Origin of the sequence: Sphingopyxis sp. P8 (genome assembly GCF_020622175.1) — a bacterium.
Taxonomy (GTDB): domain Bacteria; phylum Pseudomonadota; class Alphaproteobacteria; order Sphingomonadales; family Sphingomonadaceae; genus Sphingopyxis; species Sphingopyxis jiangsuensis.
This window is the reverse complement of sequence record NZ_JACNMK010000001.1, coordinates 228067-338484: the sequence shown is the minus strand read 5'-3', so window position 1 is coordinate 338484 and position 110418 is coordinate 228067. Positions and strand designations below refer to the sequence as shown.

The window sequence follows — 110418 nt, the reverse complement described above, 5'->3', positions numbered from 1 at the left end:
TTTTCGCGCGGCGCCGACAAACGATTTGCCCCGGCCTCGATGACCAAGGTCATGACCGCCTATGTTGTGCTCGATCTGATCGCCAAGGGCGAACTTGCACACGATCAGCAGTTCACGATGACCGAGGCGCTCTGGAAGAAATGGAACGGGTCGACCGGCGGATCGACAATGTTTCTGCGAGCAGGCGAGAAAGTGTCGGTCGACCAGCTGCTCAAGGGGCTGATCACCGTTTCGGGAAATGATGCCGCGGCGCTGCTGGCAGCAGGGATTGACGGGAGCGAACAGGCTTTTGTTCGGCGAATGAACAAAGTAGCAGCCGAACTTGGCATGAGTTCCAGTCGATTCGGTACGCCCAATGGTTGGCCCGACGGTGGAGTTACCAAGGTCAGCGCCGCCGACCTTATCACGCTCGCCGATCGGCTGATCCGCGATTTCCCTGCCGATTACGACCGCTATTTTGCCATTCCCCGCCTGCAGCATGGCAAGGCGCCCGACGGCACGCCGATCGTCCAGCCCAATCGCAATCCGATTCTTGGCCGTTTTGCGGGCGCCGATGGACTGAAGACGGGGCATACCGCCGAAGCAGGCTATTGCTTCCTCGGGTCGGCCAGGCGCGACGGGCGCCGGTTGATTATGGTGGTGGCAGGTATGGGCAGCGAAAAGGCACGCCGCGACGAGGCCGAAAGGTTGATGCGCTGGGGTTTCGAGGAATGGGAAGGGCGTCTGGTGGCGCCTGCGGGCAAGGTCGTCGGCCACCTCGACGTGAACGGCGGAACCGCGCCGATGGTCCCCGTAGAAACGCCGCTTCCCATCAGGGTGACGGTGCCCAAGGGCTTTTCGGGCGGGTATCGCGCGGTAATGCGCGGACGAGCCCCGCAAAGCGCGCCGGTCGGCCGACGCGTCAAAGTCGCTGATTTGGTCGTAACGCCAACGGGACTGCCGCCACAGATAACACCGCTAGTCGCGACAAGCGGCGTCGAGGCAACCGACAGCCTTTGGTCGCGCAGTCGTACCGGCCTTTACCGATTGACCGGCCGTTGACGGGGCGCTTCATCACGCTCGAGGGCGGCGAAGGCGTCGGCAAGTCGACCCAGATCCGCGCGCTCGCCGACGAACTGACGGTGCGCGGCATCGAGGTCGTCGTCACGCGCGAACCCGGCGGCAGCGAGGGCGCCGAGGCCATTCGCGAGCTACTGCTTCATGGAGACGATGATCGCTGGGATGCGCGCGGCGAAGCGCTGTTGTTCGCGGCAGCGCGCGCCGACCATGTCGCGCGCACGATCCGGCCCGCGCTCGAACGCGGCGCATGGGTCCTGTGCGACCGTTTCGTCGACTCGACGCGCGCCTATCAGGGCGGCGGAGGGGGAGTCACGGACGCCGATATATTGGCCTTGCATCGCTTCGGTTCGCAGAATCTGTGGCCCGACCGGACCTTCCTCCTTCGCGTCTCGCCCGCCGAGGCCGCGCGCCGCCTTGCCGCGCGCGATATCGAAGGCAGCGATCGTATGGGAAGCAAGCCGGACGAGTATCAGGCCCGTCTTGCCGCGCGTTTCGACGAAATGGCCGCCGCCGAGCCTCTACGCTGGCGCGTCATCGATGCCGGGGCCGCCGCACCGGTCGTGACCGCAACGATAGTCGCCGAACTCCAGGACTGGCTGTCATGATCGGCCATGGAAGCGCCGAATATGCCTTTCGCGAGGCCTGGCTGGGCGGACGGATGCACCACGCATGGCTTCTTGCGGGGCCGCAGGGGATGGGCAAGGCTACTTTTGCGCATCGGGCGGCGCGCTTTCTGGTGACGCACGGTCGCGCCGGTGCAGGAGGCGCCGGATCGCTCGACGATCCCGGCGACCCGGCTGCGGCAAAGCTCGTCGATGCCGGGAACCATCCCGAATTGATCAGCCTTGCGCGCCAGCCAAAGGACAAGTCCAAGGACCTCGCACGCAACATCACCATCGACCAGGTTCGCCAGATGATCAGGCGGCTGCACCTGTCCTTGTCGCTTGGCGATTGGCGCGTCGTCATCATCGACGCCGTCGACGATCTCGAAACCGATGGCGCCAACGCATTGCTCAAGACATTGGAAGAGCCGCCGGCGCAGACATTGTTCCTGCTCGTCAGCCACTCGCCGGGACGCCTCCTTCCCACGATCAGGTCGCGGTGCAGAATCGTCCGTTTTCAACCGGTTGATCGTGACGTCATGGTGGCATGGCTGCACGAAATGCGCCCGATGCTCGACGTCGAAGAGGTGCGCGCGATTGCCGCGGCCGCGGGCGGTGTCCCGGGCAAAGCACTCGCGCTGATAGACAGCGATGTCGCGGTGATGGAGCGCAAGCTGACGGCTATCGCCGAGAGCGGCGATCCCGGAAACAGGTTGCGCGAAGCGCTCGCGCGCGAGGTTTCCGGTACCAGCAACCGCGCGAGGCTCGAGCTGGTCATCGACATCGTTCCCGGGCTTCTTGCACGGATAGCGCGCGAGCGCCCGGTTGAGGACGTCGGCCCGGTTCTGGAACAATGGGACCGTGTCCAGCGCACCGTCCGCGACGCGGTACGCGGATCCTATGACGGCGCGATGGCGGGCTTCGAGATCGGCAACTGTCTGGCCGAACTCGCGCCGCGCGGCCGCGAGGGCGCACGCTGACGCTTTCCCTTGCGCGATGCAGCGGCTAAGGCGCGCGCATGTCCGAACCTTTTTATATCACGACCGCAATCAGCTATCCCAACGGTCGCCCGCATATCGGCCACGCCTATGAAGCGATCGCAACCGACGTCATGGCGCGGTTCCAGCGCGCGCGCGGTCGCGACGTGCGGCTGATTACCGGCACCGACGAACATGGCCTCAAGATGTTCCAGACCGCGCGCGACCAAGCGCGCGCGACAATCGACCTCGCGGACGAAATGTCGGGATATTTCCGTGAGATGTATGCCAAGCTGAATATAAGCTATGACAATTTCATGCGCACTTCGGACCCTGCGCACCACGCCGCGTCGCAGGCGATCTGGCGCGCGATGCAGGCCAATGGCGACCTCTACCTCGACCGCTACGAAGGCTGGTATTCGGTACGCGACGAGGCTTTTTACGACGAGAGCGAGCTCGTCGATGGGGAAGGGGACACACGCCTGTCCCCGCAAGGAACGCCGGTCGAGTGGACCGTTGAAGAAAGCTGGTTCTTTCGACTTTCGGCCTATCAGGACCGCCTTCTTGCACTTTACCGCGACAATCCCGATTTCATTCGTCCCGAGAGCCGTCGCAACGAGGTGCTGCGGTTCGTCGAAGGTGGTCTGAAGGACCTTTCGGTGTCGCGCACCAGCTTCGACTGGGGCGTGCCGGTGCCGGACTCGCCGGGCCATGTGATGTATGTGTGGGTCGATGCGCTCACCACCTATTTGTCGGGACTCGGCTATCCCGATCCGGCGAGCGATTTCGGTAAGTTCTGGCCGGCGAATATCCATATGATCGGCAAGGATATCGTTCGTTTTCATACGGTTTACTGGCCGGCCTTTCTGATGAGTGCAGGTTTGCCGCTGCCGAAGCAGGTGTTCGGCCACGGCTTCCTGCTCAACCGCGGCGAGAAAATGTCGAAGTCGCTCGGCAATGTGGTCGATCCAATGGCGCTCGCCGAGACCTTCGGCGTCGATGCGCTGCGCTATTATCTGCTGCGCGAAGTGAGCTTCGGACAGGACGGCAGCTATTCGGCCGAAGCGATCGTCCGCACCGCCAATGCGGACCTTGCCAACAGCTTCGGTAATCTGGCGCAGCGTAGTTTGTCGATGATTTTCAAAAATTTGGATGGCGCTTTGTCGAGCGATTGGCCGCCGACGGAGGATGACAAGGGCCTTATCGCTGACGTCCTCGATATGGCGCGCACCCGCCTGCCGCGCGAGTTTGAGCAATTGGCTTTTTCTGTGGGCATCGAAGACTGGATCCGGGCGGTTTTCGCCTGCAATCAATATGTCGACGCGCAGGCGCCGTGGACGCTCCGCAAGACCGACCCCGAGCGCATGCGCGCAGTGCTGATGACGTTGTTCCAGGCGGTGCGCACGCTCGCCATTGCGATCCGTCCCGTCGTCCCGGCGGCCGCGGACAAGCTGCTCGACCAAATGGGCATTGCGCTGGATGCTCGTGATTTTGCTGCCCTTTCTGACGAAGACTGGTTTGCCAAGCTCGTCGATGGCGGTTTCGCCGTTGCCCAACCCATCCCCATTTTCCCGCGGCTCGAACTGCCCGAAGGGGAAGGGGAAGAAGTGACCGCCTGATGCTCGTCGATTCGCACTGCCACCTCAATTACAAGGGGCTCGCCGAGCAGCAGGGTGAAGTGCTCGAACGCGCCCGTGCGCGCGGCGTCACGGCGATGCTCAACATCGCAACGCGCGAAAGCGAATGGGACGATGTTCTTGCTGCTGCTGAAGCCAATGAGGACGTGTGGGCGAGTGTGGGCATCCATCCGCACGACGCCGATAACCATCCCGACATCGATACCGCCAAGCTCGTCGCGCGCGCCGCCCATCTGCGCGTGATCGGGATCGGCGAGACCGGTCTCGATTATTATTACGACAAGAGCGATCGGCAGCGGCAGCAGGACAGTTTTCGGCGCCACATCCATGCGTCGCAGCAAACCGGGCTTCCGATTATCGTCCACACACGTGACGCAGAGGCCGACACGCTCGCGCTGCTCGGCGAAGAAATGGCGCGCAATCCGTTCACCGGCGTCATTCACTGCTTCACCGCAAGCGACGATTTCGCGCGCCAGGCCCTCGACCTTGGGCTCTACATCTCGATTTCGGGTATCGTGACGTTCAAGAATGCGGCCGAGCTACAGGCTACCGCGCGCTGGTTGCCGCAGGAGCGGCTGCTGATCGAAACGGATTCACCCTTCCTCGCGCCCGTGCCGCACCGCGGCAAGACCGGCGAGCCGGCCTTTGTTGCCGATACGCTGGCATATCTCGCCGAGCTGCGCGGCGCGGACCGTCAGGAGCTGGCCGACGCCACAAGCGCCAATTTCTACGCGCTTTTCAGCAAGGCGGCGCCATGACGTCGTACGCGGCATGAAGGTCCGGATATTGGGATGCGGCACGTCCTCGGGCGTGCCCCGGATCGGTAACGACTGGGGTCAGTGCGATCCCGACAACCCCCGCAATCTACGCAGCCGCGCGTCGATACTCGTATCGCTTGGCGGCTTCCGCCTGCTTGTCGACACCAGTCCCGACATGCGTTTGCAGCTGCTCGATGCAGATGTCGGTGCCATAGACGCCGTTATCTGGACGCACGAACATGCCGACCATTGCCACGGAATCGACGACCTGCGGCAGATCATGCACCTGCGCCGCTCCGCCGTGCCCGTTTATGCCCGCCATCATGTGCTCGACATATTGAAATGGCGATTCACCTACGCCTTTGCTGGCAACGCCGGCTATCCGGCGTCGGTCGATCCCATTGACCTTGAGGATCATCAATCGATCGGGCCGATCGAGGTTTCGGCCATTGAAATGCCGCACGGTCCGATCAAGGCGACGGGGCTGATCTTCTGCGACGGTGCGCACAAGGTTGGCTATGCCACTGATTTTTCCAAGTTCACCGATGAAATGGTCGAATTTTTCCAAGGCGTCGACCTGTTCGTCATCGATGCCTTGCGTCGCTATCCGCACCCGACGCATCCACACTTGGCGATGACACTCGAAGCGCTCGTCAAGGTCGGGTCGCCGCGCGCCATCATAACCCATATGGACAATACGATGGATTATGACGACCTTGCTTCCGAACTGCCAGCGGGCGTCGAGCCCGGGTATGACGGGTTGGAGGTGGAGATATGAACGGTGACACGGCTGTCCAACTGATCTGGTTTGCGGGAGCCTTCACGCTGGTTCTCAGCGCGCTCGTCGTCCGGCGTTTGCCAGCGGCCGATTGGATCAAGCTCGGGCTTGCCTGGGTGGCGATATTTGCGCTGGTGTTTCTGGCCGTCTGGACGTTCCAGGCCGCCCGCGGCGCCTAGATAATTTTACATAATATATATTATCGGATAAATTTATGCCCGTTTCGGACGAGTTGTCCCCCATCAATCGCCTGCTCGCTATCATGCGGCAATTGCGGAATCCCGATGGCGGGTGCGAATGGGATCTGGCGCAGGATTTCGCATCGATCGCCCCCTACACCATCGAAGAGGCCTATGAGGTTGCCGACGCCATAGCGTCCGGCAATCCCAATGCGATTTGCGACGAACTCGGCGACCTGCTGCTCCAGGTCGTGTTTCACAGCCAAATTGCCACCGACAAAGGTCTGTTTGACTTCAACGACGTCGCCTCAGCCATCAGCGCGAAGATGGAACGGCGGCACCCGCATATTTTCGGTGACGCCACGGCCGACGACGTCCGCCAGCAATGGGAACAGATCAAGGCCGACGAGCGCGCGGCCGAGGGACCAAATAGCGCGCTTGCCGGCGTGGCATCTTCGCTACCGGCACTGCTGCGTGCACAAAAGCTGCAGGCGCGCGCGGCGCGCGTCGGTTTCGATTGGCCCGACGCGGACGGCCCGCGCGACAAAATTCACGAGGAACTAGCGGAAGTCGCTGCTGCCGCGGACCCAGCGGACCGCGCCGAGGAGGTCGGCGACCTGTTGTTTGCAGTGGTCAACTATGCGCGCCACCTCGGCGTCGATGCCGAAGACGCCCTACGCGCGGCAAACGCCAAGTTTGCTCGACGTTTCACCGCGGTTGAGGAGCGCGCGGGAGCGAACATGGCATCGCTTTCGCTCGATGTGCTCGAGACGCACTGGCAAGCCGTAAAAGCGGACGAAATCAGCTAGGCAGAAGGCCAAAGTCGGTCGAAACGCGCGCGATCGGCAGGGTCGAGCCGAACGGTCAGCAGATGACCGCCCTCCTCGGCCACATCGGCCAGCACCTCGCCGCGCGCGTGCAGCCACGCCATTGCCTCCCCTTGATCGAACGCCAGGAAAATCCGGTGTTCGACATGACGCGCGGTCAGTTGCGACGCCATGAACATGCGCGCCTGCTCGACGCCTTCGCCGGTTTCCGCCGAGATGATCGCGACGTCGGCCCGTCGCTCCGCCACGGCTTCGATTTCGGCGCGCCGCTCCGGTTCGGCGGTGTCGATCTTGTTCCAGATTTCGATCTGGGGCACGGCCTCGACCGCCTCCGCGTCTCCGTCTTGTGGCCCATTGACGCCCAGCGAGTCGAGGATCGCACGCACATCGTCATATTGGGCGTCACTGTCGGGGTGCACGATATCGCGAACATGGACGATCAGGTCGGCGGTCGTCACTTCCTCCAGCGTCGCGCGAAACGCCGCAACAAGTTCGGTCGGCAGGTCGGAAACGAAACCGACCGTGTCGGACAGTATCGCCTTGTCGATGCCGGGCAGCCGGATCTCGCGCATCGTCGGGTCGAGAGTCGCGAACAACATATCTTCCGCCATGACGTCACTGCCTGTCAGGCGATTGAAAAAGGTAGATTTTCCAGCGTTCGTATAGCCCACGAGCGCGATCACCGGCCACGGTGCGCGTTGCCGCTTGGCGCGCTGCAACTGCCGCGTGCGGCGCGCATCGTCGAGTTGGCGCCGAATACGCGCCATCCGGTCCCTGATCATGCGCCTGTCGGCTTCGATCTGCGTTTCGCCGGGACCGCCAAGAAAGCCGAATCCGCCGCGCTGACGCTCGAGGTGGGTCCAGCTGCGCACCAGACGGCCCGCCTGATAATCGAGATGCGCGAGTTCGACTTGGAGACGCCCTTCGGCCGTCGCCGCGCGCTCGCCGAAAATTTCGAGAATCAATCCTGTCCGGTCGATGACCTTCGCGCCCAATTCGGTTTCAAGATTGCGCTGCTGGATCGCGCTCAGCGGGGCGTCGACAATGACAAGCTGCACTGCTTTCGCGTCGATGTCGGGCCGGATTGCCTCGATCTGCCCGACGCCGATCAGCGTCGCGGCACGCGTCTGGCGCAGTCGAAGCGAATGCACGGCGACGACATCGAGTCCGATCGCGAGTGCGAGGCCTTTCGCTTCCTCTACGCGGGCGTCGAGGTCGCGCGAAAGCCGCTGCCCGCGCCACTCCGGCACGACGAGCAACGTGGCTGCCCCCCGGGTGACTTCGCCATCGCTTTCGATCATTGCGTCACATCGACTATCGGTCAGGCTTCGCCGGCGTCGCCGTCCGCATCGCCATTGTCGGTCAGGTTGATCGGCCCGTTGGGCTGCACGGTCGAAATCGCGTGTTTGTATACGAGCTGGACCTGCCGCTCGCGTTCGAGCAGCATGCAAAACAGGTCAAAGGCCACGATATCACCCTGGAGCATCACTCCGTTCACAAGGAACATCGTCACCGACTCTTCGGACCGGCGGACGGCGTTGAGGAACACATCCTGCAGCGCCTTGCCCTTGCTCGCGGGCGCCTCGCGCACATTGTCGCCGAGCAGACCGAGGTCGAAGTCGTGCGAGGGCATGACCGTCGAGATCGCGTGCTTGTAAACGAGCTGAGACTGGCCGTCGCGGCGAAGCAGCAGCGAGAAATTGTCGAACCAGGTAATAATGCCCTGCAATTTGACGCCCTTGACGAGGAACATCGTGACCGGCGTCTTGCTGCGGCGGAGAGCGTTGAGGAAGAGATCCTGGAGATTCTGGCTTTTATCGGACACATTGGCCTCCTGTTCTTGGCGGTATTTGCCGCATTCGATGCCGGTTGGTCCGGCAATTATTGACCTTCAGGCCCGCAATATGCGGGAAAGCACATCGCAGGTCTAGGGCAAAGGCCCCTTCCCCGCGCTAAGATTCATTATCCGAACTCTCGGTGAGGCCAAGGAGTTTCAATTTTCTGTGCAGCGCCGATCGCTCCATACCGATAAAGTTCGCGGTGCGCGAAATATTTCCAGAGAAACGGTTGATTTGAATACGTAAATATTCACGCTCGAAGTTCTCGCGAGCTTCCTTGAGCGGGATCGCCGTGATCGACTCCGAGTTGGGTAATATATCGGCTCCGCCGCGGACAAGCTCGGCGGGCAGCATGTCGGCGTCGATGCGCGCCAAGCGATCGCTCGGGGCCAGAATCATGACGCGTTCGATCACGTTTCGCAGTTCGCGGACATTGCCCGGCCACTCGTGCGCTTGTAGCGCCGCGAGCGCTTCCTGGCTGATTTCGGGCGGCGCGACGCGGCGATCGGCGGCATAGCGCCTGACGAAATGGTCGCACAGGCTGACAATGTCGGCGCGGCGCTCGTTGAGCGGCGGTATATGCACTGGAACGACGTTGAGCCGGTAATAAAGATCTTCGCGAAAGCGGTTTTCGGCAATCTCGGCGAGCAGGTCGCGAGCTGAGCCCGAGATAATGCGAACATCGACACGGATCATCGTGCGCCCGCCGACGCGCGTAAAGCTCTGATCGGTCAGTACGCGCAGAATTTTTCCTTGTGTAGTCAACGGCATGTCGGCCACTTCGTCGAGGAACAAAGTGCCGCCATGCGCCTGTTCGAGAAGGCCGACGCGGATCGTTCCATCATCGGCTTCCGAGCCGAAGAGTTCGATTTCGACCGTCTCCGGGTCCATTCTGGCCGACGATATGACGCGGAACGGTGCATTCTGGCGCCCGCTCCATCCGTGAAGCACGCGCGCGGCCACCTCTTTGCCGACACCGGGCGCGCCCGTAATCAGAACGCGGCTCCCGGTTCCGGCGACGCGTTTCAGCGTTGCGCGAACATTGTTGATCGCCGCGCTGTTGCCCGTAAGTTCATCAGCCGGGCCGGCCTTTTCGCGAAGCTGTTCATATTCAAATTTCAGCCGCTCGTTTTCGGTCGCCCGTGCGACCAGATGGAGCAGGCGCTCGGCCTCGAACGGCTTTTCGATGAAGTCGAAGGCGCCGCGCCGGATCGCTGCGACGGCCGTGTCGAGGCCGCCGTGCCCCGAAATGACGATGATCGGCAGCGTCGGATCGAAGGATTTGATTGCATCGACGAGGCCGAGCCCGTCGAGCCGCGAGCCCTGAAGCCAGACGTCGATCAGCGCTAGCGACGGCCGCCGCTGGCGGATCGCCTCGAGCGCGGCGTCGCTGTCCGAGGCCGTTCGCGCCTCGTAGCCTTCGTCCTCCATGACTCCCGCGACAAGGTCGCAGATGTCGCGCTCGTCGTCGACGATCAAAATATCAAGCGCCATAATCTTCTCTGTTCTGTCGGTTGCGTATCCGTCCGGGTACCGTTTCCATCTTCCCCATCGCCGCGTCATCGCCCTTCCCCGCCAATGGGCGCAACCGGTCGGGGTGCAGCGTCAGGGTGACACAAGTCCCCTGCCCCTCGGGATTGTCACAAAACTCCAGTTCCCCATAATGTTGCTCGACGATCTTCTTGACGATCGCGAGTCCCAGCCCGGTCCCACCCTGCCGCGTGGTCATATAGGGTTCGGCAATTGCGTCGCGCGCTTCCGGCAATCCGATGCCGTCGTCGGTGACGCGGATGACAAGTTCGTCATTCGGTCCGTTGTCGAGTTCGGCGCGAACGCGGCCGCTCACCGCAGCGTCGCTCTTTTTATGCTTTTCTTCAATCGCTTCAACAGCATTCTTGACGATGTTCGTAATCGCCTGCGACAGCAGGCGACGGTCGCAGACCAGCGGCTCGATCTCGTTGGGCGTCTTTACGCTGAACTGAATGTCGGGCTTTGCAACTTCGAACAGGAACACAGCCTGCCGCACAATGTCGCGAATGTCCTCGGTCCCGAAAGTCGGCTTGGGCATCCGCGCAAAGCTCGAAAACTCGTCGACCATGCGGCGCATGTCGTGCACCTGCCGGATGATCGTTTCGGTAAGGCGGCGGAAGGTCGCTTCGTCTCCCTCGACCTTTTCGCCGAAGCGGCGCTGGAGCCGTTCGGCTGCGAGCTGGATCGGCGTCAGCGGATTCTTGATTTCATGGGCGATACGTCGCGCGACGTCGGACCATGCGGCGCGGCGCTGGTCCAGCAATTGTTGGGTTATGTCTTCGAAGCTCAGGACAAAACCGTCCCCCTGCGCGACTGCCTTGGCGGCGACCGTTGCCGGTTCGGCATCGCTGCGCGCAAGCTGGACGATCGCTTCGCGCTCGTCACCCGTCAGCAGTCGTGCCAACTCGGGCACGACATCGGCGAGAGGCCTCCCCGTCAAGCGCTCTGCGGACAGGCCGATCAGACGCTCGGCGGCAGCATTGGCGAGCAGTATCCGGTGATCGGCGTCAACGGAGACCACGGCCGAGGAAACGCCGCTGAGAACAGCCTCGATAAAGCTGCGTCGCGTTTCGAGCTGTTCGTTGACGTTGACGAGCGCACCCGTCTGCCCTTCGAGTTGCTCGGTCATGCGATTGAAGGCGCGCGTCAGGACCGAAATCTCGTCGTCGCGCGCGGGCGGCGTGACACGGACCGACAAATCGCCGCCCGCGGCGGTGCGCGTGGCGCCGATCAGCGTCCCGAGCGGGCGCACGATGCGGTCGGCGACCACGATGGCGGCGATGACCGCCAGCGCAAGAAGCAGCAGCGATCCCAGATAGAGCGCGCCGTTGAATTGCAACTGCAGAAGCTGCGAGCGCTGGAAAAGCGCGTTATAATCGGAAAGCACAGATCGTGCTCGCTCCCACTGCTGGAAGCCGGGAACATTGGCGTCGCGCGATGCATAGACATAGGCGCGCCGCGGCCCGGGAAGGCGCGTCGTCGCCTCGATGCGGTCGGGCTGGACGTCGACGACGACGTCCTCGCCAGCATCGAGGCGCGAGACCGTGGCCGGCGCCAGACGATTCTCGGCTTCGCGATTGTCTGGATCGATCATCGCCGCCGTGCGCGGAACGCCATCTTCGCCGATTTCGATAATCGCCGATTCGTTCAGGTTGCGAACGACGACCTGCTGGAAATAATAGTTTGAAAAATCGGGATTATCGGTCGGAACGCGTGACAGGAAATCGCCGAGATCCTGTGCCATCGCTACCGTATTGGCCCCAACCTCGCGCCGGTTCTCCTGATAGAAACCCTCGGCCAGCCCGGCGGCATTTTCGAACATGCCGCGCGATCGATCGGAAAACCAGAAATCGACGCCGAACTGAAAAAGCAGCGAAGCAAAGATCGCGACGAGCAAGGTGGGCGCAGCTGCGATCAGCGAGAAAAGTGCGACCAACCTGACATGGAGCCGGCCGTTGCCGCCCGCCATCGACCGCACCGCACGAGCGCGGGCGACGCGGCTCCCGACCAGGACAATCAATGCCATCGCCGGAACGAGGTTGGCGACCATGATCGCCGCGACGAGCGCCGGGGTAAGCAGCCGTTCGCTCTGAGAGTCGCCGGTTACGAAGATATAGGTCGCAGCCGCAACGCTGACGATCGCCGCGAGCGCATAATATTCGGGCGCGGCAAATTGCCAACCGCGCGTCGGCGCCGCCTGTTCGTCAGGAATATCGCCATGGGCTAGGGAAGCGGGGGACGCCATTGTTGCCCTGTTACGACAAACCTGTTGCATGGAAAACACAATTCATCGCTCGCTGTCGCCGAAACGACGCAATTGGCGGCTGACCCGATGCAAAAATGTCAGGGGTGCGCGGGATCGATTACAAGTTGCCCCAGCCGCTTGCGCAGCGTGTTGCGATTAATTCCCAACCGCCGCGCTGCCTCCAGCTGGTTTCCGCGCACTTCACGGAGTGTGCGACGGAGCAACGCGGCCTCGACAATCGCCTGGAGCCGCGCATGAATTTCGCCGTCGTTCGCGGCTTCGCCCAATTGCTCGCGCGCCCAATCGTCAATCGCCCTCGCAATCGAGTCAGCCGGGGCCGCGACGTCGGGTTCCCCGCCGTTTTCCAGCAGCACCGATTCGACGTCGCGTGGTCCGACGACGGTATCGCGCGACAAGACGGCAAGCCGCTGGACAACATTACCGAGTTCGCGGACATTGCCCGGCCAGTCATAACGCTCGAGAATCTGCATCGCCTCGGGTGCGAATTGGCGGTCGGGCAGGCCCGAATGGCGCCCTTCATCGACAAAATGGCGAACCAGCGCGGCAATGTCGCTCCGCCGGTCGCGTAGCGGCGGCAGGGTGACGGGAATGACGTTGAGGCGATAGAAGAGGTCTTCGCGGAACCGGCCCTCGGCGACGAGAGTGCGCATGTCGCGGTGGGTCGCGGCGACGACACGGACGTCTGCCTTCAGCGACTGGCTACCGCCGACGGTCGAATATTCATTGCTTTGCAAGACGCGGAGCAGGCGTGTCTGCGCCTCGATGGGCATGTCGCCGATCTCGTCGAGAAACAAGGTGCCGCCTGCCGCCTGTTCGAACCGCCCGGCATTGCGGCTATGGGCGCCGGTGAAAGCGCCCTTTTCGTGCCCGAACAGCTCGGCCTCGATCAGCTCGCGCGGGATTGCTGCCATGTTGATGGCGACGAAGGGGCCGGAACGGCGAAGGCCCGTCGCGTGGATTGCGCGCGCCACCACTTCCTTGCCAGTCCCCGATTCGCCAAGAATCAACACCGCGAGGTCGTTCGTCGCGAGCCGCGCGATGGTGCGATACACCGCCTGCATCGCGGGCGCGCGGCCGACGAGCCCGTGACTGTCGGCCTGTCCGGGGTCGCTGCGCGCCGCGGGCTGACTGCCGCGATCAAGCGCGGCGCGGACGCTCGCGGTCAATTCTTCGAGATCGAAAGGCTTGGGCAGATAGTCGTAGCTGCCGATCCCGGTCGCGCGGACCGCCGTGTCGAGCGTATTCTGCGCCGAGAGGACAATGACCGGCGTGGCCGGGTCGACTCCGGCGCCTGGAAGCGAGTCGATGCCGTCGCCATCGGGCAGGACGACGTCGGTAATGATCAGGTCGGGCCGGTTGTCGGCGAGCCAGGCGTTGCGTTCGCCGACGCTGCCGACCGATGCCAGCACCGCACATTCGCCAGCAAGCGTCTCGCGGATGATGAGGGCGATGGCGGGGTCGTCCTCGACCAGCAAAATCGTCTTGCCGTCCGTCATCGGCCCTGTCCCTTGCTGCCAATGTCCGCAGCGACGGGAAGGTGAACGCGAAAGCGCGTCCACTCGCCGTCGTGGACATGCTGCGCAGTGCCGCCCATGTCGCGCGCAAGCTTGGCGACGAGCGCGAGACCGAGCCCCCTGCCCTCGCGCTTCGTCGTCACAAAGGGATCGAACAGATCGCCGCGGATGTCGGCGGGCACGCCGGGGCCGTTGTCGCTGACGCTGACCTCGATCGGCAACGCGATGCGTCCGCGACCGTCGCCATTGTCTATCGACAAGCCGTGGCGATAGGCGGTCGCCAGACGGACGATGCCGTTGCTGCGCCCTCCTAGCGCCTCGCAAGCGTTGGTGACGAGGTTCAGCAGGATCTGCACCATGGCGTCATGGTTCCCGTGCACCGGGGGAAGCGAGGGATCGAAATCCTCGGTAAAGCGAACGCCGCTGATCCGGCGTGCGCGTATCGCCTCCATCGCCTGATGGATCGGCTGATAGAGGTTGATGGCCGAACAGGCGATCGGCTGCCCGCGCGAGAAATGCTCCATCTGATCGATCAAATTCGTGATCCTGTCGACCTCGGCACAGATCAGGCTGGTGAAACGCTCGCCGCCAGCGTCGGTCTTGCGGGCTAGCAGCTGCGCGGCGCCCTTGATTCCGGCGAGCGGGTTCTTGATTTCGTGCGCGAGCATCGACGCTGCCGCACCTGCGGCGCGGCCCGACCGGCCAATGACGCCGCCCATCAGCTCCGCTTCGCTCTGTGACGGGACAAGCGCGAGAATGCGGTGGCCGCTCTGGCCATAGGGCACCAACTGCATATCGACGAGGATGGCCTTGCGCCCGCCAACAGCAATTTCTGCCCGGTGCGCGAAAAGTGCCGACGCCGACTGATCGATCATGCGGCGGCGATAGCTGCGATCCATACTGATGAGGTCATAGACAATGCGGCCGACCATCACGGAACGGCTGATATTGCAGAGCTGCTCGGCGGCGGCGTTGACGAACAGCACTACCCCGCCCTTGTCGATCAGCAGCGTCGCGACCGGATGCGACTGGATCAACTCGTCATGGTCGAACGTCGGAATACTCGACGTCAGCGCGCTCACGCAGCGGCCTTGCTCAGGAACGGGCCATAAAATTGCTCGAGCGCATCGAGCACGTCGCGGCTCGCCGGAATCTGATTGACCTTGTTGCGGAACTCGGCCGATCCGGGCAGCCCCTTCACATACCAACCAAGATGCTTGCGCGCCATGTTGACGCCGGTCACCTCGCCATAATGATCGATCATCGCGCGGTAATGCGATGTAATGACGTCATATTGCTCGTCGATACCGGGATCGGCGCGCGGGGCCTCGCCGCGCAGCGCCGCCATGACCTGCGCGAGCAGCCAGGGGCGGCCATACGCGCCGCGGCCGATCATGACGCCATCGGCGCCGCTCTGTGCGAGCGCGGTGCGAGCGTCGTTGACCGAACAAATGTCACCGTTGACGATCACCGGAATCGATACCGCGTCCTTGACGGTGCGGACAAAGCCCCAGTCGGCCGTCCCGCGATACATCTGATTGCGCGTCCGGCCATGGACCGTGACCAGCTTTGCGCCCAGATCCTCGGCGATATGCGCGAGTTCGGGGGCATTGAGGCTGTCGTGGCACCAGCCCATGCGCATTTTGACCGTTACGGGAACGCTGACCGCCTTCACGCATGATTCAATCAGCGCGGCCGCAAGCTTCAGGTCGCGCATCAGCGCCGAGCCTGCATCGCCATTGGTGACCTTGCGCACGGGACAGCCCATGTTGATGTCGATGATTGCCGCGCCGCGATCTTCGTTAAGCTTGGCCGCCTCGCCCATTTCGTATGGCGTGCAGCCAACGAGCTGCATCGAAACCGGTTCCTCGATCGGGTCCCACGCCGCCTTCTGGACCGACTGGCGCGTCTCGCGAATTGCGGCCTGGCTCGCGATCATTTCGGTGACGTTGAGCCCCGACCCGAAGCGGCGCACCAGCCGGCGGAACGGCAGATCGGTCACGCCCGTCATGGGCGCGAGGATCACCGGATCCGCGATGCTGATATTGCCGATTTGGATGGGCCGCAGCGGCGCCATGGCGAAAACTTTCGTCGAACTGCCTAAATTTTGAGCACGCCCCTACACGTTAAGCCGCTTCCCCGCAAGCCGAGGCTGCGCTAACCGGCGCGCATCATGACCGAGTCCGCCCGTTCCGCTCCAGCGCACGCCGTCGCGATCCTCCTTGCGGGCGGGCGCGGCGTTCGGGCAGGATTCGACCGACCCAAGCAGGCAATGCCCCTAGGCGGCAAACCGGTCTTGCAGTGGAGCCTCGACGCTCTGGCGTCACATCCGCGCATAATGGGGGGGGTGCTGGTCGCCGACGACGCGGCCGCCGCAGATGCAACTCCCCTTCCCACCGGCTGGAGGCGAGCCGCGCCGGGAAACGAACGCCAGCAGTCGGTCGCCAATGGGCTCGCCGAACTCGCCGATCGCGATGGCGACATGATCGTGCTCGTCCACGATGCGGCCCGGCCCGGGCTGACGCCAGCCGTCGTCGACCGGTTGATCGACGCACTTTCCGGCGCGGAGGTGGCGATTCCGGTGCTTCCGGTCCCCGACACGCTCGTTGAGTTATCGGAGGCCGAAGCGGGCGAGGTCGTCGATCGGGCGGCACTGGTGCGCGTCCAGACGCCGCAGGCGTTTCGCCTGAAGACGCTGCGCCTGGCGCATGCAGAGGCTCAGGGAATTACGGCCACCGACGATGCCCAACTCGCGCGGCGGACTGGCGTCAAGGTCACAACGGTTGCCGGCGACGCCGCGCTCCATAAACTGACATATGCAGAGGATATGGCGATCCTCGAAGGATTGATGGGACTGCGAAAGATGATGCGCACCGCCGTCGGAATGGGGTATGATGTGCATCGGCTTGTCGCCGGTCGCCCGCTGTGGCTGGGCGGCATAGAAATTGCGCATAGTCATGGACTTGACGGGCATAGCGATGCCGATGTGGCGCTCCATGCGCTGACCGACGCGGTCCTCGGCGCGCTGGGCGACGGCGACATCGGCGATCACTTTCCACCGAGCGATCCGCAATGGCGTGGCGCCGCCTCCGATCGCTTCCTTGCTTTTGCAGGTGAGCGCGTCGTCGCGCGGGGCGGGCGTATTTCGCACCTCGACCTGACCATTATCGCCGAAGCGCCGCGCATTGGCCCCCACCGCGCGGCCATTCGTGCGCGTATCGCCGAAATCCTTGCGATTCCGGTCGAACATATTAGTGTGAAAGCGACAACGACCGAGCGGCTGGGATTCACCGGGCGCCAAGAGGGGATCGCCGCGCAGGCCGTCGCCACATTGCAACTTCCGGAGAATTAAATTGCCGTCCGATGCCGAAACGCGCCTTGCCGCGCGCGAAGAACTGGCCACGGCCATATTGGCTGCCAATCGCGCCGCAAAGCGCCGCGTCGCTGTCGCCGAAAGCTGCACGGGCGGGATGGTCAGCGCCGCGCTGACCGATATTGCCGGAAGCTCCGACGTTTTCTCGGCAGGCTTCGTCACCTATTCGGGCAAGGCCAAGCAGCAGCAACTCGACGTCAGCAGCGAAATCCTCGAAACCTTCGGCGAGGTGTCGCTCGCGACCGCCTGGGCGATGGCCGCAGGCGCCCTTACGAACAGCGACGCGGACGTTGCCGTCGCGATTACCGGAATTGCGGGGCCGAGCGGCGGAACCGAGCGGAAGCCCGTGGGTCTGGTCGTTTTCGCGCGCGCTCTCCGCGGGCAGGACCCCGACGATTATTTCACCCAGCGCATCCAGTTCGAATCGACCGACCGTGCGGCAATCCGTCAGGCGGCGACGATGTTTGCGCTCGAACTGCTTCAGCCCGAAAAGGACTCGCTGCGGCCGTCGGAGGACATCACCCTCCCCGCACCGTAAAGATCGTCGGCGCGCGCCTCGAACGCCGCAATCATCTTGCGCAGCGCCTTGTCGAACATCTGCCCGGCGAGCATTTCGAACATCCGGCTGCGGAACGAAAAGTCGACCATGAAGTCGACGCGGCACCCCCCACCGGCGGCGGGCTGGAAATGCCACTCATTCTCGAGGTGGCGCATCGGTCCGTCGATATAGCTGACCGTTACCATGTGCGGCCGGTCCTTGTGGACGCGGCAAGAAAAGCTCTCACGCAGGCCCTTGAAGCCGACGATCATGTCGGCGACGGCCTCATGTTCGCTGTCGCTCAATATCCTGAGCGCAACAACCCACGGGAGAAACTCCGGATAGCGTGCAATATCCGTCACCAGCCCAAACATCTGTTCGGGCGTATAGGGCAATTCGCGCGTTTCGTGATGCCTCGGCAAGTGTCGGTCAGCCCTGCGCGGTGCGCGCGAGCTGGGCCTCGCGCGCCGCGCGCATCCGTTCGAAATCGTCGCCGGCGTGATAGCTGGAGCGCGTCAGCGGCGACGACGCCACCTGCAGAAAGCCTTTTGCGCGCGCGATCTGGGCATAGGCGTCGAACGCCTGCGGGGTCACGAAGTCGACGACCTTCGCATGTTTCGGCGTCGGCTGCAGATACTGGCCCATCGTCATGAAGTCGATGTCAGCGCTGCGCATGTCGTCCATCACCTGATGAACCTCCATCCGTTCCTCGCCCAGGCCGAGCATGATTCCCGATTTGGTGAAAATCGACGGATCGCGGCGCTTGACGCTTTCGAGCAGGCGCAGCGAAGCATAATAGCGCGCGCCGGGACGGATCGTCGGATAGAGCCGCGGGACGGTTTCGAGATTGTGGTTATAAACGTCGGGTCGCGCATCGACGATCGCCGCAATCGCGCTTTCGGGCTTGTTGCGGAAATCGGGGGTCAGGATTTCGATCGTCGTTTTCGGCGTTTCGCGGCGCAGCGCCTCTATGACTTTGACAAACTGGCTCGCGCCGCCGTCCGGAAGGTCGTCGCGGTCGACCGAGGTTATAACGATATGCGTCAGCCCCATCTTCGCCGCCGCAATCGCAGTATGCTCGGGTTCGAACGGATCGACCGCCCGCGGCATGCCGGTCTTGACGTTGCAAAAGGCGCAAGCGCGCGTGCAGGTGTCGCCAAGGATCATCACCGTCGCGTGCTTTTTGGTCCAGCATTCGCCGATGTTGGGGCAGGCCGCTTCCTCGCAGACGGTGTGCAGGTTGAGTTCGCGCATCAGCTTGCGCGTTTCGGCATAGCCGGGGCTTGTCGGGGCCTTGACGCGAATCCAGTCGGGTTTGCGCGGGCGCGGGGTTGCTGCGGGCTGCACGGGAGCGTTCATGCCGCGCACATAGCGATGCTGCGCCCTCTTCTCAACCTCACTAGCTATGCTAAAGGCGCGCCATGACTCACTTTACCGACATGCTCGATGGCTATCAGCGGTTTCGCGCGGGTGGTTGGCAGGAACAACGCGACCGGTGGAGCGAACTCGCCGAAGGTCAATCGCCCAAGGTGATGATAATCGCCTGTTCCGACAGCCGCGTCGAACCTTCGCAGATTTTCGACACCAACCCCGGCGAGATCTTTGTCGTGCGCAACGTCGCAGCGCTTGTGCCGCCGTTCGAAACGACACCCGGGCGGCACGGCGTGTCGGCGGCGCTCGAATTTGCAGTGCAGTTCCTGAAGGTCGAAGAAATTGTCGTCATGGGCCACGGCCTGTGCGGCGGTTGCAACGCGGCCCTCCATCAGTCGATGCGCGGCGCGGAGCCGGGCCAGGGCGGGTTTATCGCAGACTGGATCGCCCTCCTCGATGAAGCGAGCGCCGAGGTGCGCGCGCGCCACAGCGACCTCGATAGCCGCGAAGCAGGTCGCGCGATGGAGATGGCCGCCGTCGGGGTGAGTATCGCCAATCTGCGCACTTTCCCCTGCGTCCGAGAAAAAGAGCGACAGGGCACGCTCAAACTTCATGGTGCATTCTTCGCCATCAGCGACGGCGTGCTGCATGTGATGAACCCGGCAAGTGGTGAGTTCGCGCCGGCAGCTTGACCCCTCAAAGGCCCGCGCCGCGGGCGCAATTGCGGAGACAATGATGGCCGACGGCAATGTCGCCTTGCTTATCGATGCCGACAACGCGCGTCCGACGGGGCTCGACCCGGTGCTCACCGCGCTCGCTGAGCTTGGCACCGTCAATATCCGCCGCGCCTATGGCAATTGGCGGAAAACGTCGCTCAAGGGCTGGGTTGACCAGCTCCATCATTTCGGGATCGAGCCGCAGCAACAGTTCGACCTCACGAAGGGCAAGAATGCCACAGACATGAAGCTGACGATCGACGCGATGGACCTGCTCTATCGCGGGCGTCTCGATGGGTTGGGAATCATGTCGAGCGACAGCGATTTCATGCCGCTCGCGATGCGCGTTCGACAGGACGGCATTCCTGTTTATGGCTTTGGTAGCGCCAAGACGCCCGAGGGGTTCCAGGGCGCCTGCACACGCTTCATCGATGTCGATGCACTGATCGATGCCGAACGTCCGGCAGGCGAGCCAGGCAAGAAGGCATCGGTGAAAAAGGAAATCGATCCCGACGTGATCGGCCTGTTGAGCAATGCCTGGAAAGCCGCAAAGCGCGACGAAGGTGGCTTTGCGCTGCTTGGTGAAGTCGGCCAGATCGCAGGCAACCGTTCAAGCTTTGACGTCAGAAACTATGGCTATTCGCGCCTCTCGGACATGATCGCCGACATCCCAAACTTCGTTACCGAGCGCATTGACGGAGGGCCGATGCGGATCAAGCGCGTGCGCTAGGCCGCTCGCCCCTTTACGGGATGGCGTAGGTCACATTGGCCTGCCCGACCGGCTTGCCCGGATCGTCGCTCCAAATCCGTACATCCATCACGGCGAGCCGCTTGCCGAGGCGCAGCATCGTCGCGTCGGCCGTGATCGGTCCCGGACGGCACGGACGCAGAAACTGGTAATTGAGCGCGCTCGTTACCGCCATCGCGACCGGACCGATATGCGCGAGGACCAGGGCATAGGCCGCCATGTCCACAAAGCCCATCTGCGTCGGCCCCGAGATCAATCCACCCGGTCGCAGCGCCTTGTCGTTCGGCTCCATCCGTGCCTGCACATGGCCGGGCGCAGCGGAGACGACATAGCCACGCGAGCCGCGTTCGGCATGGGGGAAGGCGTCGGTCAAAAAGGCGTTGAGCGCGTCGGCATCCATGCGGATCGCGCTCGACGAAATTGGTGCCGGCATCGGAGCCGCCTCCCCCGCCATATCGGTTAGCGCGACAATTTCTTGTAAGTCGTCGCGTGCGGACGCGTCGCGCCTTCGCCGAGGCGGCGGATCTTGTCCTCCTCATAGGCTTCGAAATTGCCCTCGAACCATTCGACGTGGCTGTCGCCCTCGAACGCCAGAATGTGCGTCGCGAGGCGGTCGAGGAAGAAGCGGTCGTGGCTGATGACCACGGCGCAGCCCGCAAAATTTTCCAGCGCCTCTTCGAGCGCCGCGAGCGTTTCGGTGTCGAGGTCGTTGGTCGGTTCGTCGAGCAGCAGCACGTTGCCGCCGGCCTTCAGCATCTTGGCCATGTGGACGCGGTTGCGTTCACCACCCGACAGCTGGCCGACCTTTTTCTGCTGGTCGGTGCCCTTGAAATTGAAGGCGCCGACATAGGCGCGCGTCTGCATCTCGTGCTTGCCGATGTTCATCATGTCGTGGCCGCCCGAAATCTCTTCCCATACATTCTTGTTGGGATCGAGCGCGTCGCGGCTCTGGTCGACATAGCCGAGGCGCACCGTATCGCCGATGCTGATGCTGCCGCTGTCGGGGGTCTCCTGCCCGGTAATCAGGCGGAACAGCGTCGACTTGCCCGCGCCGTTCGGGCCGATGACGCCGACGATGCCGCCCGGCGGCAACGTGAAGGACAGGTCTTCGAACAACAGCTTGTCGCCATAGGCCTTGGAAATATTGTCGACCTCGATCACCTTGCCACCAAGGCGTTCGGGAACCTGGATAACGATCTGTGCCTTGCCCGGCGCGCGGTTTTCCTGCGCCTCGACAAGCTGGTCGAACGATTTGATGCGCGCCTTCGACTTGGCCTGCCGTGCCTTGGGCGACTGCCGTATCCATTCGAGTTCGTCGCGGATCGCCTTCTGGCGGCCCTGATCCTCGCGCGCTTCCTGTTCGAGGCGCTTGCCCTTCTTTTCAAGGTAGGTCGAATAATTGCCCTCATAGACAAAATAGCGGCCGCGATCGAGTTCGAGGATCCAGTTCACGACATTGTCGAGGAAATAGCGATCGTGGGTGACGAGGATGACGTTGCCCGGATAATCGACCAGATGCTTTTCGAGCCACGCGACGCTTTCGGCGTCCAAGTGGTTGGTCGGTTCGTCGAGCAGCAGGATCGACGGTTTCTCGAGCAGCAGGCGGGTGAGCGCGATGCGGCGCTTCTCGCCGCCCGACAGATTCTCAACGCTCCAGTCGCCCGGCGGGCAGCGCAGCGCCTCCATTGCGATCTCGAGCTGGTTGTCGAGCGTCCAGCCGTCGACCGCGTCGATCTTCTCTTGCAGCTCGCCCATTTCGGTCATCAGCGCATCGAAATCGGCGTCTTCGGGCGGATCGGCCATCAGCGCGCTGATCTCGTTAAAACGGTCCATCATGTCGGCGACGGGGCGCACGCCGTCCATGACATTTTCCTTGACCGTCTTGGTCGGGTCGAGCTGCGGCTCCTGCGCCAGATAGCCGACGGTGATCCCATCGCCAGGCCAGGCCTCGCCGGTGAAATCCTTGTCAATGCCGCCCATGATCTTCATCAGCGTCGACTTGCCGGTGCCGTTCGGGCCGACGATGCCGATCTTGGCGTCGGGATAGAATTGCAGGCTGAGGTTGTTGAGCGTCGGCTTTTGCGCACCGGGATAGGTCTTGGTCAGACCCTTCATCACAAAACTATATTGGGCGGCCATTGAATGCTCCGGATATTGGCTGGGACCGCAGCGCAGCGGTCCGGGAGAGAAATGTTTCGCGCGCCGGTTAGCGAATGGACCGTCGAATGGCAATCGACGCTTGCGATTGGGCGCGGCAGTCACTTAGGTGACGGCTATGAAATCTGCACACCTCCTCCCCCGCATCGCGGGCTTCGCCGCCCTTTGTCTTGCCACCGCCGCCGCTGCATCGATCCCGCCGCCGCCCAGTGCGGTCGACAGGGCGCAGAACGACGACATCGCGTGGAAAATCACCGAAGATCTGACGACCGAAATCGGCCCGCGCATGGCAGGCACCGAGGCCGAGGCTGCCGCACGAAAATGGGCGGTCGAGCGGTTGAAGGCGATGGGGTTCCAGAATGTTCGCGACGAACCCTTCGCCATGCCGACTTGGGTTCGCGGTGAGGAAGAGGCTTCGCTGATTGGCCCTTTCCATACCCAACCGCTCGCGGTCACGGCGCTCGGCAACAGCGGCTCGACGGGCGCCAAGGGTCTTGTGGGCGATGTGGCCTATTTCGCGAGCTACGACGATTTCCTCGCCGCACCCGACCATTATATCAAGGGCAAGATCGTCTTCATCGACCACCAGATGGCACCAGCGCAAGACGGTAGCGGCTATGGCCAATATGGCCGCGCGCGCTTCACCGGCCCCAATGCGGCGGCAAAGCGCGGCGCCATCGCCGTGATCATCCGGTCGATCGGCACTGACAGCCACCGCAATCCGCACACGGGCAACACCAATTTCGAAGCCGGCGTGGCGCCAATTCCTGCCGCGGCCATATCGAACCCCGACGCCGACCAGCTCGTCCGGCAGTGGCGGCGCGCGCAGAGTATCCGCACCAAGGAGACGCCGCTCGGTTATACGCCCGCGCCGCTTCGCATGAAATTGCTGCTCACCCCGCGCAATCTGGGCCAGCAGCAGTCAGGCAATGTCATTGCCGACGTTCCGGGCAGCGATCCGGCAGCAAGTCCCGTCGTCGTCGCCTGTCATCTCGACAGCTGGGATCTCGGCACGGGAGCGATCGACGATGCCGCCGGCTGCGGCATCGTCACGGCCGCCGCGAAACATGTCATGACGGCAGGTCAGCCGCGCCGTACTATCCGGATCCTCTGGGCCGGCGCCGAAGAGGTCGGCGTTCACGGCGGCCGCGCCTATTTCGCCGCACACGGAAATCAGAAGCACGCCGTTGCGCTCGAATCCGACTTTGGCGCCGACCGCGTCTGGCGCGTCGATTTCAAACTGCCCGAAAGCGCGAAGTCGCTCGCCGATCGGATTGCGCTTGCCGTCGCTCCCTATGGTGTAACGCGGGGGAGCAGCCCCGCTAGTGGCGGAGCCGACATCGGCGCGCTGGTGCGGGCAGGCGTTCCGGCGATCGATCTACGCCAGGACGGCACACGTTATTTCGACCTGCACCACACGACCGACGACACGCTCGACAAGGTCGATCCGGTCCAGTTGCGGCAAAATGTGTTGGTGTGGACGGCAACTTTGGCGATTCTTGCCAACAGCAGCGATAACGAGTTGCCATGATTGTTTCCGCGAAGTGACAGATTTCCGCGGCTGCCGCACAACTCAATTATTTTTGTTGACGATTCATGCGGAACAGCTAAATCCCGCCGCTCGCGCTTAGGGAAACTTTCCCGAACGCGAAAAGGCATTTTAGGGAGCCCACACATCATGAAGAAATTCGCTGCTATCGCCGTTGCTGCCAGCATGTTCGCCCTCGCCGCTTGCGGTGAAAAGGCTGCTGAAGAAGCCACCACCGAAGCCCCGGCCGCTGACGCCATGGCTGAAGAAGGTGCGGAAGCGACCGCCGAAGCTGCTGACGCCGCCGCTGCTGGCGCCGAAGCTGCTGCTGACGCTGCTGCAGAAGCTCCGGCTGCCGACGCTGCCGCTGCTGAAGCCGCTCCGGCCGAAGAAGCCAAGTAAGTCACAGCCCTTCGGGGCAATGACCGAACGCAAAGAGGCGGTCTTCCTTCGGGAAGGCCGCCTTTTTTGTCGACAAATGATCGTGCCAGATAGGCTGCCGTCGCGAGTTTCCGGGAGTGACTGCAACGACGTTGATTTAGGAAATGGTCGGGGAGACAGGATTCGAACCTGCGACCCTCTGCTCCCAAAGCAGATGCGCTACCAGGCTGCGCTACTCCCCGACTGCGCGGGCCTTAGACGGGGCTGCGGCGCAAGTCTATCCCGCGAATTCCATGCCCAGTTCATTTTGCATGGCCCCAAACGCACGACAGGAAGTTGGTGGGCCCGGCAGGACTCGAACCCGCAACCTAGCCGTTATGAGCGGCCAGCTCTAACCATTGAGCTACAGGCCCCCGAGGGGATGCGTCGGCGATAGCGGAGCGCGCCGCGCGTTGGCAAGCGGCAACAGTCATAGCGCCCGTGCCTTTTCGGAAGCGCTTGCAATTATTGCGGCCGCGCTTGTCGCTGCGACGCCGCGCCGAGCCAGATGGTCGAGCACCACGTCCCACCAACGATAGAAAAGCGTGAGATCGGCCGCGCTGCGAACATAGGGTGTGTTGCCCGGTTGCAGCGAGGGCGAATGAAAAGAGAAATTGAGCACCGGAAGCGCATGATCGATCGCGATATCGATCGCGCGGCATGCGCGTTCGGCGGGAATGCCCTCGGGCGTCAGCGCGATGCGTTCGACCAGCCCAAGCCGCGCCAATAACGCTGCGCCCACAGTGAATCCGCTGCGCTCCAGACGGTGATAGAATCGTGCTCCCTTGTCCCCGAGCAATCCGCTGAACAGCGTAGTGACGGGCATTTCGAGGATCGGCCCGGCATCGGTCACGGTCCACCAGGGATGCAGCGGCGCCTGGCGAAAGTCCGGCCCGTGGCCGCTGCGATAATCGAAGCCCGACCGGACGGACGTGTCGCACCGAAAGCCCAGTTCGGCAAGCAATCGGGCAGTCTGCGCGCCGAGGCCATAACGTCCGGCGCGGTACACGGTGGGCGCCACCGAAAAGCGACCTGCAATCGCATCGCGGAGTGCCGTCAGCTTGGCACGTTGGAGCGCCAACGGCAGATTTCCCGTATAGCTGTTATGCGCATTGACCTCTTCGTCGTGCGGCGGATTGACCCAAGGGTGCAATTGCGCCCCGATGTCGCAAGCGCCGGTCTGCTGCGCCGGCCCCAGAATATCGACCGCCCGCTGGTCCTGCACGATGGGCCAATCGACAAGATAGATCGGCCTGACACCCGCTGCCCCGAAGAAGCGCTGACATTCCGCAAGTGCGGGCACCGAATCCAGACGGAAACCGGTCCGCGAGAACGGCGCGGCCCAGTCGAAATCCTCTTCGGTGTCGATGGTGACCCAGAATAGCGGCTTCTCGTCCGCTTGCAGACGGATGAGGTCGGTAGCGGGCGGAATTGCGCTCAGATCGCCCGCTTGCTGCACGCCTACCCCTTTTCCGGCACCCGGCTCTCTTCGCCGCGCTGGATATCCAGTCCCGCTTCGCCTTCTGCGTTGGCCGAGGGCAGAAACAAGGTCAAGGCGTTATGCCCGATATCGAGCCGTCCTCCGACCCCACGCGCGAGACTGTCGACAAGCCGCAGCGAGAATCCGAGGCTGAGGATAGCGGCGCCCGGCGCCTCCCCTTCGGGGCTGAATCCCGGGTCGAGAAGATCGGATGCCGTGGCGAAACGGATCGTCGAAGGCCGCACGACGCGCAATTGCAGCATATCGTCCGGAAGCGGCTCGCAAACGAGCTGACCGACTACCATCGTTCCCGCTTGCGATACGTCGACGAGCGCCGTCAGCAGGCGTCCGATCATGCGGCGTGCGCCGGCATCGTCAGCACGGACACGGAATGGACCGCCGACCCGCGAGACGTTGAGATCGACGCGGTTATCGGACAACAGGGGTTCCAGATCGGCTTCGACGTGACGGAGCAGCGCATCGATGTCGACGATCTCGCCGGGTGTTGTATTGTCGCCAGGACCGCCGGATTGTGCCGCGGTCTGCAAATCGTCGATGATGGCCTGGACTGCTGCCGCATCGCTTATGATCGATTCGGCCATTGCTCGATAGGACTGGTTGACCGGTCCGAACATCTGCCCTGCGATAATCTGCGCAAATCCTGAAATGGCGTTGAGCGGGCTGCGCAGTTCGTGGATCAGCTGGCGGATCGAATCGCCCGCCTCGTCGGCGGCACCGCGTCCATAAGGCGTCTCGTTGCGATAGGGGCGGCGCGCATTGCCGCGGTATCCGCAAAATTGCCCGGTGGCCGGATCGAACCAGGGCAGAGCCGAAAAACGCCATTCGCCTGAATCGGCAGGCATCCCTTCGAGAATCATGCGGGCGTTCACCATCTCGGCACGCTGCCGAAAGGCGCCCGCTGCGACCCCATCGACGCCCGGCTCGCCGCCATAAGCGGCCTCCGCAATCGACAGGCCGATCGCCGCGCCGCGCGTGATGCCATCGACCCAGCAAATGATGCCATCGGGGCCGGTCTCGAAAACAAAGGCCGAACGCAAATCCTGTGCCGCGCTGGGCTGAGCTCGCGATGCCTGAAACTTGTCGATCCGCCGTACCAGTTCGCTGATCTGGCTATGCCCAGTATCGGGCGCTGGCGCCGCCGCATCGGCCAACACCGGAACGACCTCCGGTGCAGCCACCGGTTGCGGCAACGCCACCGAAGCGGCCCCGAGCGCGACGAGCGCACGGCGCACGCCTTCCGGAAGGTCCTTGCGTCCGGCCAATACCGACCGGGCCATCGGCCCTGTCGAAGGAAGCAATGCCAGCCAGTCGGCCTCCGCCAGCTTCGCATGACGGAGCATCGTTGCCGAAACGGCCGGGACGTCGTTGGCGTAGAAAGCGACGAGCGGCGCAAAACGGCCCCGCTGCGCCACCGCTTCCGCACAATCGCGCCGCACCCGTTCGGGCACCTTTGCCCGCAGCACGGCAAGCGCGCGAAGGCTGCGATGAATATCTTGGTCCGACAGTTGATTGCCGCGCTGTGCCAGAATATCGGTGAGTTGCCGCCACGCCGCGATCCCGGCGCGCTCGTCCTCAGGCGTCTGGCGCAAGATCGTTGCAATCATCGAGTCAGCAGTCACGAGAGGTCGGCTCCAAACCCGTCATATTGGTTAGCAGTCGATTACCGGCTAGCGTGAATCCCGCTGTCATGAAAGTGCCTTAACTTGTCACGTCACATTGTGGGACAATTGCAATCAGCTGAAATATTATTATGGTCACCGCAAATTTGGAAAGCGGATGTTTCAATGATGGCAAGCCAGAAATTTGATCAGATCGACCTGCAGATATTGAGCGAACTGCAGAAAAATGGCCGAATGACCAATGTCGAACTGGCACAAATGGTCGGTTTGACGGCCCCACCCTGCCTGCGACGCGTCCGCGCGCTGGAAGAATCGGGTGTCATTCGGTCGTACCACGCCGACCTCGACGCAGCGAAACTCGGCTATGGAATCACCGTCTTTGCGATGGTCAGCCTGCGCAGTCAGGCCGAATCCGACCTGAAGGCGTTCGAAGATTATGTCGGGCAGCTGCCCGAGGTCCGCGAATGTTACATGCTGAACGGTGAAATCGACTTTTTGCTTAAGGTCGTCGCGCGCGACTTGCAGAGCTTCCAGTCATTCCTGACCGCCCAGCTCACCTCGGCTCCGAACGTTACAAGCGTCAAGACATCGCTAACCATCCGGACCGCAAAGCAGCTGGCGGGAATTCCCGTAGAAGGTTAACGCCGTGGCGAACTAGCGAAAACGGCGCCGCCCCTGTTCCGGGACGGCGCCGTTTTTCTTGCCTTCTGCGCCAATCAGCTGCCCGTCGCGGGCGCGGCTGCGACCGAAGTGGCTGCCTTGGTCTTGGCATGGATCGACCACAGTTGCGCCAACCGGGCGCGATTGCCCTGCACTTTGCTCAGCGTGGCAACCGCCGCATCGCTCCGTCCCGCGAGAGCCTGAGCGACGCCAAGGCGATACTGCGTCAGCGGATCGGCGCCCGCGTTCAGGGCAGCTTCGTAAAGCGGGATCGCCTTTGCATAGTCACCGTTCCCCACCAGCGCGTCGGCCGTGGCACGCGCCGTTTTGGGATTGGCGAGCGTTGCCGGTTTCGTCGCGTCAGCGGCGAGCGCCGCAGCATCGGATTGCGCGCGTGGCCCCTGCGATTCCAGGATATTTCCAAAGAACTGGTCGTTCCGCGGAATCACGCCCGCCGACTGTCCGGAACGCACCACGGCAACGACCTCGCCCGGGAAGCCGGCTTCGGTCGCCAGCGACGCATATTCGCTATACTCGGGGCGCTCGGTCATTGCGCCCGCCGCGCGCATCAGACGGAGGATGTCGAGGTTCATGTCCTTGTTTCCGCCCGCCTGTTGCAGCAGAATGTAGAGCGTGTTGCGCCATATCGCCGGGTTCGGATGGTCCTGAACGCGCATCGTCAGCGCATCGAGCAAATCTTCGGTGCGGTTGGCCTTCTGAAATGCCTGCGCCGGTCGCACATACAGATCTTCCGGCGGAACATGTCCCGCCGCGCGATGCGCCTCGATTTCGGCCTTGGCTATCGTCCAGCCCTGATCGACTTGTCCGGCGTTGAGATAGCTGTCCATCAAAATGACGTTCAGGCCGCTTTCCGTCGAGCCCGCAGCCTTTGCAGCCTCCAGACGCTGGATCGCCTTGGCGTAATCCTTTGCGCTATAGGCAAAACGGCCCGAAAAGAAGTTGTAGATCCCCGCCTGCTCGGCCGGCGTCAGACCGGAATCGAGCATCGTGTCCAGGCCCTGCGCCTGGAGCGCCTGGTCCTTGTTCAAAATGCCCAACTGAAGTTTGTAGAAGGCGAGCCAATAGCGATCCTCGTTCGTCGAAGCCGACGTTTCGCCTTCACCAATTGCCGCTTGCAGTGCTGCGGCATCCTTGTCTCCGACGGCCGTGCCCATTTTCTTGGCGGCCGGGGCGAATCCCTTGCTGACCGCAATAGTCGTGCCCTTTCCGGCTTCTTCTTTCTTCGGTTTTTCACGGGCAGCGGCCGGCGTCGCGGTCGTCATCAGCGCGCAGCCGAGCACGGCGACCATAGCCGTTGCGGGCATCGAGCGGAATCGGTTGAACATTGAAATCTCTCCTCTGAATCTGCAGCCCGCCCGGTCGCACGGGGGCCCGGCAGCGCTTCGTCAACGCGGCTAAACCCCAAGCGTTGCGAAGGCAAGTCAATGGGCGTTGGTTTTGCTTTAGAGGGCGGCGGCTGAACGGCGATTGAACCCGCGCGAACGCGCGCGACCGGCAGGGTGGGTCAGTCGATCGACTCGACCAAGGCATTGATCTCCCGCAACACTACGGGGTCGCCCGGTACGCCGGACATCGCCTCTTCGGCTAGTTGGATCAGGGGAATGATACCAAAGGTGGCCGACAGGCTTTTCAGGCGTTCGGCGGCGACAAGCCAGTTGGCATCGCACCGCGCCCTTCGCATCAGGTCGGCGAGCTCGCGTGCACTTTCGATAAAGGCGACGCGCAGGTCGCGCGACATTGCGGGGTCATCGCCCACCGCGGCGCTCAGATAACGATCGAGTGGGCCACTATCGAACGACATTCCGCAGTATTGACCGTCCCGAGTTAAGTTTCCGTTTCATGAGAGCCATTTGATGCTAATATGGCAGGATGACGGGGGAAAAGAAGATCGTCGGATTGTGGCGGGAAACCGCGACAAAGTCGGAAACCAGCGGTGACGCGGTCGAGCAAGCGGCCACGGCCGAAGCCCTGCCTGCAGCCGGAAGCCCTATGCCCGAAACGCTCCCCGAACCCGTCGCCGAGGACGGCGCCGAACGCGACTGGCTCGATATGACTGCGCTCGAAACGACCGACGGGGAGGAAGTCGAGAACGATACCCCCGGCGGAATCGCACGAATCATTCCCGCGCTATTGCTGCTTGCTGCCGCAGCGTGGACGGGCTTTGCCGTCTATGTGGCGACCGAAGGTTTCGCGCGTGCGCCGACGCTCGGCGAATGGCCGCCTCTCGTTGCGACAATCGCCATGCCGCTTGCACTCTTGCTTCTTCTCTGGATGGCTATCCTGCGATCGGGCAAGTCCGAGCAGGCGCGTTTTGCACGTGTCGCAGCGCAGCTTCGGGCGGAAAATGTCGCGCTCAACTCGTCGATGGCGGCGCTCGGTCGCAATCTTGCCGAAGCCCGCGCCCAACTGGCCGAACAGGCGCGCAGCGTCGAAGAACTCGGTGCCGGAACGATTGCCCGGATGAACGAAAGCGGCGACAAGCTCGTTATCAACGCCTCGGTCATTGCGAACGCCTATGACCAACTGTCGAGCGCGGGGGATATGGCGACGCAGCGGATGGACGGCCTGCTTGCTGGCCTTCCGAAGATCGACTCGGTGGTGCAGCGGCTCGCGACAAACTTCCGCGAGGCGGGACTCGCCGCGCATCAGCAGGGTGCGGCGCTCGAGGCGCAACTTGCCGCGCTCTCCGAAGCCGCGGGTCATTCAGCACAGACGAGCGAAAGCTCGGCGACAGCCTTGCGCGAGACGATCGCGACCCTGAAGAGCGAGTCGCTGGATACGTGCGCCAGCCTGACCGCCGCTTCGAAGGATATGACCTCCGCGCACGAGGCCGCGGTCGCACGGTTGAACGAATCGTCGGCCGCCGCCCGCGACTATGTCGCGACGACAGCCGCGTCGATGGAGACGCAGATCGCCGACATCCTGCAACAGCTCCGCGAGGGTGTGCAGTCGGCGTCCGACCACCTCGGCGAGCGCATGGAAACCGCGCGCGAAGCAGGCGAGGCAATTGGCGCTCAGATTACCGCGCATGGCGACGCCGGCGAGGCGCTGGCGCAACGCATGGCCGAACATGCGGGTCGGGTCGAAGAGGATCTTGAGAAGTTGAACGCCAGCGTGATGGCGAGCACCGGTGTTATTGGCCGCTCCATCGACGACACGAAAGGGCAACTCGCGGCATTTATGGAGCAGGTCCAAGGTGGCAATGCGTCGGCGCACGAGTTGATAACGCACGCCGAATCGCTGCTGCTTGCGCTCGATGCCGTGACGCGCGAACTCGACGAATCGCTTCCGCGCGCGCTCGACCGCATGGCAGGGCACGGGCGCACGACCCAATCGACGCTCGCGCAGATGAAGCCGATGCTCGAAGAATCGGAAATGGTGGCGCAGTCGACGCTGTCACACGTCAATGCCGTCAAATCGGCGCTAGCAGCCACGGAATCGCAAATGACCGGGCAGGCGGAAAAACAGGAAAAGCTTGCAAGCAGCATGGCATCTGCGCTTGCCGATGCCGAGGCGGCTCTGGAAAAATTGCAGAGCGGCGCCGACGCTTTTGCAAACGAAGGCGGCGCACAGATGATTGCGACGCTGGAGCAGGTTCGCACGACTGCCGAATCCGCTGCGAACGATGCACGCAGAACAATCGAGAAGCTGCTCTCCGAAGCTCAGGACAGGCTGCAAGCTTCGGCGACCGATGCCGTCGACGCTTCGTTCAAGACGCAGGTCATGGATCAGCTCGGCGCCATCGAGGAAGCGTCGCGCCGCGCGGTCGACGCAGCAGATGACGCCGCGAACCGCCTGACGCAGCAGCTCCAGACCATTCTCGATACGAGCACAAGCGTCGAACAGCGCGCGCGTGAAGCCGATCAGGCGCTCGCCGCAACCGATCACGACACGCTTGCCAAGCAAGCCGGTTTGCTCACCGAAGCGCTGAAATCGACGGCGATCGACATCACGAAAATCCTGTCGAGCGAAGTCAGCGATGCGGCGTGGGACGCTTATCTCAAGGGTGATCGCGGCGTGTTCGCGCGGCGAGCGGTCAAGCTCATCGAAGCGGGCGAGGCGAAGGAAATCCTGCGCACCTATCAGAACGATGACGGCTTCCACGCAGCGGTGAACCAGTTCATCCACGATTTCGAAGCGATGCTCCGCATGCTGATCGGCGCCCGCGACGGATCGGCGATCAGCGTGACCCTGTTGTCGTCGGACATCGGGAAGCTCTACGTCGCGCTGGCGCAGGCGATTGACCGGCTGCGGGGCTGATCAGTTCCGTCCGCTGAGCCGGTTCGGGTCCGCCCATCCGTTCACATAAGCCAGATAATAGAGCAGGAAAGCGACCGTTGCGACGATGGTCATTTGCACCAGGATGCGACCGGGGCGAATATTCGCCGGCGCTCCCGGCTCCTGACCCTTTACCAGCGGGACGTCGTTGTCGGCGGCCTTGCGCCCGTGAAACGGGAGCACGAAAAAGGCGCTAAACGCCCAGAACAGCAGATAAATGGCGAGCGCCGAGGTCCATTTCATCGGTCAGATATCCACGATCAGTACGTCGACGATCGGCTTTTTGCCGGTCCAGTCGGTTGCGACGCGACGCACGCCGAGACGGACCGCCTCCTTCAACGCATCGCGGTCGCGCGCTGGGCCGGTCGCGGCTTGCTCGGCAGCCTCGTTCAACTCCTCGATAAACGTGTCGCGATCGTCCTCGACCGGTACGCCGCGATATTGGATCGCGCTATCAACAAAACGTCCGCCGGACAGCACGACGGCAACCGACATCTGGCCGTTCAGTGCGAGCTTGCGGCGTTCGCCTATCGTTTCGCCATCGGCAGGGAGGATAACGTCGCCGTCGAGGATGAGGCGCCCCGACCGCACGCGCTCGACGATTTGCGCTGGTCCCGGCGCCAACCGGCAAAGGTCGCCATTTTCCTGCACCAGCGCGCCCGCCACGCCCTTTTCGAGCGCGAAACGCGCCTGTTCGTGCATGTGGCGTATTTCGCCATGCACGGGGACGACCAGCTTTGGCCGCAACCAGCCGTAGAGCGCGGCGAGTTCGGGTTGGCCGGGGTGGCCGCTGACATGGATATGGGCCTGCTTTTCGGTCACGGTCAGCACGTCCTTCGACGCCAGCTGGTTCATGATGCGGCCGATCGCAACCTCGTTGCCCGGAATCTGCTTGGACGAAAAGACGACCGTATCGCCGGCCTCGAGCTTGATCTGATGATTGTCGCTCGCCATGCGCGCAAGTGCTGCGCGCGGTTCGCCCTGTCCGCCCGTTGCGATCACCATCACCTTGTCGTGCGGCAGGCGCATCGCCTCGTCGAAATCGACCGTCGGCGGAAAATCTATGAGATAACCGACCGAGCGCGCCACACCGATGATGCGGTCGAGCGAGCGCCCCGCGACACAGAGCTGGCGCCCCGTCGCACGTGCCACTTCGCCCAGCGTGTGCAGCCGTGCGGCGTTGGAAGCAAAGGTGGTGACGACCACCCTGCCCTTTGCCGCCCCAACCGCCTCGATCAGCCCATCGCGCACCCCACCCTCGCTTCCCGACGCTTCGGGGTTGAAGGCGTTGGTCGAATCGCAGACGAGGAAATCGACGCCCTCGTCGCCGATCGCCGTCAGCGTTGTCGCCGTCGCGGGGGCGCCCAGAATCGGTTCCTCGTCGAGCTTCCAGTCGCCGGTGTGAAAAACGCGGCCATAGGGCGTGTCGATCACCACCGCGCTCATCTCGAGGATCGAGTGGGCGAGCGGAACCATGCGAATATCGAACGGGCCGAGCTGGAATTCTGCGTCGATGTCGACCGTTCGGATCTCGATCTCCTTCTCCATCCCTTCTTCGGCGAGCTTGTGCGCGATCAGCCCCGCCGTGAAACGGTTGGCATAAAGCGGCACGCCGAGGTCGGCGGCGAGATAGGGCAAGGCGCCGATATGATCCTCATGCCCGTGCGTCAGCACGATACCGAGCAAATCCGCCTTGCGGTCCTCGATGAACTCCAGGTCGGGCATCACGATGTCGATGCCCGGATAATCCTGGCTGCCAAAGGTCACGCCGAGGTCGAGCATGATCCATTTGCCGTCGCAGCCATAAAGATTGGCGTTCATCCCAATCTCGCCGGACCCGCCGAGCGCGAGGAATAGCAGTTCCTTGCCAGGAGATGTCATTTCTGTCCGTTCTGTTTTGCGTATAGGTGCATGAGGCCGTTCAGCGTCAGGTCGGGTTCGATCCGGTCGAACAGGTGCGCCTGTTCCTGAAACAAGGTGGCGAGGCCGCCAGTCGCGATGACGGTCATCGGTTTGCCTACTTCGGCTTTCATCCGCGCGATGAGTCCTTCAATCATCGCGACATAGCCCCAATAGACGCCGATCAGCATCTGGCTTTCGGTCGTGCGGCCGATAACGCTGGGGTTCGCGGGTGCCTCGATTGCGATGCGCGGGAGTTTGGCGGCGGCGGCGACCAGCGCCTCCAACGAGAGATTGACCCCCGGCGCGATGATGCCGCCGCGATAAGCGCCGTCGGGGCCGATATGGTCGAACGTCGTCGCGGTGCCGAAACTGATGACGAGCTTGTCCTTGCCCGGTTCGACCGCCTGCGCCGAGATCGCGTTGACCGCGCGGTCGGCGCCGACGGCTTGCGGTTCGTCGACCTTGAGCGCGATCCCCCAGCCGACCGCGCCGCGCCCTGCGACAAGCGCCTCGACCCCGAAATATTTGTGCGCGAGCAACTGCAGATTGTGCAGTGCGCGCGGCACCACCGTCGAGATAATCACCGCATCGACATCGCCGCGCGCGTGGCCCTCGATCCGCATCAGTTGATCAAGCCACACCATATATTCGTCGGCGGTGCGCCGGTCGTCGGTCGCGATTCGCCAGCGCGCGAGCAGATCGCTCCCGCGGAACAGCGCGAATTTGGCGTTGGTGTTGCCGACGTCGATCGCAAGCAGCACGTTACTTCCCCTCCTCGGGCGCGCGTCGCAGTTCGACGTCGCCTGCATGGATCAGCATGGCCGTCCCGTCGCGGCGGCGCAAGCGAAGCGCACCGTCGAGCGCAAGTCCGTCGAACGTGCCGTCGACCCCCTGCTCCGACACATGGAGCGGCGTCCCGACCGGGTGCGCCTGCGGCAGCCATGCGGCGATAATGCCGCCAATGCCTTCGTGACGCCATGTCCAGAGTGCATCGGTCATCGCGACCGCCAGCGCCTCCGCGAAACGGTCGCGGTCGACCACTGCGCCCCGGTCCGCCAACGCCGCCGTGGGTCGGTCAGGAAGCTCGGGCGCGGCGACCAGATTTACGCCGATGCCGATCACGATGCTGTCGCCAGCGCGCTCCATCAATATGCCGGCGCATTTCGCGCCGTCGACGAACATGTCGTTCGGCCATTTGAGCATAGCGCCGAGCCCCGGCGCCAGCGCCGCCACTGCCTTGGCAAGCGCGACGCCCGCGACGAGCGAGAGCGTTGCGGGAGATGGATCGCCGCTCTTCAGATGGACGACGGTCGAGCCCATGAAATTGCCCTGCCCGTCGTTCCACGCACGGCCGAGACGCCCGCGACCCGCCGTCTGGCGGTCTGCGACGAGCCAATGCCCTTCGCCGACATGCTCGCCACCGGCCAGCCGCGCGAGCAGGTCGGCGTTGGTCGAACCCGTCTGCTGGGTCCGCTCGATCGGCGGGATCAGAACAGCACCGCTGCGGCGCTCGCAGATGCGACGGCGAGCACCGGAATGAAGAGATAGCCGACGACCGAGAGCCACAGCGCGCTGGCGGTGACGATCGCACCCTCGACCACGCTTCCGCCGCCTGTGACCTCGACATCCGACGCATCGTCGAAATACATCGTCTTGATGACCGCGATATAATAGAAAGCGCCGATTACCGAGGCGACGATGCCCGCAACCGCTAGCGGAACGAGGTTCGCATTTACCGCGGCCTCGAACACCAGATATTTCGGCCAGAAGCCAAAGAGCGGTGGGATGCCCGCGAGGCTGAGCAGGAAGACCGACAGCGCGGCCGCGAGCCCCGGACGGCGCTGAGACAGGCCGGCGAGTGCCGGAATGCTCTCGACCTGGTTGCCTGCGGCGTCGCGCAGCTGGAGCACGACGAGGAAGGAGCCGATCGTCGTCACCACATAAACGAGCAAATAGGTCAGCACCGCCTCGACCCCCGCCTGCGTCCCCGCGGCAAGGCCGATGAGGATGAAGCCGACATTGTTGATCGACGAATAGGCAAGCAGCCGCTTGATATTCTTCTGCCCGATCGCACCCACTGCGCCGAGGATGATCGACGCAAGCGCGAGGAAAATGACGATCTGCTGCCACGCGCCGATGGCCGGCCCCATCGCGTCGACAACGACGCGCGTCATCAGCGCCATCGCCGCGACCTTCGGCGCGCTCGCGAAGAAGGTCGTGACCGGCGTCGGTGCGCCTTCGTAGACGTCGGGCGTCCACATATGGAACGGCACCGCGCTGATCTTGAAGCCGAGGCCCGCGAGCATGAAGACGATGCCGAAGACGAGCCCGATATTCATCTCGCCGCCCATGCGCAGCGCAATCGCAGCGAAATCGGTTGTACCTGAAAAGCCGTAGATCAGCGAAATGCCATAGAGCAGCATCCCCGACGCGAGCGCGCCGAGCACGAAATATTTAAGGCCAGCCTCGCTTGACCGTTCGTCGGTGCGCATGAAGCTGGCGAGCACATAGGCGGCAAGGCTGTTGAGTTCGAGCCCGATATAGAGCGTCATTAAATCGCGCGCCGATGCCATGATTCCCATGCCGAGCGCGGCGAAGAGGATCAGCACCGGATATTCGGCGCGCATCCCGCCGGTAAAAAAGCGCGGCGCGATCAGGATGCAGACGAAGCTCGCGGCATAGATGAGCAGCTTGGCGAAGCCGCCGAAGCCGTCGACTGCGAGCGTACCCGAAAAGACCGACGCCTCGACGCCGAACAGTGCGACGACCGCAAACGCGGCGGCACCGAGCGTGAGCATTGCCGCAAGCTGGTAAAGGCCGACCTGCCGGTCGCCCGCGAACGTGCCGAGGAGCAGCGTGATCAGCCCGCCGATCGTCAGGATCAGCTCGGGCCAGATGAGGGCGAGATCGGCGCTCATTGCACGCCTCCCGCATGATGCGCGCTGCCATGGGCGTCACCTGCCGGCTTGGGTTTTCCCGCAGCAAGCTGCGCATCGCCCGCCGGCTTGGCCGGGGCAAGGCGCGCGACCACCGTGGTCACGTCGCCGCGCATCGGTGCAAGGAAACTTTCGGGATAAACGCCCATCCACAGCGCCACGGCGGCGAGCGGCGCCATGATCGCCCATTCGCGCGGATTGAGATCGGGCATGGCCTTCACATCGTCCTTGGTGAGTTCGCCGAATACGACACGGCGATAGAGATAAAGCATATAAGCGGCACCGAGGATGATGCCGGTCGTGCAGACGAAGGCGACCCAGCTCGACGCTTCGTAAATGCCCGCGAGGCTCAGGAATTCGCCGACGAACCCGCTCGTCCCCGGAAGGCCGATCGACGCCATGGTGAACAGCATGAAGAAGAGCGCATAGGCGGGCATATTGACCGCGAGCCCGCCGTAACGATCGATCTCGCGCGTGTGGAGCCGGTCGTAGATGACGCCGACGCAGAAGAAGAGCGCCGCCGACACGACACCGTGGCTGAGCATGATGATCAGCGCGCCCTCGATCCCCTGCTGGTTGAAGGCAAAGAGGCCCGCGGTGACGATCGCCATATGTGCGACCGACGAGTAAGCGATCAGCTTCTTCATATCGTTCTGCGCGAGCGCGACGAGGCTGGTGTAGACGACCGCGATCATCGACAGCGCAAAGACGATCCACATCAACTGCGCCGACGCATCGGGAAACATCGGCATCATGAAACGAATGAAGCCATAGGCGCCGAGTTTGAGCAGAACGCCCGCCAGGATCATCGAACCCGCAGTCGGCGCCTGGACGTGCGCATCGGGAAGCCACGTGTGGACCGGCCACATCGGCATCTTGACCGCAAGGCTGGCGAAGAAGGCCAGCCACAGCCACGTCTGCATCTCGACCGGGAAGTCGTAATTGAGCAGCGTCGGAATGTCGGTCGTCCCGGCCTCCGCGATCATCGCGATCATCGCGATCAGCATCAACACCGATCCGAGCAGCGTGTAGAGGAAGAATTTGAATGCCGCATATTTGCGGTTCGCGCCGCCCCAGATGCCGATGATGAAATACATCGGAATGAGGCCGGCCTCGAAGAAGATGTAGAAGAGCAGCAGGTCCTGCGCCATGAAGACGCCGATCATGACGACCTCCATGATCAGGAACATTGCCATGTAAAGGCCGACGCGGCTCTTGATCGCATCCCAGCTGGCGAGGATGCACAGCGGCATCAGGAAGACACTGAGCATGATGAGCATCAGTGCCATGCCGTCGATACCGAGCGCCCATTGGAAGCGGCCGAACAGGTCGGCGCGCTCGACGAACTGCCACTGCGCGCCGCCGATGTCGAACTGCGCCCACAGCACACAGCCGAGCGCGAAATCGGCGAGCGTCGCCGCGAGCGCGATCAGCCGCGCATTGCGGTCGCCCGCGAACAGGCAGGCGATGGCGGCGACCGCCGGAATCGCCAGCATCAGCGAAAGGATACCCACGCCGCCGCTCACAGGAAATTCACCATGGCCCAGCTGGCGAGGCCGACAAGCCCAAGCAGCATCACAAACGCATATCCATAAACATAACCCGATTGCAGCCGGACCGCGAGCCGGGTCCCCCCTTGGACGAGCGCCGCAACGCCATCGGGACCGAAGCGGTCGATGGTGCCTTCGTCCCCGCGCTTCCAGAAGAAGCGGCCGATCGCAAAGGCGGGCCTTACGAACAGGACGTTATAGAGCTCGTCGAAATACCATTTGTTGAACAGGAAGGCATGCAGCAGCTTGAACTGCGCCACGAACTTCGCGGGAAGCGTCGTGTTGCGGATATAGCTGTTCCACGCGAGGAAGAGGCCGAGCGCCATCACCGCGAACGGTGTCCATTTGACCCAGGTCGGAACCTCGTGCGCGAGATGCATCAGCTCGGCGTCATAGGCGAGCATGCTGCCCTCCCAAAAGGCCAGCCCCTGCTCGGGATAGATGAACTGATATTTGAACGCATAACCGGCAAACACCGCGCCGACCGAGAGCAGGCCGAGCGGAATGAGCATCGTCCACGGGCTCTCGTGGGGGTGATAACCCGCCGTGCCTTCGTGCGCGTCGGCGGCATGCACATGCATCACATCGTGCCCGGCGTGTTCGTCCGCCGGATGATCGTGATGATCGCCGTGCACCGCGTGCTGAATATGTTCGCTCGCGGCCCAGCGCGGCTGGCCGTGAAAGGTCAGGAACACAAGGCGCCACGAATAGAAGCTCGTGAGCAGCGCGGCGAAAATGCCGACCCAGAAGGCGATCACGCCGCCGCCGCCCGCGGCAAAGGCCGCCTCGAGGATGCCGTCCTTCGAATGGAAACCGGCGAAGCCCGCGACACCCGCGATGCCAACGCCGGTGATCGCCAGCGTCCCCATCATCATCGCCCAATAGGTGAGCGGGATATGTTTCCGCAGCGCGCCATAATAGCGCATGTCCTGCTCATGGTGCATCGCATGGATGACCGACCCGGCGCCGAGGAACAGAAGCGCCTTGAAGAAGGCGTGGGTGAACAGGTGGAACATCGCCGCGCCATAGGCGCCGACGCCCGCGGCAAAGAACATGTAGCCGAGCTGCGAACAGGTCGAATAGGCGATGACGCGCTTGATGTCCCACTGCGTCGTGCCGACGGTCGCGGCGAACAGGCAGGTCGCAGCGCCGACGAAGGTCACGACGCCGAGCGCGACTTCGCTCGTTTCGAACATCGGCGACAGGCGGCACACCATGAACACGCCCGCCGTCACCATCGTCGCGGCGTGGATCAGCGCCGACACCGGGGTCGGGCCCTCCATCGCGTCTGGAAGCCAGGTGTGGAGGCCAAGCTGCGCCGACTTGCCCATCGCGCCAATGAACAGCAGCAGGCAGAGGATCGTCATCGTGTCGAGCCGCATGCCGAGGAAGGTGATGCTGCTGCCCGCCATGCCGGGTGCGGCGTCGAGGATCGCGGGGATCGACACGGTGCCGAACACCAGGAAGGTGCCGAAAATGCCGAGCATGAAGCCAAGGTCGCCGACACGGTTGACGACGAACGCCTTGATCGCCGCGGCGTTTGCGCTCGGTTTCTTGTACCAGAAACCGATGAGCAGATAGGAGGCAAGGCCGACGCCTTCCCAGCCGAAGAACATCTGGACGAGGTTGTTCGCGGTCACGAGCATCAGCATCGCGAAGGTGAAGAGCGAGAGATAAGCGAAGAAGCGCGGCTGGTCCGGGTCTTCCTCCATATAGCCCCAGCTATAGAGGTGGACGAGCGCCGACACCGTCGTGATCACGACGAGCATCACCGCGGTCAGCGTATCGACGCGCAGCTCCCAGTCGAACTGGAGCGCGCCCGACGACACCCATTGCATGACCGGCACGACGCTCGCCTCGCCCGTGCCCATGACAAAGGAGAGGAAGATCGGCCAGCTGAGCGCGCAGCTTCCGAACAGCGCACCTGTTGTAATCAGCTTTGACGCGAACGGACCAATGGCGCGCTGGCCGAGCCCTGCGACGAGTGCCGCGAGCAGCGGCAGGAATACGATCGCCTGGATCACCGGCTTACCCCTTCATCCGGTTGGCATCGTCGACGGCAATGGTGCCGCGGCCGCGGAAATAGATAACAAGGATTGCGAGCCCGATCGCCGCCTCGCCCGCGGCGACGGTCAGCACGAACATCGCGAACACCTGCCCGACGAGATCGCCGAGCGCGGCGCTGAATGCGACGAGGTTGATGTTCACCGCGAGCAGGATCAGCTCGATCGCCATCAGGATGACGATGATATTCTTGCGGTTGATGAAGATGCCGAGCACGCCGAGCGTGAACAGCACCGCCGAAACGGCGAGATAGTGGCCGACCGAAATCATGCCTGAACTCCATTTCCGTTCGTGTCGAGCGAAGTCGAGACACCGTGAAGGCGTGCACGAACGATGGGCATCTCGACTGCGCTCGATGCGAACGGGTTAGGGATATGCGACGAAATCACAGTTCAACCCCCTGCCCGGTGCCTGGATCGACGAGGCGCGTTGCGTCCTCGGGACGACGGCGCACCTGCTGCGCGACATTCTGTGCGCGCACCCCGCCGCGCTGGCGATGCGTCAGCACGATCGCGCCGATCATCGCGACGAGCAGGACGATACCCGCCGCCTCGAACAGGAAGATGTAGCGCGTGTAGAGCAATTCGCCGATCTGCTGGATATTGCTGGTGTCGGACACGACCGGCGCGGTCCGCGCGGCAAGGTCGACCCCGCCCGCGCTCCACGCGCCGACCGCGAAGATCAGCTCGGCCGCGAGGATGATGGCGACAAGCGTCCCGAGCGGAAGATAGCGGACAAAACCCGCGCGCAGCTCGGCGAAATCGATGTCGAGCATCATCACAACGAACAGGAACAGCACCGCGACCGCACCGACATAAACGATGACGAGCAGCATCGCGATGAATTCGGCGCCCGCGAGCAGCATCAGCCCCGCCGCGTTGAAGAAGGCGAGGATCAGCCACATCACGCTGTGGACGGGGTTGCGCGCGAAAATCACCATTGCGGCGGACGCAATGACGACGGTTGCGAAGAGATAGAAGGCGATAAGCTGGATCATGTGCGCGCGCCCTTACCGATAGGGCGCGTCGGCGGCAAGATTCGCCGCGATCGCGCGTTCCCATTTGTCGCCATTTGCGAGCAGCTTGGCCTTGTCATAGAGCAGTTCTTCGCGCGTTTCGGTCGCGAATTCGAAGTTCGGCCCCTCGACGATCGCATCGACCGGGCACGCTTCCTGGCAGAAGCCGCAATAGATGCACTTGGTCATGTCGATGTCGTAGCGCGTGGTACGGCGCGAACCATCGTCGCGCGGCTCGGCCTCGATCGTGATCGCCTGCGCCGGGCACACCGCCTCGCACAGCTTGCACGCAATGCAGCGTTCCTCGCCGTTCGGATAGCGACGCAGCGCATGTTCGCCGCGGAACCGCGGGCTCAGCGGGTTCTTCTCGAACGGATAGTTGATCGTCGCCTTCGGCTTGAAGAAATATTTGAGCGTGAGCGCGTGCGCCTTCACAAACTCCCACAAGGTGAAGCTTTTAACGAGATGACCTACGTAACTCATGAATACCTCGTCAGCATCAGCCAGCCGGAGATCAGGAACACCCAGATCAGCGAAATCGGCAGGAAGATTTTCCAGCCCAGCCGCATCAGCTGGTCATAACGGTAGCGCGGAACGGTCGCCTTGACCCAGCTGAAGACGAAGAAGAAGAACAGGATCTTCGCGAACAGCCAGATGATGCCCGGAACGGCGTAGAGCGGTGCCCAGTCGATCGGCGGCAGCCAGCCGCCCCAGAACAGGATGGCGTTGAGCGTCGCCATCAGCAGCACATTGGCATATTCGCCGAGCCAGAAGAGCGCGAAGCTCATTGACGAATATTCGGTCTGATACCCAGCGACGAGTTCGCTCTCGGCCTCGGTCAGGTCGAACGGCGCGCGCGCGGTTTCGGCGAGCGCCGAGATGAGGAACATCACCGCGAGCGGGAACATCAGCAGGTTGAAACCGAAGGCGTTGACGATGCCGAGCCCGTGGCCCTGCTGCGCCTTGATGATCTCGTTCAAGTTGAAACTGTCGGCATAAAGCACGACCCCGATCAGGATGAAGCCGATCGACACTTCGTAGGAGATCATCTGCGCCGAAGCGCGGAGCGCGGAAAAGAAGGGATATTTCGAATTCGACGCCCAGCCCGACAGGATCACGCCATAGACGCCGAGCGACGAGATCGCGAGGATGTAGAGCAGCCCGACATTGATGTCGGCGAGCACCGCGCCCGAATTGAACGGGATCACCGCCCACGCGAGCAGCGCGACGGTGAAGGTGATGATCGGCGCGATCAGGAACAGCCCGCGGTTGGCGCCCGACGGAATGATCGTTTCCTGCAGGAAGACCTTGAGCCCGTCGGCGAAACTCTGCAGCAGACCGAAGGGACCGACGACGTTCGGCCCGCGGCGCAGGGCGATTGCCGCCCAGATCTTGCGGTCGGCATAGATAATCATCGCCACGGCGAGCATCAGCGGCAGCGCGATGAGCAAGATGCCCGCGACGGTCGCGACGCCCCACGCCCAGTTGGGGTCCATGCCCCACGAGATGAAGGTTTCGGTCACAGCACCCACCCCTTGTCGTCATGCCGGACTTGATCCGGCATCCATGGACCCCGGATCAAATCCGGGGTGACGAAGCTATTGAATGCGCGGCTCATTCCGCCGCCTCCGCAAAATCCGCACCGTGCAAAATCTCTTCCGAACAGCGTTGCATCGTCGGCGACGCGCGGCAGATGGCGTTGGTGAGGTAGAAATCCTTGATCGGCGACGGGATCGCGCGTGCCTCGGGTTTCGCGGGCAGCTTGGGCACCGTCCAACCATAGTCGGCAAGTCCCTCGACGCCGAGCGCGGGCACCGCGGCGATCATCGCCGCGCGGCATTCGTCGAAGCTGTCGAACCCGACGCTGACGCCGAGTGTATCAGCAAGCGCGCGGAAAATGCTCCAGTCCTCGCGCGCGTCGCCCGGCGCGAACACCGCTTTCTCGCTGCGCTGGACGCGGCCCTCGGTGTTGACCGTGGTGAAATCCTTTTCGGTCCATGCCGCAGCGGGCAGGATGACGTCGGCGGCGTGCGCGCCCTTGTCGCCATGATGGCCGACATAGACTTTGAACGTCTTGTCAAAGGCCGCAAAATCGACCTCGTCGGCGCCAAGGAAGAAGGCAAGCTTGGGTTTGGCCGCGATCACATCCTTGATCCCGCCGGCCAGGCCGTAGCCGAGCATCAACGATCCCATCCGCGCGGCCGAGAAGTGGACGACGTTGAAGCCGTTCCAGCCGTCCTTGACCGCATTCACCGCCTTGGCAAGCGCGAGGCCCGCGCCGTGGACGCCCGGCACCGACAGCGCGCCGCCGCCGAAGATCAGCATCGGCCGTTCGGCGCCCTTCAGCGCGTCGAGGACATGCGCCGGCAACTTCGCGACGAGCGCCGCGTCATTGCCGAGCCATTCAGCGCGATAAGTCAGGTCGCATTCGCCGCCGATGGCAAAGACCTTCGCGCCCTTCTTGTACACTGCCTTGCGGATACGCGTGTTGATCAGCGGCGCTTCCCAACGCAAATTCGTACCGACAAGCAGGATCACGTCGGCGTTTTCGGCCTCGGCAATCGTCGTGTTGAAATTGACCGCCGACAGGCTGGTCACATCATAATCGAGACCGGTCTGGCGCCCTTCGAGCAGATTGCCGCCGAGTGCGTTCACCAGCGCCTTGGCGGCGAACATCGTCTCGCAATCGACAAGGTCGCCAGCGATCGCCGCGACCGACGATCCGGCCTTCACCGCCTTGATCGCATCGAACGCTTCGGCCCAGGTCGCCTCGACCAGCTTGCCGCCTTTGCGCACATAAGGGCGGTCGAGACGGCGGCGCACCAGTCCGTCGACGTGGTGGCGCGTCTTGTCGCTCGCCCATTCCTCGTTCACATCGTCGTTGATGCGCGGCAGCACGCGCAGCACCTGCCGCCCGCGGCTGTCGATGCGGACATTGGTGCCAACCGCGTCCATCATGTCGATACCGAGCGTCTTCGTCAGCTCCCACGGCCGCGCCTCGAACGCATAGGGCTTGCTGGTCAGCGCGCCGACCGGGCAGAGGTCGACGACATTGCCGCTGAGTTCGCTCTGGATCGCATGTTCGAGGTAGGTGGTGATCTGCATATTCTCGCCGCGTCCGATCGCGCCGATATCCTCGACCCCCGCGACTTCCTCGGCAAAACGGACGCAGCGCGTGCACTGAATGCAGCGCGTCATCACCGTCTTGACGATCGGTCCCATATATTTCTCGGTGACCGCGCGCTTGTTTTCTTCATAGCGCGTCGCGCCGCGGCCATAGGCGACCGACTGGTCCTGCAAATCACACTCGCCGCCCTGGTCGCAGATCGGGCAGTCGAGCGGGTGGTTGATGAGCAGGAACTCCATCACCCCTTCGCGCGCCTTCTTGACCATCGGGCTGTCGGTCTTGATCACCTGCCCCTCGGCGGTCGGCAGCGCGCACGAAGCCTGCGGCTTCGGCGGTCCGGGCGACACTTCGACGAGACACATACGGCAATTGCCGGCGATGCTGAGGCGTTCATGGTAGCAAAAGCGCGGAATTTCCTTCCCCGCCATCTCGCACGCCTGCAGCACGGTCGCGCCCTGCGGAACGTCGAGTTCTACGCCATCTACGGTAACTTTAGGCATTAGCGCCAACCCTCCACGCTAATGGGCGTGATAAGTGAAGGCCGTTTTGACGTTCCGTCCTCACGTTCCATCCAGATATGCCATCCATGCTTCAGTTTCTCAGCTGCGTCAGCTTCAGTCGGAACATGTTGACGCCCAGACCATTTTGACGAATCCGGCAGCGCCGAACGATCCGTCATCGCGATACCCTTCGAGCCTTCATGGAAAGGCCGATACACCCGTCCCTGATCGTCCACTCGGCGCAAGCTCATTCCGCTGCCTCCAACACGCCGCCATTGTCGCGAATGCGGCGCTCAATTTCAGGTCGGAAATGCTTGATCAACCCCTGGATCGGCCATGCTGCCGCATCGCCGAGCGCGCAGATGGTGTGGCCTTCGACCTGCTTCGTCACGTCGAACAGCGTGTCGATTTCCTCAATGGCGGCGTCGCCGGTGCGCAGCCGCTCCATCACGCGCCACATCCAGCCGGTGCCTTCGCGGCACGGCGTGCACTGACCGCAGCTTTCATGCTTGTAGAAATAGCTGATGCGGCTGATCGCCTGAACGACGTCGGTCGACTTGTCCATCACGATCGCGGCCGCGGTGCCGAGGCCCGATCCGACGGCCTTCAGCCCGTCGAAGTCCATCGGGCAGTCCATGATCTCAGCCGCGGGAACCAGCGGGACCGACGATCCGCCGGGGATGACAGCGAGCAGATTGTCCCAGCCGCCGCGAATGCCGCCGCAATGCTTGTCGATCAGCTCGCGGAAGGGAATGCTCATTTCCTCTTCGACGACGCACGGCTTGTTCACATGGCCCGAAATCTGGAAGAGCTTGGTGCCCTTGTTATTCTCGCGCCCGAAGCTCGCGAACCACGCCGCGCTGCGCCGCAAAATCGTCGGGACGACCGCAATGCTTTCGACATTGTTCACCGTGGTCGGGCAGCCATAGAGTCCCGCGCCCGCCGGGAACGGCGGTTTCAGCCGCGGCTGGCCCTTTTTGCCCTCGAGGCTCTCGATCATCGCGGTTTCTTCGCCGCAGATGTAAGCGCCGGCGCCGCGGTGGACGAAGACGTCGAAATCATACCCCGACTTCGCCGCATTCTTGCCGAGCAGCCCGGCGTCATACGCCTCCTGCACCGCCGCGAACAATGTCTCCGCCTCGCGGATGAACTCGCCGCGGATATAGATGTATGCGGCGCGGGCGCGCATCGCGAAACCCGCGATCAAAGCACCTTCGATCAGCTTGTGCGGATCGTGGCGGATGATCTCGCGGTCTTTGCAGCTTCCGGGCTCGGATTCGTCGGCGTTGATGACGAGGAAGCTCGGGCGGTCGGCGCGCGGCTCCTTCGGCATGAAGCTCCACTTGAGCCCCGTCGGAAAACCCGCGCCGCCGCGGCCGCGCAGGCCCGACGCCTTGATCTCCTCGATGATCGCGTCCTGGCCGCGCTTCATCAGGTCCTTGGTGTCGTCCCAATCGCCGCGCGCCTGCGCAGCCTTCAGATTCCATGGCTGGAACCCATAGACGTTGGTGAAGATGCGATCCTTGTCGGCGAGGCTCATGCGCCTTCCCCTACATCGTCACCCCGGACGTGATCCGGGGTCCAGGCAACGGTCGTGGTCATGGATGCCGGATCAAGTCCGGCATGACGAAGGGTTAGAAGGTGGTTCATGCCCCCCACTCCTTCCGATAATCATGGTTCGCCGACACCATTTCCTTCAGCGTCGTCGGGCCACCTTCGGGCTCGCTCGTGTGGCGCTGAGGGTTCTGCGTCCCCGTCTTGGGCTGCTTGCCCGCAGCCAGCTCGTCGAGAATGTGCGTCATGCTGTCGTAATCGAGGTCTTCGTAATTATCGTCGTTGATCTGGACCATCGGCGCATTGGCGCAATTGCCCATGCACTCGACCTCGGTCAGCGTGAACAGCCCGTCGGGCGTCGTCTTGCCCTTGGCCATCCCGCGGTTCTTGCACGCCGCAATCACATCGTCCGACCCGCGCAACAGGCACGGCGTCGTGCCGCAAACCTGCACATGATAGCGGCCTACTGGCGCGAGATTGTACATGGTATAGAAGGTCGCGACCTCATAGGCGCGGATAAAGGGCATATCGAGCTCAGCCGCGACATATTCGATCACCGGCACGGGCAGCCAGCCCTGCGTCTGCGTCTCGGCACCGACCTGGCGCTGCGCAAGGTCGAGCAGCGGCATCACCGCCGAGCGCTGACGCCCCGCAGGATAGCGCGCGATGATCGCCTTGGCCGTTTCGGCATTTTCCGCCGTCCACGCAAAAGCGCCCCAGCGCGCGCGGACTTCGGCTTCGTCGGGGATTTGGGGTGCGTCAGCCACGGGCCAGACCTCGTTCAATATATCGTCCGACATACATGCCGAGCGTCGCGGCAAATGTGGTCGAGACGACTTCCTTTATCGTTATCTCGCCATGAAAGGCCGCGAGATAGGCAGCCACCGCAGATGCAGAACCTGCGAGCACCAGGACGAGAATGGCAAATTCGCGCAGCATCACCGGTCGCACTCCCCGAACACGACGTCGATCGCGCCGATGATCGCGGTGGTGTCGGCGAGCATGTGGCCCTTGCACATGAAATCCATCGCCTGAAGGTGGCTGAACGCCGTCGGGCGAATCTTGCAGCGGTACGGCTTGTTGGTGCCGTCGCTGACCAGATAGACGCCGAATTCGCCCTTCGGGCTTTCGGTCGCGACATAGACTTCGCCCGCCGGAACGTGGAAGCCCTCGGTGTAGAGTTTGAAGTGATGGATCAGCGATTCCATCGACTGCTTCATCTCGCCGCGTTTCGGCGGGACGACCTTGCGGTCGAGGCTGGCGATCGGACCGCTCGGCATGTCGCGCAGGCACTGCTTGATGATGCGCGCCGACTGATAGACTTCCTGCACGCGCACCATGAAACGGTCGTAGCAGTCGCCGCGCGTGCCGACAGGAATGTCGAATTCCATCTTGGCATAGGCGTCATAGGGCTGCGACTTGCGCAAATCCCACGCGATGCCGCTGCCGCGGATCATCGGGCCGGAGAAGCCCCACGCGAGCGCGTCTTCCTTGCTTACCGTCGCAATGTCGACGTTGCGCTGTTTGAAGATGCGGTTGTCGATGACGAGGCTCATTGCATCGCCGAACAGTTCGGGCAGACGGCCGTCGATCCATTCGCCGATGTCGACGAGCAGCTTTTCGGGGACGTCCTGATGAACGCCGCCGGGGCGGAAATAGGCCGAGTGCATGCGCGCGCCCGACGCGCGCTCAAAGAAGTTCAGGCAATCCTCGCGCAGCTCGAACACCCAGAGGTTCGGCGTCATTGCGCCCACGTCCATGACGTGCGCGCCGATGTTGAGCATATGGTTGCAGATGCGCGTCAGCTCGGCGAACAGCACGCGCAGATACTGGGCGCGCTCTGGCACTTCGAGGTCGAGCAGCTTCTCGATCGCGAGCACATAGCTGTGCTCCATGCCCAGCGGCGAGCAATAGTCGAGCCGGTCGAAATAGGGCAAAGCCTGCAGATAGGTCTTATACTCGATCAGCTTTTCAGTGCCGCGATGGAGCAGCCCGACATGCGGGTCGACGCGCTCGATAATCTCGCCGTCGAGCTCCATGATCATGCGCAGCACGCCGTGCGCTGCGGGGTGCTGCGGGCCGAAGTTGATCGTATAGTTGGTGACGACCTGATCGCCCGGCGTATCGGCGGTATCGACCGGATAGCCTTCGAACATGTCGCTGCCGTGATGCTTGACCTCTGGAGCGTCGGTCATGCGTCACCTCCTTTGGGCGCCTTGGGCTTGCGCGGCGCACGCGGTTTGGTGTCGGCCTTTTCAGCCTTCTTGGTCGCCGGCGTTTTGGCACTCCTGGACGCCGGTTTCGCCTTTGCCCCGTCCTTGCTCGGCTTGGCGGCGGCCTTGTCGGCCTTGGCGCCCGCGCCGGTCTGCGCCGGGCTTTCGGTGGTCTTGGGAGTCGGCGGCGGAGGCGCCTTGGCGAGACCGCCCGCCTTTTCGTCGGCCTTGTCGACTTCCTTCGCGGTCATCGGCGTCGGCGCCCCCTTGCCGGGTGCCTCGTGCGTACCGCCGGCCTTCTCATCGCCGGGCAGCACATAATCGGCGCCTTCCCACGGCGACATGAAGTCGAAATTGCGGAAATCCTGCGCGAGCCGCACGGGTTCATAGACGACGCGCTTGTCTTCTTCGGAGTAGCGCAGTTCGGTATAGCCCGTCAGCGGGAAGTCTTTGCGCTGCGGATGTCCCTGGAAACCATAATCAGTCAGGATGCGGCGCAGGTCGGGATTGCCCGAAAACAGCACACCGTACATGTCGAACACTTCGCGCTCGAGCCAGCCGGCAACGGGCCACACAGGAACGATGCTCGGTACCGGCGTCGCCTCGTCGGTCGAGACGCGGATGCGCAGGCGGTGGTTTTTCGTGACGCTCAGCAGGTGATAGACAACCTCGAACCGTTCGGCGCGGTCGGGATAGTCGACCCCGGCGATTTCCATGAGCTGCTGATAGTCGAGTTGGTCGCGCAGCTGCACCATCACCGACGCAATCGCTTCGCGGCGCACGGTGATGCTGTCCTCGTCGGCAGCGTGAACATGCACCACCAGATCATCACCCAGCAGATTTGCGAGCGCTTCGCCCAAACCGTCGCGGCGGGCAACAAGGGGAGCGGGATGGGCCATCAGCGTTCGATCGTCCCCGTGCGGCGGATCTTCCGCTGCAGCTGCATCACGCCGTAGAGGAGCGCCTCGGCGGTCGGCGGACAGCCGGGGACATAGATATCGACGGGCACGATGCGGTCGCAGCCGCGCACCACCGAATAGCTGTAGTGATAATAGCCGCCGCCATTGGCGCAGCTGCCCATCGAGATCACATATTTCGGATTCGACATCTGGTCGTAAACGCGGCGCAGCGCGGGGGCCATCTTGTTGCACAAGGTGCCCGCGACGATCATCACGTCCGACTGGCGCGGGCTGGCGCGCGGCGCGACGCCGAAACGCTCCATGTCATAGCGCGGCATGTTGACGTGGATCATCTCGACCGCGCAGCACGCAAGGCCGAAGGTCATCCACCACAGCGAGCCCGTGCGTGCCCAGTTGAACAGGTCCTCGGTCGAGGTGACAAGGAAGCCCTTGTCGCCCAGTTCGGAATTCAGATCGTCGAAATATGCCTGGTCGGGGTTCGCCCCCGCAGGCACCGGCATCGCGCCGGGTGTGATGAGGCCAGTATTGCTCATTCCCAGTCCAGCGCCCCTTTCTTCCATGCGTAAATCAGGCCGACCGCAAGCTCGGCAAGGAACACCATCATCGTCGCCCAACCGGCCCAGCCGATTTCCTCGAGGCTGACCGCCCAGGGAAAGAGAAACGCCGCTTCGAGATCGAAAATGATGAAGAGGATGGCGACGAGATAGAATCGCACGTCGAACTGGCTCCGCGCATCTTCAAACGCGGGAAAGCCGCATTCATATTCGGTGAGCTTAGCCGGGTCGGGCTTGTGTGCGCCTGTCAGCCGCGCGACGCCCATCGGAAGGAAGACTAACGCCGTCGACAATCCCAGCGCAATGACCAGGAAAATCAGGATCGGTAGATATTGCGTCAGATCGACCATGGGAGCTCGCAGTCATGTTTTCGGGCGTTTGCCACCCGTTTGTGCGGGCGCTTTAGGCCAGCGCGCCGCGCCTCGCAAGCGCTGCGGACAGGAAAATCGCCTCTATCCCTTCAAAAGCCGAAAGGATGCTGGCGAAGGGCGCGATCATCATGTTACGCCCGGCGTCGGGGTCATGTTTCGGGCAGCACCGCCCGCGATCAGCTTGGGGACGATCATGGGGAAATTTTCGGTTTCCGCGGCGTGCGCTTTACTGGCGTCCGCAACATTTTCGGCGGCTCCGGCGCACGCCGAGCTCGTCAGCGCCAAGGACCCCGCGGCGATCCAGGCCATCGTCGAATCGCGCGGTTGGCCTGCAAAGCTCGTCAGCAAAGCCGGCGCCGATCCCTATATCGAGAGCAATCGCGACGGCGTGAAGTTCCTGATTCTGTTCATGAACTGCGACGACGGGAAAAATTGCAAGACTTTGCAATATTATATGGGCTTCAGCGATGCGAAGGACCTGTCGCTCGAACGGCTCAACAGTTGGAATCGCGACAAGCGCTTTGCGCGCGCCTATCGCGACGAGGAAGGCGATCCGGTCCTCGAAATGGATATCGACCTCGATTTCGCGGGAATTCCCCGCGAAAATATCGGCGAGACGCTCAACACCTGGTCGTCGCTGATGGACGCTTTTCGCGAGTTCGTTTTTTCCGAATAGACACGGGGCCAGGGCGCCGCTGCGGACGATCCTACCTCGACAGGGAGAATGACCCGTCGATCGAAATGCGCGTCAACATGGCGGCGGGCGGAAGGCCAGCGGAATTGTTCGAAGACATGATCGACCTGTGGATCGAGATATTCGCTACGTTCGACAATTTCGTCGTCGAAACGCAAACGGAAGCGTCTGCCGAGCCACCCTCCGCGCCCGCCGAGGTCGAATAACCGGCCTCAGGCGTTGCGGAGCGCGCCCGCGACCAGCTTTTGCAGCTTCGAATGGACCGCGCCGCTACCCGCGATGAACTCGCTGCGTTCGATCGCACGGTCGCCGCCGCGGAAATCGCTGACGAAGCCGCCCGCCTCGCGCACGAGCAGCATGCCCGCCGCTACGTCCCAAATCTGCAGGTCGCTTTCCCAAAAGCCGTCGAAGCGGCCCGCCGCGACCCACGCAAGGTCGAGACTCGCCGCGCCGAAACGCCGGATGCCCGCAACTTCGGGCGCTACCGCGCCGAAAATCCGGCTCCACTGAGCAAAGTCGCCGTGCCCCATATAGGGGATGCCCGTCGCGATCAGACACTCGTTGAGGCTACGACGCGACGCGACGCGCAAGCGCCGGTCGTGCAGCCAAGCGCCACGACCACGCTCGGCCCAATAGCTTTCGTCGGTGACGGGTTGATAGATCAGCGCAGCGGTGACATCGCCCCAGCCGCCGCCGAGTTTCGGCTCCTGCACCGCGATCGAAATCGCGAACTGCGGGATGGCGTGGAGGAAGTTCGAAGTGCCGTCGAGCGGATCGATGATGAAGCGCGGCTTGCCGGGCTCCCCCTCGATTTCGCCGGCCTCTTCCATCAGGAAACCCCAACCGGGACGCGCGTAGGTCAATTCGTCATAGAGCGTGCGCTCGGCAGCCTGATCGGCCTTCGACACGAAATCGGCCGGTCCTTTTTGAGAGACCTGCAGATGCTCAATTTCACCGAAATCGCGGCGCAGCTTGGTTCCCGCCTTGCGCGCGGCACGTTCCATGACCGTGATGATGCCGGACAGCGCCATCAGATCGATCCCTTGCGTTCGACGACGAGGATGCGGGCTTCGCCGACCGGATGTGCGACATGCTCGTCGCCGACGTCCGCGACGAACATATCGCCTGCGCCCAGTCGTGCGATATGGACCTCGCCCGCCTCGCGATAATGCATGTCGACCGTCCCTGCGATAACGCAGAAAAGCTCGGCACCGTCATTGACGTGCCATTTATACGGCTGGTCGGTCCAGTGCAGACGGACGGTCGCGCCCTCGATCTCGGCGAGGTCGCGCGCGCCCCACGCACGGTCGGCGGTGAAGGCCGCCGCGTCAGTAACGACAGTCGGCATCAGTCGGCGCGGCGGACATATTCGCGGTCATAGACATTGACCACGATCCGCGTCCCGCTGGTAATGTGCGGCGGCACCATGACGCGCACACCATTGTCGAGGATAGCAGGCTTGTACGAGGACGATGCCGTCTGCCCCTTTACCACGGCGTCGGCTTCGACGATCGTTGCCTCGATCTGTTCCGGCAACTCGACCGAGATCGGGCGCTCTTCCCAGAGCTCGAGGACGACATCCATGCCGTCCTGCAAGAACTCGTGCGCATCGCCGACGACATCCTTGCCGATCGTAATCTGCTCGTAGCTGTCCTTGTCCATGAAGACGAGGTCGTCGCCCTCGGCATAGAGATACTGGAAATCCTTGGTGTCGAGCCGGACCTTTTCGACCGTGTCCGCGCTGCGGAAGCGGTTGTTGAGCTTGCGCCCGTCAATCAGGTTCTTGGCCTCGACCTGCATATAGGCACCGCCCTTGCCGGGCTGGGTGTGCTGGATCTTGGTGACCTTCCAGATACCGCCTTCATATTCGATAATATTGCCGGGACGGATTTCAACGCCGGTGATTTTCATCGCGCACACTCGCTGGACAAGGATGGAAAGAGCCGCCGACGCATCCGATGCGCCGGTCACAGGAGCGCGCCCTTAGCCCCGAAGGTGAGCGAGGGCAAGCCGATTGGACCAAGGCGCCAAATCGGAAGCAAGTGCGGTAAAGTGAATTGGATTTGACGCATCGATCCAATATGCGCCCCCTCGACACTGGCATAGAGACACGCATGACGAGCATCGAACTCCCCGACACCATGCCGCCGCGGCATGCTGCGGCACCCGCCAAACGGCGGCCGGCGCCGTGTGCGGGTCTGTTTGGCTGGCGCAAGGATATGGACGGCGCTTCGCCCGCGCCCAGAGCCGACAACACGCCGGGCGTTGAGGACCGTTAATCGGCCGGCTGAGCGTCGAGAACGGCCGCAAAGGCCCGCGCCGCGGCGGCAGGACCGTCGCGATTCGCCCAGACTGCGCCCGATACAGCCAGGAAGTCGGCCCCCGCATCGACCAGTGTGCGGGCATTCTCAGGCGTAATTCCGCCAATCGCCACGCACGGAAGCTCGAACAATCCCTGCCACCAGGTCAGTATCTCCGGCTCGGCACGATGCTCGACTGCCTTGGTCGTCGTCGGAAAAAAGGCGCCGAAGGCCACATAGTCCGCGCCTGCCTCGCCCGCTTCCATCGCAAAATGGCGACTCGCATGGCATGTAACGCCGATCTGCGCATTGGGGCCGAGCAGGCGGCGCGCCTCGCGCGGATCGCCGTCGCCCTGCCCGAGATGGACGCCGTCGGCGTGCAGCCGCTTGGCGAGCGCCATATCGTCATTGACGATGAAGGCGACACCGTGCGCCGTGCAAATCTCCTGGAGTGGTGCAGCAAGCCGGGCCGCGGCGTGCTGGTCGACATTCTTCACCCGAAACTGGAAGGCCGCGACGGGCGCTGCGGCCAACGCTTCTTCCAAGTGCGCGGGAAAATCGTCGCCGACATCGAGCGGGGAAACGAGATAGAGCTGGCAAGAGGGTGCGGTCATGGCGGGTTCATAGCGACGGCGCCAAAGTCCCGCAAATGCAGAAAGCAACCTTGCACCTTGCCATCCTTGCAGCGCCGCTGTCGGTGGCGGCATGCGCGACCAGCCAGATTCCCCCGCCGCTCGCCGATGCGCGCGATGTAGCGCTGGGGGAGCGCGCCTATGTCGACGGCCCGATCGTCATGCCCGTCGCCATATTGGAAGACAGTCGCTGCCCCGTTGACTTCCAATGCGTCTGGGCCGGCCAGGTACGGGTCAAGATGGTGTGGATTCGCGGTAATGGCGAGCAAATGCCGTTTGAAGCGACGCTGGGCGAGCGAACACCGATTGCCGACGGCTCGATCTTGTTCGAATCCGTACGCCCGGAAAAGCGGGCAGGCGAACCGATTCGACGCGAGGATTATCGCTTTTCGCTACGCTTCGACGGCGGGTTGTGAGGCACTATCCGTTGTGCCGGTCAGGCCACCGACGCAGCGTGAATCTCTTCGATTGCGCCACGCAACGATGCATCGAATTCATCGTCACTCATCGAGGCGCGCAGGTCCTCGAGCAGTGCGCGGCTGAAGCTTGCGATCATGCCTGGGTTCCTCGCCAGTTCTGCGCACGCGTCGGCGCGCGAAAAACCGCCCGACAGCGCGACAACGCGCAGCACCTTTGCGTGCGCGACGAGCGGCGCAAACAGATTCGCCTCTGCCGGGATCGACAGCTTGAGCATGACCGGTGCGCCATCCCAGCTCTCAAGCGCCGCGGTGATTTCTTTCAGCAACAGACGGTCGGCGGCGTCGCGCTCTGCGCTCTTGATGTTGACCTCGGGCTCGATGATCGGGACCAAGCCATGCGCTGCAATGCGCTTGGCTTCGGCAAATTGTTGTTCGACGATCGCCTTGATTCCGGCGGCATTGGCGAGGTTGACGACGCTGCGCATCTTGGTGCCGAAAATGCCTTTCGCCAACGCACGTTCACAAAGTGCGTCAAGGTCGGGGTTGGGCTTCATCAGTTGGACGCCATCGGCCTCGGCCTCCAGCCCCTTGTCGACCTTCAGAAAGGGCACCACGCCCCGCTCCCACAGCAGTTCGGGCACCGGCTTCCCGCCCGCTTCACCGTCCATTGTGCGCTCGAACAGAATCGCACCGATTACCTTGGCGCCATCGAAACAAGGCGAAGTAACGATACGGCTGCGCATTGCGTGGATCAGCGCGAACATTTCCTCGTCGCTGGAAAAAGCATCCTCTCCGATGCCATAGCCTTTGAGCGCCTTGGGCGTCGAACCGCCGCTCTGGTCGAGCGCAGCGATGAAACCCTGCCCCGATTTGATCTTTTCAAGCATGGCGGCGTTGGCGGTTGTCATGGGAACTCCGGCTGTTTGCATACGTATGTCGCGGCGCGCATAGCCTCCCCGCTCACGGGATGCAATGCGCCGAAATTCAGGATTTGAGGGCGTCGACTCCCGGCAATGGCTTACCTTCCATCCATTCGAGGAAGGCGCCGCCGGCGGTTGAAACGAAAGTGAAGTCGGCGGCAGCCCCGGCATGATTGAGGGCGGCCACCGTGTCGCCGCCACCCGCAACCGAAATAAGCGAACCTTCGCGCGTCAACGCAGCCGCTGTCTGGGCAAGCGCGACGGTCGCCGTATCGAATGGAGGCGTCTCGAACGCACCGAGCGGGCCGTTCCAGACGAGCGTGCGGCAGGTTTTCAGCACGTCCGCCAGCGCCTCGACTGCTGCGGGGCCGACGTCGAGGATCATTTCATCCGCCGCGACCTCGTGGACGTTGATCGTGCGCGTCGGCGGGTTGGGCGCGAACTGCTTTGCCACCACGACGTCATAGGGCAGATGGATCGTGCATCCTGCACTGTCGGCTGCCTCGAAAATCGCGTTGGCGGTATCGACGAGATCGTGCTCGCAGAGCGACTTGCCGACATCGACGCCGCGTGCCGCGAGAAAGGTGTTCGCCATGCCGCCGCCGATGATGAGATGATCGACCTTGCCCACCAGGTTGCGCAGCACGTCGATCTTGGTCGACACCTTGGCGCCGCCGACAACTGCAGCGACCGGATGTGCCGGGTTGCCAAGTGCGGCGTCAAGGGCAGTCAGTTCAGCTTCCATCGCCCGTCCGGCAAAGGCAGGCAAGCGGTGAGCGATGCCTTCGGTCGACCCGTGCGCACGGTGCGCGGCCGAAAAGGCGTCGTTGACATAAAAGTCGCCAACCTCGGCGAGCGCATCGGCAAAAACCGGATCGTTCTTTTCTTCACCCGCATAAAAGCGCGTATTTTCGAGCACGGCGACGTCACCGGGTGCGAGCACCGAAATGCCGGCCTTCGCCCCTTCACCGATGCAGTCGGGAATGAACATCACGCTGTGGCCCAACACGTCCTCGAGTCCGCCCATGACGAGGCTCAGCGATTGCGTCGGGTTCTTCGCGCCCTTGGGACGGCCGAAATGCGCGAGCAGCAGGACGATTGCGCCCTTGTCGGACAGTTCGCGGATTGTCGGCACCGCCGCCTGAAGCCGCGTGGCGTCGCTCACCGCGCCGCCGATCATCGGGACGTTGAGGTCGACGCGCACGAGGACGCGCTTTCCGGTGACATCGCCGATGTCGTCGAGGGTGTTGAATGCGGTCATTCGCTTCACTCCGTACCCGGAGTGTGCCTCTGCGAAGGCAGGGGCCCATCTCCTATTCTGTCCGTTTCCGCCGCCGTCCGCTTCATCTCGATCCGGCTGGAGATGAGCCCCTGCCTTCGCAAGGGCGCGGGGAGTTAAAGCAAGCCCGCAATCACGGTCGCGGTATCGACCATGCGGTTCGAGAAACCCCATTCATTGTCGTACCAACTCACAACGCGGACGAGCTTGCCTTCGAGAACTGCCGTTTCAAGGCTGTCGACCGTCGAGCTGGCGGGGCAATGGTTATAGTCGATCGAGACGAGCGGTTCGTCCGAGAAAGCGAGAACGCCCTTGAGCGCGCCTTCGGCCGCTTCCTTGAGGATCGCATTGACCTCATCCTTCGTCGTGTCGCGCTTTGGCGTGAAGGTCAGGTCGACGAGGCTGACGTTGGGCGTCGGAACGCGGATCGCCGAACCGTCAAGCTTGCCCTTGAGTTCGGGCAGCACTTCGCCGACCGCGCGCGCCGCACCCGTCGTCGTCGGGATGATCGACATGCCGGCGGCACGCGCGCGGCGCATGTCGCCGTGGATCTGGTCGAGAATCTTCTGGTCGTTGGTATAGGCGTGAACGGTGGTCATCAGCCCGCGCTCGATGCCGAGCGTGTCGTTGAGCACCTTGGCGACCGGCGCGAGGCAGTTGGTCGTGCAGCTCGCGTTCGAGACGATCTTGTGATCGGCGGTCAGCTTGTCGTGGTTGACACCGTAAACAACGGTCAGATCGACGCCCTTGGCCGGCGCCGAGATCAGCACGCGCTTCGCTCCGGCGGCGAGATGCTTGCCCGCGCTATCGGCGTCGGTGAAGAAACCGGTGCATTCCAGCGCGATGTCGACGCCAAGCTCGCCGTGCGGCAGGTTGGCCGGGTCGCGCTCGGCTGTTACCTTGATTGCCTTGCCATTGACGATCATCTGATCGCCTTCGGCCGACACGTCGCCCGGGAACGGACCGTGGACGCTGTCGCGCTTGAACAGCAGTGCATTGGCCTTTGCATCGGCCAGGTCGTTGATCGCGACAAGCTCGAGCCCGCAATCGGGGCGCTCGAGGATGGCGCGCGCGACGAGGCGACCGATGCGTCCGAAACCGTTGATTGCGACTTTCACTGCCATATCAAAGCGTCCTTTCTGCGGAGTAGTCCGACGGCTCAGGAGCCGAGCCGGGCCAGTATCTGGGGGGCGATAGCATCGGCGGTGAGGCCAAAATGCTTGAATAGGTCTTCAATCGGTGCCGAGGCGCCGAAACTGTCAATGCCGAAGCGCATTCCATCGCGGCCGGTATAGCGTTCCCAGCCAAAGGTTGTGCCGGCTTCGATGGAAACGAGTAGCGCATCGTCGGGCAGAATGTCGGCGCGATAACCGGCATCCTGTTCGTCGAAAAGCTCGGTCGACACCATTGAAACGACGTCGGCGCCCTGCCCCGCGGCTTCCAGCTGGTCAGCGACGGCAAGCGCGAGCGACACTTCCGACCCGGTAGCGACGAGCACCACGCGGCGCGACGCATTGGCCGCGCGAAGGCGGTAAGCGCCTTTCGCGCAAAGATTTTCCGTGACGTCATGACGCACCGGCGGCAGATTCTGGCGCGTGAGCGCGAGCAGCGACGGCCGCTCCTTTTGCGCCAGCGCAATTGCCCAGCATTCGGCGGTCTCGACCGCGTCGGCGGGGCGCATGACGAGCAGATTGGGCATCGCCCGCAGCGATTGGAGATGCTCGATCGGCTGGTGCGTCGGCCCATCCTCGCCGAGACCGATGCTGTCGTGCGTCATTACATAGACGACGCGCTGCTTCTGAAGCGCCGACAGACGAATCGCGGCGCGGCAATAGTCGGCAAAGACAAGGAAAGTCCCGCCATAGGGCACGACGCCGCCGTGCAGGGCCATGCCATTCATTGCCGCAGCCATGCCGAATTCGCGGATGCCGTAATAGACATATCGGCCTGAATAATCGTCTTTTGTCAGTGGCTTGGTTGACGATGTTTTGGTATTATTCGAACCGGTGAGGTCGGCGCTCCCGCCGACGAGCGCGGCAATGTCGGCGGTGAGCGCGGTCAGAGCATTCTCCGACGCCTTGCGCGTCGCGACCTTCGGCGGATCGGCAACCAGCCCGTCCAGATAGGCCTTGAACGCATCGCCCGGCGCGACGGCGCCGCTCACACGATCTTCAAATTCCTTTTTCTTTTCGTGATTTGCAAGGCGACCACTCCATTCCGCATGAAGTTTCTTGCCTTTTTCTCCGAACGCAGCCCAAGCCGAAGCAACGTCGCTTGGAACGACGAACGGCTCATGAGGCCAATCGAGTTCGGCACGCGCCGCCGCGACCTCGTCCCCGCCCAGCGGCGAGCCGTGGGTTGCCGAGGTGCCCTGCTTGTTCGGCGCACCGAAACCGATGATCGTCCGGCAGGCGATCAGCGACGGCCGATTATCGGCGAGCGCCGCGTCGATCGCCCGGCGAATATCGGCAGGATCGTGCCCGTCGCAGCTTTCGACATGCCAGCCCGTCGCCGCATAGCGCGCCTTGACGTCTTCGCTCGTCGACAGGTCGGTCGACCCGTCGATGGTGATCTTGTTATCATCCCACAGGACGATCAGGCGGCCGAGTTGCAAATGCCCCGCAAGGCCGATCGCCTCGTGGTTGATGCCTTCCATCAGGCAGCCGTCGCCAGCGATGACCCAGGTGCGGTGATCGACCAATTCGTCGCCATAGATGGCGTTCAGGTGGCGCTCGGCGATCGCCATCCCGACCGAGGTGGCGAGCCCCTGCCCCAGCGGCCCGGTCGTCGTTTCGACGCCTTCGAGCTCGAAATTCTCGGGGTGTCCGGCGCACGGGCTGTGCAACTGGCGGAAATTGCGGATATCGTCGATTGTCGGACGCGCATAACCACTCAGATGCAGCGTCGCATAGGCAAGCATCGACCCATGCCCCGCTGACAGTACGAATCGGTCGCGGTCGGCCCATTTCGGGTCGGTGGGATCGAACTTCAGATAGTCCGAATAAAGTACCGTCGCAACGTCGGCCATGCCCATCGGCATTCCCGGATGCCCGCTGTTCGCGGCCTGGACGGCGTCCATGGCAAGAGCGCGGATGGCATTGGCGAGTTGGCGTTCGGGCAGAGTCATCATGTCCCCGGAAAATGGCTGGGATGGCGATGCGCAAAGCCCTTTGCGGCCGTAGGGGCCGGAGTCAACCGCCCGCGGCAAATATTGACGTGCATTTCGGCTCCAACAGGCAATTGCACCGGTTACATCGCACTGCTAATCCTTCGACATGGAACTCGATCTCGACGAATCCAGCCTGGCAATCGGTCGCATCGAGCGTGCGCTAAGCCGCATTGAAAAGGCGCTCGCCGAACGCGCGAATCACTCTACAGCACCCGCTGATGGCACCGACCAGACGGCGTTGAAAGCCGAAGTGGCGGCGGTGATCGGCGAACTCGACCGATTGATTGCGGAGGCGGGTCGTGGCTGACGTCAAACTCACTGTGGCCGGGCGCCCCTACGATGTTCACTGCGCCGACGGCGAAGAAGACCAATTGCGCCAGCTCGCCGCGCTCGTCGATGAAAAGGCGCGCAATATCCAAGGCGGCACCGAAGTCCGGCAACTGCTTTTCGCCGCATTGATGCTGGCCGACGAAGCGCAGGAAATCCGCGAGAAGATGAACAAGGCCGAACCGCAATCCGACACGCTGCGCGCAGCGGTCGCGCTTGCCGAGAGCCGCGAGTCGCAGGCACGCGACGAGTTGAAGGCAACGAAAGCCGAACTGGAAGCGCTGAAAAAGGCGCCGACGGCCACCGCCGGACGTCCTTCGCACGACCGGGCGTTGATGCAGATTGCAGATCGTATCGAAGCGCTCGCCACGTCGATCGAGCAAATGGCTTGAGACCGGGCGTCGGCCTCCCTACATAGGCAGCGGCGGGCACTGCCCGGTACGAGCCGCTGTGAATATCCCTGAGGCGATACATCATCCAAGGGAGCTGTCCCTGCCCGGACCCTGGTCCGACGTACATGGCCCCCACCTGACGTTACTGGCGTCAGAGGATCTTCCGGCAAACGACCACGGCGGTCCCGCCAACTGCCACCCCTGAAGGGGCCTGATCGACAATGCCCGACGCGCCCTCCGACATGGCGGAGCAAAAGCAGAGGTTGCGCGAAAAGCTGCGATTCCGGCGGCGGCATTTTGCGGCCAATCTCGATATGATCACACGCATGAGCGCCTTTCGCACGCTCCCCGCCCCGATTGCCGCGCTGCTTGACCCCAATTCGCTTGTCGGCGCCTATGTCGCAATGGGCGCCGAACCCGATATTGTACCGATGACTGCCGACCTTGCCGCGCTCGCGCTTCCACATCACGCCTCGCGCTTGGATGAAATGACATTTCGTCGGTGGACGGCAGGCGACTCGCTTTTCGACGGCCCGTGGGGAGTACAGCAGCCCAGCGACGACAGCGCGTCAGCAGTTCCCGATCTGATTTTCTGCCCGCTCGTCGGATTCGACCGCCACGGGGGGCGCATCGGCCAAGGCGGCGGCCACTATGATCGCTGGTTCGCCGCGCATCCGCACGCACTGCGCATCGGAATCGGCTGGTCAGTGCAGGAGGTCGATGCCATGCCGCTGGAGGCCACCGACATGCCGCTCGACGCTGTGTTGACCGAACAGGAATTTATCGTGACCGGAGAGAGATTGTGACCGACCCGCAGCCCAGTTGGCGCAAGCCCGCCGGCATCCTGCTGATCATCCTGCTCATCATCGTCTGGGCGGGACTCGTTGCCAGCCTGTCGCCGTGGGTCGGCGAATGGCCCGTGCTGGTGCAGGCGGTATTCTATGTGATCGCGGGGGTCGTCTGGATCCTGCCGCTTAAGCCACTCTTGCGCTGGATGGAACTGGGGCGGTGGCGCGGCTGAAAAGCCGCGCCCATCCACATTCTGTTTGCTGAAAAGCTTCCCAAGCTGCGGTGGCCATTCCGTCCCGAGGGATCAAGGAATGGCGCGAGTGACGGGGCTCGAACCCGCGACCTCCGGCGTGACAGGCCGGCACTCTAACCAACTGAGCTACACCCGCGTGTGCTTGGGAGAGGCGCCAATATGCGCCGCGCTCCTGCCTGTCAACCGTCGCTTTTGGGTTCGCCGCGATTTAACCGGTCGCGCATCTCGTCGACCATTGTCAGCGTGCCGCGTTCGAACAGGAATCCCGCCAGATCGGGGGTCCCCGTCGAATGAAGAATCGTTTGCAGGATCAGGAGCAACGGAACTGCGAGCAGCGCTCCCGGCGTTCCCCATACCCACCCCCAGAAGCTGAGCGACACGAGGATAAGCAACGGGTTGATCGTCAAACGCCGCCCGAGGACGAGCGGAGTAATCAGATTCGCTTCGACCGTGTGGATACCGATAAAGATCAGCGCGGGAAGCAGCGCGAACCCGACTGCGTCAAACGTCATCAATCCACCAAGCCCAAGAAGGACAGCCGCGACGATCGGCCCCAGATAAGGGACGAAGTTGCAGATACTGACGATCCCGCCCCACATGAAAGGCGAGGGCATGCCGATTGCCCAAAGGAGCAGCGCGACGACAAGGCCGAGCACGGCGTTGATCATCGTGATCGTCGCGAGATAGTCGGCGGTGGCATCGACGACATTCTGAATCACGCGCGCCGTCTGCATCGCGCCGTCGAAACTGCCGCGGCGGCGAATCGTGCCCTTGCGGAGCCGCGTCCAGCCGGCGAGGAAAAAGAAGATCACGAGCACGGCGAAAAAGAGCTGGATCGCCGCCGACGGCGCCGACGAGATGAAATAGTCGACGACCGACGACGGCGCCGTCGCCGCAACCGCTTGCGCCGTTGCTTCGGTCCCCGTCGCGACCGAGGTCAGGGTGCGATCGACGAACGCCTGCAAGGTCGAGTAAAAATCGATGAGCGGCGCAAGGTTGTTCTGGATGCGCGGGATCGATTCGGGAAGCCGCGCGAACCATCCCGTCGCGGGCAGCACGATAATCGCGAGCGCGGCATTCACGATCATCAGGAAAGCCGCCAGCGCAAGAAAGGCTGCAAGCGCCGACGGCACGCGGCGCCTTTCGAGCCATTCGAGCAGGGGCACGAGTGCGATTGCGATGACGATGGCGGCGGTCAGCGGCAGGAAAAATTCCGCACCCGCCTGCAATGCGAAGGGAAGACCGAGGCAAAACGCCGCCCCCAGGATCAAAGTCAGGGCCGCAAGCAAGCGGTCGCGGCGAAAATCGTCGATTTCGATCTGATGCAGCGGATTGGAACGCGGACTCCGTGTCCCTTTCTGCCCCCTGTCCTCCGCCACGCGCAAATTCTCCTGGTTAATCTCGACCTCTTACGCGAGCTTTCGCTGGCACGCCAGTCGGCGGATTTCCGTCGCCGCGGGGCGAACAAGCACAATGTTAACGATGCAATCATCGGCCGAGCGGTCACGCTTCCCCGTTCGATTGCTTTTGCTCATCCATTCCGGAGGCGTCCCCTCACCTCCCCCATAAAGGTCCGGCGACCGCGGTTGCGCACGAAACGGGGTCACGAGTGCTGCCCCCGAGAAGGATTGGGCCGCGCGGTTGTCACGGTAACAGGGCCATCACAGGAACGAGTCATCGCGTCCGGCGGCGCGCTAATGACAAATGCGCGCCAAGCGAATTCAGAGTTAACGCCATTCACATCACATTGCGGCGCATCGGCTCTAGGATGGCGAAACTGATCGCCGCCCCATGTGCCGCGAGTCGAAAAGCGTTCGATCAGCGAGACCACATCGCCCAAGCATCGCACAGTCCGCTTGTGGAGCGAGGCAACGAGAGAACCCGATGTTACCACCGTCAACTCTTGCGCGTTGTTCCGTGTTACCCCCGGCCACGCATCCCGATACAGCGCAGATGATCGGAAATTTCCGCGGTCACGGCGCATAGCCGCGTCGTCCTGCACGCGGAACCAAAGCGCAAAGATCGCGCAACGGACGCGCGCGACACTGTTGTCAGTCGGCGAACAATAGCACCGGCGTCTCGATCAGCTTTTTGAGCGCCTGAACATAGCTTGCCGCATCCCAGCCATCGACGACGCGGTGGTCGCAACTGATCGACAAGTTCATAAGCTTGGCGCGGCGAATATCGTCGCCGTCAAAGACCGGGCGTTCGACAATCTTGTTCGGCCCGATGATCGCAACCTCAGGCCGGTTGATTACCGGCGTCGTCGCAATACCACCGAGCGGACCGAGCGAGGTTACGGTCAGCGTGCCACCGGTCAATTCCTCGACCTTGGCCTTTCCGGTACGGGCGGCTTCAGCCAAGCGGCCGATTTCGCTGGCAAGTTGCCAGACATTCTTATCCTGCGCATCTCGGATGACCGGAACCATCAGCCCCGCATCGGTCTGCGTTGCCATGCCCAGATGCACGGCTCCGTGGCGGGTTACGACGCCTGCCTCGTCGTCATAGCGTGCGTTGATCATCGGGAACTGCGGAATCGTCCTGCAAATCGCGACGATCAGGAATGGTAACATCGTCAACTTCGGTCGCTGACCGCGGTTGGCGTTGAGATCGGCTCGCATCTCTTCGAGCGCGGTGACGTCCATTTCCTCGACATAGGTGAAATGCGGGATCGCGCGCTTAGACGCGGCCATATTCTCCGCAATCTTGCGGCGCATACCGATAACCTTGACCGGCTCGTCGGCGCGCGCGCGCGGCGCACCCGGGGCAAGATAGCCCTGCCCTGCGCTGTAGCGCAGATAGGCATCGAGGTCGGCATGACGAATCCGGTCGCCTTCAGCCTGCACCTGTCCCAGATCGACGCCAAGATCCTTGGCGCGCGCACGAACCGCGGGAGACGCCAGAACGGTCTTCCCCTGCTCCGTTCGCGCCGAGCTTGTCGAAGCTCCGTCCTTGGTTTCGGCGGTCGCCCCTTCGACAGGCTCAGTGCCAACGGGTTGAGGAGGCAGCGCCACGTCTGCAACCGGCATTGCTTCGGTGCCAGGCGTATCCGCGGCGATTTCTTCCTCGACCGGCGTATCGACGGACGGCGCTTCGACGTCGCCTTCCCCTTCGCCCTCGGTTTCGATCACCGCGAGTGTCGATCCGATCGGGATGAGGTCGCCGACTTCGCCCGCCAGCTCGACCACCACGCCCGAAACGGGCGATTCCATCTCGACCGTCGCCTTGTCGGTCATCATGTCGGCAAGCTGCGCGTCTTCTTCGATACGATCGCCGATCTTGACGTGCCACGCGACGATTTCAGCCTCGGCGATACCTTCGCCGATGTCGGGCAAGCGGAATGAAAAGCGAGCCATGGCGGTCAATCCTTCAGAATCTTGGTCAGCGCGGTCGCGATGCGCACCGGCCCGGGGAAATAGGCCCACTCGAGGCTGTGCGGATAAGGCGTGTCGAAGCCCGTCACGCGTTCGACGGAGGCCTCGAGATGGTAGAAGCAGCGTTCCTGCACGAGCGCCGCGAGTTCGGCGCCAAATCCCGATGTTCGCGTCGCTTCGTGGATGATCAGGCAGCGACCGGTCTTCTTCACCGATGCCTCGATCGCCTCGATATCAAGCGGTAAAAGTGTTCTTAAATCAATAATTTCCGCATCGATATTCAATTCATCTATGACAGTCTTCGCAACATGAACCATCGTGCCATAGGCGAGCACGGTTACGGCCTCGCCTTCGCGGACAGTCGCCGCCTTGCCGAGCTCGATGCGATAATAGTCCTCCGGAACCGCGCTGGCGGCGTGTTTCGACCAGGGTTCGACCGGACGGTCGTAATAGCCGCTGAACGGGCCGTTATAGATGCGCTTGGGCTCGAGGAAGACCACGGGATCATTGTCCTCGATCGCGGCGATCAGAAGCCCCTTGGCGTCATAGGGGTTCGACGGGATCACCGTTTTCACCCCGCAGATATGCGTCATGATGCTTTCGGGCGACTGGCTGTGCGTCTGCCCGCCGAAAATCCCGCCTCCAAAGGGCGTGCGCACGGTCATCGGGCACACGAAGTCGTTCGCCGAACGATAACGGATACGCGCCGCTTCGCTGACCAGCTGGTCCAGCCCCGGATAGATATAATCCGCAAACTGGATCTCGGGTACAGGGCGCAGCCCATAGGCCCCCATGCCGACCGCGACACCGATGATGCCGCATTCGTTGATCGGCGTATCGAACACCCGCGTCTTGCCGTGCTTTTTCTGAAGGCCGGCGGTCGCGCGGAACACCCCGCCGAAATAGCCGACATCCTCGCCCATCACGACGACATTGGAGTCGCGCGCGAGCATGACGTCCATCGCGCTGTTGATCGCCTCGATCATGTTCATGGTTTTGGTCGGGGCGCTCATCATTCGGGCTTCCAGTCGGGGCCGAACTTCGCTTCCTGTTCGGCAAGCATCTGTGCACATTGTTCCTTGAGGTGCCACGGCATCTCCTCGAACACATCCTCGAACATCGTCTCGAACGGCTGGTGCATACCATGACCCAAAACACCAAGTTTTTCAGACTGTTTCTGCGTCGTCTTTACGAGATCGTCGAGTTCCTTTTGCAGCGCCTCATGGCGTGCATCGTCCCACTCGCCCAGCTTGACGAGATGCTCCTTCAGGCGAAGGACCGGGTCGCCGAAGGGCCAGGCCGCATATTCCTGCGCCGCGCGATAGGCACTCGGGTCGTCAGACGTGCTGTGACCTTCGGCGCGATAGGTGAAATGTTCGATCAATGTCGGCCCATTGTTGGTCCGCGCCCGATCGGCAGCCCATTGCGTCGCTGCATAGACTGCGAGCGGGTCGTTGCCGTCGACACGCAACCCCGCGATACCATAGCCGACGGCACGCGCGGCGAACGTCGTGCGCTCACCTCCGGCAAAACCTGAAAAACTTGATATAGCCCATTGATTATTCACGACATTGAAGATGACAGGTGCATTGTACACCGCGGCAAAGGTAAGCGCCGAATGGAAGTCGCCTTCGGCCGATGACCCCTCGCCGCACCACACCGTCGCAATGCGGCTGTCGCCCTTTGAAGCTGACGCCATCGCCCAGCCGACCGCCTGCGGATACTGGGTCGCGAGATTGCCCGATACGCTGAAAAAGCCATGCTCGGGCGCCGAATACATTATCGGCAGTTGGCGGCCGAGAAGATGGTCGCCGCGGTTCGAATAAATCTGGTTCATCATCTGGATCAGTGGATATTCGCGCGTGATCAAAATGCCTTGCTGACGATAGCTCGGAAATACCATATCGGCACGATCGAGCGCCATCGTCGAGGCGACCGACGTCGCCTCTTCACCCGTGCATTTCATGTAAAAGCTGGTCTTGCCCTGCCGCTGCGCGCGGAACATGCGGTCGTCGAACGCGCGGACGAGCAGCATCATACGCAGCATCGAACGCAACAATTCCGGCGCAAGCTTCGGGTCCCAGGGCCCCTTCGCCTGGCCGTCGAAATTGAGGACGCGTACCAGACCGTAGCACAGCTCGCGCATCGCATCGGGCTTGCTCGCCTCGCCCGGGCGCGGCGTTGCATCGATCGCAGGGACTTCGATGTCGCCGAAATCGGGCGTATCGCCGGGGCGATAGCGCGGTTCGGGGATGTGAAGCGACAGCGGCGGCAGATTGCTCGCCGAACGCCGGGGCGTTTCAGGCATATCCTCTTCCCTTCCGGGGCGAATCACTTCCCCGTCTAGTTATATTTCAAGTCGGCGACATTTTATTACCGCCCGCATAGGAATGCAACGCCGCGTGTCAGACCGCAACCGGGGCCGCGATATGCGCTTGAGGCGCATAGTATTCGACCGCAAAATCCTCGAACCGATAGTCGAAAATGCTGGCCGGACGGCGCAGGATGCGCAGCTTCGGTGCGCCATCCGGCACCCGTCGAATCTGCTGTTCGACGAGGTCGGCATGGTTGAGATAGAGGTGGACGTCGCCACCGGTCCATACGAGTTCGTGCGCCGTCAGGTCGCATTGCTGCGCGATCATCCGCGTCAGAAGCGCCGCCTCAAATATGTTGAAGGCAAAACCCAGCCCCAAATCGCACGACCTCTGGAACAGCAGGCACGACAGACCGCCGTCGCTCCGCACATGAAATTGATAGGTCATATGGCATGGAGGAAGCGCCATCCGGTCGAGATCGGCGACATTCCAGCCGGTGAAAATGTGGCGGCGCGAGCCAGGATTGCTACGCAGCGATTCGATCAGCGCCGCAATCTGGTTGTGGCCCGCTTCGGCGCGCCGGAACAGCCCGTCGCCGGCGGGTTCGTACCGCGGCCAGTTCACCCACTGATGGCCATAGACGGGGCCGAGGTCGCCCCATTGCGCGGCAAACCCTGCGTCCGCGAGGATGCGCGCTTCGAATTCTTCGGCCGCAATGTCTTCGCCCGTTGCACGCCGATAGCGGTCGAGCGGCCAGTCGGTCCAGATTCGTACTCCTTGCGCGATCAGCGGCCGGATGTTCGTGTCGCCGGTCAGGAACCACAGCAGTTCGCGCAGTGCGGTTTTCCAGTAAACGCGCTTGGTCGTCAGTAACGGGATTGCGTCGTCCTTCAGCGAGAATCGCATCGTTTCGCCAAACAGCGACCGTGTTCCGACGCCGGTCCGGTCGACGCGCTCGTCGCCTTCGACCCATATCCGCCGCATCAGGTCGAGATATTGCAGTTCATAATGGATGGATTCGGACAAGACTCGCTCCCGGCTTTCTTCTCCTTTGCTAAGCTTCGCAGGACGATGCCACAAGGGCGCTGAAGTCGACTGGCTCGAAGGCTCCGATACGGCGCAATTGCCGCTTGGCGTTCGGCCATGCGGCGCGCACGCCCCGACCATGCTGCTCCACGACCCCCTCGGCCGGCTGCCCGGCCCAGCCGCGCGTGAAGGATTCGTTGCGCTGTCATGCGAGGACGAAATTACGACCGGCCTTCTACGCCCGTTCTTCTCTAGCGACCGCGAGAATCTGGTGATCCTCGCTTTCGATGCCTTCGAGCGGCTGTGCTTTGCCGAGCGGATCAAAAGCAGGCATCGCGCGCAGTGTGCGGTACCGGCATCCATCTGGCGCCGCCTGTCGGCATGCCGCGGGGCCACCGTCCGGATCGCGCACAACCATCCCTCCGGCGCTGCTTGGCCGAGCGAAGCCGACCTTGCCGCGACGCGGCAAATTGCAGCGACGCTCGGGCTGCTGGATATCATGCTGGTCGATCACCAGATCCTCGTCGCGAGCGGTCATTTCAGCTTTCGGCGCGCCCGACTGCTTTAGAATTGAGCATTTGTTCGCTGTATGCAATTGCAGCTTGAAAGTCGCTAAAGGCGCGTCTAGAGGACCGCCCTGCCCTCGCGCCGGTCCGCCGGCGCCGGCGAACGGTCGGGGAGTAGCTCAGCCTGGTAGAGCACTGTCTTCGGGAGGCAGGGGCCGGAGGTTCGAATCCTCTCTCCCCGACCAATTCGTCGCATATTGCAGAATCTGCACCGTCGCTTCTTGTAACGCGGCGTACAAATCTCTAGATTAATTTTACGTCGCCACGGTTTTCCCCCTTTCCGTCGCGGCTAGCGTCCCGTCCTTTTGGCGCGGGCGCGTCCTCCCTGGACCCTGGCCACCTCGTACTCCGGTACGAGGTGGTTTTTTATTCGGCAGCGAGCGGCCAGTTTTCGGCGCCCGGCGCAACACCGCTTGCGGCCACCACGAGCGCGCCAAACCAGTCGGCCAGGCGCTCCAATCGCGCCGCATCGAGCGCATTGTCGCCGTCCAGATAGAGGCTGCGATCGATTTCGATCTGCACTGCGTGGATGCCACGCGCAGGCTCACCGTGCGTGCGCACGATATGCCCTCCCGCATAGGGGAGGTTGCGCGTCACTTCGACGCCCAGGCGCTCGGCCCAGCCGACGACCAGTTCAGCCAGCCAATCGCCGCAGGAAGCGCCAAAGCGATCGCCGACGACAATCTGCGCTCCATGCCCAGGCTGCAGCGCGGGAATGGTCGGCATGCTGTGCAGATCGATCAGCACCGCGTGACCGAAACGTTGCCGTGCCGCGTCGAGCGTATCGGTGAGCGCCCGATGATAGGGGCGATGAAAGCTGTCGAGCCGCCATTCGAACGAGGCGCGGTCGATCGGCCGGCTCCACAAGACGCCGCTCTGTGCCAGCCGCGTCGGCACGACTCCCAGTCCCGCGCGCTCCTTGCGCCCGGGCGCCGAAAATTGCGGACGTAGGGCAGGAGCAACTTCGCCGGGCGCCATCTGGCCCTCGCCCCGATTGCAGTCGGCAACCGCGCGCGCCCATAGCGCCTCCACCATCGTCGCGCCCGACGCCACGGTCCGCGCGGCGATTCGGTCGCACCAGCGATCCTCGAGCCGTTCGAGCGCGGAACGGTCGACACGCGCGGCGCGCAATATCTCGGGCGGATAGATGCGTCCGGCATGCGGCACCGAAACGACGACCGGACCGATAGTCTCGGGCCGGTGGACTGCAATCGCGGAATCAGGGGGCGAGGAGAGCGCCATCGCGGCAAATCGTGCCAAAAAACGACAGATAAATCCAGATGTACCGGGATTTGTTAAAACTCTCGCGCTATGAAGGGCATGCGCAACAGAAAGGCGGCTGCCGGGAACACGGCCGCGAGGGACCGGGAACAGACTACCAGATGATACGCATTCTGCTGGCCGAGGATGACGACGTAATGCGCGAATATCTCGCGCGCGCGCTGACGGGCGCCGGCTATCATGTCACGTCGGTCGATCGCGGTACGGCGGCGGTCCCCTATATCGATTCGGGGACGTTCGACCTTTTGCTTTCGGACATTGTGATGCCCGAGATGGACGGGATCGAACTGGCGCAGCACACTGCCAGGGTCGCACCGCATACGCAGGTCATGTTCATTACCGGATTCGCCGCGGTCTCGCTGCGCGCCGAGGAAAATGTCCCGCAGGCAAAGCTGCTGTCCAAGCCCTTTCACCTCAAGGATCTGGTGCGCGAGGTCGACAGTCTCTTCGCCGATACGGGGCAGTCGCACCAACAATAATGCGTCTTCGACGCGCGAAGGGCTTGCCAGCCAGCATCATCGCCTTTAAGGGGCGCGTCACCCCAGAACGTGTGGGCGTGTAGCTCAGTGGTAGAGCACTGTGTTGACATCGCAGGGGTCGCAAGTTCAATCCTTGCCACGCCCACCATTTCCTCCACTTTAGCGACCGTCGGGCGTCACGCCATGCCGCGCGCCATATCGCCGCGCGAGGCGTTGCCGACCTGGCTGCCGCCATCGCAGTCGAGGATCGTTCCTGTTACATAGGAAGCCGCGGGCGAGCACAGGAACACCGCCGCATCGGCGACCTCTTCGACCGTTCCCCAGCGTTTCATCGCGATCCGGTCGTAATGCGCCTGCCGCGTTTCGGCATCGGGCGCGAGCCGCTTCATCCCTTCGGTCCCCGCGATCGGGCCGGGCGAAATACCATTCACCCGGACATCGGGACCCCATTCGAGCGCAAGCACACGAATCAGCTGGTTGATCCCCGCCTTCGCAGCGCAAGCATGCGCCTGCAACGCCGATGCATTGACGGCTTGCCCCGCGGTAATCGCGATCAGCGAGGCGCCCGGCCGGTTCAGCAGGTCGTGACACCCGCGAAAGACATTGAACGTCCCGTTGAGATCAATGTCGACCACCGTGCGGAACGCATTGGCTGACATGCCGAGCGCGGGCGCAAGGAAGTTCCCCGCAGCACCCGAAACGACAATGTCCATCGCGCCGAGTTTCGCCGCCACCGTTTCCATCACCCCGCGAATCGCGGAAAAGTCGCGCACGTCGCCTGACAGCCCCAGTGCGTCAGGGCCGATCTCGGCCGCGGCACGCGCTGCCTTGTCGGGATCGCGACCGGCAACCGCCACCTTTGCGCCCAGCGCGGCAAGGCGCTTCGCGATACCGAGGTTGATGCCGCTGGTGCCGCCGGCCACGAACGCCGTCTTTCCTGCCAACAGATTGTCGCGAAACGTGTCCATGCCGTCAGCCTTCCCTCACCCTTATCGTCCGCCCCGACCATCTGCGGGGTTGACGGACCATGATTCAGTCGCCTTTTGAAACCCGACAAGACAGCAAGGATGGATTGATGGCAAGCGGCCCCACGTCGAACAGTTTCATTTCGCAGCGTTTGAAGCTTCATTATGTCGACTGGGGCAACCGCGGCGCGCCTCCGCTGATCCTCGTTCATGGTGGGCGCGATCATTGCCGCAACTGGGACTGGACGGCGGCCAAGCTGCGCGATCGCTTTCATATCTTAGCGCCCGATCTGCGCGGCCACGGCGACAGCGCCTGGGCACCCGACGGCAATTACGACATGCCGGCCTTTGTCTATGACCTCGCGCAGCTGATCCATCAGCTCGACCTTGGCCCGGTGTCGATCGTCGCGCATTCGATGGGAGGAAATATCGCGCTGCGCTACACGGGACTTTATCCCGACAATGTAAGCAAGCTGGTCGCGATCGAGGGACTCGGCCCGTCGCCCAAGATGCTCGCCGAGCGCAACAGCAAGCCCTATGCCGACCGCTTTCGCAAGTGGATCGACGAAAAGCGGCAGGCGGCCGGTCGCACCCCGCGCCGCTATGCGACGCTCGACGATGCACTCGCGCGGATGATGGGCGAGAACAGCTATTTGACCGAAGAACAGGCGCGCCACCTGACGATCCACGGCATCAGCCGGAACGAGGATAGTACTTGGAGCTGGAAGTTCGACAATTACCTCAACGTCTGGCCGCCGTTCGATGCGCCGCAGGACAGCGTCGAATCGCTGTGGCACGCGATCTCCTGCCCCACGCTGCTTCTCTATGGGGCAAAAAGCTGGGCATCGAACCCCGAGCGCGACGGACGCATCGAGCATTTTTCGACCGCCAAGGTGATCGAATTCGACGATGCCGGCCACTGGCTGCACCATGACCAATTCGACCGGTTCATCGCCACGTTAGACGATTTTCTGTAACGCTCTTTCCCCTACGACAATCGTGCGGACGGGATCGGATGACCTATAGCGGACGGATAACCAGGCGGCAGCGCAGCATTGCAGGCGGCGCCACCATTGCGGTCGCCGCCGCGGTCGGCGTGGGTCTTATAACGGGCCTCGACCTCGACGTCGTCCGCAAGGCCAGCGAAGCGATCACCGCAATCGCTATTCCTGCCCCTCCGCCGCCGCGCGAAACGGTCACGCCGTCCGACGAACCAAGCGAGAAAGCAAGCGGCCGCGCCGCCGCACCGAACAAGACGGCCAAGGCCGCGCAGGTCGTCGCGCCGAAGCCCAAGCTGCCGCCCATCGAGCCGCCCCCGGTCGCTGCGGCGCCGGTGGCCGGGGCAGGAAGCCAGGCGTCGGCCGGAGCCACGCCCGTTGCCGGTCCGGGGTCTGGCGCTGGCGGTCGCGGCGACGGGACCGGCGCGGGCGGTTCGGGGAGCGGAACCGGCGGCGGAACGAAGGCGGCGTGGCGCAGCGGGACGATCCGCGACAGCGACTATCCCAAGGCAGCAAGCCGCGCCCGTATCGGCGGCGAAGTCGAAGTCCGATTTACGATAGAACCGTCCGGGCGGGTTTCGGGATGCCGCGTCTCGAAATCGAGTGGCGATGCGCAACTCGACGCGACGACCTGCCGACTGATTGAGGAGCGATTCCGGTTCAAACCTGCGACAAATTCCGCGGGCACACCGATTGCGAGCCAATATGGCTGGCGCCAGCACTGGTGGCTCGAACGCCGCCGATAACCGCGCTTGCCCGCTATTTTCTGGCGCTGGCCTGTAATCCGGCCTGGACAGCCAAGACGCAACGTCCCGCGAATTTCGTCGAATGGCCTCGCCAACAAACCCCGGGCTTCTGGGGGGGGGGGGGCGGATCAGGCTTGATCGGTGCGAAAAAAGAAGTGGCGGAGACGGAGGGATTCGAACCCTCGGTACCGGATTTACCAGTACGACGGTTTAGCAAACCGTTGGTTTCAGCCACTCACCCACGTCTCCGCATGGTCTGCCGCGCTAACGGCAGGCTGGCCTCAGGCGGGCCGCTATAACCACGCTTGGCATGCGCCGCAACGCCTAACATCGGGTGCTTTTCGTCTTTTTCCCGTCATTTCGTCGTCAAATCGATTCAACCCGGCGCAAAATCGACTCGGGTCATCGCCCGTTCATTGCCCGGCGCGCAAAGCGAGTCATGATTGACGCCGAGGCCGGGCTTGGGCCCGCATGCTGACTATCCTGGGGGATCAAATGCGTAAGACGCTATCGAAATTCGCCGTCGCCGCCATCGGCGCCGTCGGCCTTGCACTGTCGCCGCTGTCTGCGGCAGCGCAAATGACCGAGGTCGATCCCAATGTCGCGATCGATGCCGATCTCGACAATCCGTCGCCCCCTCCCCCCACGACAAGCGCGCCCGAATATGATCGTGCACTCGACAGCGCCCTTGCGACGGGCGACGAGCAATATGATCTGTCGCCTTCAACGCCGGAGGCAACCGCGCCCGCCACGACGACGGCCGCGAATGACGGGTCGACCTATAAGGAGGACGACCTGATCGGCGCGGCCGAAGGTGTCTTCGGCAAGGGCGCGCAGGGTCTCGCGGGTCTGATCGAGGATATTCTGCGCAAGCAGGGCGAACCCAACGCCTATATCGTCGGCCGCGAGGCGGGCGGTGCGCTCGGTATCGGGCTGCGCTATGGCTCGGGCACACTCCACCACAAGATCGAGGGCGAAAAGCCCGCTTATTGGACCGGCCCCTCGATCGGTTTCGATGCGGGCGCCAACGCGGGCAATACCTTCGTCCTCGTCTATAATCTGTTCGACACCGAAGACATCTACAAGCGCTTCCCCGCCGGCGAAGGCGCGGCCTATCTGGTCGGCGGCTTCAACGCGAGCTACCTGCGCCGCGGCGATGTGGTGCTTATCCCGATCCGCGTCGGGGTCGGCGCGCGGCTCGGCGCCAATGTCGGCTATATGAAGATCCGCAAGAAGCAGAACTGGATACCCTTTTAACCTTTGACGCGTTGGCCAGCGGGGCGACAGCCCGGGTTTCGGCCCGGGCTTTTTCTTTGCGCGCGTCTAAGGAAGGGATACGAGCGATGTCGACCATTTCGGTCCACGCTTCGTCGTTCCCATATTCGGGGAAATGACGAGATCAGCCTTGGTACGCTCGCCGCTCTAAAGCTGACGCGCGACTAATCGCCATCAAAAGCGATCAACGTCTCGCAAGGCAGCCCCGCCTCGTTCAGCCGCCGTGCGCCCCCCAGATCGGGCAGGTCGATGACGAACAGCGCCGCAGCGACCTCTGCCCCTGCAGCACGCATCAGTTCGGCCGTCGCGAGGATCGTTCCTCCCGTTGCGAGCAGATCGTCGACGAGGACCACGCGATGCCCGGCTTCGACGGCGCCTTCGTGCAGTTCGAGCCGGTCGACCCCATATTCGAGTTCATAATCGACGCCGATAGTCACGCCGGGCAACTTGCCCGCCTTGCGTACCGGTACCACGCCGAGCCCCATCGCACTCGCCATTGCAGCGCCAAAGAGGAACCCGCGCGCCTCGACCGCGACGATGAAGTCCGGACGATAGGTTTCGGCGCGCGCGCTCAGGCGACGCACGCTTTCGGCAAAGCCCGCCGCATGACCGATCAGCGTGGTGATGTCGCGAAACTGGATGCCCGGTTTCGGAAAGTCGGGGATCGTGCGGACCAGCGCCGCAAGGTCGAGATCGGGTTGCGGAGGAAGGGCGATCATCGTGTCGGTCGCCCTTCCCGCCCCGCTCAATGCTTCTTGTCGGCCCAGATGTTGCGGTACGACAAATAGGTCAGGATGCTGAAGATCACGAGGAAGCCCAGCACGGCCCACCCCGCCCACACGCGCGTCACCAGCTTGGGCTCGGCGGTCCAGACGAGGAACGCGGTCACGTCCTTTGCCATCTGGTCGACCGACGCAGTGGTCCCGTCGGCATAGGTCACCTGACCGTCCGCAAGCGGCTTTGCCATCGCGAGATTGAGGTTCGGGAAATAGGGGTTGAAGTGCAGACCCGCGCCCGGCTGCAGTTCCTTCGGCAGGTTCGCCGGCGGGTTCTGGTAACCGGTCAGCAGCGAATAGATATAGTCCTTGCCGCCTTCGCGCGCCTTGGTGATCAGCGACAGATCGGGCGGAACCGCATTATTGTTCGCTGCGCGCGCGGCAACTTCGTTTGCATAAGGCGCCGGGAAATAGTCCGAGGGCAGCCCGTCGCGCGTCGCCGGTTCGCCCGTGTCGGGGTTGACCGACGGCACCTGGAAGCTTTTGGCAAATGTCTTCACCTGACCTTCGGTGTAGCCGAGATCCTCGATGTTGCGGAACGCAACGAGGTTCAGGCTGTGGCACGCCGAACAGACTTCGCGATACACCTGCATCCCGCGCTGGAGCTGGGCGACGTCCCAATGCGGGGCGACGCCATCGCTCGCCAGCTTGAGATGCTTGGGATGCTTGACGAAGGAATAGGCGACATTGGGCTCATTCTTGAGCGGCGTCGTGAAGATCGCGAGCACCAGCGCGGCAATGAAGCCCAGGCCGACGAGAAAACCGAGCGGACGAACCATGGCTGTATCAGCTCCTATTAAAGTCCGGCGCTCAGGCCGTGGCCGCCGACTTGTCGTCGGCATGCTTTGCGAGGACCGCTTCCGTGATCGAATTCGGCATCGGCAGCGGACGTTCGATCCGCGAGACGATCGGCAGAATGATCAGGAAATGGGCGAAGTAATAGATCGACCCGATCTGGCTCAGGATCACCCACGGCTGTTCGGCGGGCTTCATGCCGCACAGGCCGAGCAGAAGCACGTCGGCAACCAACACCAAGAAGAACTTCTTGTACAGCGGGCGATAGGTCGACGACTTCACCGGCGAACTATCGAGCCACGGAAGGAAGAAGAGCAGCGCGATCGCCGCGAACATCGCGATGACGCCCCACAGCTTTGCGTCGATCCACAGGAAGTTGAAGGTGAAGGCGCGCAGGATCGCATAGAAGGGCCAGAAATACCATTCAGGCACGATGTGCGCGGGTGTCGAAAGCGGATTCGCCGGAATATAATTGTCGGCGTGGCCAAGCAGGTTCGGCGTGAAGAAGGTCAGCGCAGCAAATACGATCAGGAAGATGCCCAGCCCGAAACCGTCCTTTGCCGTGTAATAGGGGTGGAACGGAACCGTATCCTGCTCGTCCTTGACCTCGATGCCCGTCGGGTTGTTCGATCCCGGGATGTGCAGCGCCCAGATGTGCAGGATGATGACGCCTGCGATCACGAACGGCAGCAGATAGTGCAGCGAGAAGAAGCGGTTGAGTGCGGCGTTATCCGGCGCAAAACCACCGAGCAGCCAGACGCGGATCGGCTCGCCGACGACCGGTATCGCCGAGAAAAAGCCGGTGATGACCTGCGCGCCCCAGAAGCTCATCTGACCCCACGGCAGGACATAGCCCATGAAGGCGGTCGCCATCATCAGCAGGAAGATCACGACGCCGAGCAGCCACACCATCTCGCGCGGCGCTTTGTACGATCCGTAATAAAGGCCGCGGAAGATGTGCAGATAGACGACGATGAAGAACATGCTCGCGCCGTTCATATGCGCGTAGCGGATGAACCAGCCCGAATTCACGTCGCGCATGATGTGCTCGACCGAATTGAAAGCGACGCCGGCATTGGCGGCATAGTGCATCGCGAGGATGACGCCGGTGATGATCTGGATGACCAGCGCAGCGCCCGCGAGGACGCCGAAGTTCCAGAAATAATTGAGGTTGCGCGGGACCGGATATCCGGCGCCGATCGCATTATAGACGAGGCGCGGAAGCGGCAACTTCTCGTCAAGCCACTTCATTAGCGGCTGCTGCGGTTCGTAGTTCTTGGCCCAGGGAAAGCTCATCTTATCTCGCTCCTCAGCCGATCGTCACGACGGTATCGCTGGTGAAATCATAGGGCGGCACGACAAGGTTCGTCGGCGCGGGGCCCTTACGGATACGGGCCGCCGTGTCATAGTGCGACCCGTGGCACGGGCAGAAATAGCCGCCGAAATCGCCGCGGTTCTCGCCCTCTGCCGCACCGAGCGGCACGCAGCCGAGGTGGGTGCAAACGCCCAGCGTGATCAGCCAGTTTTCCTTGCCCGGCTTGGTGCGGTCAGCGAGCGTTTCGGCGTCGCGCAGGTCGCCCATCGGAACGCGGTTCGCTTCCTCGATTTCTGCAGGCGTCAGGTTACGGACGAACACCGGCTGCTTGCGCCAGCTCGTCTTGATCGCCTGACCCGACGCGATTGCCGAAATGTCGATTTCGGTCGAAGACAGCGCAAGCACGTCGGCCGAGGGGTTCATCTGCGCGACCAACGGCAAAACGACCGCACCGGCACCGACGCCGGCAAAACTCACCGCCGCAATGTTGATGAAATCGCGGCGGCGAACGCCGTCCTCGATTGTGGCGGTGGCTTCGGATTCACTGGCCATTCGATTGCCCTTGTATGGGTGAACGATAAAGATCTCTCGGATTTCCGGCCCCCGTTCGCGCACGCAAAGCGTCGCGGCCCGGCGGCCCCTCCGGGAATTGCGGGCCTGATAGCCGCACATCCGGGGCTTGCCAACAGGCAATTTCCGCTTCTTTGGCGACGTCCTTGGACCAATGCCCCTCCCCTCGATTCCGCTCGCCGCCGCGGCTATGGCACGCCAATGGAAATCGCCCTCTATCAGCCCGAGATCGCCGGCAATGTCGGGACAATCTTGCGGACCGCCGCCTGCCTTGGCGCGCCTGCGCATATCGTGGAGCCCTGCGGCTTTCCCTTTTCCGACGCCGCACTCAAACGCGCCGGCATGGACTATGCCGAACGCGCCAATGTGCAACGCCATGCCGATTGGTCGATGTTTGAACAATGGCGGCGGGACGAAGGTGCGCGGCTTGTGCTGATGACCACGCGCGGGGCAACAATGCTGACCGACTTCGCTTTCACGCCCAGGGACGTCCTGCTGCTGGGCAGCGAATCCGCGGGAGTGCCCGAAGCGGTTCATTCAGCGGCCGAGGCGCGCGTCGTCATTCCGATGCGTCCCGGCTTTCGGTCCTTGAATGTCGCCGTCGCCGCTGGCATCGCGCTCGCCGAGGCTCTCAGGCAGACGAAAGGCTTTGAAGCATGATTTCGCTCGACCCCCAGCAACAGGCAGCCCGCGACTGGTTCGAATCGCTGCGCGACCGGATCTGCGCGGCGTTCGAAGCGATCGAGGCAGAAGCGGGAAGCGACGCCCGCTTTGCCTATACGCCGTGGGACCGCGAGGCCGAGGGAATCGAACCTGGCGAAGGTGGCGGCGGTGTGCGCGGTGTAATGACGGGCAAGGTTTTCGAGAAAGTCGGGGTCAATGTGTCGACCGTCGGCGGCCATTTCTCTCCCGAATTCGCGCAATCGATCCATGGCGCGGGCGAAGACCCCAGCTTCTTTGCGACCGGAATCAGCCTTGTCGCGCATATGGCGAACCCGCACGTCCCCGCGGTCCATATGAACACGCGCTTCCTTGTAACGACGCGGCGCTGGTTCGGCGGCGGCGCCGACCTCAACCCGCCGATTCCTTACAATCAAGACACCGACGCCTTTCACGCGCGGCTGCGCGCGGCTTGCGCGCCATTCGGTCCCGACGTGTACGAACGCTACGCCAAATGGGCCGACGATTATTTCTACATCCCGCATCGCGGGGTTCACCGCGGCGTCGGCGGCATTTTTTACGACCACCTCGAATGCGGCGACGATGCCGAGTTTGACCGCAATTTTCAGCTGACGCAGGCGGTCGGCGAGGCGTTCCTCGATATTTTTCCGCAGATCGTTCGGCGTCGGATGGACACGCCCTTCACCGACGAGGAGCGCGAGGAGCAGCTCATCTGGCGCGGGCGCTATGCCGAATTCAACCTTGTCTACGATCGCGGAACGCTGTTCGGGCTCAAGACCGGCGGCAATATCGAGGCGATCTTGATGAGCCTGCCGCCGCAAGCGAAATGGCGGTAAAAAAAAGGGCGTCCCTCCGCAGGGACGCCCTTCCTATGCTTCGTTATCATCGGATCAGGCGAAAACGTCGCTCGCCGCCTTTGGCGAAAGAGCGCGATAAATGCCGACCGGTATCGAAAAGGATATGAGCAGGAGCGGCAGATAGATGACGATGGCCGAGATTATCAGTGCCACGATGCTGCCAAAGCCCGAACCGCCCATCATCGCTCCCATGATGCCGCCAAGCACCAGCCCGACGACGAACATATAGGCCACCGTCATAAGCGTGAACAGGACATAGAAGCCTACGATCACCCACTGCGACGTCCCCGTCAGCCGCCACGATTCGGACAGCCCCGTCACCGGGTTGCGCGTCAGCCGGTCGGCCATGACCGGACCGGCCACCGAAAAGCGTGCCTGCACCCACAGCATGAACAACAGGATGGCAATATAGAAAAGGACGAGCAGGACGATCGCTCCGCCGCCGACCGCTCCCGATTGCAACGCATCGGGCGACAGCCCCCCGCCGAGCCCGAACGCCGCGCCAAAGATCAGCATCAGGACGAACGAGATTACCAGGATCACAACATAGGCAGCGATCATCACGACGAACATGCCAAACGCAAATGCCGGCCCCGCTTGCAGCGCCCAGCCGAAATTGGGTGCCTCACCAGGATGCAGGCCACCCCGCCACACAAGCATGCAGGCCGCATAGAGAATGATTGCGGCCAGCAATGCAAAGAGGAAAATACTGCCCACGGCACCAAAGGCCACCGAGGGATCGGCGGTCGGCGAGGCCATCGCGGCAAAGGTCGACCCCAGCATCAGGTAACCCAGAATCCCGAGCAACACCAACGCCCCCCCGATATAGATCAGCATTTGCGTCCAGTTGGCCTTCAGAAACGCAAATGTCTCTGAGAAAGCCGCTCCGATACTCATCTTGTGCATGACATTCCCCCTTTGGTTAAATTACCGATTTTCTTCGTTATTTACCCCTTATACTTGGTGCGCGGTCGTCGTGTTGGCAGCGCCTTAATCGAAAACATTCGGCAGGTTGCTAGCCGCGAGCTGGCGATAGGCGGCCGCTGAAATTGCGATCGATACGAAACTGCCCGCCGCCGCGAAAATAGCCTCAACCAGGCCTTCCACGATCCGCGCCAAGTCGCTGCCGCCGCTCGTTGCGATGCCGACCACGCCGCCGACGATCAGCGCCGCGATCAGGATCACGACCCCGACGAGGAAGAGAAAGAAGAAGATGGCCCAACCGTTATTCTCGGTCAGGCGCCAGCTTTCGCCAATTGCCGTCAGCGGATTATAAAGCCCGCGGTCGGCGACCGCCGGTGCCACCAGCGCCAGCCGACCGAGCAGATACAGGCCGGGGATGAGCAGCAAAAGGAACCCGATGCCCAGCATTATCCCTGACAATATCTGAATGGCGACCATCGTCGGGAACAGCATCAACGCAAAGGTCAAGGCCTCGCCGACGCTGGTCCCCGTGCGGGCGAGCCAGAGCCGCAGGATGGCGACGGTGCCGACAATGGTGAACAGCGTGATCGCCAATTGATACGGCAGAAAGGCACGAAAATTGCTCTGGAACACCTCCATGACCTGGGCAAAGTCGGCGCCTGTTGCAGGTTCGGTCGCGAGTGGCCCGAACCAGGCCACTGCCAGCGTCGGCAGGAACAGGAAAAAGGCTGCGATCGTACCAGTCAGCGCGCTGTGCGATTTCATGAGATTCAGGCTGTCGTCCCACGCCGCGCCCATGTCGAATTTCGGCATCGATACCCCTTCATCCTAATGCCCTGATTTTGCGCGAAGGTGACGGGCAATTGGCCATCTGTCCACCCCCGTTTGCAACCGTTCCCATCCCCCCTTGCGCCGCGCGCGCCAACACGGCAGGAAACCGGCGCCATGAACGCGCTTTCTTCCCCCGAATGGACCGTTACCGAAGGGCTGACCGATTATGGGACGGCGCTCGCCGATATGGAGGACCGCGCCGCCGCAATCCGCACCGACGGCGCACGCGAACGCGTCTGGCTACTCGAGCACCCGCCTCTCTATACCGCGGGGACGAGCGCCGACCCCGCCGAGCTGCTGGACCGCCGGTTTCCGGTTTACGATGCGGGGCGCGGGGGGCGCTATACCTATCACGGCCCGGGGCAACGCGTCGGCTATGTCCAGCTCGACCTTGCACGGCGCGGGCGCGACGTGCGCGCCTTTGTAGCGGCGCTCGAAGGATGGGTCATCGATGCGCTTGCCGACTTGGGCGTGGAGGCGCGCCGCGCCGACGGCCGGATCGGCATCTGGACCGACGATGCACAGGGCCGCGAGGCAAAGATCGGCGCCATCGGTGTTCGCGTCCGGCGCTGGGTTACGCTCCACGGTTTTTCGCTCAACGTCGCGCCGGATTTGTTGCATTTTGGGGGGATTGTCCCTTGCGGTCTCGCCGAATTCCCCGTGACCAGCCTTGCCGCGCTGGGCAAGGACGCGAGCTTTGCAGCCGTCGATGCCGCGCTGTCTGCGCATTTTTCGGGCTTCCTCGACAAGTTGCCGACGAGTGATTAGGAACCGCGCATGACCCGCTCCTTCATCATTTCGACCCTTGCGCTTGCGCTCGCCGGATGCGGCGGCGATGCGGATAACAAGACCGCGACCAAGCTCGATGCCATAGAGGTTCAGCCCGGCACGATCAGCGATTCGATGATCCTGCTCGACGATGCGCGCAGCGACGGCACCGCCATCGACAACAGCGATCCCGAGGCAAGCGCAAAGACGGACAGCAACGCGTCGGCTACCGAAGAATCCGGCGAAGCAGACACCGAAGGCGAAGGCGACGTCACATCCGAAACGGAAGGCGAAACCATTTCAGGGTCGGTGGCCAAAAAAGCCGCGCCCGAGCCCGCCAAAAACTAGGCCTAGCGCAGCCCCAGGCTCTTGTGCGTCTGCAGCGAAAGCCGCCAGCGCGGGTCGCGCATGACCAGCGCGATGCAGGCCTCCACATTGGCGGCGGCTTCGGCGTCATCGAGCGGCTGGATGAGGAAATTGGCGAAATCGAGCGTCGCGAGCGCATCGACATCGCTTCCGGGCTGCGGCCAGACAAGCTTGAGTTCGTCGCCGCTCGTCTGGACGAGCGCGCTGCCCGCCTTCGGGCTGATGCAGATCCAGTCGATGCTCCGCGGAACCGCCATCGTCCCATTGCTCTCTATCGCAATGGCGAAGCCGCGATCGTGCAAGGCGGCAATCAGTTCATCGTCGACCTGCAACATCGGTTCGCCGCCAGTCAGCACGACATAGCGGTCGCCCCGGTCATCGCCCCAACAGGCAGCGATGATATCGGCCAACGCCGCCGCATCGGCATATTTCCCGCCCAGCGTCCCGTCGGTTCCGACAAAGTCGGTGTCGCAAAATTTGCAGATGGCATTCGCACGGTCCTGCTCGCGCCCGGTCCATAAATTGCACCCGGCAAAGCGGCAAAAGACGGCGCGCCGTCCCGATTGCACGCCTTCGCCCTGCAGCGTCAGGAATATCTCTTTGACCGCATAGCCCATCATTCAGGCCTCTGCGGCGTAACGGGTCGGATCGGAAAGCCCGGCATCGGCAAAGCCCTTGCGGCGCAAGCGGCAGCTATCGCAAAGTCCGCAGTGCAAGCCGTTCGGCGCTGGATCGTAGCAGGACCAGCTCAGCCCCGCATCCATACCCAGCCGCACCGACTCCGCGGCGATATCGGCCTTGGTCATATGTTGCAGCGGCGCGTGGATATGAAAGGCGACGCCCTGGTCGCCATCGCGCGTCGCCAGCCGCGCCAGATCCTGAAAACCGGCGATGAATTCCGGACGGCAATCGGGATAGCCCGAATAATCGAGTGCATTCACGCCGATCACAATGTCCGCGGCGTGCCGCGCCTCGGCGAGCCCCAAAGTCAGCGAAAGGAAGATAAGGTTGCGCGCCGGAACATAGGTCACCGGAATATCGTTTCCGACTCCGGACTTCGGCACGTCGATGTCGGCGGTCAGCGCCGATCCGCCAAAGCGGCGCAAGTCGAGCGGAAGGATGATATGCTCGACCGCACCGACCGCCTCGGCAATTCGCGCGGCGGATTCGAGTTCGACCCTGTGGCGCTGGTTATAATCGATCGTCAGCGCGACGATGCGCGCGCCGGCTTCGCGCGCAAGCCCCGCGCACACCATCGAGTCGAGCCCTCCCGACAGGAGGACGATCAGCGTTTTTCCAGCCAGATCCTGCATCGGCGCCCGATACGACCGCGCGAAGCGCTGTGCAAGGGCGGCGCAAAAGAAACGGGCCGCGCAGTTTCATCCGCACGGCCCAGTTCGGCATATGCCGTTAGGGAGAAGGGCACACATCGGTGCGCCTGCAATCCGAATAAACCGCCTTTGGTTAATTTGGCATTACCCGCCGCGCAGGTCAGCAACCGCCGGTGCGCCGCGCCTCGATCGCCATTGAGAAGGGGCGGCCGTCGGCAATTCCCTGCGTATCGATCTGTGTCAGGCGGTTGGTTTCGCTGCGGATTGTCGTCCGCCCATGCCCCGCACCGGGGCAGGTATAATGGACGGTGACCGAATCGGGCTTGTCCTCGATGACATAGCGCGAGCAGTTCGAGCGCGGGTGCTGGATCTGGATAAGCCTGCGCGCGTCACCGAGGCAGAAGGTCTGCAAAACCGCGTTCTGCTGGCCGCGCTCGCGCAACTGCCAGCTTCCCTTTTCCAGCCGGTCGAGCATCGCGAGCGAAGGGGCCTGCGCGGGCACAGCCGTCGCCCCGGCCATCGCGCACGCCGTCAGAAGGCACCGAAACATGGGAGAAAAGATCGCCATTACAATTGATCCTCTGGCCGCACAGCGGCGGACGAAAAGCGACCCTGCCCGCGACCGGATTTAGCAATTCGTTCGCGGCGTTTCAACCGCCTGGCGTCGGAAACGCTCGACTGGTCGCCGATTTCGGCACATGCGCCGCGTCAATGCTGGCCGGATATCTCGTCGAGGGGGATCGGGAAAATGCGCGAGCAAAAGGCACAATCGACGACGATTTTCCCGTCGCCATCGGCCATGTCGCGGCGCTCGCCGTCGGGAAATTGCGCCAGAACGCCCGCGAAATAATCGACGCTGCACCGGCACCCGCGCGACACTGTGACGCCTGCTTCGACCCGCACCTCGTCTTCGTGAAAGAGCCGCCACGCCAGCGTTTCAAGCGAAGTTGCCGGATCGGTCAGCTCTTCATCCTTCAGCGTCGCCGCAATCGTGCGCGCATGTTCCCATTCGGGATGGTCGTGTCGGACATGCAGGCGGTCGCGTCCGACTTCGCCTTCGGGGAGATGTTGAACCAACAGCCCGCCCGCAACGCATCCCGCCTCTGCATCGTGACGCGCGGCGAGCTTGATCAGGCTCGGGATTTGCTCGGACTGCTCGAAATAATGTTCGGCGGCGTCGCCGATCGACGATCCTTCGAGCGGAACAATGCCCTGATAGCGTTCGCCGGTGGTCGCCTGATCAAAGGTGATCGCCAGGAAGCCTTCGCCAAAAAGGGCAAACAACGTCGGATCGGGACCGATTTCAGCCAGCTTTTCCGCATCGAACTTCAAATAGCCGCGCAGCTCGCCGCCTTTGTAATCGCACACCAGCAATTCGACCGGCCCGCCGCCCGTCTGCGCCTGAAGCGTCAGTTGCCCGCCCTCGTCCTTCAGCGTCGAGCCGAGCAGCACGGTGAGCACCAAGGCTTCGGCGAGCAGCTTTTCGGCGACCGGCGGATAGCTGTGCGCTGCCATGATCGTGTTGAGTACCGGCCCGAGGCGCACAAGGCGCCCGCGCACGTGCCGCGCCGCGATGGTAAAGACCAGCGGCTGGTCGAACCAGGTTTCAATCGTTTCGCTCACAGCTTGCCCAATGCCCACAACAGGACCGATTTTTGCGCATGGACGCGGTTCTCCGCCTCGTCCCACGCGCGCGACTGCGGCCCGTCGATCACCGCATCGACCACCTCTTCGCCGCGATGCGCAGGGAGGCAATGGAGGAAAATCGCATCGCCTTTCGCAACCCCCATCAGTCGTTCGTCGACCTGAAAGGGCGCCATGGCGGCGAGCTTGTTGTGCGCATGATCCTGCCCCATCGACACCCAGGTGTCGGTGACGACAATATCTGCGCCCGCCGCCGCCTCGCGCGCGTCGCCAACGACGTCGATACGGGCGCCCTTCGCGCGCGCCGCCTCGACAAAGGCGGCATCGGGTTCATAGCCCTGCGGACAGCCCGCGCGGACGTTGAAACCGAACAGCCCCGCTGCCTCGATGATCGAGGTGAGGACATTGTTGCCGTCGCCGAGCCAAGCGATCTCAAGCCCCGGAAGCGCCTTGCCGCTCTCGACGATGGTGAGCAGATCGGCGACGATCTGGCAGGGATGCGACAGGTCGGTCAGTCCGTTGATTACGGGCACCGTCGCATGCTGTGCGAGTTCCTCGATCTTCGCATGGTCGTCGGTACGGATCATGATTGCGTCGACATAGCGCGACAGGACACGCGCGGTATCGGCGACCGTCTCGCCGCGGCCGAGCTGCATCGACCCCGCATCCATCACCATTGCGCTGCCGCCGAGCTGACGGATGGCGATGTCGAACGAAGCGCGCGTGCGCGTCGAATTCTTTTCGAACACCATCGCGAGCACATGATCCGCAAGCGGCGCATCGGCGTCCGGCTTGCCCTTCGGCCAGCCCTGGCGCGCAGTCTTCCGGTCGATCGCGTCGGCAATCATCGCCGCAACGGCATCGCCGCCGGCGTCCGACAGGTTCAGGAAATGCCGCATCAGCCTTCGGGCGGCGTATAGCTCGCCGCACCCGCCGACAATTTCTCGATGCATTCGTCGATATGGCTCTGTTCGATATTGAGCGGCGGCAGGATGCGTACGACATTGTCGCCGGCCGCGACGGTCAGCAGCCCGTGATTGTCGCGCAGGTGCGCGACGAACGAACGGCTTTCGGACGTCATCTTGATGCCGAGCATCAACCCCATGCCGCGCACGCTTTCGAACAGATGGTCGTGGTTCGGGATGAGCTGTTCGAGCGCGCCGCGCAGCCGCTCGCCCGTCGTCTTGACCTGATCGAGGAAGCCGTCCTCGAGGATCACGTCGAGCACCGCCTGCCCCGCCGCCATCGCGAGCGGATTGCCGCCATAGGTCGAACCGTGCGTCCCGATCACCATGCCGCGCGCCGCTTTTTCGGTGGCAAGGCACGCACCAAGCGGGAAACCGCCGCCGATGCCCTTGGCGGTCGCCATGATGTCGGGCGCCAGCCCATATTGTTCATAGGCATAGAGCGTGCCGGTCCGCGCGACGCCGCACTGCACCTCGTCGAAAATCAGCATCAGGTCGCGCTTGTTGCAGATATCGCGCAGCCCCTGAAGGAAGGGCTGCGACGCGGGACGGATGCCGCCTTCGCCCTGCACCGGCTCGACGAGGAAGCCCGCCGTGTTGTCGTCGACCAGATCGAGCGCGGCGTTGAGATCGTCGAACGGCGCATAGGCAAAGCCGGGCAGCAGCGGGTCGAACCCCTTGCGCAGCTTTTCCTGATTGGTCGCCGAAATCGTGCCGAGCGTGCGCCCGTGGAAGGCGTTGTTGAACGTGATCAGATTGTGCTTCTGTTCGTTGCCCGCGCTCGAATGATAGGCGCGCGCCGTCTTGATCGCGCACTCGACCGCCTCGGCGCCCGAATTGGTGAAAAAGACGGTGTCGGCAAAAGTATGGTCGACCAGCCGCGCCGCCAGTGCCTCGCCCTGCGGGCTCCCATAAAGGTTCGACACATGCATCAGCGTCGCGGCCTGATCCTGAATCGCCTTGGTCAGGTGCGGATGGCCGTGGCCGAGCAGGTTGACCGCGATGCCGCTCGCAAAGTCCAGATAGCGCTCGCCTCGCTCGCCGATCAGATAGGCCCCCTCGCCGCGCACCGGACGCACAGCGCACCGGGGGTAAACGGGCATCAGCGGCGTGATCGACATGGGCAGCACCTTTCCAAACAAAAAAAGCAAAAGGCGACCGCAAGCTGGCCGCCCTCAACAGAAGCGCCCCTATACTGCCGCTGCTGAAGCCGCGTCAACCAACGCGCGCGGACACCTGCGCCGCTTGAGCGGTGAGCGCCAGCGAATGTTTGCGCGCGTCATGGTCATAGACGGACGAGGCGACGATCACTTCGTCAACGCCGGTGCGCCGGGCAAAGGCGTCGATCCCGGCGGCGACATCGTCGACCGTGCCAATCGCCGAACATTGCAGCACATGATCGAGAATCGCGCGGGCATTGGGTGGCAGGCTGTCCTTGTAGCCGGCAACCGGCGGCTTCATCCGCCCGGGATTGCCGGTGCGCAGCGCGACGAACGCCTGTTGCTGCGACGTGGCGATCAGCTCGGCCTCCTCGCGCGTGTCGGCGGCGAAGACGTTGAATGCCGCGGCGGAATAAGGCTCGGCAAGCTGCTCGGACGGCTTGAACTGGCGGCGATAGAGATCGAGCGCCTCGTCGAGCGCATCGGGCGCGAAATGGCTGGCAAAGGCATAGGGCAGGCCGAGCGCCGCAGCGAGCTGCGCGCCGAACAGGCTCGACCCCAAAATCCACAGCGGCACCTTCGTCCCCTCTCCCGGCACCGCGCGGATGCCGAGGCGGTCGTCGCCCGCGAGGAACGCCTGCAGCTCGACGACGTCCTGCGGGAACTGGCGCTCGTCGCTCGCGAGGTTGCGGCGCAAGGCGCGCGCGACAATGCCGTCCGACCCCGGCGCACGCCCGAGCCCCAGGTCGATCCGCCCCGGAAACAGTGCTTCCAATGTGCCGAACTGTTCGGCGATCACCATCGGCGCATGATTGGGCAGCATGATCCCGCCCGCGCCAATGCGGATCGTCGATGTCGCATGCCCGATATGCGCGAGCACGACCGCGGTGGCCGCGCTCGCGATCCCCGCCATGCCATGATGTTCGGCGACCCAGTAACGGTGAAAGCCGAGCGCTTCGGCGTGGCGCGCAAGGTCCGCGGCGTGGGCGAGCGACTGGGCGATCGTCCCGCGGTCGGTGACGGGAACGAGGTCGAGGAAGGAAAGTTTCGGCATGAAACCGGATATGCGGTGCGCGGGGCGAGGGTTCAAGGAGGCATCGTCGCCCCCGCGAAGGCCCAGCGGCCCTACCCCCGCTCGTCCTTCGGCGAGTCCATCAGCACATAGGTCGTGATCGAATGCACCTGCGGCAGCACCCCCAGCACCTCGGTGTGGAAATGCTTGTACGCCGCAAGGTCGGCGGTCTCGACGCGCAGCAGATATTCGATCGTGCCGGTGATATTGTGGCATTCGCGCACTTCGGGCGCGTCGGCAACGGCGGCCTCGAAATCGCTCTGCGACTTCTTGGTGTGCGACGACAGGCCGACGGCGACATAGGCGATGAAGGTCAGGCCGACCTTCACCGGATCGATCACCGCGCGATACCCGTTGATCACCCCGCTGCGCTCCAGTTCCTGCACCCGCCGCAGGCACGCCGAAGGCGAAAGGCCGACTCGGTCGGCGAGTTCGACATTGGCGATGCGCCCGTCGCTTCGCAGTTCCTGCAATATTCTGCGGTCGATATGGTCAATTTTGCTCATGGATTGCAAACTATGCCATAATCGCGGGCATATTCGCAACCTTTCACAGCGCGAAGTGCAGTATATTGCGCCACATGGAACAGGCCACTTTCGCCGCGCTCGCCGCCTTCGCGCTCGTCTCCTCGGTCACGCCGGGGCCGAACAATATGATGCTGATGGCGTCGGGGGCCAATTTCGGCCTCCGTCGCACCGTGCCGCACGCGCTCGGCGTCGGCGCCGGCTTCACCTTGATGATCGTCCTGGTGGGCCTCGGCCTGATGGGCCTGTTCGACGCCTTCCCCGTGCTCAACACGGCGCTTAAGGTGGTGAGCGTCGCCTATCTGCTCTGGCTCGCGTGGAAGATCGCCAATGCCGCCGCCCCCGACGGCGAAGGCAGTGCGCGTGGCAAGCCGATGACCTTCGTTCAGGCGATGCTCTTTCAGTGGGTCAATCCAAAGTGCTGGTCGATGGCGCTGACCGCGATCGCGCTCTACGCGCCCGAGCGCAATCTGGCGGCGGTGCTGTTCGTCGCCGCGATCTTTGGCGTCATCAACCTGCCCTCGACCAGCCTGTGGGCCGTGATGGGCACCGCGTTGCGCGGCTGGCTGTCGAACCCGGTGCGGTTGCGCGTTTTCAACTGGACGATGGCGACGCTGCTCGTCGGATCGCTCGCCTTGATCATCTGATTTGCAAGGTTGCGGCCTGCAACCTATGGCTGCGTCTCCCCTCCCCCCGACCGGAGACGCAAGCCATGCAAAGCCGCCGCCTCGGCCAGAGCGCCATCCATGTGTCCGACATCTGCATGGGGACGATGACCTTCGGCAGCCAGACCGACGAAGCCGAAGCTCACCGCATCCTCGACGCCTGTTTCGACGCGGGAATCAATTTCTACGACACCGCCGAAGGCTATCCCGTGCCGCCAGACGCCAAATGGGTCGGCCGCACCGAAGAGATTGTCGGGCGCTGGATGAAGACCAAGCCGCGCGATGCCATCATCATGGCGACGAAGGTTTCGGGGCCGAGCCACGTCTGGTTCAAGTCGCCGTGCCGCCACGGCATGACCGCGCTCGACCGCAAGAATATTTTTCAGGCCATCGACGACAGCCTCGCGCGGCTCCAGACCGACTATGTCGACCTCTACCAGACGCACTGGCCCGACCATGACGCGCCCTATGACGAGATGATGGACGCGCTCGACGAGCTCGTCCGCGTCGGCAAGGTCCGCATCCTCGGCTGCTCGAACGAAACGAGCTGGGGATTGATGAAGGCGCTTGCGGCGTCCGAACGGCTCGGCGTCGCGCGCTATCACACGATCCAGAATAATTTCAGCCTGAACAACCGCCGCTTCGAGGATGAGCTGAAGCAGGTGTGCCGCAAGGAAGGCGTCAGCCTGATCCCCTATTCGCCGCTCGCGGGCGGGGTCTTGTCGGGCAAATATCAGGACGGCGCAGCGCCCGAAGGCGCGCGCTTTTCGCGCTATCTGGCGATGGAGGGACGGCAGGCGGCGATGGGTCGCCGCTTCGTCAACGAAAAGAGCCTTGCCGCCACCGAACGCTATCTGGGGATCGCCGCAGACGCCGGGCTGCACCCGGTGACGATGGCGACCGCCTGGTCGAAACAGCATGACTTCGTCGCCTCGACGATCGTCGGGGTGAGCAGGTTCGAGCAGCTTGCGCCGATCCTCGATGCGCGCGAGCTGGTGCTCGGCGACGATATCATGACCGCGCTCCACCAGGTGACGCGCGACATACTCTATCCGATGGGCTGAGCGCGCACGACGAAGCCGCACATTGCCCCCGCAGCGACAGCGCCTATAATCGCGTTGCCCCCTATCCGAAGGACATATCATGACCCTCGTTCACCGCGCGCTCCTCGCCCTCGCCGCCTTTGGCGCCACCGCCGGGATCGCGCACGCCGCCAACCCGACGATGTTCCGCGACGCCGGATGCGGATGCTGCCTCCAATGGCTCGAACGGGTGAAGGCGGCGGTCGGATCGCCGGTGCGCGTCGTCAACGCCGCCGACATGGAGACGATCAAGGATCGCCACGGCGTCCCGGGCGCCCTGCGCGGCTGCCACACCGCGATCGTCGGCGGCTATGTGATCGAGGGCCATGTGCCCGCGCGCGAAATTGCGCGCCTGCTCCGCGAAAAGCCCAAAGGGGTGAAGGGACTGGCGGTCGCGGGGATGCCGACCGGATCGCCGGGCATGGAGTTCGGCGACCGCCGCGATGCCTTTAAGGTCATGACCTTCGGCCCCGCAGGGACGCGCGTCTATGCAAGCTATGCCGCGCGCTGAAGCCCGCTGAGCGCCGCGAGCGCGTCGAAGCGCTCGGCGACATGATGCACCCCGACCGCGCGCAACATCGCGCCATGCGCGGCGCGGTCGGTGATGTGGCTTGCACCGCAAAAGCCGACCACCGTCATCCCCGCCGCAAGCGCCGCCTTTGCGCCGGTGGGCGAATCCTCGACGGCAAGGCAAAGCGCAGGCTCGACGCCCAGCCCCTTTGCGGCGGCAAGATAGATGTCGGGATGCGGCTTGCCGCGCGCCCATCCATCGGCGCTATAGACCTGCCCTTCGAAATGGTGCCCGAGTTCGAACAGACCGAGCGCCCAGTCGATATATTCGGCGCGGCTCGACGAGGCGATCGCGCGCGGCATCGGCCCGAGCGTATCGAGGAATTCGGCAACCCCCGCCACCGGATCGAACCCCTGCATATATTTGGCGCGCGCGCGTGTCCGATGCCGCTCGCGAAAATCGGCCGGCAGCGGCCGCCCGAACCGCGCCTCGATCCGCCGCTGCGTTTCCTGCCAATTGTGGCCGTAATAGTCGCGCAGGCACTCCTCATAAGTCGCGGGCATGCCGATCGCGGTCAGGCTTTCCGACAGCGACAGGTTCGCGCGCACCTCGCTGTCGGCGATGACGCCGTCGAAATCGAAGATGATGGCGGTGGGGGTCATGTGAATCGCATGTTCTTCATATTTGGCGCCTAGAGCCTTGAGGGATCAGGAGACACATAATGAAATTCATTTCCTTGAGTTCGCGCGGCGGCAATTATCTGGTCGTTGCCGAAAATGTCGCCTGGCTCCGCGCGGCCGAGAACGGCCAGACGCAAGTCGGCATGGTCGGCAGCACGCCGTTGCTGGTAGCGGGCGAAATCGACGACATCGCGGCGTCGATTCTGGCACAGGCCAACGCGGCCGCATGACCCGCCCACGCACGTCGGCCCATCAGCGCATGACCTCGGCATCGCGCGCATAATCCCAAGCGCCCTCGCCCGACCAGCCGCGCCCGTCGGGAAAAACGAGCCTGAGTCCGCTGAGCCGCTCCGGCGCGAACAGGCGCATGTTGACCCCCATCATATCGACCTCACCGCCCATCCGTTCGATCAGCCCAGCGGTCGCCGACCAGTGCGTCGCGCAGCCACAAGTCGCGCAGAAATGCAGGTCCGAATTGGGATTCGCGCGATCGGCGCGGTTATAAGTCCGCGTCGCCCCGTCGATCGCAACATCCTTCGGTGAATAATAAGCCCAGAGGATGCCGTGCGAGAAACAGAGCGAGCAATTGCACTCGGCGACTTCGTCGGGTGCCTTGGCGAGCCGCACCGAGACCGCGCCGCAGTGGCAGGTGGTGTTCCAGGTCACTCCACAGTCACCGACTTCGCCAGATTGCGTGGCTGGTCGACATCGGTCCCCTTCGCCACCGCGACATGATAGGCCAGCAATTGCACCGGCACCGCATAGACCAGCGGCGCGATCAGCGGGTGGACCTTGGGCATTTCGATGGTCGCCATGCAGCCGTCGCCAGCTTCGGCAAGGCCCTCGGCGTCGCTGATCAGGACGATCTTGCCGCCGCGCGCCATGACTTCCTGCATGTTGCTTACGGTCTTTTCAAAGAGCGGCCCGCTGGGCGCGAGGACGATGACCGGAACCGCCTCGTCGATCAGCGCGATGGGGCCGTGCTTCATCTCGCCGCTCGCATAGCCTTCGGCGTGGATATAACTGATTTCCTTGAGCTTTAGCGCCCCCTCCAGCGCCAGCGGATAGTCGGGGCCACGCCCCAGATAGAGCACGTCGCGTGCCGGTGCGACGAGGTGCGCCATCGCGGCGATGTCGTCGTCGTGGTTCAGCGCGGCGTTGAGCGCGGCGGGCGCCTCGATCAGATGCCGGACGATGTCGCGCTCCTCCTCGGCGCTGAGCCTGCCCTTCTTGAGCGCGAGGTGCGCGGCGAGCGCCGCCAGCACCGCAAGCTGGCAGGTGAAGGCCTTGGTCGAGGCGACGCCGATCTCCGGCCCCGCGTGCGTCGGCAGCAGCAGATCGGCCTCGCGCGCCATGCTGCTCGTCGGGACGTTGACGACGACCGCGATCGTCTGGCCGTTCGCCTTGCAATGGCGCAGCGCCGCGAGCGTGTCGGCGGTCTCGCCCGACTGCGAGATGAAGAGCGCGAGTCCACCGGGCTGGAGCACCGGGTCGCGGTAGCGGAACTCCGACGCGACATCGATGTCGACGGGCACGCGCGCAAAGGTTTCGAACCAATATTTGGCGACCATCCCCGCATAGAAGCTCGTCCCGCACGCGACGATGGTGATGCGGTCGATTCCCGCGAGGTCGAAATCCATCTGCGGCAGCGCGACCGTCTGTTCGAGCGGGCGGATGTAGGAGGAGAGCGTCTGCGCAACCACCGTCGGCTGCTCGAAAATCTCCTTCTGCATATAGTGGCGGTAATTGCCCTTCTCGACCGCGGCGGCAGTGACGCCCGAGGTTGTGATCTCGCGCGTCACGGCCTTGTTGTCGGCGTCGTAAATCTGCGCGCCCTCGCGGGTGATGATGACCCAGTCGCCTTCTTCCAGATAGGCGATCTGCTGCGTCAACGGCGCGAGCGCGAGCGCGTCGGAACCGAGATAGGTCTCGCCGTCGCCATAGCCGACGACCAAGGGCGAGCCGAGCCGCGCGCCGATCAGCAGATCGGGGTGGCTGCGAAACGCAATCGCGAGCGCGAACGCGCCGCGCAGCTGCGGCAGCACCGCCTGCACCGCCTCTTGCGGCGACTTGCCCGCTTCGACCTGTTCGCTGACGAGGTGCGCGACGACTTCGGTGTCGGTCTCGCTCTCGAAGGTGCGCCCGCGCGCCGCGAGCGCCTCGCGAAGCGGCTTGAAATTCTCGATGATCCCGTTGTGGACGAGCGCGACCTCGCCCGTCGCGTGCGGGTGCGCGTTGCTCGTCGTCGGCGCGCCGTGCGTTGCCCAGCGCGTATGCGCGATGCCGAGCGTGCCCGGCGCGGGGTTGCCGCCCAGTTCCTTGACGAGGTTGCCGAGCTTCCCCTCGGCGCGGCGGCGGATCAGCTGCCCGCCCTCGACCGTGCACACGCCCGCCGAGTCATAACCGCGATATTCCATGCGTCTGAGGCCATCGACAAGGCGATCCGCAACCTGGTCCTTGCCGACAATTCCGATGATTCCGCACATGGGTCTTTGCTTTCGTTAGAGCGTGTAGGGGACGCGAATACCCGGCATCGCTGCCGGAAACACCTTGATATTGCGTGTCACGAGGATGCGGCCGGAAAGTTGCGCCGTTGCCAGTACAAAGGCGTCGGCGAGGGTCAATCCTTTGCGCTCGGCGCGCAGCGCCGCCGCCCGCCGCGCCACGCCATCGCCAATCTCTTCGATCTGGAAGCAGCTCAGAAAGGCCTCAACGGTCTTCAGGCTGGCGGGGTCGGTAGCGGCCATCACCTCGGTCCAGCTTACGCGACTGATGCTCTTGCGGCCGGCCCGGCGGATTTCGGTACGCGCCGCCTCGACGCCGCGCAGCGCGTCGATCAGGATGTCGCTGTCGAACTGCGCGTCGATCATTCGCGCTTGCCCCGCAGACGGCGCTGAAATTTCAGCGCATCGCCGATATCGGCGCGATCTTTCCAGATGCCGAACGCATTGTCGATGGCGTCGCCCGAAAGCTCCGCGCGGTAAGCCGCAACCGCACGGCGGACCAGTTCGGCGCGCGACATGCCCTGTTCTGCAGCGAGCGTGTCGAGCCACTGGACATCGTCGTCCGGAACGTCAGCGAGGAAGCGCATGCGACTCTGATATCATATCATGATATCAATTCAACGCCATTTGGCGAGGATTCGGCGATAGCGCAGATAATCGGGAAGCGTGCATGCAACGACCGCTAAAAAGCAGCAAAGGAGTATCGATGCGATTGCAGTGGAGAGGAACTCGCCCTTTTGGAACCCCAAGAATATAAATGGGAACGAGAGAACTGCAGCTTGGAATATGCACCCAGACGCTCGTTCTCTCACATACTCCGCCCCGTACAGGCCAGCCTTTCGGTAGCGAACAGCGCGTTCGAGATATGTCGCGAACTCATCGATGCTCCACCGATCGACTTTGCGTTTTTCCCCGATGTAGATCTCAAGCCGGTCTTCGACCTTGTTGTAGAACCGTCCGAGCCTCAGACGTGCGCGATACGCGCTCCATCTCGCCGCGCCCTTGTTCACGCTCAAATAGGCAAGAAAATCTGTTTCATCAAATGGGGCGCCCGGTTCGTCTCGACATGATTCGAAGAGGTCTATGATCGTCCGGCGTATTTCCTCCGGAGACAACGGCACAATCGCGCACCGTTTTTTCGCTGGTCCGGTCATATATTGGAGAAATTCCGGTCGACGAAAATCATCGCGAACTGCACCGGTTCGGCGGGTCGACCGTTCGCTTCCTCGAAGCGCGCTTTGCCTTCGGTCCAGATCGCCTGAATGCGTGCGGCCAGCCCGGCGTCGAAGTCCATCCGCTGCGCGACGATCTCGTCCCAGCTTCCGCGCAGACCGAAACTGCGTTCGAGATGCGGCACCATCGCCACGCAATATTCCTCGGTGGCCTTGTCCAGATGGCCGATCGCCTTGAGCACCCAGGCGTCGACGAAGCGCAAAAAGGGCGCGTCCGAATAGCGGTCAGCCATGTTCCATTGCCCTTTCGGCGGCATGCGCCGTCCATTCGCCGCGCAGCAGCCCATAGATAAAGGAATCGCGCACGCCGATATGCGTTTCCCACTCCTCGCGCAAATGCGCCTCGCGGCTGAACCCCAGACGCTCGAGAAGCGCAATCGAGCCTGCATTATCGGGGTCGGTATCGGCGTAGATCCGCCTATATCCGATCTCCGAAAACCCGTGCTCGATCACGCGTGCCAGCGCTTCGCGCGCGATGCCCTGGCCCCATTTGTCGCGGCGCAGGATATAGCCAAGTTCGGCCACCCCCGCGCGCCTTTCGCGCAGAATCACCCACCCCAGCGCAACGTCATCGCCGAGGGTGATGGCCCAGCAAAGATGCCCCGCATCGCGTGCCGTATTGAAGCCGATATAGGCTTCGGTCTCGGCAAGGTCGCCATGCGCGCCGCTCGACCACCAGTGCATCACCTGCGGATCCGACAGTGTCGCGTGGAGCGCGGACGCATCGCGCGCGACGAGCTGGCGCAGCACAAGCCTGTCGGTGGTCAGCGTCGGCGCTGTCATCGCCCTATTTCCCGGCCTTTTTCTTGCGCATCGCGTCGTGGAAGCGGTCCGCCCAGCCCGGTTTGACAAGCTGTTCGCCGCGCACCAGCCGTAGCTCGCCATCAGCCACGTCGATCGTCACCGCGCTGCCCGCCGCGACAATCGCATCGCGCCCGATCTTCACCGGCGCTACGAGCGCGCTGTTCGATCCGATGAAGGCATTTTCGCCAATCTCGGTGCGATATTTGAAATAGCCGTCGTAATTGCAGGTGATCGTACCCGCGCCGATGTTCGCGCCCGCGCCGACGCTCGCGTCGCCGATGTAGCTGAGGTGGTTCGCCTTGGCGCCCTTGCCGAGCACGGCCTTTTTCACCTCGACGAAATTGCCGACCTTCGCCTTCTCTTCGAGCACCGCGCCGGGGCGCAGCCGCGCGAAGGGGCCGACCTCGCAGCCGGGGCCGATGCTTGCTCCCTCGATATGGCTGAACGCGCGAATCGTCGCGCCGTCGGCGACGGTGACGCCGGGGCCGAAGACGACATTGGGCTCGACCGTCACATCGCGGCCGAGCTGCGTGTCCCACGAAAACCACACCGTTTCCGGCGCCTTCAGGGTCGCGCCGTCGGCCATCGCCTCTTCGCGCCTGAACGCCTGCCACTGCGCGTCGGCGGCGGCGAGTTCGGCGCGGCTGTTGATCCCGCCCACCTCGGCCGGTTCGGCGTGCGTCACCGCACAGTGGCGCCCGTCAGCGTTCGCGATATTGACGATGTCGACGAGGTAGAATTCCTTGGCGGCATTGTCGTCGGTGACGCGCGCGAGCAGCGCGAACAGATCGCGCGCCTTCGCCGCCATCAGCCCCGAATTGCACAGCCGCACCGCGCGCTCGGCCTCGTTCGCATCCTTGTGCTCGACCATTTTGACGACGCGGTCGCCGTCAGTGATCACACGCCCATATTGCAGCGGATCGTCGGGCTCGAACGCCAGCACCACCGCGGCGGGCGCATCGTCGGCGTCGAGCCGTTCGACCATCGCGCGCATCGTCGCGGTTCGCACGAAGGGCACGTCGCCATAGAGAATCAGCACATTGCCGTCGAACCCGGCGAGCGCCGCCTCGGCCTGCCGCACCGCATGGCCGGTGCCGAGCTGCGGCTGCTGCACCGCAAGTTCCGCGCTCCCCGCCAGCGCCGCCTCGAGCTGCTCGGCCCTGTCTCCGACGATGACGACCTTCTTCGCGGGGGCGAGCGCGTCGACGCTGTCCATCAGGTGCATCAGCATCGGCCGCCCCGCGATCGGGTGCAGCACCTTGTGCAGGTCGGACTTCATGCGGGTGCCCTTGCCCGCGGCAAGGATGATGGCGGCGATGGGCGTAGTCATGCGCGCTGCCATGCCAGCAAATCATTGCGGTTTCCAGAGCCGCGCGCCATGCGGAGCGCCATGCACGATTTTCCCTTTCGCATCGTCGGCTTCGATCTCGACGGCACGCTCGTCGACACAGCGGGCGACATCACCGCCGCGCTCAACCACGCGCTCGCCCTCGCAGGGCGCGAGCCGCTTGCCGAGTCGCAGGTTCGGCCGATGATCGGCCTCGGCACCGCGCATCTGCTCGAACAGGGGCTGGTCGCAACCGGCGGCATTCCCGACGGCGGCGCCCGTCACCTCTATGACGCACTGCTCGCTTATTATGAGGCGCATATCGCCGTGCACAGTCGCCCCTTCCCCGGTCTGGTCGCTGCGCTCGACCGGCTCGACGCACTCGGAGTCCGCACCGCAGTGATGACCAACAAGCTCGAACATCTCGCCCGTCGCCTGCTCGAAGCGCTCGGGCTGGCCGACCGTATGGCGGCGATCGTCGGCGGCGACACGCTCCCCGGCCTTGCCAAGCCGTCGCCCGAACCGATCCGTGCGATGATCGAGCGCAGCGGTGGCGGACGGGCAGCCTTTGTCGGCGATTCCATCTATGACGTCATGGCGGCGCGCGCTGCCGGGGCGACCAGCGTCGCGGTGTCCTTCGGCTTTCTCCATCAACCGGTCGAGGATCTGGGGGCGGACCATATCATCGGCCATTTCGACGAACTCGTCCCGCTTCTTGCCCGCCTCTAACGCTTCCGCCACTTGGTCCACAAATGCCGCGCGAGCATTGCGGGCGGCATCCGCAGCCAGTGCGAGCGAAGATAAAAGGCCTGCTGGAGCAGCCAGTTGCGCGACCGCCCCCAATCGTCGCGCGCGAGCAGACGGCGACGGAACCATCCGTCGCCGGTAACGTGCCGGTCCCAGCCCGGTGGCAGCTCCGCTCCGTAAATGTCGCGCGCGAGCCGCGCCGCGCGGTGGACGGTCGCGCGCAGCCCGTGCAGTTCGGCGCGGCCATCGAGCTTGCCCCAGAAATGCGCGTCCGCCGCCGCGAAATCGCGCGTCAGGCAATGAAAATCCCAAAGATTGCGGAGGCCGCCTTGCAGGTCGCCGTCGGCGATCAGGTGCGCGGCGCAATGGCACGCCATATCGACGGGGCTCAGCACGGCAAAGCCATCATGGCTCCGCACCGCATCGCTTACCATCGCGAGCGCATCGGGCGTAATCCGGTGGGTGCGCGGCAGGATCGTGTGGTGTACGTCGATCATCCGGTCACGCGTCTTGTGGATGAGCGGCGGCAGCTCGTGCATATATTCGCGGTAATAATGATCGTCATAGGGGTCGGACTTCACCCATTCCCAACCCGCATTCAGAAGGACATTTTCGGCGCGCCGCACGTCGGGCGCGATGACGAGGATGTCGAGGTCGCCGATCTGCCGCCCTTCGCTGCACGACAGTCCCGCCGCGGCATAGGCCGTGCCCTTCAGCAGCACGAATTCGATCCCCCGTGGTGCGAGCGCGCGCCGTGCCATTTCCGCCTCCCACAGCGCCTGTAGCTGCGCGGTCGCGGCGGCGGCGCGCTGGTCGGAAAACAGCGCGGCGACCGCAGGCGGCACCGTCGCATCGGCCAGCCGATGCGCGAGCGTCGCAAGCATCGCTTCGGCGCGCGCAGCGCTGATGACGCCGTCCCATTCGCCGCGCCCCAGCGTCGCTGCATCGCGCCGCCCGGCGAGCAGGTCGACGAGCGTATGGGCCGCGTTCATCGCACCGCCTCCGCCCAAAGCCCCTCGACAAGCGCACGGCCCGACGCGCTGTCCGGATAGCTGACGGCAAAAGCCGGCGTCTCGCGCACCAGCCGCGCAAGCGTGGCGAAGCCCGCTTCGCCCAATGCGACATAGTTGGTCGACGCCTCGGTCAACCGGACAAACGCCTCGCCCTCGCCCATCGGCTCGACCGCCGCCTCACCGCCAAAGCGCGGGAAAAGGATCAGCGCGGGCCGCGCAGGTTCGTGCATCGCCGCAATCGCTTCGGCGCGCGGGATCAGGTGGCGGATATCGCCCTTCGGCGTACGCGCCAGCAGCGGGCCGAGCCGTTCGGGCGCGACGCGCTCCGCCACCTCGCCGATCGCCGCATTCTTCAGGCTGACCGCGCGCGGAAAGGCGAGCGCGTCGCCGTTCGCCGGATCGACGAGCGTGAACTCGTCGCCCATCAGCCGCCATCCCTCCTCGCCGAGCAGCGCGGCGAGCGTCGATTTACCCGACCCCGACTCGCCCGACATGACGAGCGCACGGCCATCGCGCGCGACCGCGCTCGCGTGGAGCAGCAAATGCCGCCGCCACCCCAGCGCGATCTGCAAATTCATCCCCATTTCGGCGGCGAGCAACCCCATCGAAAGCGGGAGCGGCAGCGCGTCGGGAACGGTGAAGTCGCCGCCGATATGAACCGAGGGCCGCAGCCAGCGCCGCCACGGCCGTGCCGCAAACAACCGCACCGTCGCGTCTGCGGGGCGCGCATCGTCGCGCGGATAGCCCGCATAAAGCCGCTCGATCGCGGCAATCGGCGCGCGCCAGTCGCTGCCGATGCGGAACTGGACCGGGCCGACGGCGATCCGCGTCGCATATCTCATGCGGCGGCGACCAGGCCGAGCGCGGCGAGTTCGTCGAGCCGCTCGGCGATGATCGACGCGGCGTCGCCCGCTCGCCCGATGTCGAAAGCGACCGACAGGCGCTCGGCAATCACTGCCGCACTGCAAATGTCGTCGCCCATCGCATCCAATATCTGTGGGATCGGCGGCGCGACGACATGCGTCTGCATCGAGCGGCGGTCGAAAATCAGCGTCAATTCGCCCAGTGGCTCGACGCGCAGCGCAGCAGGCGGCGCCGCGCGATACAAGGGATCAGCCATAATCTTCGGCGGCAGCGGTCAGCTTCTGCAAAATCGCCATCAGGGCCGCGCGCTCGTCGGCGGTGATGTTCGATTCGAGCTGCGTCTCGCTCGCCAGCGCGGCGGGCACGATCGCGTCATAGAGCGACCGTCCCGTCTCGGTCAGATCAAGATGATGCGAGCGTGCGTCGGTTTCATGCGCCTGCCGCGCAATCAGCTTGCGGTCGGCGAGCGCCTTGGCGGCGCGATTGACCGTCACCTTGTCCATCCGTGTCGCTTCGACCAGCTCGCGCTGCGTCTTGGGCTGCCCTTCGCCAAGCACCGCCATCAGCCGCCATTCGGGTATCTTCAGGCCAAAGCGGTTCTGATATTCGGTGGCGATGCGTTCGGACAGCGCGTTGGACGCAACCGACAGGCGATAGGGCAGGAAATTATCGAGATTCAGTTTCTTCGCGGCCATCCGTCTTCAGTCCCCCTGTCGCCATCCCCGGCGCTGACATCCTATCGCCTGATTCGGGCGTGTGAAGCCTCAGAAGTCGAACCGCGCCCCGATCCATAGCGTTCGCGGCGTCGCCCGCTCGATGACGCCCGCCGACGAGATGCTTGCAGGCACCAGTTCGTCGAACAGATTCTCGCCGCGCGCCTCGACGCGGAATGCATCGCTCAGCGCGAACGACAGACCGGCATCGAGCGTCAGCGCGTCGCGCAGAACGAGCAACCCCAGATCGTCCTCATTCTGCTTGCCGATATAGCGCAGCGTCGCAAAGCCGCCCACCGGCCCCGCGTCGTCGCTGCGCAGCGACAGGCTCGCGCCATGTTTCGCGATTTGCGCGGGCCGCTGGCCGTCGAGCGCCGCGGCGACGCCCGACGCGTCGACCTTTGCATCGGTATAGCCCCAGGTCGCGCGCGCGATAACCGGTCCGACCCGCTGCTCGGCCGCGACTTCGACGCCCTTCGCGTCGATTGCGTCGAGATTCTGCCGCTGGCTATAGCTTGCGCCCGGTGCGACAAAGCCGACCCCCGGAAAATTGCCCGGGCCGAAGCCCAGCGTGACATTGGCGATGGCATTGTCCAGCCGGTTTGCGAAGAGTGTGGCCGACAGCTTGGTTCCGCCGCTCTGCCAATCCGCGCCAATCTCGCCGCCCCAAAGCCGCTCGGGCTTCAGCGCCTCGTTCGCGGCGGTCGCATCGGGACCGACGCGAAAGGGGCGGTACAGCTCGTTGAGCGTCGGCAGGCGCCATCCACGAAAGCCCGCCGCGCGCAGCGATACGGCATCCGACGTCCAGCGCAGCCCGATCCGCCCGCTCGCTTCCCAACCGTTGCGCGGTGCAAAGCGCGCGTCGCTGATCGGCGCGCCGCCGATATTGGTTTCGCGGCGGAAACCCTCGCCGATCGACCAGCGGTCGACGCGACCGCTCGCGGTCAGCAGCACGCCCTCGCCCGCGCTGCCCGAAGTCCATTCGGCAAAGGCGCCGACGACATCGCTGCTCCCGCCCGCGCTGCGGTGCCGCCCGGGGACGAGGCCTGTGAAGAAATAATCTTCCTCGGTGCGTCCGACCGTCCGGCGCCAGTCGGCCCCGATCCGCAGTGGGTGATTGTCGGCAACCAGCGGACGCAACTCGACGCGCGCGCCGATACCCGTCGCGGGAATCCGCTGCATCAGCGCGGGGGCGACGCTGTTTCGGCCGGCGGCAACGCTCGCAAAACCCGTCTCGAAATCGCGCAGTTGGACATAGGCGAGCGCCGACCATTGCGCCGCGTCCGTCGGCTCGTGCAGGACACGCACGCTCGCATCGACGCCGTCGATCCGGCTCGCGCTGAAATCGACGCCGCGGTCGCGGCGGTCGGCAAAACCGCGCACGCTCGCCTCGACGCGGCTGTCGTCGCCCGCATCGAAGCGCAGCCGGAGGCCCGCGCCGCCCTGTTCATAGGGCGCCGCCCGGTCGGCAGCGCCGCGCTGCCCCGCGACGACCGGCACGAACCCGTCGCCGCGGCTGTAGCGCGCATCGAAAGCCACCTCGCCCGCACCGATCGGGCCGCCCGCCGAGAGCGACGCATCCCAGCCGTCGCGGCTGCCATAGGCGGCGCTGCCGCTCACGCCGTCCGCCATCGTCGAATGGAGCCCGATCGTCCCGGCGAGCGCTCCGGGGCCATCGGCGCCGCTGCCACCGCCGCGCGCGACGATGATTCCCCCGTGGTTGATCGCGTCATAGGCGCTCCACGCAACCCACCCGCCGAAAGGGTCCGCCTGCGGCACGCCATCCAATGTCACGAGCGCGCGGCTGGAGGCATTGCCCCCCAGCCCGCGCAGCGTCACCCCCTGGCTCGTCGGATGCGCGCTTCGCCCGTCCGAACGCCGAAACTGGACGATCCCCGCCTCATCGCGCAGCCGGTTCTCGATCCGCGCGCCAAGCCCGCGTTCGACATTCTGGAGCACAGCGATGGATTGGGCGGCATCCCCGTTCGATGGCGTAAGCGATCCCGACCCTGTAACGACAATTTCCTGCGCGGGGCGGCGAACATGCCAGAAAATGATCTGCTCTTGGACCGCCCCCTCCTGAAGCGGTGGCTGCGCCATCGCCGCTGCCGGCAGCGCCAGCAGCGCGCCGCCCGTCAACAGGCGGATCACGCCGACTTGACCGCGTCGGGGTGCGCCTTCTGGAACGGCTCCAGGTCCATGCACGCCGCGTCGATCGCGACGAGCCGCGGATAGGCGTCGAGCGGCACGTCGAAGCGCCGCGCATTATACATTTGCGGGACAAGGCACGCATCGGCGATCCCCGGCGCATCGCCGCCCAGATAGGTCCCCTCGCCCGCCATCGCCTCGAGCGCGTCGAACCCCTGCAGAATCCATTCGTGAATCCAGCGGTCCTTGGTCTGCTCGTTGAGGCCAAGGTCCTTGGTCAGATATTTGAGGATGCGCAGATTATTGAGCGGGTGGATGTCGCACGCGACGACATAGGCCTGCGCGAGCGCGACGGCGCGCGGCATCGGTTCGTCGGGGATCAGCCGCGGTTCGGGATGGGCGCGGTCGAGCCAGTCGATGATCGCCAGGCTCTGGATGATCGGCTCGCCATCGGCGACGAGCATCGGCACGAAGCCTTGGGCGTTCTGCTCGAGATAGGCGTCGCTCTTCTGCTCCCCCGCGATCAGGCTGACCTCGACGCGCTCATAGGCAAGCCCCTTGAGGTTGAGCGCGATGCGGACGCGATAGCTCGCCGAGGAACGGAAATAATCGTGGAGGACGAGCGACGTCATTGGAACTGCCTTTCAGCGTCATCCCGGCGAACGCCGGGATCTCGACGGTGCATCAGGTCGCGGCGATGATATCCCGGCCTTCGCCGGGATCACGCATATGGAGGTGTCGGCAATCGTTCAACCCCGGCGATGGTCAATGCGCGCTTCGCGTCTCCATCCCCGCGATCCACTGCCGCAGCAGCGCCGCGCCCTCCTTGTGCACCGTCGCGCGCCCGACCTCGGGCATCGCGATTCCGGGATCGAGGCTTTCGAGACGATAGATGAGGAAGCTTGCCTCGGGATGCCCCGGCGCAACCGCGAAATCCATGCCGCCGCTCCCGCGTCCCGCCGCGGTCGGTCGCTTCTCGATCCCGTAATTCACGCCGTCAGGGTCGTCGGTCCAGCGCAGGAACAGCCCGCTGTTCGACGCGCTCCCCTTCGGATTGTGGCAATGCGCGCAATTGACGTCGAGATAGACGCGCGCCCGCTCGGCAACGCTGCCGCTCGCGGGATTGTCCCACGCGGGAAGCGCCGCCACTTGGCGCGACAGCCCCTCGATCCGCCCCGCGGCATTGGTGCGATAGGCTGCGCCGAACCGGATGTTCCGCAGTTTCGGCCCGATCGGCGCAATCGCGCCGTCCAGCGCGTGGCATTCCTTGCACTGATTCTTGTTCGGCACCGCATAGCTGATGCTGCGCGTCGTCCCGTCGGGTTCGGCAAAGCTCACCGGGATACGCCGTCCGCCGATCGCCAGCGTCGCATCGCGCCCGTCGGCGTCCCAGACATAAGGGAGCGCGGTCCAGCCGTCGCTGCGATGGATCAGCAGCCGCGTCTCGACCGGCTTGCCGTCATTGGCATCGGCCCAGCCAAAGCTTTTGATCAGCACCGTTCCCACCGGAAACCGGACATTGCCGTCGGCATCGACCGTCGCCTTTGCGCCGGGCGGCATCCATATCCCGCGCGCCTTGTCGGCATAGTCGCTGAACAGCGGGGTATGGAGGTCATAGGGCAGCACCCCATCGGACAGTTCTGCGCCGCCGGCGCGGAACAAGCCGAATTCGGACAATTTGCGCGGCATCGCCGCATCCTCGATCACCGTCTGGTTCGGCGACGGCGGCGGCAGCGCCATCGCCCCGCCCGCACAGACGAGCGCCGCGGCAAAGGCTGCGGCGCCGAGCTTCATCGGATGCGCGCTTCCATGCTTTCGGGCAGGCGCACGCCGGGGAGCGCGGCGGGCGCGTCGCCGCTCAGGTCGGCGGGCGACGGCTTCGCATCGCTTTGCGGCATCGATACGTCGGGCAGGTTCAGCGACAGCACGCCGACCGCATCGTTGACCACCGCATCGCCCGCGCCGTCCCACAGCACCGGCGGAATCGATCCGCCCAGCGCCGCCGCAATCTCGGCGCCGCCCGGAAAGGCGGGGGCATAGCCCGCGCGGCCGTGAAGATTGTCGGCGACGACGATGGCCTTGGGCAGCGGCTGATACTTCGGGTCCTTATGCTCGTAGCGATAGCCGACGATCATCACATTGGCGGTGCCATTTTCGTCAAAGATATTGCCCGAAATCTCGACATTGCGGTTCGCCATCACCAGAACGCCGGTCCCTGCCGGCACGCTCGCCACGATATTGCCCTTGGGCGCGAAATTGGGCGTATTGTTGTCGCTGACGATATTGTCGAAGACGCGAACATTATGCCCGCCCTGCATCGGCAGGCTCGGCAGGTCGAACACCAGGATGCCGCCGGTATTCTTCGTCGCGATATTGTCGTGCACGTCGGCGTCGTAGCTGTTCTCTATCTCGATCCCCGCGACATTCTCGGTCGCAATCGAATCGCGCACTACGATATTTTTCGACTGGCCGACATAGATTCCCGCATCCGACGCCCCGCGCACGACAACGCGGTTGACCAGCACATCGGTGCTTTCGACGGGATAGATGCCATAGGCGCCGTTGGTTTCCTTGGGCCCGGCGGTCCATTCGACGCGCAGCTGGTGATAGACGATGCGGTCGGCGCCCTTCGACTTGATGCCGTCGCCCTTGGTGTTGAGCACGGCAAAATCGGTCAGGAACACATCGTCCGAGGTGACGAGCAGCCCCTCGCCCGCCCCCTGCTGTCCTGAAAAATCGAGGATCGAGCCATTCTGGTCGTCGATTCCCGCACCGCGCAGCGTGACGTTCGCAACATCGAGAGACAGCCCGTCGGTCAGCGTCCAGCGGCCGGGGGCGAGTTCGACGACATCGCCAGGCTCGGCAAGGATGAGCGCTTCCTGCAATTTCTCGTTGGCATCGACGCCGCCTGGCTCGACGCGGATCGTCTTGGCGGCGGCGGGGCTGAGCCCCAGCAATATGGCAGCGACAGGCAGCGCAATATATGCAGCGTGGCGGACTCGCATGTCTCTCTCCCCAATTTTTCAGCAGCATGCGGCAAGACATGGCGCTTGCCAAGCCTTGCTGACATCACTGTAGTTAAATCGGGATGGGGTCAGGGGGCGTCGCCGAGAATCCAGTCGATACCCGCCGCGACATGGATGCGCGTCGTGTCATAGATCGGCAGGATGTTGGCATCGGGATCGACGAGCATCACCAATTCGGTCGAGGCGAGGATGATTGCCTGAATATCCTGTTTGGCGATGTCGGTGATGAAGGTGCGCATCTCGCGCCGCGATGCTTCGCTGACCTTGCCCTGCATCAACTCGTCATAGATGATGCGGTCGATCGCCGTCGCCCGTGATGCGTCATAGGGGGCGAGCATCAGCCCGTGGCGGACGAGGCGCTGGCGGAACCAGGATTCGGTCATCACATTGTGCGTGCCGATGACCGCCGCCGCCTTGACGCGGTCGGCCTTCATTGCCTTGCCCGTTTCGTCGACGATGTGAATCAGCGGGATCGAAATCGCCGCGGACACCTCGTCCGCGACCTTGTGCATCGAATTGGCGGCGATCATCAGCGCGGTGGCGCCGCCGCCTTCCAGGCGCTTCGCCGTTTCGACCATCACTTCCTTCGCATGCGCCCATTGCTCCGGCGACGACAGCCGCGACAGGTCGCAATAGTTCAGGCTCTCCATCAGGATCGGCGCCGAGCAGGCGGTGCCGAGCCGCTTCTGCACACCCTTGTTGAGATGCCGGTAATAAAGCTCGGTCGAAGCCCAGCTTATTCCCCCGATCAAACCGATTTTCCGCATAGGCCCCTTGATCCGAAAACACGTCGCCCCCGCGAAGGGCGTTCAGAGGCCAGTGGCTCTGGACGCGACCGCAGGGGCAAACGCTTGTCAGCGGCCCCTGCCTTCGCAGGGGCGACGATTCTTGTCTAGTGCCCGCCGCTGCCCAGTGCCTTGACGATGTCGTCGGTCATCTTCTTGGCATCGCCCAGCAGCATCATCGTCTGATCCATGTAGAAGACATCATTGTCGACCCCGGCGTAGCCGACGCCGCCCATCGAACGCTTCACGAACAGGACCGTTTTGGCCTTTTCGACGTCGAGCACCGGCATGCCATAGATTGGCGAGGTCTTGTCGGTCTTTGCCGCCGGGTTGGTCACGTCGTTGGCACCGATGACAAAGGCGACGTCGCATTGTGCGAACTCGTTGTTGATATCTTCAAGCTCGAACACTTCGTCATAAGGAACGCTGGCCTCGGCAAGCAGGACGTTCATATGGCCAGGCATACGCCCCGCGACCGGATGAATCGCATATTTGACCGTCACACCTTCGGCTTTCAGCAGGTCGCCCATTTCGCGAAGCGCATGCTGCGCCTGGGCGACGGCCATCCCGTAGCCGGGAACGATAATGACCGTATCGGCCTGGCTCATCAGGAAAGCCGCGTCGTCGGCGCTGCCGGGTTTCCACGGGCGCTGTTCCTTGGCGCCGCCGGCGGCCGCCGAGGTATCGGCCCCAAAGCCGCCCGCAATCACGCTGACGAAGCTGCGATTCATCGCGCGGCACATGATGTACGACAGAATGGCGCCCGATGCCCCGACGAGTGCGCCGGTGATGATCATCGCGGTGTTGCCGAGCGTGAAGCCCATCGCCGCCGCGGCCCATCCCGAATAGCTGTTGAGCATCGACACGACGACCGGCATGTCGGCGCCGCCGATGGGAATGATCAGCAGGAAGCCGATGGCAAAGCTGAGCGCCGTAACCGTCCAGAACACCCACGGCGACTGGTCGAGCGTGAAATAGGCAATCAATCCAAGAATTGCTGCCAGCGTACCCAGGTTGATCAGGTGGCGCAGAGGCAGGATGATCGGCGCACCCGACATATTGCCGTTGAGTTTCAGGAAGGCGATGACCGACCCCGAAAAGGTGATCGCACCGATCGCAATGCCAAGCCCCATTTCGATCCGGCTGACGGTGAAAATCTGCCCCGACGGATCAGCGATGCCGAACGCGAGCGGATTCAAATACGCCGCCGCCGCAACCGCGACCGCGGCAAGACCCACGAGGCTGTGGAAGGCCGCGACGAGCTGCGGCATAGCGGTCATCGCGATGCGCCGTGCCATGACGAGCCCGATGACGCCGCCGACCGCGATTGCGCCCAGAACCTCGACCGGGTTGGCTAGTTCGTGCGTCAGCAGCGTCGTGACGACGGCAATCGCCATGCCCGCCATGCCGAAACGGTTGCCGCGGCGCGACGAGGCCGGCGACGACAGGCCGCGCAGCGCAAGAATGAAGCAGATCCCCGCGACCAGATAGGCCAGCGCTACCCACGGATTGATCGGTGCAAGTTCGTGCATGGTGAAAATTATTCCCCCTGACGTCATCCGGGCGAAGGCCGGGATCTCACCGCTGCGTCGAGCCGCGAAGTTGAGACCCCGGCCTGCGCCGGGGTGACGATTGATTTCAGAATTTTAGCGCTCTTTCTTTTTGTACATCGCCAGCATGCGCTCGGTCACGGCGAAGCCGCCGAAGATGTTGACGCTGGCCATGACGACCGCGGCAAGGCCGAGCCATTTCGACACCGGCGATCCCGCGGCTGCGCTGGCAATCAGCGCGCCGACGATAATCACCGACGAAATCGCATTGGTCACGCTCATCAGCGGCGTGTGCAGCGCCGGGGTGACCGACCAGACGACGAAATAGCCGACAAAACATGCCAGCACGAAAATCGAGAAAATGGCGATGAAATCCACGCGGCGCTCC

At 63.5% G+C, this 110418-nt stretch carries 121 protein-coding genes and 6 tRNA genes (1 of these 127 only partly in view); 40 read left to right on the top strand and 87 right to left on the bottom strand.

Going from position 1 to position 110418, the window contains the following annotated elements; genetic code table 11:
* The 8 genes in view from H7692_RS01700 to mazG are tightly spaced (at most 38 nt apart) and all read left to right on the top strand, a layout consistent with a single transcriptional unit that may run on beyond the window.
* A protein-coding gene (locus tag H7692_RS01700) for a D-alanyl-D-alanine carboxypeptidase family protein (RefSeq protein ID WP_222136157.1) crosses the window boundary here: on the top strand, positions 1 to 1041 show its 3' portion. The gene continues 189 nt to the left of window position 1, outside the view; the window shows 1041 of its 1230 coding nt (coding positions 190–1230); its start codon lies off the left edge, out of view; the stop codon is at positions 1039 to 1041.
* The gene (gene tmk, locus H7692_RS01695) at positions 1038 to 1664 is read left to right on the top strand and encodes a dTMP kinase (RefSeq protein WP_222136158.1); all 627 of its coding nucleotides are present in this window, start codon (positions 1038 to 1040) and stop codon (positions 1662 to 1664) included. Before H7692_RS01700 ends, tmk begins: the two co-directional genes overlap by 4 nt.
* Positions 1661 to 2641 carry a DNA polymerase III subunit delta' gene (locus H7692_RS01690; protein ID WP_222136159.1) on the top strand — a complete coding sequence of 327 codons (981 nt, stop codon included), beginning with the start codon at positions 1661 to 1663 and terminating at the stop codon, positions 2639 to 2641. Before tmk ends, H7692_RS01690 begins: the two co-directional genes overlap by 4 nt.
* 38 nt (positions 2642 to 2679) lie before the next feature.
* On the top strand, positions 2680 to 4257 hold the full coding sequence (gene metG / locus H7692_RS01685) for a methionine--tRNA ligase (RefSeq protein ID WP_222136160.1): 1578 nt from the start codon (positions 2680 to 2682) through the stop codon (positions 4255 to 4257).
* The gene (locus H7692_RS01680) at positions 4257 to 5033 is read left to right on the top strand and encodes a TatD family hydrolase (protein WP_201925296.1); all 777 of its coding nucleotides are present in this window, start codon (positions 4257 to 4259) and stop codon (positions 5031 to 5033) included. The genes metG and H7692_RS01680 overlap by 1 nt, the downstream gene beginning before the upstream one ends.
* 13 nt (positions 5034 to 5046) lie before the next feature.
* Complete coding sequence (locus tag H7692_RS01675; protein ID WP_201925294.1) at positions 5047 to 5811, top strand: MBL fold metallo-hydrolase; 765 nt, start codon at positions 5047 to 5049, stop codon at positions 5809 to 5811.
* A complete protein-coding gene (locus H7692_RS01670) occupies positions 5808 to 5990 on the top strand; it encodes a hypothetical protein (RefSeq protein ID WP_201925292.1) in 183 nt (60 codons plus the stop codon). Before H7692_RS01675 ends, H7692_RS01670 begins: the two co-directional genes overlap by 4 nt.
* A gap of 35 nt (positions 5991 to 6025) precedes the next feature.
* Positions 6026 to 6799 carry a nucleoside triphosphate pyrophosphohydrolase gene (gene mazG, locus H7692_RS01665; protein ID WP_201925290.1) on the top strand — a complete coding sequence of 258 codons (774 nt, stop codon included), beginning with the start codon at positions 6026 to 6028 and terminating at the stop codon, positions 6797 to 6799.
* Here the strand turns inward: mazG and hflX are convergent.
* The 7 genes from hflX to dusB form a co-directional block, all read right to left on the bottom strand.
* Complete coding sequence (gene hflX / locus H7692_RS01660; RefSeq protein ID WP_201925288.1) at positions 6796 to 8118, bottom strand: GTPase HflX; 1323 nt, start codon at positions 8116 to 8118, stop codon at positions 6796 to 6798. The two genes, mazG and hflX, sit on opposite strands and share 4 nt — an antisense overlap.
* A 20-nt stretch (positions 8119 to 8138) precedes the next feature.
* Entirely contained in the window at positions 8139 to 8681 is a 543-nt protein-coding gene (gene hfq / locus H7692_RS01655; protein ID WP_201927229.1) for an RNA chaperone Hfq, read from the bottom strand.
* An 88-nt stretch (positions 8682 to 8769) separates the two neighbouring features.
* Positions 8770 to 10149 carry a sigma-54-dependent transcriptional regulator gene (locus tag H7692_RS01650; protein WP_201925285.1) on the bottom strand — a complete coding sequence of 460 codons (1380 nt, stop codon included), beginning with the start codon at positions 10147 to 10149 and terminating at the stop codon, positions 8770 to 8772.
* On the bottom strand, positions 10139 to 12430 hold the full coding sequence (locus tag H7692_RS01645; RefSeq protein ID WP_227339668.1) for an ATP-binding protein: 2292 nt from the start codon (positions 12428 to 12430) through the stop codon (positions 10139 to 10141). Before H7692_RS01645 ends, H7692_RS01650 begins: the two co-directional genes overlap by 11 nt.
* A gap of 98 nt (positions 12431 to 12528) precedes the next feature.
* Positions 12529 to 13947, bottom strand: a complete 1419-nt coding sequence (gene ntrC, locus H7692_RS01640) for a nitrogen regulation protein NR(I) (protein WP_222136162.1) — start codon at positions 13945 to 13947, stop codon at positions 12529 to 12531.
* Positions 13944 to 15047 carry a two-component system sensor histidine kinase NtrB gene (locus H7692_RS01635; RefSeq protein WP_222136163.1) on the bottom strand — a complete coding sequence of 368 codons (1104 nt, stop codon included), beginning with the start codon at positions 15045 to 15047 and terminating at the stop codon, positions 13944 to 13946. The genes ntrC and H7692_RS01635 overlap by 4 nt, the downstream gene beginning before the upstream one ends.
* Positions 15044 to 16042 (bottom strand): tRNA dihydrouridine synthase DusB, encoded by a 999-nt coding sequence (gene dusB / locus H7692_RS01630; RefSeq protein WP_222136164.1) that lies wholly within the window; start codon positions 16040 to 16042, stop codon positions 15044 to 15046. The genes H7692_RS01635 and dusB overlap by 4 nt, the downstream gene beginning before the upstream one ends.
* Positions 16043 to 16138: 96 nt before the next feature.
* Here dusB and H7692_RS01625 point away from each other — a divergent pair, with 96 nt between their 5' ends.
* Both H7692_RS01625 and H7692_RS01620 read left to right on the top strand, forming a co-directional pair.
* A complete protein-coding gene (locus H7692_RS01625; RefSeq protein WP_222136165.1) occupies positions 16139 to 17317 on the top strand; it encodes a bifunctional 2-C-methyl-D-erythritol 4-phosphate cytidylyltransferase/2-C-methyl-D-erythritol 2,4-cyclodiphosphate synthase in 1179 nt (392 codons plus the stop codon).
* A gap of 1 nt (position 17318) precedes the next feature.
* Complete coding sequence (locus tag H7692_RS01620) at positions 17319 to 17876, top strand: CinA family protein (RefSeq protein ID WP_222136166.1); 558 nt, start codon at positions 17319 to 17321, stop codon at positions 17874 to 17876.
* Here H7692_RS01620 and H7692_RS01615 read toward each other — a convergent pair.
* Complete coding sequence (locus tag H7692_RS01615) at positions 17819 to 18298, bottom strand: type II toxin-antitoxin system RatA family toxin (protein ID WP_222136167.1); 480 nt, start codon at positions 18296 to 18298, stop codon at positions 17819 to 17821. The two genes, H7692_RS01620 and H7692_RS01615, sit on opposite strands and share 58 nt — an antisense overlap.
* A 7-nt stretch (positions 18299 to 18305) precedes the next feature.
* Positions 18306 to 19235, bottom strand: a complete 930-nt coding sequence (gene lipA / locus H7692_RS01610) for a lipoyl synthase (protein WP_201925268.1) — start codon at positions 19233 to 19235, stop codon at positions 18306 to 18308.
* Positions 19236 to 19297: 62 nt separating this feature from the next.
* Here lipA and H7692_RS01605 point away from each other — a divergent pair, with 62 nt between their 5' ends.
* Positions 19298 to 19939 (top strand): carbonic anhydrase, encoded by a 642-nt coding sequence (locus H7692_RS01605; RefSeq protein ID WP_222136168.1) that lies wholly within the window; start codon positions 19298 to 19300, stop codon positions 19937 to 19939.
* A gap of 43 nt (positions 19940 to 19982) precedes the next feature.
* On the top strand, positions 19983 to 20693 hold the full coding sequence (locus H7692_RS01600) for an NYN domain-containing protein (protein ID WP_222136169.1): 711 nt from the start codon (positions 19983 to 19985) through the stop codon (positions 20691 to 20693).
* 13 nt (positions 20694 to 20706) lie between these two features.
* Here H7692_RS01600 and H7692_RS01595 read toward each other — a convergent pair whose 3' ends face one another.
* Both H7692_RS01595 and ettA read right to left on the bottom strand, forming a co-directional pair.
* Complete coding sequence (locus H7692_RS01595) at positions 20707 to 21144, bottom strand: PaaI family thioesterase (protein WP_227339667.1); 438 nt, start codon at positions 21142 to 21144, stop codon at positions 20707 to 20709.
* Positions 21145 to 21170: 26 nt separating this feature from the next.
* On the bottom strand, positions 21171 to 22850 hold the full coding sequence (ettA, locus tag H7692_RS01590) for an energy-dependent translational throttle protein EttA (RefSeq protein ID WP_201925260.1): 1680 nt from the start codon (positions 22848 to 22850) through the stop codon (positions 21171 to 21173).
* Positions 22851 to 22986: 136 nt separating this feature from the next.
* Between ettA and H7692_RS01585 the strand changes: the two genes are divergently transcribed.
* On the top strand, positions 22987 to 24399 hold the full coding sequence (locus H7692_RS01585; protein WP_222136170.1) for a M28 family peptidase: 1413 nt from the start codon (positions 22987 to 22989) through the stop codon (positions 24397 to 24399).
* 147 nt (positions 24400 to 24546) lie between these two features.
* Positions 24547 to 24798 carry a hypothetical protein gene (locus tag H7692_RS01580; protein WP_201925256.1) on the top strand — a complete coding sequence of 84 codons (252 nt, stop codon included), beginning with the start codon at positions 24547 to 24549 and terminating at the stop codon, positions 24796 to 24798.
* Between the two features lie 144 nt (positions 24799 to 24942).
* On the opposite strand, the gene H7692_RS01575 is transcribed toward H7692_RS01580, so the two are convergent.
* The 4 genes from H7692_RS01575 to H7692_RS01560 form a co-directional block, all read right to left on the bottom strand.
* Positions 24943 to 25019: transfer RNA gene (locus H7692_RS01575), tRNA-Pro, on the bottom strand.
* A gap of 95 nt (positions 25020 to 25114) precedes the next feature.
* Positions 25115 to 25190: transfer RNA gene (locus tag H7692_RS01570), tRNA-Ile, on the bottom strand.
* A 56-nt stretch (positions 25191 to 25246) separates the two neighbouring features.
* On the bottom strand, positions 25247 to 26275 hold the full coding sequence (locus tag H7692_RS01565; protein ID WP_222136171.1) for a polysaccharide deacetylase family protein: 1029 nt from the start codon (positions 26273 to 26275) through the stop codon (positions 25247 to 25249).
* Positions 26276 to 26277: 2 nt separating this feature from the next.
* Positions 26278 to 27906, bottom strand: coding sequence for a histidine kinase dimerization/phospho-acceptor domain-containing protein (locus tag H7692_RS01560; protein WP_227339666.1), 1629 nt, complete (start codon positions 27904 to 27906; stop codon positions 26278 to 26280).
* Between the two features lie 198 nt (positions 27907 to 28104).
* Between H7692_RS01560 and H7692_RS01555 the strand changes: the two genes are divergently transcribed.
* The gene (locus H7692_RS01555; RefSeq protein WP_201925249.1) at positions 28105 to 28578 is read left to right on the top strand and encodes an Lrp/AsnC family transcriptional regulator; all 474 of its coding nucleotides are present in this window, start codon (positions 28105 to 28107) and stop codon (positions 28576 to 28578) included.
* A 74-nt stretch (positions 28579 to 28652) separates the two neighbouring features.
* Here H7692_RS01555 and H7692_RS01550 read toward each other — a convergent pair whose 3' ends face one another.
* Both H7692_RS01550 and H7692_RS01545 read right to left on the bottom strand, forming a co-directional pair.
* Entirely contained in the window at positions 28653 to 29942 is a 1290-nt protein-coding gene (locus H7692_RS01550; RefSeq protein WP_201925247.1) for a tetratricopeptide repeat protein, read from the bottom strand.
* 179 nt (positions 29943 to 30121) lie between these two features.
* The gene (locus H7692_RS01545) at positions 30122 to 30355 is read right to left on the bottom strand and encodes an Hpt domain-containing protein (RefSeq protein WP_314817348.1); all 234 of its coding nucleotides are present in this window, start codon (positions 30353 to 30355) and stop codon (positions 30122 to 30124) included.
* Positions 30356 to 30486: 131 nt separating this feature from the next.
* Here H7692_RS01545 and H7692_RS01540 point away from each other — a divergent pair, with 131 nt between their 5' ends.
* Positions 30487 to 32877, top strand: coding sequence for a hypothetical protein (locus tag H7692_RS01540; RefSeq protein WP_222136173.1), 2391 nt, complete (start codon positions 30487 to 30489; stop codon positions 32875 to 32877).
* On the opposite strand, the gene H7692_RS01535 is transcribed toward H7692_RS01540, so the two are convergent.
* From H7692_RS01535 to H7692_RS01445, 19 genes are all read right to left on the bottom strand, one after another.
* Positions 32878 to 33138 carry a DUF1467 family protein gene (locus H7692_RS01535; RefSeq protein ID WP_201925241.1) on the bottom strand — a complete coding sequence of 87 codons (261 nt, stop codon included), beginning with the start codon at positions 33136 to 33138 and terminating at the stop codon, positions 32878 to 32880.
* Positions 33139 to 33141: 3 nt separating this feature from the next.
* On the bottom strand, positions 33142 to 34776 hold the full coding sequence (locus tag H7692_RS01530; RefSeq protein WP_222136174.1) for a ribonuclease J: 1635 nt from the start codon (positions 34774 to 34776) through the stop codon (positions 33142 to 33144).
* The gene (locus tag H7692_RS01525; RefSeq protein WP_222136175.1) at positions 34773 to 35558 is read right to left on the bottom strand and encodes a type III pantothenate kinase; all 786 of its coding nucleotides are present in this window, start codon (positions 35556 to 35558) and stop codon (positions 34773 to 34775) included. Before H7692_RS01525 ends, H7692_RS01530 begins: the two co-directional genes overlap by 4 nt.
* A 1-nt stretch (position 35559) precedes the next feature.
* Entirely contained in the window at positions 35560 to 36363 is an 804-nt protein-coding gene (locus H7692_RS01520) for a biotin--[acetyl-CoA-carboxylase] ligase (protein WP_201925235.1), read from the bottom strand.
* On the bottom strand, positions 36285 to 37715 hold the full coding sequence (nuoN, locus tag H7692_RS01515; RefSeq protein ID WP_227339665.1) for an NADH-quinone oxidoreductase subunit NuoN: 1431 nt from the start codon (positions 37713 to 37715) through the stop codon (positions 36285 to 36287). Before nuoN ends, H7692_RS01520 begins: the two co-directional genes overlap by 79 nt.
* Positions 37712 to 39247, bottom strand: coding sequence for an NADH-quinone oxidoreductase subunit M (locus H7692_RS01510; protein WP_314817349.1), 1536 nt, complete (start codon positions 39245 to 39247; stop codon positions 37712 to 37714). The genes nuoN and H7692_RS01510 overlap by 4 nt, the downstream gene beginning before the upstream one ends.
* Before the next feature lie 8 nt (positions 39248 to 39255).
* The gene (gene nuoL / locus H7692_RS01505) at positions 39256 to 41307 is read right to left on the bottom strand and encodes an NADH-quinone oxidoreductase subunit L (protein WP_227339664.1); all 2052 of its coding nucleotides are present in this window, start codon (positions 41305 to 41307) and stop codon (positions 39256 to 39258) included.
* A gap of 4 nt (positions 41308 to 41311) precedes the next feature.
* Positions 41312 to 41617 carry an NADH-quinone oxidoreductase subunit NuoK gene (gene nuoK, locus H7692_RS01500; protein WP_053554267.1) on the bottom strand — a complete coding sequence of 102 codons (306 nt, stop codon included), beginning with the start codon at positions 41615 to 41617 and terminating at the stop codon, positions 41312 to 41314.
* 115 nt (positions 41618 to 41732) lie between these two features.
* Positions 41733 to 42344, bottom strand: coding sequence for an NADH-quinone oxidoreductase subunit J (locus H7692_RS01495; RefSeq protein ID WP_227339663.1), 612 nt, complete (start codon positions 42342 to 42344; stop codon positions 41733 to 41735).
* A 12-nt stretch (positions 42345 to 42356) separates the two neighbouring features.
* Positions 42357 to 42845 carry an NADH-quinone oxidoreductase subunit NuoI gene (gene nuoI, locus H7692_RS01490; protein ID WP_201925226.1) on the bottom strand — a complete coding sequence of 163 codons (489 nt, stop codon included), beginning with the start codon at positions 42843 to 42845 and terminating at the stop codon, positions 42357 to 42359.
* Positions 42842 to 43885: an NADH-quinone oxidoreductase subunit NuoH gene (gene nuoH / locus H7692_RS01485; RefSeq protein ID WP_227339662.1), complete on the bottom strand. Its 1044-nt coding sequence runs from the start codon at positions 43883 to 43885 to the stop codon at positions 42842 to 42844. The genes nuoI and nuoH overlap by 4 nt, the downstream gene beginning before the upstream one ends.
* 91 nt (positions 43886 to 43976) lie before the next feature.
* Entirely contained in the window at positions 43977 to 45989 is a 2013-nt protein-coding gene (gene nuoG / locus H7692_RS01480) for an NADH-quinone oxidoreductase subunit NuoG (RefSeq protein ID WP_227339661.1), read from the bottom strand.
* A gap of 247 nt (positions 45990 to 46236) precedes the next feature.
* A complete protein-coding gene (gene nuoF, locus H7692_RS01475) occupies positions 46237 to 47529 on the bottom strand; it encodes an NADH-quinone oxidoreductase subunit NuoF (RefSeq protein ID WP_227339660.1) in 1293 nt (430 codons plus the stop codon).
* A 106-nt stretch (positions 47530 to 47635) separates the two neighbouring features.
* Positions 47636 to 48310, bottom strand: a complete 675-nt coding sequence (locus H7692_RS01470) for a complex I 24 kDa subunit family protein (protein WP_201925216.1) — start codon at positions 48308 to 48310, stop codon at positions 47636 to 47638.
* The gene (locus H7692_RS01465) at positions 48303 to 48485 is read right to left on the bottom strand and encodes a hypothetical protein (RefSeq protein WP_201925214.1); all 183 of its coding nucleotides are present in this window, start codon (positions 48483 to 48485) and stop codon (positions 48303 to 48305) included. The genes H7692_RS01470 and H7692_RS01465 overlap by 8 nt, the downstream gene beginning before the upstream one ends.
* Complete coding sequence (locus tag H7692_RS01460) at positions 48482 to 49699, bottom strand: NADH-quinone oxidoreductase subunit D (protein ID WP_201927226.1); 1218 nt, start codon at positions 49697 to 49699, stop codon at positions 48482 to 48484. Before H7692_RS01460 ends, H7692_RS01465 begins: the two co-directional genes overlap by 4 nt.
* 35 nt (positions 49700 to 49734) lie before the next feature.
* Positions 49735 to 50655 (bottom strand): NADH-quinone oxidoreductase subunit C, encoded by a 921-nt coding sequence (locus H7692_RS01455; protein WP_201925213.1) that lies wholly within the window; start codon positions 50653 to 50655, stop codon positions 49735 to 49737.
* Positions 50655 to 51209 (bottom strand): NuoB/complex I 20 kDa subunit family protein, encoded by a 555-nt coding sequence (locus H7692_RS01450; protein ID WP_390881091.1) that lies wholly within the window; start codon positions 51207 to 51209, stop codon positions 50655 to 50657. The genes H7692_RS01455 and H7692_RS01450 overlap by 1 nt, the downstream gene beginning before the upstream one ends.
* Positions 51206 to 51580, bottom strand: coding sequence for an NADH-quinone oxidoreductase subunit A (locus H7692_RS01445; protein ID WP_227339659.1), 375 nt, complete (start codon positions 51578 to 51580; stop codon positions 51206 to 51208). Before H7692_RS01445 ends, H7692_RS01450 begins: the two co-directional genes overlap by 4 nt.
* 214 nt (positions 51581 to 51794) lie before the next feature.
* Between H7692_RS01445 and H7692_RS01440 the strand changes: the two genes are divergently transcribed.
* The gene (locus H7692_RS01440; RefSeq protein WP_201927221.1) at positions 51795 to 52277 is read left to right on the top strand and encodes a YbjN domain-containing protein; all 483 of its coding nucleotides are present in this window, start codon (positions 51795 to 51797) and stop codon (positions 52275 to 52277) included.
* Complete coding sequence (locus H7692_RS01435; RefSeq protein WP_227340037.1) at positions 52229 to 52501, top strand: YbjN domain-containing protein; 273 nt, start codon at positions 52229 to 52231, stop codon at positions 52499 to 52501. The genes H7692_RS01440 and H7692_RS01435 overlap by 49 nt, the downstream gene beginning before the upstream one ends.
* A 6-nt stretch (positions 52502 to 52507) precedes the next feature.
* On the opposite strand, the gene H7692_RS01430 is transcribed toward H7692_RS01435, so the two are convergent.
* From H7692_RS01430 to efp, 3 genes are read right to left on the bottom strand one after another with little or no spacing between them, the layout of a single operon-like run.
* Entirely contained in the window at positions 52508 to 53326 is an 819-nt protein-coding gene (locus H7692_RS01430; RefSeq protein ID WP_390881092.1) for an inositol monophosphatase family protein, read from the bottom strand.
* Positions 53326 to 53643: a cupin gene (locus H7692_RS01425; protein WP_201925211.1), complete on the bottom strand. Its 318-nt coding sequence runs from the start codon at positions 53641 to 53643 to the stop codon at positions 53326 to 53328. The genes H7692_RS01430 and H7692_RS01425 overlap by 1 nt, the downstream gene beginning before the upstream one ends.
* A complete protein-coding gene (gene efp / locus H7692_RS01420; protein ID WP_222136179.1) occupies positions 53643 to 54206 on the bottom strand; it encodes an elongation factor P in 564 nt (187 codons plus the stop codon). Before efp ends, H7692_RS01425 begins: the two co-directional genes overlap by 1 nt.
* 203 nt (positions 54207 to 54409) lie before the next feature.
* Between efp and H7692_RS01415 the strand changes: the two genes are divergently transcribed.
* Entirely contained in the window at positions 54410 to 54574 is a 165-nt protein-coding gene (locus H7692_RS01415) for a hypothetical protein (RefSeq protein ID WP_201925209.1), read from the top strand.
* Here H7692_RS01415 and thiE read toward each other — a convergent pair.
* Complete coding sequence (gene thiE / locus H7692_RS01410; protein ID WP_201925208.1) at positions 54571 to 55209, bottom strand: thiamine phosphate synthase; 639 nt, start codon at positions 55207 to 55209, stop codon at positions 54571 to 54573. The genes H7692_RS01415 and thiE overlap by 4 nt on opposite strands.
* A gap of 35 nt (positions 55210 to 55244) precedes the next feature.
* On the opposite strand from thiE, the gene H7692_RS01405 reads away from it, so the two are divergent.
* Positions 55245 to 55643 (top strand): hypothetical protein, encoded by a 399-nt coding sequence (locus H7692_RS01405; protein WP_227339658.1) that lies wholly within the window; start codon positions 55245 to 55247, stop codon positions 55641 to 55643.
* Between the two features lie 20 nt (positions 55644 to 55663).
* On the opposite strand, the gene H7692_RS01400 is transcribed toward H7692_RS01405, so the two are convergent.
* The 4 genes from H7692_RS01400 to tkt all read right to left on the bottom strand — a co-directional run bounded on the left by H7692_RS01400 (position 55664) and on the right by tkt (position 60972).
* Complete coding sequence (locus H7692_RS01400; RefSeq protein WP_222136180.1) at positions 55664 to 56554, bottom strand: fructose bisphosphate aldolase; 891 nt, start codon at positions 56552 to 56554, stop codon at positions 55664 to 55666.
* A 76-nt stretch (positions 56555 to 56630) separates the two neighbouring features.
* Entirely contained in the window at positions 56631 to 57827 is a 1197-nt protein-coding gene (locus H7692_RS01395; RefSeq protein ID WP_201925205.1) for a phosphoglycerate kinase, read from the bottom strand.
* 134 nt (positions 57828 to 57961) lie between these two features.
* Positions 57962 to 58969: a type I glyceraldehyde-3-phosphate dehydrogenase gene (gap, locus tag H7692_RS01390; protein ID WP_201925203.1), complete on the bottom strand. Its 1008-nt coding sequence runs from the start codon at positions 58967 to 58969 to the stop codon at positions 57962 to 57964.
* A 35-nt stretch (positions 58970 to 59004) separates the two neighbouring features.
* On the bottom strand, positions 59005 to 60972 hold the full coding sequence (gene tkt / locus H7692_RS01385) for a transketolase (protein ID WP_222136398.1): 1968 nt from the start codon (positions 60970 to 60972) through the stop codon (positions 59005 to 59007).
* A gap of 148 nt (positions 60973 to 61120) precedes the next feature.
* Between tkt and H7692_RS01380 the strand changes: the two genes are divergently transcribed.
* The 4 genes from H7692_RS01380 to H7692_RS01365 all read left to right on the top strand — a co-directional run bounded on the left by H7692_RS01380 (position 61121) and on the right by H7692_RS01365 (position 62754).
* On the top strand, positions 61121 to 61321 hold the full coding sequence (locus tag H7692_RS01380) for a hypothetical protein (protein WP_222136181.1): 201 nt from the start codon (positions 61121 to 61123) through the stop codon (positions 61319 to 61321).
* The gene (locus H7692_RS01375) at positions 61314 to 61733 is read left to right on the top strand and encodes a cell division protein ZapA (protein WP_222136182.1); all 420 of its coding nucleotides are present in this window, start codon (positions 61314 to 61316) and stop codon (positions 61731 to 61733) included. The genes H7692_RS01380 and H7692_RS01375 overlap by 8 nt, the downstream gene beginning before the upstream one ends.
* A gap of 221 nt (positions 61734 to 61954) precedes the next feature.
* Positions 61955 to 62539: a 5-formyltetrahydrofolate cyclo-ligase gene (locus H7692_RS01370; protein ID WP_227339657.1), complete on the top strand. Its 585-nt coding sequence runs from the start codon at positions 61955 to 61957 to the stop codon at positions 62537 to 62539.
* Positions 62536 to 62754 carry a DUF2842 domain-containing protein gene (locus tag H7692_RS01365; protein ID WP_390881093.1) on the top strand — a complete coding sequence of 73 codons (219 nt, stop codon included), beginning with the start codon at positions 62536 to 62538 and terminating at the stop codon, positions 62752 to 62754. The genes H7692_RS01370 and H7692_RS01365 overlap by 4 nt, the downstream gene beginning before the upstream one ends.
* Before the next feature lie 80 nt (positions 62755 to 62834).
* Here H7692_RS01365 and H7692_RS01360 read toward each other — a convergent pair.
* From H7692_RS01360 to thyA, 6 genes are all read right to left on the bottom strand, one after another.
* Positions 62835 to 62911 (bottom strand) — tRNA-Asp (locus H7692_RS01360).
* Positions 62912 to 62954: 43 nt separating this feature from the next.
* On the bottom strand, positions 62955 to 64154 hold the full coding sequence (locus H7692_RS01355; protein WP_227339656.1) for an AI-2E family transporter: 1200 nt from the start codon (positions 64152 to 64154) through the stop codon (positions 62955 to 62957).
* 672 nt (positions 64155 to 64826) lie between these two features.
* Positions 64827 to 66131 carry a dihydrolipoamide acetyltransferase family protein gene (locus H7692_RS01350; protein WP_227339655.1) on the bottom strand — a complete coding sequence of 435 codons (1305 nt, stop codon included), beginning with the start codon at positions 66129 to 66131 and terminating at the stop codon, positions 64827 to 64829.
* Between the two features lie 5 nt (positions 66132 to 66136).
* Positions 66137 to 67141 carry an alpha-ketoacid dehydrogenase subunit beta gene (locus H7692_RS01345; protein ID WP_227340036.1) on the bottom strand — a complete coding sequence of 335 codons (1005 nt, stop codon included), beginning with the start codon at positions 67139 to 67141 and terminating at the stop codon, positions 66137 to 66139.
* Positions 67142 to 67161: 20 nt separating this feature from the next.
* Positions 67162 to 68457, bottom strand: coding sequence for a thiamine pyrophosphate-dependent enzyme (locus tag H7692_RS01340; RefSeq protein WP_227339654.1), 1296 nt, complete (start codon positions 68455 to 68457; stop codon positions 67162 to 67164).
* A 97-nt stretch (positions 68458 to 68554) separates the two neighbouring features.
* The gene (gene thyA, locus H7692_RS01335) at positions 68555 to 69490 is read right to left on the bottom strand and encodes a thymidylate synthase (protein ID WP_264476966.1); all 936 of its coding nucleotides are present in this window, start codon (positions 69488 to 69490) and stop codon (positions 68555 to 68557) included.
* A 139-nt stretch (positions 69491 to 69629) separates the two neighbouring features.
* Here thyA and H7692_RS01330 point away from each other — a divergent pair, with 139 nt between their 5' ends.
* Together H7692_RS01330 and H7692_RS01325 are read left to right on the top strand one after the other, a co-directional pair.
* Positions 69630 to 70058 (top strand): JAB domain-containing protein, encoded by a 429-nt coding sequence (locus H7692_RS01330; protein ID WP_201925189.1) that lies wholly within the window; start codon positions 69630 to 69632, stop codon positions 70056 to 70058.
* A gap of 106 nt (positions 70059 to 70164) precedes the next feature.
* Positions 70165 to 70241: transfer RNA gene (locus tag H7692_RS01325), tRNA-Pro, on the top strand.
* 181 nt (positions 70242 to 70422) lie between these two features.
* Here H7692_RS01325 and H7692_RS01320 read toward each other — a convergent pair.
* Positions 70423 to 71316 (bottom strand): N-formylglutamate amidohydrolase, encoded by an 894-nt coding sequence (locus tag H7692_RS01320; RefSeq protein WP_227339653.1) that lies wholly within the window; start codon positions 71314 to 71316, stop codon positions 70423 to 70425.
* Positions 71317 to 71438: 122 nt separating this feature from the next.
* Between H7692_RS01320 and cpdR the strand changes: the two genes are divergently transcribed.
* Both cpdR and H7692_RS01310 read left to right on the top strand, forming a co-directional pair.
* The gene (gene cpdR, locus H7692_RS01315) at positions 71439 to 71816 is read left to right on the top strand and encodes a cell cycle two-component system response regulator CpdR (RefSeq protein ID WP_201925185.1); all 378 of its coding nucleotides are present in this window, start codon (positions 71439 to 71441) and stop codon (positions 71814 to 71816) included.
* A gap of 73 nt (positions 71817 to 71889) precedes the next feature.
* Positions 71890 to 71964, top strand: a tRNA-Val gene (locus H7692_RS01310).
* Positions 71965 to 71992: 28 nt separating this feature from the next.
* On the opposite strand, the gene H7692_RS01305 is transcribed toward H7692_RS01310, so the two are convergent.
* Positions 71993 to 72784 (bottom strand): SDR family oxidoreductase, encoded by a 792-nt coding sequence (locus tag H7692_RS01305; RefSeq protein ID WP_227339652.1) that lies wholly within the window; start codon positions 72782 to 72784, stop codon positions 71993 to 71995.
* 104 nt (positions 72785 to 72888) lie between these two features.
* Here H7692_RS01305 and H7692_RS01300 point away from each other — a divergent pair, with 104 nt between their 5' ends.
* Complete coding sequence (locus H7692_RS01300; protein WP_201927206.1) at positions 72889 to 73758, top strand: alpha/beta fold hydrolase; 870 nt, start codon at positions 72889 to 72891, stop codon at positions 73756 to 73758.
* A 38-nt stretch (positions 73759 to 73796) separates the two neighbouring features.
* Complete coding sequence (locus H7692_RS01295; RefSeq protein WP_201925179.1) at positions 73797 to 74525, top strand: energy transducer TonB; 729 nt, start codon at positions 73797 to 73799, stop codon at positions 74523 to 74525.
* A 156-nt stretch (positions 74526 to 74681) separates the two neighbouring features.
* On the opposite strand, the gene H7692_RS01290 is transcribed toward H7692_RS01295, so the two are convergent.
* Positions 74682 to 74774: transfer RNA gene (locus tag H7692_RS01290), tRNA-Ser, on the bottom strand.
* A gap of 246 nt (positions 74775 to 75020) precedes the next feature.
* Between H7692_RS01290 and H7692_RS01285 the strand changes: the two genes are divergently transcribed.
* Positions 75021 to 75782 (top strand): DUF1134 domain-containing protein, encoded by a 762-nt coding sequence (locus tag H7692_RS01285; protein WP_201925177.1) that lies wholly within the window; start codon positions 75021 to 75023, stop codon positions 75780 to 75782.
* Positions 75783 to 75964: 182 nt separating this feature from the next.
* Here H7692_RS01285 and H7692_RS01280 read toward each other — a convergent pair whose 3' ends face one another.
* Genes H7692_RS01280 through petA form a run of 4 tightly spaced genes read right to left on the bottom strand, consistent with a single transcriptional unit; the run spans position 75965 to position 79238 of the window.
* Positions 75965 to 76519, bottom strand: coding sequence for an adenine phosphoribosyltransferase (locus H7692_RS01280; RefSeq protein WP_222136185.1), 555 nt, complete (start codon positions 76517 to 76519; stop codon positions 75965 to 75967).
* Between the two features lie 26 nt (positions 76520 to 76545).
* Positions 76546 to 77355 carry a cytochrome c1 gene (locus H7692_RS01275; protein WP_201925173.1) on the bottom strand — a complete coding sequence of 270 codons (810 nt, stop codon included), beginning with the start codon at positions 77353 to 77355 and terminating at the stop codon, positions 76546 to 76548.
* Between the two features lie 31 nt (positions 77356 to 77386).
* Complete coding sequence (locus H7692_RS01270) at positions 77387 to 78667, bottom strand: cytochrome b (RefSeq protein ID WP_222136187.1); 1281 nt, start codon at positions 78665 to 78667, stop codon at positions 77387 to 77389.
* 13 nt (positions 78668 to 78680) lie between these two features.
* Positions 78681 to 79238, bottom strand: a complete 558-nt coding sequence (gene petA / locus H7692_RS01265) for a ubiquinol-cytochrome c reductase iron-sulfur subunit (RefSeq protein ID WP_201925169.1) — start codon at positions 79236 to 79238, stop codon at positions 78681 to 78683.
* A gap of 219 nt (positions 79239 to 79457) precedes the next feature.
* On the opposite strand from petA, the gene H7692_RS01260 reads away from it, so the two are divergent.
* Positions 79458 to 79916 carry a tRNA (cytidine(34)-2'-O)-methyltransferase gene (locus H7692_RS01260; RefSeq protein WP_222136188.1) on the top strand — a complete coding sequence of 153 codons (459 nt, stop codon included), beginning with the start codon at positions 79458 to 79460 and terminating at the stop codon, positions 79914 to 79916.
* The gene (gene hemF, locus H7692_RS01255) at positions 79913 to 80773 is read left to right on the top strand and encodes an oxygen-dependent coproporphyrinogen oxidase (protein ID WP_222136189.1); all 861 of its coding nucleotides are present in this window, start codon (positions 79913 to 79915) and stop codon (positions 80771 to 80773) included. The genes H7692_RS01260 and hemF overlap by 4 nt, the downstream gene beginning before the upstream one ends.
* 54 nt (positions 80774 to 80827) lie before the next feature.
* On the opposite strand, the gene H7692_RS01250 is transcribed toward hemF, so the two are convergent.
* Both H7692_RS01250 and H7692_RS01245 read right to left on the bottom strand, forming a co-directional pair.
* Positions 80828 to 81700, bottom strand: a complete 873-nt coding sequence (locus H7692_RS01250) for a hypothetical protein (protein ID WP_222136190.1) — start codon at positions 81698 to 81700, stop codon at positions 80828 to 80830.
* An 84-nt stretch (positions 81701 to 81784) separates the two neighbouring features.
* Complete coding sequence (locus H7692_RS01245) at positions 81785 to 82531, bottom strand: hypothetical protein (RefSeq protein WP_222136191.1); 747 nt, start codon at positions 82529 to 82531, stop codon at positions 81785 to 81787.
* Between the two features lie 132 nt (positions 82532 to 82663).
* Here H7692_RS01245 and lipB point away from each other — a divergent pair, with 132 nt between their 5' ends.
* Both lipB and H7692_RS01235 read left to right on the top strand, forming a co-directional pair.
* Positions 82664 to 83317, top strand: coding sequence for a lipoyl(octanoyl) transferase LipB (gene lipB, locus H7692_RS01240; protein ID WP_222136192.1), 654 nt, complete (start codon positions 82664 to 82666; stop codon positions 83315 to 83317).
* Between the two features lie 9 nt (positions 83318 to 83326).
* The gene (locus tag H7692_RS01235) at positions 83327 to 83665 is read left to right on the top strand and encodes a hypothetical protein (RefSeq protein ID WP_201925157.1); all 339 of its coding nucleotides are present in this window, start codon (positions 83327 to 83329) and stop codon (positions 83663 to 83665) included.
* A gap of 2 nt (positions 83666 to 83667) precedes the next feature.
* Here H7692_RS01235 and queE read toward each other — a convergent pair whose 3' ends face one another.
* The 8 genes from queE to H7692_RS01195 all read right to left on the bottom strand — a co-directional run bounded on the left by queE (position 83668) and on the right by H7692_RS01195 (position 90361).
* On the bottom strand, positions 83668 to 84300 hold the full coding sequence (gene queE / locus H7692_RS01230) for a 7-carboxy-7-deazaguanine synthase (protein WP_222136399.1): 633 nt from the start codon (positions 84298 to 84300) through the stop codon (positions 83668 to 83670).
* A 3-nt stretch (positions 84301 to 84303) separates the two neighbouring features.
* The gene (gene queC / locus H7692_RS01225; RefSeq protein WP_222136193.1) at positions 84304 to 84996 is read right to left on the bottom strand and encodes a 7-cyano-7-deazaguanine synthase QueC; all 693 of its coding nucleotides are present in this window, start codon (positions 84994 to 84996) and stop codon (positions 84304 to 84306) included.
* Positions 84997 to 85174: 178 nt separating this feature from the next.
* Positions 85175 to 85534, bottom strand: a complete 360-nt coding sequence (locus H7692_RS01220) for a DUF3617 domain-containing protein (protein WP_227339651.1) — start codon at positions 85532 to 85534, stop codon at positions 85175 to 85177.
* A gap of 188 nt (positions 85535 to 85722) precedes the next feature.
* A complete protein-coding gene (locus tag H7692_RS01215) occupies positions 85723 to 86637 on the bottom strand; it encodes an Hsp33 family molecular chaperone HslO (RefSeq protein ID WP_222136194.1) in 915 nt (304 codons plus the stop codon).
* Positions 86634 to 87560 (bottom strand): ornithine carbamoyltransferase, encoded by a 927-nt coding sequence (gene argF / locus H7692_RS01210; protein ID WP_222136400.1) that lies wholly within the window; start codon positions 87558 to 87560, stop codon positions 86634 to 86636. The genes H7692_RS01215 and argF overlap by 4 nt, the downstream gene beginning before the upstream one ends.
* Positions 87557 to 88744 carry an aspartate aminotransferase family protein gene (locus H7692_RS01205; protein ID WP_201925147.1) on the bottom strand — a complete coding sequence of 396 codons (1188 nt, stop codon included), beginning with the start codon at positions 88742 to 88744 and terminating at the stop codon, positions 87557 to 87559. The genes argF and H7692_RS01205 overlap by 4 nt, the downstream gene beginning before the upstream one ends.
* A 94-nt stretch (positions 88745 to 88838) precedes the next feature.
* On the bottom strand, positions 88839 to 89837 hold the full coding sequence (locus H7692_RS01200) for an LLM class flavin-dependent oxidoreductase (protein ID WP_222136195.1): 999 nt from the start codon (positions 89835 to 89837) through the stop codon (positions 88839 to 88841).
* Positions 89838 to 89908: 71 nt separating this feature from the next.
* Positions 89909 to 90361 carry an Lrp/AsnC family transcriptional regulator gene (locus H7692_RS01195; protein ID WP_227339650.1) on the bottom strand — a complete coding sequence of 151 codons (453 nt, stop codon included), beginning with the start codon at positions 90359 to 90361 and terminating at the stop codon, positions 89909 to 89911.
* A 74-nt stretch (positions 90362 to 90435) separates the two neighbouring features.
* Between H7692_RS01195 and H7692_RS01190 the strand changes: the two genes are divergently transcribed.
* The 3 genes from H7692_RS01190 to H7692_RS01180 all read left to right on the top strand — a co-directional run bounded on the left by H7692_RS01190 (position 90436) and on the right by H7692_RS01180 (position 92637).
* Positions 90436 to 91026: a LysE family translocator gene (locus H7692_RS01190; RefSeq protein WP_201925141.1), complete on the top strand. Its 591-nt coding sequence runs from the start codon at positions 90436 to 90438 to the stop codon at positions 91024 to 91026.
* Positions 91027 to 91091: 65 nt separating this feature from the next.
* On the top strand, positions 91092 to 92108 hold the full coding sequence (locus H7692_RS01185; protein WP_227339649.1) for an aldo/keto reductase: 1017 nt from the start codon (positions 91092 to 91094) through the stop codon (positions 92106 to 92108).
* 79 nt (positions 92109 to 92187) lie between these two features.
* Positions 92188 to 92637: a DUF411 domain-containing protein gene (locus tag H7692_RS01180; protein ID WP_227339648.1), complete on the top strand. Its 450-nt coding sequence runs from the start codon at positions 92188 to 92190 to the stop codon at positions 92635 to 92637.
* On the opposite strand, the gene H7692_RS01175 is transcribed toward H7692_RS01180, so the two are convergent.
* Positions 92622 to 93299, bottom strand: a complete 678-nt coding sequence (locus H7692_RS01175) for an HAD family hydrolase (RefSeq protein WP_227339647.1) — start codon at positions 93297 to 93299, stop codon at positions 92622 to 92624. The genes H7692_RS01180 and H7692_RS01175 overlap by 16 nt on opposite strands.
* A 59-nt stretch (positions 93300 to 93358) precedes the next feature.
* Between H7692_RS01175 and H7692_RS01170 the strand changes: the two genes are divergently transcribed.
* Positions 93359 to 93547 carry a hypothetical protein gene (locus tag H7692_RS01170; RefSeq protein WP_201925133.1) on the top strand — a complete coding sequence of 63 codons (189 nt, stop codon included), beginning with the start codon at positions 93359 to 93361 and terminating at the stop codon, positions 93545 to 93547.
* Positions 93548 to 93569: 22 nt separating this feature from the next.
* Here the strand turns inward: H7692_RS01170 and H7692_RS01165 are convergent, their stop codons facing one another.
* Genes H7692_RS01165 through glmU form a run of 8 tightly spaced genes read right to left on the bottom strand, consistent with a single transcriptional unit; the run spans position 93570 to position 99187 of the window.
* Positions 93570 to 93983 carry a GFA family protein gene (locus tag H7692_RS01165; protein ID WP_227339646.1) on the bottom strand — a complete coding sequence of 138 codons (414 nt, stop codon included), beginning with the start codon at positions 93981 to 93983 and terminating at the stop codon, positions 93570 to 93572.
* Positions 93980 to 95803 carry a glutamine--fructose-6-phosphate transaminase (isomerizing) gene (gene glmS / locus H7692_RS01160; RefSeq protein WP_227339645.1) on the bottom strand — a complete coding sequence of 608 codons (1824 nt, stop codon included), beginning with the start codon at positions 95801 to 95803 and terminating at the stop codon, positions 93980 to 93982. Before glmS ends, H7692_RS01165 begins: the two co-directional genes overlap by 4 nt.
* Before the next feature lie 15 nt (positions 95804 to 95818).
* Positions 95819 to 96187: a PIN domain-containing protein gene (locus H7692_RS01155; RefSeq protein ID WP_222136202.1), complete on the bottom strand. Its 369-nt coding sequence runs from the start codon at positions 96185 to 96187 to the stop codon at positions 95819 to 95821.
* A complete protein-coding gene (locus H7692_RS01150) occupies positions 96184 to 96408 on the bottom strand; it encodes a CopG family transcriptional regulator (RefSeq protein ID WP_222136203.1) in 225 nt (74 codons plus the stop codon). The genes H7692_RS01155 and H7692_RS01150 overlap by 4 nt, the downstream gene beginning before the upstream one ends.
* A 30-nt stretch (positions 96409 to 96438) precedes the next feature.
* A complete protein-coding gene (locus H7692_RS01145; protein WP_222136204.1) occupies positions 96439 to 96975 on the bottom strand; it encodes a hypothetical protein in 537 nt (178 codons plus the stop codon).
* Entirely contained in the window at positions 96972 to 97286 is a 315-nt protein-coding gene (locus H7692_RS01140) for a hypothetical protein (RefSeq protein ID WP_222136205.1), read from the bottom strand. Before H7692_RS01140 ends, H7692_RS01145 begins: the two co-directional genes overlap by 4 nt.
* The gene (locus tag H7692_RS01135; RefSeq protein WP_222136206.1) at positions 97279 to 97836 is read right to left on the bottom strand and encodes a GNAT family N-acetyltransferase; all 558 of its coding nucleotides are present in this window, start codon (positions 97834 to 97836) and stop codon (positions 97279 to 97281) included. The genes H7692_RS01140 and H7692_RS01135 overlap by 8 nt, the downstream gene beginning before the upstream one ends.
* A 4-nt stretch (positions 97837 to 97840) precedes the next feature.
* Complete coding sequence (gene glmU, locus H7692_RS01130; protein WP_227339644.1) at positions 97841 to 99187, bottom strand: bifunctional UDP-N-acetylglucosamine diphosphorylase/glucosamine-1-phosphate N-acetyltransferase GlmU; 1347 nt, start codon at positions 99185 to 99187, stop codon at positions 97841 to 97843.
* Positions 99188 to 99247: 60 nt separating this feature from the next.
* Between glmU and H7692_RS01125 the strand changes: the two genes are divergently transcribed.
* Positions 99248 to 99913: an HAD-IA family hydrolase gene (locus H7692_RS01125; protein WP_222136208.1), complete on the top strand. Its 666-nt coding sequence runs from the start codon at positions 99248 to 99250 to the stop codon at positions 99911 to 99913.
* Here H7692_RS01125 and H7692_RS01120 read toward each other — a convergent pair.
* From H7692_RS01120 to H7692_RS01070, 11 genes are all read right to left on the bottom strand, one after another.
* Positions 99910 to 100923, bottom strand: a complete 1014-nt coding sequence (locus H7692_RS01120; RefSeq protein ID WP_222136209.1) for a nucleotidyltransferase family protein — start codon at positions 100921 to 100923, stop codon at positions 99910 to 99912. The genes H7692_RS01125 and H7692_RS01120 overlap by 4 nt on opposite strands.
* Positions 100920 to 101786 carry an HprK-related kinase A gene (locus H7692_RS01115; RefSeq protein WP_222136210.1) on the bottom strand — a complete coding sequence of 289 codons (867 nt, stop codon included), beginning with the start codon at positions 101784 to 101786 and terminating at the stop codon, positions 100920 to 100922. Before H7692_RS01115 ends, H7692_RS01120 begins: the two co-directional genes overlap by 4 nt.
* Positions 101783 to 102064 (bottom strand): HPr-rel-A system PqqD family peptide chaperone, encoded by a 282-nt coding sequence (locus tag H7692_RS01110; RefSeq protein ID WP_222136211.1) that lies wholly within the window; start codon positions 102062 to 102064, stop codon positions 101783 to 101785. The genes H7692_RS01115 and H7692_RS01110 overlap by 4 nt, the downstream gene beginning before the upstream one ends.
* Positions 102057 to 102503 (bottom strand): MarR family winged helix-turn-helix transcriptional regulator, encoded by a 447-nt coding sequence (locus H7692_RS01105; protein WP_222136212.1) that lies wholly within the window; start codon positions 102501 to 102503, stop codon positions 102057 to 102059. Before H7692_RS01105 ends, H7692_RS01110 begins: the two co-directional genes overlap by 8 nt.
* A gap of 69 nt (positions 102504 to 102572) precedes the next feature.
* Complete coding sequence (locus H7692_RS01100; protein ID WP_222136213.1) at positions 102573 to 104672, bottom strand: TonB-dependent receptor; 2100 nt, start codon at positions 104670 to 104672, stop codon at positions 102573 to 102575.
* Entirely contained in the window at positions 104669 to 105301 is a 633-nt protein-coding gene (gene maiA / locus H7692_RS01095) for a maleylacetoacetate isomerase (RefSeq protein ID WP_222136214.1), read from the bottom strand. Before maiA ends, H7692_RS01100 begins: the two co-directional genes overlap by 4 nt.
* A gap of 133 nt (positions 105302 to 105434) precedes the next feature.
* On the bottom strand, positions 105435 to 106463 hold the full coding sequence (locus tag H7692_RS01090; protein WP_227339643.1) for an SO2930 family diheme c-type cytochrome: 1029 nt from the start codon (positions 106461 to 106463) through the stop codon (positions 105435 to 105437).
* Complete coding sequence (locus H7692_RS01085; protein WP_222136216.1) at positions 106460 to 107674, bottom strand: parallel beta-helix domain-containing protein; 1215 nt, start codon at positions 107672 to 107674, stop codon at positions 106460 to 106462. The genes H7692_RS01090 and H7692_RS01085 overlap by 4 nt, the downstream gene beginning before the upstream one ends.
* A gap of 89 nt (positions 107675 to 107763) precedes the next feature.
* Positions 107764 to 108462, bottom strand: coding sequence for an aspartate/glutamate racemase family protein (locus H7692_RS01080; RefSeq protein WP_201925099.1), 699 nt, complete (start codon positions 108460 to 108462; stop codon positions 107764 to 107766).
* 125 nt (positions 108463 to 108587) lie between these two features.
* Entirely contained in the window at positions 108588 to 110012 is a 1425-nt protein-coding gene (locus H7692_RS01075; RefSeq protein ID WP_227339642.1) for an NAD(P)(+) transhydrogenase (Re/Si-specific) subunit beta, read from the bottom strand.
* Positions 110013 to 110126: 114 nt separating this feature from the next.
* The gene (locus H7692_RS01070) at positions 110127 to 110408 is read right to left on the bottom strand and encodes an NAD(P) transhydrogenase subunit alpha (RefSeq protein ID WP_201925095.1); all 282 of its coding nucleotides are present in this window, start codon (positions 110406 to 110408) and stop codon (positions 110127 to 110129) included.
* Positions 110409 to 110418 lie beyond the last annotated feature (10 nt).

Excerpts from the sequence above, each read along its gene's own strand:
- H7692_RS01690 (WP_222136159.1), top strand. The coding sequence starts at position 1,661 with ATGATCGGCCATGGAAGCGCCGAATATGCCTTTCGCGAGGCCTGGCTG.
- metG (WP_222136160.1), top strand. The coding sequence starts at position 2,680 with ATGTCCGAACCTTTTTATATCACGACCGCAATCAGCTATCCCAACGGT.
- H7692_RS01680 (WP_201925296.1), top strand. The coding sequence starts at position 4,257 with ATGCTCGTCGATTCGCACTGCCACCTCAATTACAAGGGGCTCGCCGAG.
- H7692_RS01675 (WP_201925294.1), top strand. The coding sequence starts at position 5,047 with ATGAAGGTCCGGATATTGGGATGCGGCACGTCCTCGGGCGTGCCCCGG.
- H7692_RS01670 (WP_201925292.1), top strand. The coding sequence starts at position 5,808 with ATGAACGGTGACACGGCTGTCCAACTGATCTGGTTTGCGGGAGCCTTC.
- mazG (WP_201925290.1), top strand. The coding sequence starts at position 6,026 with ATGCCCGTTTCGGACGAGTTGTCCCCCATCAATCGCCTGCTCGCTATC.
- hflX (WP_201925288.1), bottom strand. The coding sequence starts at position 8,118 with ATGATCGAAAGCGATGGCGAAGTCACCCGGGGGGCAGCCACGTTGCTC.
- H7692_RS01650 (WP_201925285.1), bottom strand. The coding sequence starts at position 10,149 with ATGGCGCTTGATATTTTGATCGTCGACGACGAGCGCGACATCTGCGAC.
- H7692_RS01645 (WP_227339668.1), bottom strand. The coding sequence starts at position 12,430 with ATGGCGTCCCCCGCTTCCCTAGCCCATGGCGATATTCCTGACGAACAG.
- ntrC (WP_222136162.1), bottom strand. The coding sequence starts at position 13,947 with ATGACGGACGGCAAGACGATTTTGCTGGTCGAGGACGACCCCGCCATC.
- dusB (WP_222136164.1), bottom strand. The coding sequence starts at position 16,042 with ATGGCGCCGCTGCGGCCCATCCAAATCGGCAATATCAGCATCGCGGAT.
- H7692_RS01625 (WP_222136165.1), top strand. The coding sequence starts at position 16,139 with ATGACCGAGTCCGCCCGTTCCGCTCCAGCGCACGCCGTCGCGATCCTC.
- lipA (WP_201925268.1), bottom strand. The coding sequence starts at position 19,235 with ATGAACGCTCCCGTGCAGCCCGCAGCAACCCCGCGCCCGCGCAAACCC.
- H7692_RS01605 (WP_222136168.1), top strand. The coding sequence starts at position 19,298 with ATGACTCACTTTACCGACATGCTCGATGGCTATCAGCGGTTTCGCGCG.
- H7692_RS01600 (WP_222136169.1), top strand. The coding sequence starts at position 19,983 with ATGGCCGACGGCAATGTCGCCTTGCTTATCGATGCCGACAACGCGCGT.
- H7692_RS01595 (WP_227339667.1), bottom strand. The coding sequence starts at position 21,144 with ATGCCGGCACCAATTTCGTCGAGCGCGATCCGCATGGATGCCGACGCG.
- ettA (WP_201925260.1), bottom strand. The coding sequence starts at position 22,850 with ATGGCCGCCCAATATAGTTTTGTGATGAAGGGTCTGACCAAGACCTAT.
- H7692_RS01585 (WP_222136170.1), top strand. The coding sequence starts at position 22,987 with ATGAAATCTGCACACCTCCTCCCCCGCATCGCGGGCTTCGCCGCCCTT.
- H7692_RS01580 (WP_201925256.1), top strand. The coding sequence starts at position 24,547 with ATGAAGAAATTCGCTGCTATCGCCGTTGCTGCCAGCATGTTCGCCCTC.
- H7692_RS01555 (WP_201925249.1), top strand. The coding sequence starts at position 28,105 with ATGGCAAGCCAGAAATTTGATCAGATCGACCTGCAGATATTGAGCGAA.
- H7692_RS01550 (WP_201925247.1), bottom strand. The coding sequence starts at position 29,942 with ATGTTCAACCGATTCCGCTCGATGCCCGCAACGGCTATGGTCGCCGTG.
- H7692_RS01545 (WP_314817348.1), bottom strand. The coding sequence starts at position 30,355 with ATGTCGCGCGACCTGCGCGTCGCCTTTATCGAAAGTGCACGCGAGCTC.
- H7692_RS01540 (WP_222136173.1), top strand. The coding sequence starts at position 30,487 with ATGACGGGGGAAAAGAAGATCGTCGGATTGTGGCGGGAAACCGCGACA.
- H7692_RS01535 (WP_201925241.1), bottom strand. The coding sequence starts at position 33,138 with ATGAAATGGACCTCGGCGCTCGCCATTTATCTGCTGTTCTGGGCGTTT.
- H7692_RS01530 (WP_222136174.1), bottom strand. The coding sequence starts at position 34,776 with ATGACATCTCCTGGCAAGGAACTGCTATTCCTCGCGCTCGGCGGGTCC.
- nuoN (WP_227339665.1), bottom strand. The coding sequence starts at position 37,715 with ATGAGCGCCGATCTCGCCCTCATCTGGCCCGAGCTGATCCTGACGATC.
- nuoK (WP_053554267.1), bottom strand. The coding sequence starts at position 41,617 with ATGATTTCGGTCGGCCACTATCTCGCCGTTTCGGCGGTGCTGTTCACG.
- H7692_RS01495 (WP_227339663.1), bottom strand. The coding sequence starts at position 42,344 with ATGATCCAGCTTATCGCCTTCTATCTCTTCGCAACCGTCGTCATTGCG.
- nuoI (WP_201925226.1), bottom strand. The coding sequence starts at position 42,845 with ATGAGTTACGTAGGTCATCTCGTTAAAAGCTTCACCTTGTGGGAGTTT.
- nuoG (WP_227339661.1), bottom strand. The coding sequence starts at position 45,989 with ATGCCTAAAGTTACCGTAGATGGCGTAGAACTCGACGTTCCGCAGGGC.
- nuoF (WP_227339660.1), bottom strand. The coding sequence starts at position 47,529 with ATGAGCCTCGCCGACAAGGATCGCATCTTCACCAACGTCTATGGGTTC.
- H7692_RS01460 (WP_201927226.1), bottom strand. The coding sequence starts at position 49,699 with ATGTTCGAAGGCTATCCGGTCGATACCGCCGATACGCCGGGCGATCAG.
- H7692_RS01455 (WP_201925213.1), bottom strand. The coding sequence starts at position 50,655 with ATGGCCCATCCCGCTCCCCTTGTTGCCCGCCGCGACGGTTTGGGCGAA.
- H7692_RS01450 (WP_390881091.1), bottom strand. The coding sequence starts at position 51,209 with ATGAGCAATACTGGCCTCATCACACCCGGCGCGATGCCGGTGCCTGCG.
- H7692_RS01445 (WP_227339659.1), bottom strand. The coding sequence starts at position 51,580 with ATGGTCGATCTGACGCAATATCTACCGATCCTGATTTTCCTGGTCATT.
- H7692_RS01440 (WP_201927221.1), top strand. The coding sequence starts at position 51,795 with ATGGGGAAATTTTCGGTTTCCGCGGCGTGCGCTTTACTGGCGTCCGCA.
- H7692_RS01430 (WP_390881092.1), bottom strand. The coding sequence starts at position 53,326 with ATGGCGCTGTCCGGCATCATCACGGTCATGGAACGTGCCGCGCGCAAG.
- H7692_RS01425 (WP_201925211.1), bottom strand. The coding sequence starts at position 53,643 with ATGCCGACTGTCGTTACTGACGCGGCGGCCTTCACCGCCGACCGTGCG.
- efp (WP_222136179.1), bottom strand. The coding sequence starts at position 54,206 with ATGAAAATCACCGGCGTTGAAATCCGTCCCGGCAATATTATCGAATAT.
- H7692_RS01415 (WP_201925209.1), top strand. The coding sequence starts at position 54,410 with ATGACGAGCATCGAACTCCCCGACACCATGCCGCCGCGGCATGCTGCG.
- thiE (WP_201925208.1), bottom strand. The coding sequence starts at position 55,209 with ATGACCGCACCCTCTTGCCAGCTCTATCTCGTTTCCCCGCTCGATGTC.
- H7692_RS01405 (WP_227339658.1), top strand. The coding sequence starts at position 55,245 with ATGCAGAAAGCAACCTTGCACCTTGCCATCCTTGCAGCGCCGCTGTCG.
- H7692_RS01400 (WP_222136180.1), bottom strand. The coding sequence starts at position 56,554 with ATGACAACCGCCAACGCCGCCATGCTTGAAAAGATCAAATCGGGGCAG.
- H7692_RS01395 (WP_201925205.1), bottom strand. The coding sequence starts at position 57,827 with ATGACCGCATTCAACACCCTCGACGACATCGGCGATGTCACCGGAAAG.
- gap (WP_201925203.1), bottom strand. The coding sequence starts at position 58,969 with ATGGCAGTGAAAGTCGCAATCAACGGTTTCGGACGCATCGGTCGCCTC.
- tkt (WP_222136398.1), bottom strand. The coding sequence starts at position 60,972 with ATGACTCTGCCCGAACGCCAACTCGCCAATGCCATCCGCGCTCTTGCC.
- H7692_RS01380 (WP_222136181.1), top strand. The coding sequence starts at position 61,121 with ATGGAACTCGATCTCGACGAATCCAGCCTGGCAATCGGTCGCATCGAG.
- H7692_RS01370 (WP_227339657.1), top strand. The coding sequence starts at position 61,955 with ATGCCCGACGCGCCCTCCGACATGGCGGAGCAAAAGCAGAGGTTGCGC.
- H7692_RS01350 (WP_227339655.1), bottom strand. The coding sequence starts at position 66,131 with ATGGCTCGCTTTTCATTCCGCTTGCCCGACATCGGCGAAGGTATCGCC.
- H7692_RS01345 (WP_227340036.1), bottom strand. The coding sequence starts at position 67,141 with ATGAACATGATCGAGGCGATCAACAGCGCGATGGACGTCATGCTCGCG.
- H7692_RS01340 (WP_227339654.1), bottom strand. The coding sequence starts at position 68,457 with ATGCCTGAAACGCCCCGGCGTTCGGCGAGCAATCTGCCGCCGCTGTCG.
- H7692_RS01330 (WP_201925189.1), top strand. The coding sequence starts at position 69,630 with ATGCTGCTCCACGACCCCCTCGGCCGGCTGCCCGGCCCAGCCGCGCGT.
- cpdR (WP_201925185.1), top strand. The coding sequence starts at position 71,439 with ATGATACGCATTCTGCTGGCCGAGGATGACGACGTAATGCGCGAATAT.
- H7692_RS01305 (WP_227339652.1), bottom strand. The coding sequence starts at position 72,784 with ATGGACACGTTTCGCGACAATCTGTTGGCAGGAAAGACGGCGTTCGTG.
- H7692_RS01295 (WP_201925179.1), top strand. The coding sequence starts at position 73,797 with ATGACCTATAGCGGACGGATAACCAGGCGGCAGCGCAGCATTGCAGGC.
- H7692_RS01285 (WP_201925177.1), top strand. The coding sequence starts at position 75,021 with ATGCGTAAGACGCTATCGAAATTCGCCGTCGCCGCCATCGGCGCCGTC.
- H7692_RS01280 (WP_222136185.1), bottom strand. The coding sequence starts at position 76,519 with ATGATCGCCCTTCCTCCGCAACCCGATCTCGACCTTGCGGCGCTGGTC.
- H7692_RS01275 (WP_201925173.1), bottom strand. The coding sequence starts at position 77,355 with ATGGTTCGTCCGCTCGGTTTTCTCGTCGGCCTGGGCTTCATTGCCGCG.
- H7692_RS01270 (WP_222136187.1), bottom strand. The coding sequence starts at position 78,667 with ATGAGCTTTCCCTGGGCCAAGAACTACGAACCGCAGCAGCCGCTAATG.
- petA (WP_201925169.1), bottom strand. The coding sequence starts at position 79,238 with ATGGCCAGTGAATCCGAAGCCACCGCCACAATCGAGGACGGCGTTCGC.
- H7692_RS01260 (WP_222136188.1), top strand. The coding sequence starts at position 79,458 with ATGGAAATCGCCCTCTATCAGCCCGAGATCGCCGGCAATGTCGGGACA.
- hemF (WP_222136189.1), top strand. The coding sequence starts at position 79,913 with ATGATTTCGCTCGACCCCCAGCAACAGGCAGCCCGCGACTGGTTCGAA.
- H7692_RS01250 (WP_222136190.1), bottom strand. The coding sequence starts at position 81,700 with ATGCACAAGATGAGTATCGGAGCGGCTTTCTCAGAGACATTTGCGTTT.
- H7692_RS01245 (WP_222136191.1), bottom strand. The coding sequence starts at position 82,531 with ATGCCGAAATTCGACATGGGCGCGGCGTGGGACGACAGCCTGAATCTC.
- lipB (WP_222136192.1), top strand. The coding sequence starts at position 82,664 with ATGAACGCGCTTTCTTCCCCCGAATGGACCGTTACCGAAGGGCTGACC.
- H7692_RS01235 (WP_201925157.1), top strand. The coding sequence starts at position 83,327 with ATGACCCGCTCCTTCATCATTTCGACCCTTGCGCTTGCGCTCGCCGGA.
- queE (WP_222136399.1), bottom strand. The coding sequence starts at position 84,300 with ATGGGCTATGCGGTCAAAGAGATATTCCTGACGCTGCAGGGCGAAGGC.
- queC (WP_222136193.1), bottom strand. The coding sequence starts at position 84,996 with ATGCAGGATCTGGCTGGAAAAACGCTGATCGTCCTCCTGTCGGGAGGG.
- H7692_RS01220 (WP_227339651.1), bottom strand. The coding sequence starts at position 85,534 with ATGGCCGGGGCGACGGCTGTGCCCGCGCAGGCCCCTTCGCTCGCGATG.
- H7692_RS01205 (WP_201925147.1), bottom strand. The coding sequence starts at position 88,744 with ATGTCGATCACGCCGCTGATGCCCGTTTACCCCCGGTGCGCTGTGCGT.
- H7692_RS01200 (WP_222136195.1), bottom strand. The coding sequence starts at position 89,837 with ATGCCGAAACTTTCCTTCCTCGACCTCGTTCCCGTCACCGACCGCGGG.
- H7692_RS01195 (WP_227339650.1), bottom strand. The coding sequence starts at position 90,361 with ATGAGCAAAATTGACCATATCGACCGCAGAATATTGCAGGAACTGCGA.
- H7692_RS01190 (WP_201925141.1), top strand. The coding sequence starts at position 90,436 with ATGGAACAGGCCACTTTCGCCGCGCTCGCCGCCTTCGCGCTCGTCTCC.
- H7692_RS01185 (WP_227339649.1), top strand. The coding sequence starts at position 91,092 with ATGCAAAGCCGCCGCCTCGGCCAGAGCGCCATCCATGTGTCCGACATC.
- H7692_RS01180 (WP_227339648.1), top strand. The coding sequence starts at position 92,188 with ATGACCCTCGTTCACCGCGCGCTCCTCGCCCTCGCCGCCTTTGGCGCC.
- H7692_RS01175 (WP_227339647.1), bottom strand. The coding sequence starts at position 93,299 with ATGACCCCCACCGCCATCATCTTCGATTTCGACGGCGTCATCGCCGAC.
- H7692_RS01170 (WP_201925133.1), top strand. The coding sequence starts at position 93,359 with ATGAAATTCATTTCCTTGAGTTCGCGCGGCGGCAATTATCTGGTCGTT.
- glmS (WP_227339645.1), bottom strand. The coding sequence starts at position 95,803 with ATGTGCGGAATCATCGGAATTGTCGGCAAGGACCAGGTTGCGGATCGC.
- H7692_RS01155 (WP_222136202.1), bottom strand. The coding sequence starts at position 96,187 with ATGATCGACGCGCAGTTCGACAGCGACATCCTGATCGACGCGCTGCGC.
- H7692_RS01150 (WP_222136203.1), bottom strand. The coding sequence starts at position 96,408 with ATGCGCTTCCTCGCTGACGTTCCGGACGACGATGTCCAGTGGCTCGAC.
- H7692_RS01145 (WP_222136204.1), bottom strand. The coding sequence starts at position 96,975 with ATGACCGGACCAGCGAAAAAACGGTGCGCGATTGTGCCGTTGTCTCCG.
- H7692_RS01140 (WP_222136205.1), bottom strand. The coding sequence starts at position 97,286 with ATGGCTGACCGCTATTCGGACGCGCCCTTTTTGCGCTTCGTCGACGCC.
- H7692_RS01135 (WP_222136206.1), bottom strand. The coding sequence starts at position 97,836 with ATGACAGCGCCGACGCTGACCACCGACAGGCTTGTGCTGCGCCAGCTC.
- glmU (WP_227339644.1), bottom strand. The coding sequence starts at position 99,187 with ATGACTACGCCCATCGCCGCCATCATCCTTGCCGCGGGCAAGGGCACC.
- H7692_RS01125 (WP_222136208.1), top strand. The coding sequence starts at position 99,248 with ATGCACGATTTTCCCTTTCGCATCGTCGGCTTCGATCTCGACGGCACG.
- H7692_RS01120 (WP_222136209.1), bottom strand. The coding sequence starts at position 100,923 with ATGAACGCGGCCCATACGCTCGTCGACCTGCTCGCCGGGCGGCGCGAT.
- H7692_RS01115 (WP_222136210.1), bottom strand. The coding sequence starts at position 101,786 with ATGAGATATGCGACGCGGATCGCCGTCGGCCCGGTCCAGTTCCGCATC.
- H7692_RS01110 (WP_222136211.1), bottom strand. The coding sequence starts at position 102,064 with ATGGCTGATCCCTTGTATCGCGCGGCGCCGCCTGCTGCGCTGCGCGTC.
- H7692_RS01105 (WP_222136212.1), bottom strand. The coding sequence starts at position 102,503 with ATGGCCGCGAAGAAACTGAATCTCGATAATTTCCTGCCCTATCGCCTG.
- maiA (WP_222136214.1), bottom strand. The coding sequence starts at position 105,301 with ATGACGTCGCTCGTCCTCCACGATTATTTCCGTTCCTCGGCGAGCTAT.
- H7692_RS01090 (WP_227339643.1), bottom strand. The coding sequence starts at position 106,463 with ATGAAGCTCGGCGCCGCAGCCTTTGCCGCGGCGCTCGTCTGTGCGGGC.
- H7692_RS01085 (WP_222136216.1), bottom strand. The coding sequence starts at position 107,674 with ATGCGAGTCCGCCACGCTGCATATATTGCGCTGCCTGTCGCTGCCATA.
- H7692_RS01080 (WP_201925099.1), bottom strand. The coding sequence starts at position 108,462 with ATGCGGAAAATCGGTTTGATCGGGGGAATAAGCTGGGCTTCGACCGAG.
- H7692_RS01075 (WP_227339642.1), bottom strand. The coding sequence starts at position 110,012 with ATGCACGAACTTGCACCGATCAATCCGTGGGTAGCGCTGGCCTATCTG.